This window comes from Pontivivens marinum (genome assembly GCF_900231835.1).
GTDB lineage: Bacteria > Pseudomonadota > Alphaproteobacteria > Rhodobacterales > Rhodobacteraceae > Pontivivens > Pontivivens marinum.
The window spans coordinates 1-93,900 of sequence record NZ_OCTN01000011.1; the positions used below are offsets into that span (position 1 = coordinate 1).

A 93,900-nucleotide genomic window follows, 5' to 3' on the forward strand; every position below is an offset into this window, starting at 1 on the left:
GGATCGCAGCTCGCTCCGAGGGGTCGGATCGAGATTAAAAAATGCGAACCGCAAATGGTGGTAGCCGGTGACGCCGTCGCCTGTCCCAAACACGGGCAGGCGACGCGCACGGCGGGGTAAATGGGTGGTTCCATGTTGACGGGCGTTACGCTCGCCTCTTGCGCAGTCGATGCGCAGGACAGATATCTTGCGGCCTTGAGCGGGGTCGCATTCCTTGAAACAGCCAGCGGATTGCAGATCATCACCGCCTCGGCAGGGGAAAATGCGCTAACACGGTTTGAGTATAATGACGGCCTGCTGGAAATAGAGACATTCCGCCTGTCGGCCCATGCGGGCCTGCACGATCTGGTGACGACCGATACCGGACTTAGCGCACTGGCCCGATGGGATAACGCGGTTACGATTGATGCGAACAGCTTTACCGCCAATGGCGCTGCAAATCTGGTTGCCCTGTCAAATACGGCCAGCGCGGCACGCAGCACGGCGGGCTTGGTCCTTGATACCCTGAAAATCGCTGATGACGACGCCACCCCCCTGGGCGATATCACCGCATTGGCCAGCCTGTCGGACGGGCGCGTGATTGCGGGTTCCGCCTTTGATACCGGCGTGGCGTTGTTGGATGCGGCGGGAACGGTCACGGATGTTGCTTTGGCCGAGGACGGGTTTTGGCATAATGGCGTCTCCGCCATTGAAACGGTCACGATGGATGGCAAGGAGTTCGCGATTGTTGCGGCCTCCGGCTCCTCCTCTCTCAGCGTGTTTGAGGTATTGGAGGATGAGCTGGTCCTGACCGATCATGAGTGGGACAATATGATGACCCGCTTTTCCGGTGTGTCCGAACTGGCAACCGCCCAAATCAACGGCATGACCGTGGTGGCCGCTGGCGGCAGTGATGCGGGCCTCAGCCTGTTCGAGCTGACGCAGGACGGCGATCTGGTACACCTATATGATATCCTTGATACAGATCAGAGCACGCTGGCCGACATTTCCGGCCTGGATCTGATCGCGCAGGATGACAGGCTGCTGCTGGTCGCATCCTCGGAAAAGGAAAGCGGCTTCACCGTTTTCGAGCTGGAATTTGAATTCGAGGAACCCGCCCCGCTTTTCCTCGATCCGCAGGTCCAGATAATCCATTTCGAGCAAACGCCCCGCCTGTCCGGCCATCAGCCAAGCCCCGCGCCACAGGAGCCAGAAGCCACAGAAAGCTGGATCGACCTGCATCTGATCGAGGATCTGCTAATTTTCTAATCCCCTATCTGCTCAACCATAGCGATGCCAAACCGGACAGCAGGATCACCCCCAACCCGATCAGGGCGAGCGGATCAGGCCAGATGCCAAACACCATAACCCCCGCCAGCGTCGCCGCGATCAGTTGCGTATAGACCAAAGGAACAATCGCCGTTGCAGGCGTGGTGCGACTGACCGTGACCAGCAGGTAATTACCGGCGGCCGAGGCAAGCGCGCTTAGCCCGATCAGGCCAACCAGCCGTGGGTCCACCTCAACCGGCAGCGCCACCACCCCCATTGGCATCAGCACCACTGCACCGACGATCAATTGCGAGATCAGCAGAAACCGCGGGCGGAACTCCCCCGCCAGCCACCGTGTTGCCACCAGATATCCGCCATAGAAACATCCCGCCAACAGGGCCATCGCCATGCCCGGCCCCGCGCCAAATCCCGGGCGGACCACCAACATCACACCGGCAAACCCCAGTGCCAACAGAATGCTGCGCACCTTGCTGACCTGCTCCCCCAGCAACAGAACGGACAGGATATAGGCCACGACCGGCCCGATGAAAAAGGCGCCGAACACATTGGCAATCGGCTCCGTCCGCAGGGCCGTCAGGATGCAGCTAATCCCTGCCGCAATCAGACCCGCCCGCAGCAAAACCCGCCAATCGAGCAAGGATCGCAGCTCAGCCCACCGCAAACCGCTAAACGGCAGCAGGACCGCCGCGGCAATGGCAAAGCGTGACCAGGCGATGAAGCTGGGCGCAACACCGCCCTGCGTCATCACCTTACCCGCCGTATCGCCGGTGACGATCAGGCACATCGCAGTGAAAACCAATAGGCTGATGCGGATCATGTTATATCCCGATTATAGCGCGTGCCCTTGCTATCCGCTGCAACAGTCCCTGCCTATCCTTTATGTCACCAAGACCTTGACCTTCACCACCCCGATGCGACTGATACTTCCATCACAAAGTGAGAACACCCGACAGCATGGAAACAGCCCCTCTCCTGCCAGCCCGCTATAGTTTAGTATTGTTGCTAATTGCCCTGCTGCCAGTCGGAGCCGGTGCAATCATGCTGGACCCTGATCGTGCGATGCTATTGGGGCTGACCGGCTTTGCTATCATGATCCTACCGCTTGCCATGCTGGCCCTGTGGCCAGAGGTCCGCAGTGGCCTATTCCCACACGGATCGCTGGCAAAGATATGCGGGCTGGTGTTCGGGCTTGCAGCTCTGCTCGCCTTTACCCGTGCGCCCCATACGGGGTTTTCACTTCTGGCACTTCAGTTCTGGATCGGCGCGTTGATCGCAGGGCGGGCAGTGCAACTGGTCATTCGAGCGCACGGCGTGCAGTTGGGCGATGCCGCATTGCTGGCAATCCTGATGGCGGGCCCTCTCTACGTCTTACTGCTTCCGCTGATGGACATTATATATAGTGAGAGCAGATCGATTGATTGGAGCCGCGACATGCCCGGCTTTAACCACGTGCGCAAAATGGGCCACCTGCTGACGGCCTCTGCTGCGGTTGGGCTGATTACCATCTGCATTCCAAACCCAAATCGCAGCCCCAAGGGCGATATTGCGCTAACGGTGCTTGGCACCTTGGCGATTGCGTTCATGATATGGAGCGGTGCCCGAGGCGCGTGGCTGGCATTACTGGCTGGAGGCGGGCTTACCCTGTTCATCGCACAGCTAGCCTTACAGCCACGACGTTCCTTTAGGTTGGTAATAGCCCTGATCGCGGCAATCATTCTAGCAATGCTCCTGCCCTCACCCGGCCCGAACCTAGGCTTTCTGGACGAGCTGCGCAGTTCAGCCTCGCATCTGGATGACCCGAACGCCTTTTCGACAGGCCGTTTGCAAATTTGGACCAATACAATAGGACTGATAAAGGATGCCCCATTAACGGGATACGGTTGGGGCCAGTTCATTCTGATTCAGAACCAATATCCATTGCCACAAGTGCACAATTTTCCACTGGAGCTATTACTAGGATTAGGGATCCCCATGGGCACCATCGTCATCGTAATAGTTCTTACGCTGTGGGTTAGGGCGAACCGATGCGCGGCGCGGGGTGGCCCAACAACGCTCACCTCGCTATGTTTGCTCAACACGATGGCGCTCTACTCTCTTGTCTCAGGTACATATTACTACGGCGTGCCTGTCGTGTTGACTGGGCTGGCTTGGGGTATTTGCCTCAGCCCGTCATCACCAGCTGGAATTCAACGATCCTCTGACAACACAGAGAGGTAGCGCGCATAATTGCCCTGCCCCATGCGCGTGGCCAAGACCGCCAACGCATCGGCACTGATCCAACCGGCGCGATAGGCGATTTCCTCGGGGCAGGCGATTTTCACACCCTGCCGACGTTCCAGCGTACCAACGAATTCCGCAGCCTCCAGCAAGCTATCGGGCGTACCGGTGTCCAGCCACGCATAACCACGCCCCATACGTTCAACGCTCAACGCATCTTCGGCCAGATACGCACGGTTCAGATCGGTGATTTCCAACTCATCCCGTGCAGAAGGCTTCAACGTCGAAACCTTCTGCGCTGCATTCCCGTCATAGAAATACAGCCCCGTCACCGCAAAGGGCGACCGCGGCTGCGCGGGCTTTTCCTCGATCGAGGTCACGCGATTCTGATCGTCGAAATCCACAACGCCGTAACGGTGCGCGTCCGCGACACGGTAGGCAAAGACGGTCGCGCCGCCCTCCTGCTCAACCCGCATACGTGCGGCGGACAGCAGTTCGGGCAAGCCGTGACCAAAGAACAAGTTGTCGCCCAGCACCAGACAGGACGGCTGCCCATCCACAAATGCAGCCCCAATCGTATAGGCCTGCGCCAACCCGCCCGGCTCGGGCTGCTCGGCATAGCTCAGCGCCACCCCCCATTGCGACCCGTCGCCCAACAGGCGTTCAAATGCGGCGCGGTCCTGGGGTGTTGTGATGATCAAGACTTCACGGATACCGGCCAGCATCAACACGCTCAGCGGGTAATAGATCATCGGTTTGTCATAGACCGGCATCAACTGCTTGCTAACGGCCTGCGTGATTGGCCACAGGCGCGAACCCGTGCCACCGGCGAGGATAATACCCTTCATGTGCGACTCTCCATCAAACGGCCAACAACAATGGCGAGGCCATCGCGCCAATTGGGCAAGGTAATGCCATGCACGTCCGCCAAGGCCGCACAATCCAGTTGTGAATTCGCAGGCCGCGCAGCGGGTGTAGGATAATCCGCCGCCGGAATACCAATAACCTGCGGCGCTGTCTGTCCATGCAGCGCGGCCAACCGAAAGGTTTCGCGTGCGAAACCGGCCCAGCTTACCGCTCCTGTTCCCGCCATATGAAACGTTCCGCGCAGCGTAGGGTCAGCCGAGCTCAGCAGATTGCGCGCAACGCCGATCACCCCCTGCGCGATATCATGGGCCGACGTTGGATTGCCGATCTGGTCCTGCACAACACGCAGCACATCCCGATCTGCCCCCAACCGCAACATGGTTTTCACAAAGTTCGCGCCAAAGGGCGAATAGACCCATGCCGTGCGCAGGATCGCATGGTTTGCACAGGCGCGCGCGATGGCACTCTCACCGGCAAGCTTGGACGCGCCATAAACGCCTAGTGGTCCCGTCCGGTCTCCCTCACGCCACGGCATTGTACCAGACCCGTCAAATACGTAATCCGTGGACAGATGAACGACCGGAATGCCCAACACCTGTGCCGCCTGGGCCACGGCAGCGGCGCCCCCCTCATTCACCGCGAATGCGTTCGCCGCATCATCCTGCGCAGCATCCACCGCCGTATAGGCCGCGGCATTAACCACCGCATCGACACCTGCCGCGCGCAGCGCTGGCAGCACAGTATCCGGCTGCGCCAAATCGAATACGGGACGAGCCAGCGGCACCACCTCCATGCCCTCACGCATACCAAGTTCAACCAATGCGCGGGCCACTTGTCCCGTCTGCCCAGTCACTGCCAGTCTCATCTGGCCACGCGTCATGTGGACAATCCACGCCGCGCGCGGGCTTCCTCACGCAGGGGCTCCCACCAGTCCTGATTGTCCAGATACCAGCGCACCGTGGCCGCCAGCCCACTGTCGAAATCATAACGGGCACGCCAGCCCAGTTCGCGCTCCAGCTTCGTGGCATCAATGGCGTAGCGCACATCATGGCCGGGACGATCCGTCACAAACTCAATCAACCGGTCATGTGGGCCACCATCAGGGCGCAGCGCATCCATCTGCGCACAGATCGCGGTGACCACATCAATGTTGCGCCGCTCGTTCCGGCCTCCGACGGTATAGGTCTCACCCGCTGTTCCGCTTGCAGCGATCAGGTCCAGCGCCGCGGCGTGATCGTCCACATGCAGCCAATCGCGCACATTTTCGCCCTGCCCGTAAACCGGCAGCGGGCGCCCATCCAGCGCGTTGAGGATCGTCAGCGGGATCAGCTTTTCCGGAAAATGATACGGCCCGTAATTATTCGAGCAATTGGAGATCAAGACCTCCAAACTATATGTCCGCCCCCATGCACGCACCAAATGGTCCGATGCCGCCTTGGACGCTGAATAGGGCGAGGACGGATCATAGGGCGTCGCCTCATCAAACAGGCTGTCATCATCGGGCAGCTCGCCGAACACCTCATCCGTGGAAACATGCAGCAGGCGCACATCCCCACCTGCATCACGCAGGGAGCGCACGGCCTCCAACACACGAAAGGTGCCCTCGATATTGGTCGAGATGAAATCCGCCGGCCCGTCAATAGAACGGTCCACATGGCTTTCCGCCGCCAGATGCATCACACGCTCGGGCCGAAATTCCGTAAAGACCTGCGACAACGCCGCCGGATCGCGAATATCCCCCTGCACAAATTGATGCGCGGGATTGTCCGAAACCTCACGCAGATTGGTCAAGCTGCCCGCATAGGTCAGCGCATCATAGCTGAGCACCTGATGCCCCTGCCCGATCAGATGCCGCACCACAGCCGAGCCGATAAACCCGGCAGCCCCCGTGACCAGAATACGGCTCATGCGAAGACCCCGCGCACTGTCTCGATTTCAGGTTGATTGCGGTCCTTGGCAGACAGGGTGTCAGGGTTCGCAATCTCGGGCCAAGTAACGCCCGCACCATCCGCATGCCCGAAATCCCACGCAAGCCCCGCATCATGATCCGGCGCATAAAACGCCGTCACTTTATATGAGATAACGGTGTTCGGCTCCCGCGTGCAAAACCCGTGGGCAAAGCCCGCCGGTATCCAGAACTGGCGACCGTTTTGTGCGGACAACTCCTCCGCATGCCATTTGCCAAAACTGGGCCCGGGGCGCAGATCCACCGCAACATCCCACAAACTACCTGCGATACAGCTAACCAATTTACCCTGCGCATGGGGCGGCGTTTGGAAATGCAGCCCCCGCATCGTGCCTGCTTGCTGCGAGAGTGATCGGTTTTCCTGTACGAAGGTCACATCAGCAACCTGCTCACGGAATTTATCCGTGCGGAAAACCTCCGAAAACCAACCCCGATCATCACCATGACGAACAGGATCGAGTGTAAACAAACCGGACAGCGACAGAGGAGAGATCATGAGCGGACCTTTGATAAACAATTAGGTCCTAGCTACAGGATAGCGGCCTAGATGCAAAACCATCTATCGATCCCGATTAGACGGGATCACAGGATTAAAACCAATGTGCCAACAGTTTTAGTTGAGACCCTACAAAGCTGCTCTTACAGGCAGAAACATCGACTTGACGTTAAGAGACCAACCGTCTCACGTATACTCTCATTCGCGTGATATGCGGTAATTGTATCCGTATTGGAAACGCTCAGACGCCGCGAATTGCTCTACTCCAACCGCTAAACGTCCCCATCTGTCTATCATCGAAACGCGGAACAGTCCGGCAGTTTCAAGACACAGATTTTAAGGGACCTAGACCATGACCAATGTTGCAAAAACACTTCTCGCTACTGTCGCTCTGACTGCCGCTCTGGCATCGCCCGTTCTGGCGAACACCTCGCAGTTGGCTGCCTCCATCGGCATCCCTGCCGACGTTGCCCAGACCCTGACCCAGGGCGAGATCGCTACAATCGGTGCAATCATCAATGACGATGAGAACCACATCAACTCCTACGCTGACTTCGCACGCTAAGGCGCACACGAATACCGGCGTGTGTTGACCACACGTTTCAATGGCTTCGTGTACCGCAAGGAACACGGAGCCATTGAGCATTTGAAATATCCGTCCGAAAGAAGCGCTATGACCCATACATTCACATTGCTTACCCTCACCACTGCGCTGCTTGTAATGGTCACCACGTTCGCAAGCGCACAAACGCATACTCCCGAGAGTTGCCTGCCCGCCGCCACAACCGACTGGATTGATACCTTGATCACCAGCCAAACTGTTGGCGGACCAACTGATCTGGTTTACCGCCCATAATCAGCCGCGATCCGCGCCATAGGGTGAGATACAGTATTTCGGCGATCCGAATTCGGGTCGTCACCGCAACAGATCGGCGGGTCTTTGATCGCATGTTTTCTTAATGCTGCACCTGCGTTGCTTTGAAAGATACCAAATTTAGTATATTTTTTTTACACAACTCAGGATAATCCAAGGATACCACCCCACTATCGACACTTGTATAGATCGATGAATCTACCCCATTTGCTTTATCTCTTTTGTGAGAGGCACTGCTGATGTAAGTTTGTACAGGAAACCACGATAGAGAGGGTCATCCATGACCGTTGCCACTAGCACCGATTACACCGCGATTCTCGCTGGAACGGATGAGCGATGGAATGCGATGGTGGGCAACGGCGCTCCGACCTTCGTGACATACAGCTTCGCCACGGCTGGTTTTGCGGCTCTGTTTCCCGATAGTGCAGCATCCGGCATCACCGAATTCGGCGCCTTCTCTACCGATCAACAGGCCAATTTCCGGCTGGCCCTCGCGGAATATGAGGCAGTGGCAGGCATTCGTTTTATCGAGGTTGATGACCCGGCGGATGCATCAATCACGATCATGAACACCACCTCGACACAGGCAGGGTTGTTGGGTGTCTCCAACCTGCCCCGCATCGCGGACCAGACAACGCAGGACTTCGGCGATATGTCCAGCAATGGCGTTCTGGCGATGACCGTCGGCATTTCAGGAGATGAGGATTACAGCCCCGGCACCCAGAATTTCCAAACCATACTGCACGAACTGGGACACGCCGTCGGGTTAGAGCATCCAAATGACAATGCCATCGATCCCGAGTTCAATACCTCCACCACCGTGATGAGCTATAATTCCGGCGGGGCCATCGTATCGACCCTACAGGCGCTCGATGTACTGGCCGTGCAGGAAATCTATGGTCCGGCCGCCAATGCCGATGACCTGACCGCCAACTGGGACGATTTCAGCGATACCTTCACCCTGACCGGCACCACGGGCGATGACGTTCTAATCGCCACGGATACCAACAGCACTCTGATCGGCGACGATGGCGATGACCAGCTATATGGCCGCGACGGCAATGATAACTTCACCCCCGGTGCGGGCGATGCGACAGTTGATGGCGGTACGGGCGACGATACGCTGTCCCTGTCCGGCGCGCTGGACGATTACGACATCACCATTTCCTCGAACCGCCGCTCGGTCATTCTGACCAGCACAGGCGGCACCACGGTGGAGGGTGTGGTGACAGCAGCCCAAATCGACACGTTCGATTTCAATGGCGCGCTGATGACCCATGATGATCTTCTGACGCTCTCACTACCCAATCTGGGGGTTATTGGCGGCTTGGGATTCTCCTCAATGACCGCCGGCATTCCGATCGATATCAGCGTCACCATCAGAAACACCAGTAATGTCACCGCCGACGCGACCGATGTTGCGGTCTATCTGTCCACGGATGAGTTTTTCGACGTTGGCGATTACGAGATTGGGCGCAGCCCACTGGCCAGCCTGACCGGCGCCACAAACGCCGATGTCGCGGTGCGTCTGGATGCGCGGACCGATATTCCACAGGGCAGCTACTACGTTTATTACGTAGTTGATCCCGATAATATCATCGTTGAAAGCTATGAGTTCGGCGAAAGCGCCTATGCCGGCAATGCAGCGCGACTGACCGATCCGATCACATATACCAATAACAGCGTCACCGCCCCCACCGTGCCCTATGACGTGACCGCCCGTCAGGAAGTCGCGGCAGATGTGGACGACCTGTTCATCGATGCAATCTATACCGGCGAATTGACCGAGGAAGGCGCGACCGCGTTTTCCTTCGCGAATTCCAGCAATGCACAGGGGCTCAAGGCAACCTTCACAGGCACCGCCCTTGATGGATCCTCAGGTATTGTCACCGGCCTGACCTTCAGCGTTGCGGGCCTGTTGAACGGCCAGCCCGCAGATATTCCTGTGCTCAGCTTTGGCGGCCTGTACATCCCGCGCAGTGACCTGATCCCCGCGCTGGCCGCTGCGGCAATCGGCAGCCCGGCCTCCTTGCAATTGCTGCTCGATGATCATGCGATCAACTATACCGGCTCAATCGGCGATGACCGCTTTTACGGCGCTGCACAGGCCGACGAGCTGCGCGGTAATGCAGGCAATGACACGCTTGAGGGACAGGGCGGCAATGACACCCTGACCGGCGGTGATGGCAATGACAGCCTGGATGGCGGCACCGGCGCCGATATCCTGACCGGCGGCTTGGGGGACGATACTTACGTGATCGACGATGTTGGCGATATCATCGTTGAGGGCACGGATGAAGGAACGGATACAGTCGCCACCACGCTGTCCAGCACGACACTTGCTGATAATTTGGAAAATCTGATTTTTGTCGGAACGGGTAATGCAAACCTAGCAGGCAATTTCGCTGCGAACCAAATCGAGGGCGGTGCGGGTGATGATACCCTGAATGGAAACGCGGGTGCTGACAATCTGACAGGGATGGGTGGCGATGACCTGTATATAGTCGATAACTCAGGTGATGTCGTGACCGAAATTGCGGCTGATGGCATCGACACCGTGTCCACACAGATCAATTACGAACTCACCGCACATGTTGAAAATCTGATCTTGACCGGATCAGCCACTGCTGGTTTCGGCAATGCCGAGGGTAATGAAATTATCGGCAACGCGCTGGATAACGACATTCGCGGCGTGGCCGGCGATGACACCCTCTCCGGCGCGGAGGGTACGGATACCCTGCTCGGTGGTGATGGCAACGATGTTGTGTCCGGTGGCAATGGCAACGATCTGGTCGTAGGCCATGGCGGGAATGATACGCTGGACGGCGATGCCGGCGCGGATAGCATCTATGGCTATAACGACGATGATCTGGCACGCGGCGGGCTGGGCAATGACCTGATCCTGGGCGGCGCGGGCAACGATACGCTACAGGGTGACGACAATAACGACACCCTGAACGGTCAGGACGGCGACGACTTGATCGAAGGCGGCACCGGCGCGGACACCATGTATGGTGGCGACGGTGAGGACACGATGCTGGGCGGTGCCGATAACGATCTAATGTACGGCCATCGCGGCGATGACAGCATGGATGGTGGTGACGGCAACGATACCATTTACGGTTTTGACGAGAACGACCTGCTGTTGGGCAGCAATGGAGACGACGAGATTGCCGGCGGTAACGGCAACGATGAAATCTTTGGCGGCGCGGATAACGACCTGCTCTCGGGCAACCGTGGCGATGATACGATCGATGGCGGTGACGGTAACGACACCATCTACGGTTATGATCAGGCAGACGTGATGCGCGGCGGGCTGGGCAACGACGAAATCTACGGCGGGTCCAGCGGCGATACCCTGCAGGGTGATGGCGGTAATGACCTGTTGAACGGTCAGGACGGAAACGACTTGATCGAGGGTGGCGACGGCGTTGACACATTGCACGGTGGGGACGGAAACGACACCATGCATGGCGGCGCAGATAATGACTTGATGTATGGTAACCTTGGCAACGATACACTGAACGGAGATGCTGGCAATGACACGATCTACGGCTTTAATGACGACGATCTGATCAGCGGCGGCCTAGGCAATGACATGCTGCTGGGCGGCAATGGCAACGACTATATCACTGGCGATGACGGCGATGACGATATTTCCGGTGGCACGGGTGCCGATACCCTCTTCGGAAATAATGGTGACGATACGATCGATGGCGATGACGGCAACGATACCATCTACGGCTTTGGCGATAATGATGTGATCAGTGGCGGGTTGGGCAACGACTTGCTGCTGGGCGGAACCGGCAATGACACACTAGATGGCGGCGATGGTGATGACGAACAGAACGGGCAGGACGGTGATGATCTGATCCGCGGTGGAACAGGCGCGGACACCCTTTCCGGCGGCAGCGGCGATGACACTATAGTTGGCGGCGATGACAATGATGAACTGTTCGGGAATAGCGGCAACGACACGCTGGATGGCGGCGATGGCGATGACATCGTATATGGCCATAATGACGATGATGCTATTACCGGTGGCCTGGGTAATGATCAGCTGTTCGGCGGCAATGGTAACGATGACGTATCCGGCGGTGACGGCGACGATACCATCGATGGCGGCACAGGAAATGACATACTGTCCGGCGGTGCTGGGGCCGATACGTTCATCTTTGTCGCGGGGAATGGACAGGACACGGTCACCGATTTCGAGGCCGGCGTAGACTTGTTCGACCTGACGGAGCTCGGCTTTACCACCAACACCGAATTTTTGGATGCGATCACCCAGAACGGCACTGATGTTCATATCGATTTTGGCAGTGATGAGCTGATCATTCAGAGCGCGACCGAGGCGGATATTGAGACGCAATCTTTCTGGGCGATCTAACCTCTTATTCAAAATGTCGGCGTGGGTTATACCGACGCCGACATTCCTAACGACCGTATATTCGGCTCCGGTTTCGCACGCGAAACCATTGCAGGCCCAAATTCAACTCTGCCCTATTTCGGGCTATCGGATTCCAAAATCACCTCTAACGCCCCGGCCAGCATTTGCGCCTGATGCGGCGTTAACTCATGTCCCGCAAACTCGAGCCGACTAATGCCCCCCGTGCGGTGCAGCGCCACGGTGGCACCATTGGGCAATCGATGTTCGAATAACGGTTTCGCATACGAAACCTTGCCCGTGTTTCTGGAGGGTTTCGCATGCGAAACCTTGGCATTCAGCGCCGCGTCCAGCACCGCATTTTGCCCGGCCGCATCCTCAAAACTGCCCTCGCTCAAGACTTGAGCCAAGCGTGCGCCCTGCCCCGCGCGGATCGCCTCGGCCAAGCGCAAGCCCAGCCGTTCGTTCACCGATTGCGGATATGTCAGCGCATTGCCCAGTTCCTGCACCACCAAAACGAAGCTACGGATTTTGGAGCGCCGCGCCTTGGACCCCGCCGCGTAGAGGGCATTTACCGCCTCCTCGACACTCTCGAACACCTCGGCCTGTGCGGCCATTAGGGCGACGCGGGCGCGCTCGAAATGGCTGACATCCTCGCGTATCTCGTTTTCCTCGACCATGGCGACATAGGCCCCCCGCAGGTCGTCCGGCTGGCGGATAAACGCCTTGATCGTGGTAAAGCGTGTATCCTCGGGATGTTGTGCAGCCAACTCCACAACCGCCTGCATTCGTCGGTAGCCAGAGATCAAACCGAAGTGGTAGGGCGGCTGTGCGTCGCTCTGCATCACTTCCACCGGCATCCGCTGGCCATGCTCCAGGATTGAGGCACGCAGGGCCTGCATGCCATCATCCGTGGCGCTGATGCGGTCACGGGTCAGATGGGCGATATTGATGCTGCTCAGCGGGATGGCGTGCAGCAGCCGTCCGGCTTCATCCGCCATGGCCAGCGCACGCGCACCGCCGCCGGCGCTTTCGCCTGCGACACGCGCAATGGGGGGGGCTGCGGCATCGGGCATACCCATGGATTTCGCCTCAGGGGCAGGGCGGTTGGCGGCCAGCTCGGTCGGGTCCAGTCTCTTGCGTCGTGCCATTTTAGCTCGCCTCCGTTTCGGTTTGTGCGCGCTCGTCACGCCTCCACGCACCGATCAGCATTTTTTTGAACATCGCATAGGTTTGGTCAAAGGTTTCGCGCCCGCGCACATAGGTATCGCGGTTAAAGTCGCGGTAATCGGCCTCGTAAATACCGTTCACCTGCTCACCCGCCTGACCGATCAGGGCGGTGAAATCCTGTCGGTAGGGGGTCATCATGCCGCCCATCCAGCCCTGTATCAGCGTAGCCATCTCCGCCTGCTGGGCAGCGTCATAGCGGGTCAGGATCGCGGCGACGGCATCCCATTCAAACTTCAATTCCGGTTGGCCAAGGGCGCGCGCCGCCGCATTTTCTCCCCGCTCGATGGAGGAGAAGGTGGCATGCAGCATGTCGAAAAACCGGCCCGTGCTGTCAAATTCCAGAAAGCTGGCGCCCAACGGCACCATCAGGATATCGGCAGCGGCCAAACCGTTGATCGTCAGATATCCCAGCGCAGGCGGCGTATCGAGGATGACGATATCGTATTCATCCAGCACGCCATCCGCCTCCAGCCGGTTGTTCAGCGCCTCCCACAACTTCCATCCACGCGCGGTGGTGCGCCAGACGGGGATTTGAAATTCGGCCCAGTACAGGTTCAGCTGCGCGCCGATCAGGTCGATATTGGGCCAGTGGGTTTTGGAAATGATGTCCTGCGAGGTGATCTTCAGCGCTTCGGCCAACATCTCGTCAAAGGGCAGGGGGCTGTCGCCACGGGCCATGCGGGAGCGGTTTTCGGCCTGTAGGCTTTGCGCGTAATCGCGGGCGATCAGGGGGAAAACGGTTTGCCATTCATCCTCGATCGTAGCGCCGAAGATAGACGACATTGACCCCTGACTATCTAGATCAATCACCAGCACGCGGTAGCCGTCCAATGCTGCGCTCATGGCGAGGTGGGTTGCGGTAGCCGTCTTGGCGACGCCGCCCTTGAAATTGGCCACAGCGACGATTTTTGCGGGTAGATCCTTAGGCCGATAGGGTTGGTATTCTTTGTTACGCGATCCCTCGGTGGCGAAGTGTTCGCGTAGGGTTAGGACCTCCTGCAAGGTGAACCATTTGGCGCCGGCCTCTGTTTCGGAAACGCCTTGGGGCAGATCAGGGTTCGCACGCAAAACCCGCCGGAAATGGGCGGGCGCGATAGGGATCAGATAACGGGTGATTTCCCAGGTGGAGAATCGGCGTAACTCCTTTTTGCCATCGGGGGAATGGCCACGCCTGGCCAGATCATCACGGCCCTGGGCAACGCGAGCGGCCACCTCTGCGAAGTCGGTAACGCCGACCCCGTCTGTCAGGGCATCAGCAGCTTGATCCGGATCTATGTTGAAATAGGGGGGCAGGGGGTGATCTGACATCGGGCAAAGCCTGTCTGCTGGCCCTGCTGCGCGGAGATGTTTCGTGCAGTCAGGGATGGGTGCGAGGGCTTTCTAAGCATGAAACCCCATACATGTATCGACATTCCATAAAGATACCACAAAACGTATTACATACAACAATTTAGGTGATGTAATTTGGATTGGTAAGCTTTTTCAAAGCCTTATCTGATGAGTTCAGAGTGTCTGTTGGGAGCTCCTTGTGCAAGAACCTAGTTATATATGTGTTATTTATTGTGTTACGGATGCAAAAATCATTTGCAAGTATCTGTAATAAAATACCTTTCTTCTGCTACGCGATTCCAGAACCACGATTGAACGACTCTGGAACCACGTTTGGGCGATTCCAACCCCACGAAAGGTGAGGGGTGCTGGGCTCTGTGGAAAATCTCAGCAAGGTGATATGAAACCACGATAGGCGGAGGCGACTTAAGTTGACCCCGTGTTCCCGCGCAGACGGGTCAGGCCGAGCAGCCTGAAAGTGAGGTAGACGATGGCAGCAATTGATCCGGCGATCTCCGCCGTGCAGAGCAGCGGGCAGGACTTTTTTCTGTGCGATATTTTGGGCGCGATCCCCAAAGACGATATGGCGAGCATGGAGCACCCGGTTTTCTCGCTCAGCACCCGTCCCGACCGGCGGGTGCTGAGTTACACGCATAATGATGTGCAGATCGAGATTACGCCCAGCGTCAAAGGGCTGGCCACGATCCATGACAAGGACATCCTGATCTATTGCATCAGTCAGCTCATCGGGGCGCTGAACGCTGAACGTCCGGTGTCGCGCAAGCTGACATTGCGGGCGCATGATCTGTTGGTCGCCACACGGCGTGAAACTTCGGGCGATGGGTATCGCCGGTTGGTTGCTGCATTGGAGCGTTTGGCAGGTACGCGGATTACCACCAACCTCGTGACGGGAACCGGGGATAAGGCGCGCAGCGTGACCGAGGGGTTCGGTCTGATCGAAAGCTGGCGCATCGTGCGGGCGAATAAATCGGGGCGGATGATTTCCGTCTCCATCACGTTGAGCGAGTGGTTGTTTCGGGGTGTGACCTCGCGATCTGTTCTGACATTGAGCCGTGATTATTTTGCCCTGCGCAAACCGCTGGAGCGGCGGGTCTATGAGATCGCCCGCAAACATTGCGGCCGACAGGAGGAGTGGCGCATCGGGCTGGAGGTGCTGGCGCGTAAATCCGGCTCTGCCTCGGCGCTACGGGTGTTTCGCAAGATGATCCGCGATCTGGTCGCCTCGAACCACTTGCCTGATTACACGCTGAGCTTTGACAACGATGTGCTGACCGTGCACCCGCGTGCAGCGATCCAAGTTGTGACCCGGGATGCTGCCCCGGTTTCGCACGCGAAACCGGGGCAGGGTGGGTTGTTCTTGGCCCCATCCACCTTGGACGCCGCGCGTGCGATTATGCCGGGCGCGGATGTGCATGCATTGGCAGGAGACTGGCGCAGGTATTGGGCTACGAATGGGCAGGTGCGCGTTAGTGACCCGGACGCTGCATTCCTTGGCTTTGTTCGGGCCCGCGCAGGACATATTGAGGGGCGCCCCAAGCGCCGATAAGTTTATGTTAACTGAACGTGGCTAATGCGCCGATTTGCGAATCACGCAGGCTTTTCCCGAAATATCGCCGCATGGATTCGATGTTTTGCCTGAAAATGAGCCATCGACGGCACGGTGCCCAGAAATTACACGCCGCGATGTTTTCAGGATGACTGAACGCTACGTCGTGATCATGGCCAGCAAAAAAACAGCAATTTTGAATGCTTCCTATAGGTGACTATGCGTCATGTAAGCGGACCATAACTGTAGTAATACAGAGGAGCTTGTGCGGGTGGCATAGCATATGTCCTGTCTAGGGATGATGAGCCAAGCCGTTGAGGGTTTGAGCTAATTTGCCAAATCCTTACAAGGAGTGGCGGGTGCGATCATGGCAAAACACCCATTTCCCCAGACCACATGAGAGGGCTGGTTAGAGGGCGTGGATCGATATGTTGCGCTGCAAAAAACAGAGTTCTTGACCGAAAAACTGACCGCGAAAACGACGTCTGCGGGTAAAGCCTGAATGTGGAAAAATACACGTACTGACTGTGAATATTGGAAAAATCAGGCTTTACGTTGAGTTTTGAAATTTAATTAATTACTATTGTCTGCATCAGACGATACTTTTGTGCGGGCGCGAAGTGATGCTATCCGAACTAGATGCTTTTCGGGCTATTGCGTCGCTAGGTAGAAAGTTGAGAGTGCAGTGAAAGATCTCGAGATAATGGAATCCCACGAGGCGCGCAGATTGCACGCCACCCCATTAAAACCAGTTTCATACTATAATGATTATGGCCTCAAACGTATGATTGACCTGTTGGGTTCGGCAGTGCTTTTGATTATACTATCTCCTGTCTTTCTGTTCTTTTGGCTGGCAATTCGCCGAGATGGTGGGCCAGGCTTGTATTCACAGCAACGTGTTGGCCGCCACGGAAAAATATTCACCTGCTGGAAGCTGCGCTCGATGTGCGTAAATGCTGAGCAGCGCTTGGCCGAGCATATCGCCAGCGATCCTGTGGCCGCGACTGAGTGGGCTGTTTCGCAAAAGCTCAAAAATGATCCGCGCATCACCTCTATCGGCCGGGTCATCCGTAAATATTCCATCGATGAGCTACCCCAGATCTGGAATGTTCTGCGTGGTGATATGAGCTTTGTTGGGCCCCGTCCTTTTATGCCCTGCCAGCAGGAGCTGTATTCCGGCGACACTGACGGGTATTATGCAACGCGTCCGGGCATCACTGGCTTGTGGCAGGTTTCATGCCGTAACGATGCCAGCTTCGCAACGCGTGTTGTTTACGATTCACGCTATGCGGCAGATCTCAGTCTGATGAACGACATTCGCATCTGTTTGGCCACAGTGCGCGTGGTTCTGCGCGGAACGGGCCACTAACGCCGGCCAAGCAATGTTTAAATTAGATCGTCCGGTATCAGGAAAGCTATCCTGCTGCCGGACGTTTTCGTTTGGGGTGATCCGAATGTGATGGCGGCCTTGGCGCGCGGCTCAAATCGCCCGTTCAGCTATGGCGCACAGTTTGCTAGCAAAGAGATGCGCCTGTTTCAGGCAGGCGCCACCCCGGCATGATATCAGCGGGCGAGGCAAACAGGGGCGTTGGATCTATGTCGCAGGGAACCGTACGAACAGGGCCTGAAAACGTTGTTCTGGTCAGCGATTTTGCGAATATTAACGGCGGGCAGGCCAAGGTCGCGATCGACACCGCCGTTCTGTTGGCTGATGCGGGCATCAACGTCCATTTCTTTGCCGCGGTGGGCATGCCGGATGCCGCATTGTCCCATCCACGGATCGCGGTCGAGGTTTTGGGGCAGCACGACATTCTGGCCGAGCCAAACCGGATAAAGGCCACCTATACCGGTATCTGGAACCGGGCGGCAGCGGCGGCATTGCGCGCGTGTCTGTTAAGGTTTGATCCATCAAATACGGTTATGCATTGCCACGGCTATGCCAAGGCCCTGTCCCCCGCGATCGGGCCCTTGATGACGGATGGGCCGTTGCCCTGTGTGTACACAATGCATGAATATTTTCTGGCCTGCCCGAATGGCGGCTTTTATGATTACCAGAAGGGCGCGATTTGCCATCGCCGTGCGCTTGGCGTTGGCTGTCTGACCACGCATTGTGATGTGCGCCACCCCGCGCATAAGATCTGGCGCGTTTTGCGGCAGGGCGCGACCATCGGGCCGGGGCGTATTCCGCGGCGGCTTAAGGACGTGATCTATATCTCGCAAACGCAGCGCCGGATCATGGCACCCTATCTGGCGGACAGCACGCGCCTGCATTATGTGCCCAATCCGGTTGCGCCGCCCGACCTGCCGCCAGTGGATTTTACCGGCAACGATCTGTTCCTGTTTATCGGGCGGCTGAATCCCGAAAAGGGCGGTCTGGTTTTTGCCCGTGCCGCACGGGCCGCCGGGGTGAAGGCGGTTTTCGTCGGTGACGGTCCCGAGGCGCAGGCCATTCGTGCCGCCAATCCCGATGCGCATATCACAGGATGGCAAACACCCGCGCAGGTGCAGGACTGGATCGGCCGCGCCCATGCGCTGGTTTTTCCCAGCCTGTGGTCCGAGACATTCGGTCTGGTTGCATATGAGGCGATCGGCCGTGGGGTTCCGGTGATTTGTGGCGATTGGAATGCCGCGCAGGAGGGGGTAGAGGATGGGGTGACTGGTATCGTGTACCATCACCCGACTGTTGATGCGTTGGCCCGGGCGATATCGGGCACAGGCAGATTATCCCCGTTCGATATATCCGATCATATCGAGAAGTATTCCAGGACGCGATATTTCAATAACTTGATGAAAGTTTACGAAGCGTCCATTAAAGGTCACTTATGATTTTTGCGGTTATAAGCTTTGCCCTATACGCAATACTTCTGGCAGGTATTGGGTTTCTGGGCGTTCAGCGTGCTCGACCTGCATTGATATCGACCGCACTTATACTTGCCGTTCTGACGATCTTCAGGCAGTTCATATATTATTTAGGGCTGGATCAGCCCTATCCGCAGGGGTTTTTCAATTATACCGAATGGAACCTGATCCTGCGGGCCAATCTGGTTTGTATCGCGTGGATCGTGATTTTGTTTTCCAGTTATCTCGCCTTTACCCCCGCGGCGCATCTGTTCACATCCCTGCTGCCCTCCGGCCCGAATTTGAGCGTTGAAAAGCCGCGCGGTGTCCGGGTGATGGTGCTGGCTCCGGCATGTTTTGCGATTTTGGGCACGCTCTACCTTGTGCTGCAATCGGGCGGCGTTGCGCAGTTTCTGTATGATTCAAAGGTGGCCAAGGGTCTGCGCGGTTTGTTCGTCTTTCAGGAGGCGACGACGCTGGCCTCTATACTGGCGCTATACGGATTTATCATATGTCTGAATAAGGAAAAGACAGGTATACGCAGGATAAGCCGTGGTTCCGCAGGATATATATTCATCATAATCGCGTCGATGGCCGTGAATTATATTTGGGGAAACCGCTACAATATCGCGCTGATGGTGGTTTCATCGGGGATCGTCTGGCATTACTGGGTCGCGCGGCTGAATATTGTGAAGGTGGTGGTCTATGCCCTGCTTGCCATGGCCGCGCTGGAGGCACTGCGCAATTTGCGCGGGGAGCTGGTTTCATCCGCGACGGGGCGGACATTCTCGACCTATTCCAACCCGTGGCTCAGCCTGTCCACGGCCCTGCATTTTGTCGAGTTCGACGCGCTGATGCTGGCGTTGCGCGATACCGGTCATCTATTCGATTTCAGGCACGGGCAGGATTTTATCAATGGTCTGCTCAGCTGGATTCCGCGCAGCATCTATCCTGAAAAGGAGACCTTCAATATCGGCCCGTGGTTCCGCCGTGTGTACCAGCCGCAGATCATCAATGGCTGGCCGGTGACCACGATGGGCGCGTGGTATGTGAATTTTGGATATTGGGGCATCTTTCTGGGGGCCGCGCTTTCGGGATGTGTGCTGCGGGTGTTCGATATGGCGTTCAAGGGGCTGAGAGAGGATCCGTGGAAGGCGGTGATCGGGATCAGTCTGGCGATTTTCATGTTCGAGGGCGGGGTGAATACCGGATTTCCGCAAAAGGTCTTCTTGCTGATCCTGCCGCTTTCATGGGCGTCATTCTGGATCCGCCTCATGAACCGGCCCGCGCCGCCGCGATCGGGGGGGAAGTGATGGGCCGCTCGCTGATCCTGGTAACAGGTGCGCCGCGCACCGCGACAACGCCGGTTGGCAATATGCTGGCCAGTGCCAGAAAAACAGTATCGCTTTATGAACCGCTGGGCCCCACGGGGATGAGGCGGTTTCAAACATGGTTTCCCATGGCCGGCGATCCGGGCGCGCAGCAGCTTGGCACGCTGGTCGAGGATTTGCGCGACTTGCGGATGCGTGGGCTGAAATCGCAGCAGCGCGGCGGGGTCTTTTCTGTCAAACGTGCATTTCTGGGCAGCCGCACGCTGCATTCCTATCGGGTGGCGCGGTTGCGGATCGGGGCGGAGCACCTGATCTGGAAGGATCCGCATGCGATCTTTCTGGCGGCGGATATTGCAAAACAGGGTGTGCCGGTGGTTCTGACCATTCGGCAGGCCCGGGCGCATGCTGCCAGCTATCTCCGGCTTGGCTGGGTTTCTAGAGCGGGTGAGCTTTACCCGCGCTGGCGCGATCGTTTTGGTCGCTGTGATATCATTGAACGGTTCCTGCCCGATGCGGGGGAGGCTGTGACTTCTGCCGCGTTATTGTGGCGCATGTGCTATCTGCCCTTTTTGCAGCAGGGGGTGCTGGATCATGTGCATCTGGTCACGCCCGATGCATTGATGCAGGACGAGCGCGCCTGTTATGCGGAGCTGTTCGGCAAGCTGGGTCTGGAGCAAAGCGCCAGAACCCGCGCAATGTTGCAGGCCCCCAGAAGCGATGCGGGCAACCGGCCCTCACGCGGGACAACCCATGATTGGGGGCGCTCGGTCGCGGCGGTGAATACCTATTGGCGCGAGATCCTGACGGCGGATGATCTGGCCAGAATTCACACGATCACCGGCGATATCGAGGGGCCGATCCTGACATCTATGCCCGGTACAGAACCGCACTGAAATAGGCGGTGCGAAACAGGGTGGTAGCCACCATCGCCATCCCCGCCCCGTTCAGCCCGAAATAGTGGATGCCGATCACGGTAAAGGGGATGGTCGTCAGCAGGGAGGCGGTTTGAACCACCCTGAAAATCCGGAAATTCCGCTGTGCGATCAGCGCGGCCTGTATCACCGCTGAAATCAGGCGCAGGGCAATCGCGGCCGAAATCCACATCAGCAATCCATATGCCTGTACATATTCGGGACCGAAGGCGATGTTCAGAAATGGTTTCCCGATTAGATAGGCCAGTCCCATGCCCACCGCCGAAACCAGCGCCGCCGCATATAGGGCCGTGCGGATCCGCGCGAAGAAATCCCGCCGGTTGCCCTCGATCCACAGCTTGCTGAGATGCGATCCGATTGCCTGCTCGATGGTGACGAACAGCCCCACGCTGGCGCGCTGTATGAGCGAGATCGTGGTGTAATAGGACAGGGCAACCGTACCGATCAGGGAATATACAATGAATCTGGGTATATTGGTTTGTAGCGATGCGAAAAAGTGGCCGATGCCCAAGTGAAATGTGTTCTGTGTTAGCGAACATATTCGCCTTATGCTCGGGTCAATTCTGATATACTCGCCGCTTTTACGAACGGCGGGAAAGTCGTGCATTATTTGCACCAGAACCAATATGATCGTTTGCACCCAGAACGCCGTTTGCGCATCCCGCGTGATGTATAGAACGAGGCCAAAGCATAGCAGCAGGACAGGGCCGCGGATCAGCAAGGAGCGTGCCACGAGGCCGATCCGTCCGGCACGTTGCAGCACGCCGTAGCAAAGCTCGGAATGCATCTCGACAGCTTTCATCACGCAAATGGGCACGGCCAGCGCTATAAAATCCGCGTTCAGAAATGAAATTATGATAAGGCTGATAAAAACAAGCAGAATAGATGATATCGACTGTACCGACAGGAATGTACTATATCTGAATTCTCTGTTGATATCCGTGGATAAATTGGGTCGCAAACCCATCAGGAACAGCATATATAGTGGCTGAACCACTGCCATAATATACCCGAATTCCGCAACAGTATGTATATTTGTAAGGTTCGTAAGAAGTGAAAGAACGCCAAGCTGACTGATAAGGTAAACCACATTGGCGGCGCCAAGGCCGCCGATCTGGCGCATAATTTTCACGACCTATCGCTTTCGCTATTATTTGAATAGATGGCAATCGGAGGCATTTTAAATTTGTCCTTATTCGAAATGAATTCCGAATTCTGCGGAGAGCTGTTCGTTCACATTCCTGAATTCGGCGCGCAATTCGGCCAGAACGGCGGTATCCGTGGCGGATTGTGTCAGGGTCTTGTTACTGGTGTTTAGCGTACGATACAGGCTGCGCAGGCGATTATAGGCCGCGCCCTGTGGCAGCAGGTGGCGTACCGCGACATTCAGTTTCTGCAGTTTGCGGCTGGCGGGCATGTAGGTCTCGTTCTCGTGCGGGAAATCATAGCTTTCATAGAAATCCGGCGACAGGCCGACCCACTGCGCGACATCCTTGATAAAGGTGCCCTGATCCTGCCGGACCTCGTCGAAATTGCGCACCATCATGCGGTTCGGGCCGAGATGCTGCCTCCATTCGCGCAGGTGGTGGATATAGGCGGCATTTTCCAGCGCGTTCTGCGCCAGCTCGTTCCCATTGAAATCACAGGTTTTCGCGCGAGCCGCATCCACAAATGTGGCGAAATCCATATGGTCCGGGATCCAGTTCCAGTTATTGTGGAAGTAATTGTACAGCGAATAGATCTGCTGTGACGGTTCGCGCAGGATGAACAGGCATTTGGCATCATTGGCCAGCGCGGGAATAACCGATTTTGCTGTCGCGCTGTACATATAGCCGGGGGTGGATTCGACGATAACCTTTGCGCTGCTGCGGGCGGTTGCGGCGAACTGGTCGCGCCAGCTTTCATATCCTTGACGGATATGTGCTTGGGGGCGGTGCATATGTGTGCCCGGATCGACGAGGAAATAAGTTTCCTTTTCCCGCGATCCGGTGGCGTCAGGATGGGCGGCGATCCATTGATGCACGGAACTGGTGCCTGCCTTTGGCGCCCCTGCGATGAAGAGGTTCGGGATCCATTCCAGTTGTGCGGGGGTGGGTGGCTCATGCATTGACGAGCTCATCCAATATGCCGGTCAGCCGTTCCTGCCAGACCTCGATCGTGAAATCGCGCTGATATGATTCCAGCGCATTGCCGCGCATCGTCTGCAAGGTGCTTTTGCGCAGCGAGAGCAGCATTTCGAACAGGTCATCCTCCGTCAGGTCGAAGCTGTAGCCCGAGATCCCCTCTTCGATCAGCTCGTCCATCGCGCTGCGCCGTGAACAGATAACAGGGGTGCCGTTTCGCAGGGCTTCAGGGATGACCAGCGGCAGCCCCTCCCAGCGGGAGGGCACGACCAGCGCATCCGCATGGGCATACCACGAATCCATGCTGCCCTTTTCCGCCCATCCAGACAGGGTAACCCCCCTGGGCAGATCGATATCGCCACCATCGTTGCGGACCTTTGCCCCCACAACATGCAGCGCCAGATCCGTGCGGTGTTCGGTTGTGCGGCGAAAGGCGCCAAGCAGGATATCCAGCCCCTTTTGCCGGTCAAAGCGCCCGACGAAAAGCAGGTTCAGTCTATCGGGATCAATGCTGGGCCTGTTTGTGGATCGGGCCAGTTCCTGTGTGGGTGCCACCGCATTTTCCAGGGTTTTGTGAACACCCCGATAGCCAAGAGTTCTGGCCAGCCGTTCATCCGCCCGCCCGATATTCAGCACAAGATCGGCCAGCGCGCACAGGTGCCCCTCGATCAGACGGACACAGCGCGCCTGAACCCCCGTCTTGTTTTCATAACGCGATATCGCCCAGCTATGCGCGATATAGACCCCCTTGCCCCGCCATCCGGCCAGACGCAGAAAGACCAGCGCCGCCAGCGAGAATGTGGAGTGGAAAAAGACGATATCCGGTTCGGTTTCGCGCAACATGCGGCGCGATTGTACCAGCATGTTCCAGATGGATTTCAGCCCGCGTTTTTCGGATGCAAAGGTGGAGTGGTGCATCGTGTCGGGCAGGTCCTGTGCGTGCCCCTCCGGAAACAGAAAGACATTGTGCACACGGTCAGGGGTATGACTGTCGAAATTCTGTAAATAGGTGGAAACACCGCCGATCGCTGTTTCGCAGACGTGCAGTATTTTCATTGAATTCTTGTTTACCCCGTTTGCGCGCGCGGACGCCTGTAAACGCGAAGCCCCGGCAATGCGCAGCGGGGCCATACTTGATAAAAAAAATCGCCGCGTTGTCGGCTGTCTGGTGCCATCCGCGGAGGTCGGTCGGGTTGCCGATCGAAAACCGGGCCAGCGTGCCCTGTACCCGCCGCTAGGTTCCGGCGAACCCGTATCCGATCCGTATCTGTTATGGCTACCCGAGCTGCGGCCGGCTTTCCAGACGCCTAGCACGGGTTTTCGCTATTTTTGCAGCGGTTTACGTGGATTGCCGCCCCGTGGTGGCGGTGCTGCGGATCCGGTCGGCGGCTGGATGCTGTTCGCGCGCGGTTATCCGCCCGGAAATCCCGGTATGGATTGTGTTTATGCACTGCTATGTCCCCCTTGCGCGATTAATGCCCGAATGCGGGCGCAGCAAAAGCGCGGCATGTCCGGTTCCGGCATCACCCTGTGCGTGATGCATCGTGCAGGTAAAGATTCCGGTAATTTGCGGCGCCTACCGATACCGGCGCGGGGGATGCCGGTATCGGTAAGGGTTGTGCGGCTATGTGCGGGCGTAGACATCCTCATAACGGATGATGTCGTCCTCTCCCAGATAGGGGCCGGACTGTACTTCGATCAGGTGCAGGTCGACCTTGCCGGGGTTTTCCAGACGGTGAACAGCACCCAGCGGGATGTAGACGGATTGGTTTTCGCCCATCAGTTTACGCTCCTCACCGACGGTGACCATGGCGGCGCCCTCAACCACGGTCCAATGCTCGGAGCGGTGCACGTGGCTTTGCAAGCTGAGCGCGGCGCCGGGGTGCACCATGATCCGTTTCACCTGAAAACGCGGGCCGAGGCTGAGCGTTTCGTACCAACCCCACGGGCGGTGGCAGCGTGGGAAGGTGGTCGCCTGCGGGGCGCCCTTTTCCTTGAGCGCGTTGACCGCCAGTTTCACATCCTGTGCGCTGTCCATATTCGCAACCAGCACCGCATCGCGCATGGCCACGACTGCGATATTGTCGAGGTTCAGGCCGACGAGCTCCTGTGAGGAATCCTCTGCCCTTAGCAGCGTGTTTTTGCAGTCAACAGCTGTGGCTGGCCCGCTGAGGGCGTTACCATTTTCGTCGACGTCCATTTCCGCGGCAACTGCCTTCCATGAGCCGAGATCGGACCAGCGCTCCTCAAACGGAACAACGGTGAGGTTGTTGGCTTTTTCCATCACGGCATAGTCGATGGAGATATCAGGCGCGCCGGCCCATGCCTGCGGGTCCAACCGTAGAAAGCCGAGATCGGGTTTTGCCTTGCTGATGGCGGCCTGCACGGGGGGCAGCAAATCAGGCGCGTGGGTCGCGAACGCATCCAGGATTGTGCGCGCGGAAAACAGGAACAGGCCGGCATTCCATAGGTAATGGCCCGCATTCAGCATTGTAGTTGCGGTTGCGGGGTCCGGCTTTTCGACAAATCGAACCAGCGGTTGCGCGCCTGTGGCTGCGCCCTGCTCCAACTCCAGCCAGCCATAGCCGGTTTCGGGGGTCGTTGGGCGAATGCCAAAGGTGACTATTTGGCCGTTCTGGGCTGCGTGCGCGCCTAGCGACACCGCCGCGCGAAACTCATCTGCATCAGGAATGACGTGATCCGAGGGGGCCACCAACATCAGTGCATCCGGATCGGTCGCGCTCAGATGCAATGCAGCGGCCAGTATAGCGGGGGCGGTGTTGCGGCCCTCAGGCTCAATCAGAACAGCCTCAGGCTCGAACCCTGCTGCCATCATTTGCTCTGTCACGATGAAGCGGAAATCAGACCCCGTGACCACAACTGGCGCGCCATATCCTGACCCTGAAAGCCGTGCCAGGCTTTGCTGAAACAGGCTGGTTTCACCGATCAGAGGGGCGAATTGTTTTGGATAGCTCTTGCGTGACAATGGCCATAGCCGCGTGCCGGAACCACCAGCGAGGATTAGAGGATGGATGGTGGCAGTTGAAGCGGTCATGGTGGCAGTCCTTGGAAGGCTGGGGAAGCGTAGGGGTTTCTATACACCTACTATGACAGCAAGATGTGTTGTTCTGGAATATTTATCACGCTTTGCACTGGAAGTTTCACGGAGTTAAGGACGATATATCGTTGATTTCCATCATCTTCTATAAGCGTAATTGAGTGCGAACTGAATGATTTCAGAAAATACATACTTTCGAGTGCCGTTGATTTTTTGCCGGTATATTGCGTTGATATTGATGTCGATCAGCGCTGTTGCGCATGATAGTTGATTATCCGATTTAACGTGGAAGAGGCAGGCTGATGGCAAATATTCTCGTTACAGGGGGCGCTGGCTACATTGGTAGTCACGCATGTAAGGCGCTGGCGAAGGCAGGTCATGTGCCGATTGCGTATGATAACCTTGTGACAGGTTGGGAGGAGGCCGTTCGTTTCGGTCCGTTTGAGCGGGGCGATCTGCATAGTGGCGACAGGCTAGACGAGGTCTTCGCTAAATGGCAGCCCGAGGCCGTGATGCATTTCGCCGCGCTGAGCAATGTTGGCGAGGCGAGCCGTGAACCGGGTTTGTATTGGCGCAACAATGTTGGTGGCTCGATGGGGCTGTTGGATGCGATGGCCAAGGCGGGATGTCGACGGATCGTGTTTTCCTCAACCTGTGCGACATATGGTGATCGGGACGGCGTGGTATTGGATGAGCAAGCGGGCTTTGCGCCGCTCAACGCCTATGGCGCATCAAAGGCTGCGGTTGAAGCGATGTTGGCCGATTATGGCCGCGCCTATGACATTGCGCATGTGTCCTTTCGCTATTTCAACGTAGCGGGTGCAGATGTGGACGGCGAGATTGGTGAGGCTCATGATCCCGAGACCCACCTGATCCCGCTAGCATTGCAGGCGGCAACCGGTCGGCGCGGGGCGTTGACCCTGTTCGGCACCGATTATCCGACCCCCGATGGCACCTGTATTCGCGATTATGTGCATGTTGAGGATCTGGTTGCTGCGCATATCCTCGGCCTCGACCATCTGGCGCGGGGCGGGGTTGAAACGGCGTTCAACCTTGGCACCGGCCGTGGATTTTCTGTGCGTGAGGTGGTCAGTGCCGTCGCGCGCGTCACCGGCTTGCAGGTTCCCATGATCGAGGGTGCCCGACGTGAGGGGGACGCGGTTGCATTGGTCTCCGGCTCCACCCTTGCGGGGGAAGTGTTGGGCTGGCAGGCAGAGCGTTCAACGCTGGATGCGATGATCGGCTCTGCCTTTGCATGGCATCAAAAGGGTACAGTTTATAAGGCGTAGCGGTTTTACGCGCTACGCTCGGGGTTTATTCTTGGGCGTAGCCGCCGCCATAGGTGTAGTAGCCCTGATAGTAATACTTCCGGTTCCGCGCGTTTTGCTGGTTGAGCACGCCGAAGATGGGAGCACCCTCGTTCTTGGTCTCGTTCAACAGGTTCATGGTTTGACGCACATCCTGCTGACGTGTTTCAGCCCATTTGATGACCAGCGCTATAGCATCGGCGTGATGCGCCAGATAGCGTCCGTCCACCACCGGCAGCATGGGCGGTGTATCCAGAATGATTACCTCGTAATGATCGCGGACCGCCTTCATCAACTCTGTAAACGCCTTGGAGGTTAGCAACTGATCGGTTGGCCGGTTGGAGCGGCCCATTGATGGGATGATTTCCAGATCGGTCAGCGGATCCAGGGCCATGATGTCGGCCAAGGCGACAGGTTCGTCCGCCGGTGCAATCAGATAGTCCAGCAATCCGGTTTTACCTGTTAGGCTCAGTGTTTTGGAGATGGACGGCTTGCGCAGATCACAATCGATCAGCAACGTGCGTTTACCCGAAATCGCATAGGTCCGTGCAAGGCTGAGCGAGGTGGTCGTCTTACCCTCGGCCGGAACGGTGGAGGCAACCATGACTACGGTCACATCGTCCGTACCGCCGCCATTGCGCAGCAAGGTTTGGTCGATGGAGGCGCGCAAACGGCGCAATGCTTCAGCGTAGAAAGATAGCGGCGCCTTAACCACCTGATCCACAGGCGTTTCGCCCGTTTCCTCGATCCGTGGCACAGTGGCAGAAACCGGCAGGTTCAGCACATCTGCGGCCTGCGTATCCGACACGAAGCCGCCCACGTAGAATTCACGCAAGAAGCCCAGACCAACACCCAGACCCAACGATGCCATCAGCGCGAGCGCCAGTGTCAGCTTCTTATCCGGAAAGGAAGGATTGGAGGGCGCAAAGGCAGGCGACACAACGCGGGCATCCGCGATTTGCAGATCGGCCTGTGTTTCAAAGTCGCGCAGACGGCTGAGCAGAGTTTGATACTGGTTCCGCGCCAAGGTTCCACGCTGCTGGATCGAGAAGATTTGTGTCAGCAATTCGGGTGGCAAGTCAGCGCCAAGCACGGAGGAGCGCAGTTCGGATTGGAAATTCGAGGCTTCGGATTCCATATCGGCTAGTTCGGCGCGCAGATCGCTCAACGCGACGCCGGCCTCATCTGCTAGCCGTGCCTCCAATGCATCCAGTTCGGCGCGCAGGTTGATTGCCTCATCCGAGGCGGCATTGGCAATTTCTGCGGTCAGTGCGTCGCGCTGGCTTTGCAGTGCCATCAACGTGTCATCCTGTAGCGAGGCTGCAATTTCCGCCCAGTTACCCAGTTGGATATTGCGGCTGACTTCGTTCGCGATAACGCGGCTCTGCGTTGAGGTGTCGCGGATTTCCTCCAATGCCTCACGCAGGGCAGTCAGATCGCTGCGGCCGGTTTCCTGCTCGATGCGGGAGAAGTTCAGGTCGATGAAGTCGTCAAAGGCGCGTTCGGAGGCGACCAGCTCGGAATCGGCCTGTGTGATACGGGCCTGAATGATATCGCGGGCCGCCAGCGCACTGCCGATTTTCGCCTGAATTTGCTGATCGATATAGGTTTGGGCTGTAATATTTGCCAGATCAGCCGCGGTTTGCGGGCTTTCTGATGTGACCCGCAGTTCAACCAGATAGGTCAGGCCACGGCGGCTGACGCTGATAGCATCGCTGAACTTGTTCACCACGCCCTTGAGCAGAACCTCGGGGGAGACATCTGTTGTTTCCTCGAATCCGAGGATCGCCTCGACCCGGTCCCGCAGGCTGAGCTGTACGCCGAATTCCGGCGAGGAGACCAGATCGGCATTTTGCACCACGGCCAAGGCAATCGCCTCGGACCGCATGATCTCAACCTCGGAGGAAACGCGCGCATTATCCGAGGAGGCCGATGTCTGTCGCTCGGCCGTGTCTAGTAGATTCGCGGAAGACGGATCAATCAAGATCAGCGTCGAGGCTGTATAGAGTGGTGTTAGCGAGAACAGCCACAATGTTGTCAGGCCGAGTATCAGCACAACTGTGTAAAGAATGACGTGCAGCTGTCGGCGTAGCACGCCCAGCAATCCGCGGATGTCGATGTCGTTTTGTTCCATGTGGATTGCCGAAACCTTTAAATAACTTCAATTCGGTGTGCTATTCGGAAAGTCGAGTAGCAAAACAGCCAAGCGTAAACTAGCCCTAAACGGTTTGTATGACACAAGGAAGTTCAATGCGGTGCAGCCGTATGGCCGTCAATGGACCGCCGGAATAGGCGCCGGTATCCGCATTAATACGCCAGCCTAACAATTCGGGCTCCTGGCAGGGCGTGTGCCCATGCACGATCACCCGATCAAGCGGGGCGTCATGGTGCAGAAAGGGGTCTCGTATCCACAACAGCGCGCGTTCCTCCTGCATGTCCAGCGCGCGGGTCGGATCGACGCCTGCGTGACATAGGAAATGGGTCTGTGTGGTAAAGGCTAGCGGCAGGTTGGTTATAAAATCAAGGTGCTCGTCAGGGATCATGGCCTGCACCATTTGCGCGGCATGCCGCGGGGCTGCCTGCATCTGATCTGTATATAATCCGTAGGAGGCCAGTGTTTCGCGCCCGCCCACATCCAGCCACGGTGCCTGTAGATCAGGCGCATTCAGGAAATCTTCGAACATAACCTCGTGATTACCCTTGAGGTTATGGCGCATGATGCCATCAGGTGGCGGGGCGATAAGCCGGTCCAACACGCCCGCGCTGTCAGGCCCGCGATTGACGTAATCACCCAGCGTGACAATGCGAGCGCTATCCTCGCCCCGCGCGTGGGCATCGGCGAGAATTGCGTCTTCTAACCGGCAAAACTGGTCGAGATTGCCGTGAATATCACCCACCGCATAAAGAGGCCCCTCAGGAAGGGGCATCACGGGGGCATATATGCGTGCCTGTTTGGGGCGCCGTCCGAATAAGCGCGCGAGCGTGCTCATGATCTGCGCCGACGTTTTCGTCGTCGCGAATGTGTTTGCGCGGCTGGTATAGCGGGATCGCCTGCCGCTGCTGATTTCTCGGCTGCTTTGTGCGCGACCGGGGAGCTGGCCTTATGACCGCCAAGGGCCAGCGCGACCAAGGCCAAAAACAGCCAGACATTTGCCTGCATCTCGAGGCTGAAATCGACCAAGGAGTGAGTGGCACCTGTCGCGATCACCCCGGCGCCGATAGCCGGTAGAACGATGTCGCTATCACGCCGCAGCGCTGCAATTAAGCACGCGAAGAAGGCTGCTCCCACTAGTAGCAATGGAATTGAGCCGAATAATATACCGGTTTCCGACCAGTGGGCCAGATAAGTAGAGTGCGCGCGTGCCCAACTAAATTCCGGTGAGACTGGGGGGGCACGGAATGCGCGATAAACAACTTCGAAGCTATCGGCACCCCAGCCGACGACAGGGCGCTGTGCAATCATATCCAAAACCTGACGATAGACGGCCAGCCGGACATTTGCATCCTGTTCAACACCGCCGAGGCGATCAACCAGAGTGCCGCCATAGAGCCACGCTGACAAGCTTCCAACTATTATTAGGATCACTGGGACTAGCAAAAGTGTTCCCCGGCCCAACCCCAAGCGCCGAGCCAAAATCAGGGTTGTGGTAAGGCCAGTACCGATAAGACCAGCAAACACGCCCATCCGTGAATTCGTTTGGAGTATTGTTGCCAGCAAAACCAGACCGATCAGGATCATCAGGTAGATATGCATTGTGCTCGCATCGGTCAAACGCGTGGTGACGCTGCTGCTGTGCATGCTATTGCGACGTGTCGCGCGGTCAGCGGCCAGCCCCAGACATGTAATCATGCCCATCGCAAGGAAAGTCGCGAATGAATTGCGGTTTACGAACGGTCCGGTTGCTGATCCCAGATAGGCCCATTTTTCGAAGAGCAGGATCGTATCGTCAAACTGGATCAGTGCCAGCAATCCGTAGAGCGCCCAGCCGACCACGATAAAGACGAGCATCTGTGCGATGTATTTCGCGCGATCCCGATTACCTGCGATTTGTAGAACCAACATGAACACCATGCCGTAGCCAGCGACGCGCAGGGCGGCCACAGTGGTGGCGCCAGGGGTCAGGCTGAGCGTATTCGTCGTGATCACCAGCCCCGAGGGCAGCGCGGTTTCGAACCCGCCCAGCATCAGGCCCAGCGGCAATATTTGGACGATCAACCATCCCAGATAGAGCCCGCCCAATATAATCGCGGGCTTCATCCAAGGTGTCGATATGCGAATGCGTTCACCGCGTAGCGCAAAGGAGCCGAAATAGATCGCGCCGCCCAGCCCTGCGATCAGCGCGCCAAAGGCCCAGAACACGGGGCGGTTTGAGCCCAATGGCAGCGGAGAGAGTGCCAGTGCGATCAGAATCGCCACCATCAGAAACGTTTGTGGACTGTTTTTAGTGCGAGGACGTGATCCGAGCGTAGATGTCGCCATTGTATTCATCCCTGTAGGCCCTGCCCGATATTTCTGACATTTCTAAGGAACCTTCTCTGCTCCGCGGGCGTCAGGGTTTCAATGAGTCCTACGATCCGGTTGCGAAACTGCTCGTCTGACAGGTAGCGCTGCGCCAGGCGGCCGACGCCGCGGCGGCTTTGCGCCAGAACCAATAGATCTGCGTCCTGTCCTAGGGCCTGTTGTGTCTCTGTTTGTAAAACTTCGATCCGCTCATCCAGTCGCGCCCTGCGCAATGCGATCCACAGTTCGTATGGTGCTGTTTGGCGTGAATATTCAAGCGCGGTGAAGGCATCCGGGATATTTCCACGTTCGATTTCCAGAACCGCCTTAACCCACCATATAAAGCTGTCGCTTGGGGCGTGGGCAAGCGCATGGTCTGCCTGTGTTTCGCAATGTGTAAGAATCGCCTGCCGCTGCGCTTCATCCGCCTGCAAAATACCGACATCGCTGATCGTATCGATGCACAGGTCGAGTGCGCGTTTGTGCGAATCGGTTGAGAGCCCGACTCGCGGCCTGCCTGATTCCATCGCCTGCATGCGCGTGGACTGTGAATGACCCGCACCCAGTACCGCGCCAAGTTCACTCGTCAAAACCGGAATTGCAGCTACAACGAGCAAAACGCCCGCTATAGCTGGATAAATAGATTTCATCGCTGCACGTACCCCCGGAGCATAGCTACCCTATCTGAAAAACGAGGGGAAGTTACGTTATTATCAATCCATTAGTTTCAGAGTGACGTCAGAAATCGTATTTTTTTGAGTCACTGCACGTAAGGTTCGAGATATCGGTTGAATTTTTGGTGCAGTGCGACGTAAACCCATGTATAACATCACATATCAAAGCCATTTCTTTTGTTTGGAGGCTATCATGACCCTCACTTTCCGCGCTGCACTTGCAGCTATCGCGCTCGTGCTTGCGCCTTTGTCAGCCTCCGCTCAGGATGATGGACGTGCATTTGACGAGCAAATCGCTGATCAGATTAGTGCAGCATGTGGCTCGGACGCCGGGGCATGTGCCGCGATCCTCGCGCAAGTTCCTGCAAACAGCCCGCTGCATGAGCAGGCTATGACTGCTGCTGTTTCCAGCGGGATGTCCGATGCAGAAGTTGCGCAGGTCGCTTCGGCAACCAAGCTGTCCCCAGCACAGGCCCAGCGTGTTCAAACTGTTGCCACTGTACAGGGTCGCACATCCGTCGCTGTAACCACAGCTATTGCACAATCCGTTACCACACCGACATCGTCGACCACGACCACAGCTGGTGGTGGTGCAGGTACCACGACCGGCAACACCGGTTCGACTGCTGGTGATGATGACGACGATGATGAAGATGAAGGCAGCGCTGCATAAGCGACAGCTTACATCGATACGATATTTAAAGGGGGTTTTTGCCCCCTTTTTTCGTGCGCAATATATAGAATTAGATGTGGGTCCTCGAAAAGCAGCGTTTCAGCCGTGGCGTTCGCGGTACCAGTCCACAAAATTAGCTACGCCCGTGCGCAGATCTGTCTGGGGCAGCGGTGCGTCGGTTAGTGCCTGATACAAATCGGTGCTAGCCCAAGTTGCAGGCACATCACCCTTTTGCATCGGCATTAATTTGCGCCCGGCCTTTTGGCCCATCGCAGCCTCAATCGCCTCAACGAAATCACCCAGTCGACTGGGCGCGCCATTGCCTATATTGACCACACGCCATGGTGCGGCTGGGCTGAGGCTGTCGGCGGGATCGGAGGTGAAGCCATCACGTTCATCGGCCTGTGGCGGCTGCACGTCGATCAGCGCGGTGATTCCCGCGACCAGATCTCCGACATAGGTGAAGTCGCGTGCCATATCTCCGCCATTATACAGCTCGATCGGTTGACCGGCCTGCATTGCATTGACGAATTTATACAGTGCCATATCCGGCCGACCCCATGGGCCATATACGGTAAAGAATCGGAACAGCGTCGTGGGAATGCGCCACAGATGCGCATAGGAATGGGACATCGCCTCATTCGCCTTTTTCGTGGCGGCATATAAGGTTAGCGGGTGGTCGGCTGCGTGGATCTCGGCGAAAGGCATTTCGGTATTCGCACCATAGGCAGAGGAGGTCGAGGCCATCATCAGATGCGCGGGTTCATGCATCCGCGCGATTTCCAGCACGTTGAAACCACCGACCAGATTTGCTTCCACATAGGCGCGGGGGGCCTCAAGGCTGTAGCGCACGCCCGCCTGCGCGGCGAGGTGCACAATCAGATCAGGGCGCGCGGCGTTGGCTGCCGCCTCCAGCGCGGGCATATCCTCCAGCATCGCCTCATGCGCCGTGAAGTTGGGGTGCTGCCCCAGTAAGGCATGGCGATCGCGTTTCAGGCTGACATCATAATAATCCGTCATGCCGTCATAGCCATGGACCACCCACCCCGCGTCGAGCAGGTGCTGCGCGAGGTGGAAGCCGATAAAGCCGGCGGTCCCTGTGATCAACGCATGACGGCGATCCTTCATGTTTGACGTGCCGCCCGCGCAAGTGCGATGGAAAGGTCGCGACCCAATGGCTCTAACGTGCAATCACCCGGAACATTGTTGTCAGGGCACCACTGGGCCAGAGCCTGAAGCGTTAAGTTGTCGATTTCACCAGTTGGCGGGCCCTGATAAACCCCCTCGTCGCGGAGAACATGCTGTAGGGCGAGTGCATATTGTTCTGGATTGCGCTGTGCCAACTGGAACCATGCGCCCGTCACTCCGTTGAGCGCCAGTTCGTTTAGCAATGCCAGACCCTGATCGGGATCTGCATCAACGCCGCGCCCCACGAGAAGAGACAGGCCAACCTGCATACCTGAGAAATCGTCCCCCGCAGAATAGCCCTGTGTGAAATAGGTGTAAGCGCGTTCCACATCCCGCTCTACATCTGTTCCACGCAGATAGACGAGACCCAGCGCCCTATATGCGAGCGGGTCGTTCCCGACGGCCAATTCCTCATAGAGCGAAATCGCGCGCTGCGGATCATAGGATGGGTTGGTCGGCGTAAGAGCGGCAGCTGCAAGGTCGAGTTGCGCTGCGGTACTACCCTGTGCGATCAGGCGGCTCCGCGTTTGTGCGGCCTCGTCCGGGCGGTCTTGGCTGTCGAGAATATTGGCGAGCCTGCGGCCCGCAGCTAAATCACCAGCCTCAAGCGCCTCTGTGAGTACAGCAATCGCGGCATCGGGGCTGTATGTCGCACTCTCTTCAGTCGTATAGAGGCGCAACAGAATGCGCTGCGCCTGTTCATTCCCGTTCACACGCAGAATATCCAGATACGGGATCGCCTGCTGCGGATCGACCTCGATCCCGTTGAGACCATTTAAGTATCCAAAAGCCAGATTGCTGGTTGCGCGGTCATCGCCCGTGAGAGACAGGCGTTCAAGCTGCCGTACGGCATAAGCTCGCCTGGCGGGGTTGGCACTATCGATTAATATCTTCCGAGCCTTAGGGAAGGTCAGGCTGGACTCGAGAGTGATATCGGGCGTGGCGCAGGCGCTCAGCGCAGCTAACACCAAAAATGTCTTTGCAATATTAAGGATTTTCATGTTGATTCCTTGCATTTATAATTTTCGAATAGGGATCATCCTACTGAAGTGTAGGTAAATCCTGAATTTTGCAGCTCATCTGGTCGATATATATTTCGGAGATCAGCAATTTTAGTACCACGCATGACGTGGCGCAGGCGTGTGAGGTCTAGCGCGCGAAATTCGTTCCATTCGGTTAGTAGGACAACGGCGTCGGCGCCCTCTGCGGCGGCATATGCATCATCGTGCCAACTGACCCCTGGCAGCATGTGCTCCCCCTCGCTTCGGCCCTGAGGATCGGTGACGCGGACCTCAGCCCCAGCGCCGACAAGGGCGGGAACGATGGTCAGGGAAGGTGCCTCACGCATGTCATCGGTATCAGGTTTGAAGGTCACACCCAATATGGCCACCCGTTTTCCGGACGGTGTACCCAGCATATTGAATATCTTGTCGACCATACGCCGCTTTACCGCTTCGTTTACCTCAATCACGGTTTCTACGATGCGTTGTGGCACAGCATGTTCCTGACCGATACGGGCCAGTGCACGGGTATCTTTCGGAAAGCATGATCCGCCATAACCGGGGCCTGCATGTAGAAATTTCGGGCCAATGCGGCCATCCATCCCCATGCCCTTTGAAACCTGCTTAACGTCCGCGCCCACACGTTCACACAGGGCGGCGATTTCGTTGATGAAGCTGATCTTGGTCGCCAAGAACGCGTTGGCGGCATATTTGATCATCTCGGCTGAGGCCAAGTCGGTAAACATGATAGGCGCATCGCGCAGGCTGAGTGGCCGGTAGATGGTTTGCATGACATCGCGGGCGCGGGCGCTCTCAATCCCTACAACGACGCGGTCGGGGCGCATAAAGTCCTCGATCGCAGCCCCTTCACGCAAGAATTCAGGATTAGAGGCGACGTCGAAATCAGCATCCGGCGCGGTTTCGCGCAGTAGGGCGGCGACGGCTGCATTCGTCCCAACGGGCACCGTCGATTTTGTCACAACGACTGTATAACCTGTCAGCGCGGCGGCGATTTCACGTGTCGCAGCCATCACAAAGGTTAGGTCGGCATGGCCGTCACCCCGCCGGGTTGGTGTCCCCACTGCGATAAAGACTGCATCGGCTGCTGCAACGGCTGCCGCGAGATCTGAAGTGAAGTCCAGGCGACCGGCCGCCACATTGCGCGCCATCAGGTCCTCAAGACCGGGTTCATATATCGGCACATCGCCAGCCTTTAGGCGATCAATCTTGGTCGTATCACGATCCACACAGGTCACATCATGGCCGAAATCAGAGAAGCATATTCCCGAGACCAAACCCACGTAACCCGTTCCGATCATTGCGATGCGCATGTTACGTTTTCCCTGTGCCGTAAGTCGATTTGAGTATCGCCACTCAGTCAGCGGAAGCCAAGAGTTAGTCTGCTATGCCAACCTGCGGCGTGTGTGGATATGCTATCGAAACGGCTTATTAACCTTTGGGGGGTATTGTCTACCTGCTGGCTTAACGATTGTGTGAGTCAATGGATATCCATCATGAGTTTAAGGGGCCCTCACGCCATCAAAATTCTTATGGAGAATCATGTTGAAGCCCCTGCAGTAGGAAATGCTTCAATATGCCAAACTTCTCAATGCAGCCTTACCCCTCAGCCGTCGCGATCACAGGGCGCGCATCTTGGACGCCGGCTGCGCTCGAATCCGATGTTGCCCTATGGCTAGACGCACGCAGTGTTACCTCCTCCCCCGGTGCACCTGTTTCTGTTTGGCCTGATCGTTCGGGGCACGGGCGGGATGTGTCCAGTCCACAGGGGGCGGTCGCACCCGTCGTTGGGTCCAAACTGCTTCAAGGCCACGATGCACTGCTCTTTGATGGCACTGAAATGACGGTGCCAAATCTGGGCAATGACTTGCCGCTTTCTGCATTTTGGGTGGCATTTCCGCAGCCGCAAACCTCAAGCGTACCTTATCCGAGCTACTTCTATGTTGACGGGTCAGGATTGCGATCGGATGCGCGCAAACCAATGATGAACGGATTGCGCGATCAGCCCGGCCGCTGCACGTTATGGGTTGGTACTGTCGGGCATACTGTGAGCTTTGACCCCGATAGCCCGCATTTGGGCATGGTCAGAAGCGATCTGACGCATGGATATGCTGCTGGAGTAAATGGTGAGGCTCCCAATACCAAAACCCAATCTCCCGGGCTTGATCCATCCAGCGGAATGGGTGGGATCGGATCATCTTCAGGCACATGCGCGTGGGGCGAGTTTCTGGTGTTATCAGTGCGTACGGATGCGCAAACCACACAACGCATCGAGGGCTATCTGGCACACCGCTGGAATTTGCAATCGTTACTTCCGGTGGACCATCCGCATCGCGGCAAAGCCCCATAGTCGATTGTTTTCAATTCAAATATACAGGAAAAAATAATGCATAATCCATTTACTTCAAGAAGTTCGACTATTTCTGGCCCGGGGACCGATTATCTGCCCGTGACGCCAAGCGATACTAATGACCTGTCTGACATTGCGGTGTCCCTTTATGTTGAGAACGGTGGCGATGTAACATTCCACTCTATACGCGGAACGCAAAGGACTGTTGCGGTTGGTGATAATAGCTGGCTGCTATGCGGTGTCTCTCGTGTTTTTGAAACAGGTACGACGGCAACTGGCCTGCATGCCGTAGTGATTGGCTGAACCTGAGCGCCAGTACCATTGAAAACCAGCGCTCCCGGAACGCTCGGGTGCGCTGAATTTTCCACAGTGCCATTCGATCCGGCGTGTAACTGAACATTCCGATTAGTAGATTTATGTTTGAGAGTGCGATTCACGACTTCCGTATCGAAATTTTTGCATTATTAAGATGTAATCGGCTTCCCAGAAGGAGAATTCACTTGAAACGAGCCCTTATTACCGGCGTAACTGGGCAGGATGGTGCCTATCTGAGTGAATTGCTGCTTTCGAAAGGTTACGAGGTCCACGGCCTCAAGCGGCGCGCGTCCTCCTTTAATTCTGCGCGCATCGACCATCTATATCAGGATCCGCATGAAAGTGATGTTCGGTTCCACCTGCATTACGGTGACATGACCGACAGCACCAACCTGATTCGGCTGGTGCAAGAAGTGAAGCCTGATGAGATCTATAACCTCGCGGCTCAGTCACATGTTGCGGTCAGCTTTGAGACGCCAGAGTACACGGCGAATGCAGACGGTATCGGGACATTGCGTATTCTTGAGGCGATCCGGATTCTGGGTATGGAGAAAACCTGCCGGTTTTATCAAGCGTCTACTTCGGAGCTGTACGGTCTGGTTCAAGAAGTCCCGCAGCGTGAGACAACTCCGTTTTACCCACGCTCACCCTATGCTGCCGCCAAGATGTATGCTTACTGGATTACAGTGAATTACCGCGAAGCATATGGCATGCACGCGTCAAATGGCATTCTGTTCAACCATGAAAGCCCGCTGCGCGGCGAAACTTTCGTTACGCGCAAAATTACACGGGCGGCGGCTGCGATCTCCTTGGGGCTGCAGGACCGGCTGTATCTGGGCAATATGGACGCCAAGCGTGATTGGGGACATGCCCGCGATTATGTCGAAGGTATGTGGCGTATTGTGCAGGCCGATGAGGCCGATGATTTCGTATTGGCAACCGGCGTAACACAAACTGTTCGTTCATTCGTAGAGGCGGCCTTTGCTGCCGTGGATATTACGATCCATTGGAAAGGGCAGGGCGTTGATGAAAAAGGCTATGATGCGAATGGCCGTCTGCTGATTGAGGTGGATCCACGCTATTTCCGCCCAACCGAGGTGGAGTTGCTGATCGGCGACCCAAGCAAAGCACGTGAAAAGCTGGGTTGGTCACACACAACGTCGCTGGCCGAAATGGTTACAGAGATGGTGCAAAGCGATTTGAAGGTTGTTCAGCAGGAGCGTGCGCGTAAAGATCGCCACGGGTAACCGTATGATTTGACGTGCTTATAACATGACTATGAGAAAGCAAGGCAGTAAGCTCATGGAATACGATCTGAACGCCAAGCGCATCTGGGTGGCCGGCCATCGTGGTATGGTCGGATCGGCATTGGTGCGCCGGTTGGAGCAGGAACCTTGCGAGGTCATCACGGCGGGCCGCGAAACGGTCGATCTGACAGATCAGGTGGCCGTGACAGATTGGATGCAAAAAGAGCGACCAGACGCGATTGTTCTGGCCGCGGCCAAGGTTGGCGGTATTCATGCAAATAACTCGCAACCTGCGGAGTTTTTGCGCGACAATTTGGTCCTGCAAACCAACGTTATTCACGCGGCCTATCAGATCGGCGTGGAGAAGCTGCTCTTTCTGGGTTCCTCATGCATCTACCCCAAATTCGCGCCCCAGCCAATTCGTGAGGATGCTCTGCTGACCGGAGCATTGGAGCCTACAAATGAATGGTATGCGATTGCCAAGATTGCGGGCATCAAGATGTGTCAGGCGTACCGTCGGCAATATGGTTGCGACTACATCTCCGCACAGCCCACCAACCTGTACGGGCCAGGCGATAATTATGATCTGAGCACCTCGCATGTTTTACCCGCGCTGTTGCGTAAGTTTCATGAGGCAAAGCAGGCAGGCGCGCCCTCTGTGACATTGTGGGGATCAGGCACGCCGCTGCGTGAATTCCTGCATGTGGACGATCTGGCGGATGGGTTGGTGCATCTGCTCAAGACATATTCTGACGAGGTTCCGGTCAATGTGGGATCCGGGGTTGAAGTCACAATCCGCGCGTTGGCAGAAACTATTGCGGATGTTGTTGGATACGAGGCCGAGCTGGTCTTCGATTCAACAAAACCTGACGGGACGCCGCGCAAGCTGATGGACTCGGGATTGCTGCATTCGCTAGGCTGGAACCGTGCGCGGGGTCTGCATGATGGGATTTCGCAAACCTACGCATATTGGCAAAAAGATCAGGCATGAGCGTTAAGCCCGACACTTTCGACGTCTTAGGTATCCCGATTGCAGTCACCTCGCTGCCTGATGCGCAGGCGCGGATTGAGGGGTGGGCTGCCGATCAAACGGGGCGCTACGTTGGTGTGCGCGAGGCGGCAAGCAGTATGGCGATGAGTGACGATCCGGATCTGTTGGCCATCGCACAGGGCGCGGCGATGAATGTCCCAGATGGCATGCCGTTGGTTTGGATTGGCAAATTAAGAGGCCTTCCTGTTCAACGTACCTGCGGGCCCGACCTGATTGATCATATGATGGCGACATCTGCGCAAAGCAGGCTAAAACATTATCTGTATGGCGGCAAAGAGGGTGTGGCGGATACGTTACGAGCCGTTTTTGAGAGCCGATATCCCGGCGTGCAGATTGTAGGGACAGAATGCCCGCCATTCCGCGCCCTGACACAGCAAGAAGATGCCGCAGTTGTTGAGCGGATCAGCGCGAGCGGTGCAGATGTGGTTTGGGTTGGCATCTCCTCGCCCAAGCAGGATGTATGGATGCGCGATCATGTGGATGCTCTGCCACAGACATTGATTGGCGTGGGCGCTGCGTTTGACTTCCATTCAGGTGCCGTTCAACGGGCGCCGGTCTGGATGCAAAAATCCGGTCTAGAATGGTTGCACCGTTTGTCGAGCGAGCCGCGGCGACTGTGGCGGCGCTATCTGATACTGGTCCCCCGCTTTGCCTGGCGGGTATTGCGCGCGGAAGTTCAGCGATAATTAGCCCCGCAAGGCCTGTTTCTTAGCCTCATCATAGATTTTTTCGAGCTGACCAAGATTGGCTGCGGGTGAAAAATCATGCTGGAACTGATCGCGTGCGGCCCTACCCAGTTGTGTGAGTGTATCGGGATCTGCAAAGGTTGCGCGCACTGTATCCGTTAAATCCTGCACATTTCCGGGTTCGAACAGCGCACCCGTGCGCCCGGGCGTAACAATTTCAGCCATTGAACCGAGGCGTGAGGCGATTACTGGTAAGCCGGCGCCGAATGCCTCTGCGATCGTCATGGGGAACCCCTCATACCATAGCGAAGGCATCATAAGGGCGCGGGCCTTGAGCATATGCGCGCGGACTTCTGCGGGCGTTACGGACCCGGCAAAATGCACGTTGCTGGGTGACGAGGCGCGAAGGGCATCAGCTTCAGGGCCATCGCCCAAGATTGTTAGAGGAATGTCAGGTAGGGCGCGCCATGCATCCACCAGCACCTGTACGCCTTTCTCAGCGGATAACCGGCCCACGAAAAGCGCCCCTGCGCGGCCCTGTCCCTCGGGCTGTTCGGGGGCATGGATGAAGTTCGGCTTCACGACGATCCGCTCAGCAGGCAACCCGCCCTCAATGAACTTGTCCCGTGCGAAATCTGTCAACGCGATGAAGCGATGCACATGCTTGTCAAAAGTTTCACGCTGCCGCGCCTGATGCTGCATATTCACCACGGCGAGCGAACCGGGCAGGGAGCCACGATAGCAGCGGTGGCGTATTCCGTTGAGGATACTGCCCGTCAGGCAATCCTCGCACACGCGCCCTTCACGTAAAAATTGCGCCCCGGCACACAGCAAGCGGTAGTTGTGCAGAGTTTGCACCACACCCACGCCGGCCTGTGCGGCGGCGGTATGCACGGCCGGTGTGAGGCGTGGGAAAAAGTTGTGGATATGCACAACCTCCGCACCTGTGCGCGCCAGTAAGTCACGCATCCATGCCTCTCGCTGCGGGTCGTATGCCGTGCGTAAAAAGGTGCGCACCTTGGCGCTGAGCCCGTGAATATCTGTATTGCTCACCACCTCAACATCCACGTCGTGTCCCGCAGCGCGCAGCAGGGTTTCCTCTGCTGCGACGACTGCATCCTCCCCACCACGCTGCTGGTAAGCGTTATGCAGGATGAGGATTTTCATTGGGCATAGGCCTGTGTCGAGGCATCCGAGTTCACCATAGGCTGCACCGCAGTTTGTGGTTGTGCGACGCTTTCGCACCGCAACACGAATGCAAGGGCAAGCCAGTAGAGTAGATATGTTGCAACATTGTCTGTCATGAACATGAATACAGTATAGAGCGCAGTGAGGGCGACAAGCCGTCCACCTTGCAGGGATCGCCACAAGGCATAGACAACCAGCAGCACGCCAACGGCCCCATAGTCCACAGAAATACGTAGAAAATCGTTATGCAGCAGTGGAAAGTTGGTTTCAGCAAGCTCAGGTAATGTCGCTAGAGTGAATGTACTCTTTCCCGGGCCATGCCCCATGAGAAATGTAATAATGCTGGATTGTTGTGATATAGTATCCGAGAAATATAGCGTTGCGAAATACCTTCCAGATGATATTTCGTTTGGCGGCACGAATACATCGAGATATTTTTGCAATATAATCGATACCATTTCGTATGCGACCACACTATTAAGGCAAAAGACCAAAGCACCGCCCAGCAGTAACCCGGTACACAATCGATAAATTCCACTTTTAGCGATTAAATTCCGCCCACCCATATGGAATGCCATGTCGAAAAGTATAACCACAATTACAGCGCCAATAGCGATGCGTTTGAACAGCAACAACGAAATTAGCAATGTTACAGCGAATAATGCATAGCGTCGCTGTGTATAAAACAGAATGCCAACCAATGGTGCTACCAGCCCAAACGAAGATTCCGATACAATACTACCAGAACGAAACACTGCAGATGTGTCCAGAGCAGCTAAAGACGACAGGCCAGGTAATGCGACGATACCAGTAGAAATCACAAGTAATATTGCCGTAATCTTGTGTGTTTTGAAGTGGATAGTGAACATTAGGAGTGACGCTGAAATAAAGATGAACTCTTTGATCGCGATGAATCCGTTTCCAAGCCTCAATACGTTTGCCATAAAAAATACGATAAGAACACCAATAAACACGCGGTTCACCCGTAAATTGGATATCAATATTACCTCTGATAGCACAAGCAGGGGTATTATGTATAATATGTATCTTATTGGAGAATTTTGCCCAATATTTAGGTATATAGGCATAAAGGATGCGTAAAAAATTACCGACAGCAATATGGCGGGTGTATATTCGATATTTTTTTGAAATATCGGCATATTAATATCCGAATTTCGATATGAAGCTGCTTGCACTGTTTTCAATGAGGGTAATTTGGTCCGAAGACAAAACCGTGCGCCACTCATCCGTGCGCCCGCTGCGATAAGTGGGGCTGACTGGTGAAACGGCTTCTGTCGCGATTTGTGCCGCAGCCGCGCGATCAGGCTCAAGTCCGGCATGGGCGAGAATACGCGCAACCTCATTTGTGCGTCGGTCCGCATCGGGATGGGTCAAATCCTCAAACCGCACAACCAATGTGTCAGGCTCGTCAGCCCAAGCGATGAAAGCCAACATCAATTCAACGAAAGTATGCCCCTGCCAGAATTCAGGCGCTTCGATACAAAAGTCGATCCGCTCCTCAAGCGTTTTATCTGCAATATGGGCATGCATCGGGTGTTTGGTATCCTTAAGCAGGTAATGTGCGTCAGACAAAACCATTGCCCTAGGATCGCGTACCATCAAGAATTTCTTCGCACCTGTCTGCTGTAACAATTGAGCAATTTCAGGCTCATAATGGGCATGGCTGACCAAAAGCTGCCCTGAACGCAAGCGCGAGATATGCCGTCCCCATCCGCCTAATGAAGCGATATTGCGCGGGTTAAGCGTACGCGTCACGGGCCGGTAAATTTGTGCACTCAAGCACAGCGCACGCTCCAGAAGATGTGTGCCACTCTTGGGCGGAGAGATCAGAAATAACGGCTGCACTTGCGCCGATTTTTCTAAATTCAAACGTAGTGACAGTTTGCGTGGCGAGAAACCAAATCGATCAAGGTCCCATATCAGGCGGTTCAACTTTGATGTCACTGGGCTGTCCTCTTTGCATCAAGCGCCAACACGGCATCATATAGATTCGTGGCTTTCTCAATCAACGCGCTGTGATCAGTTCTGATTTTCGTGGATAGGTCAAACTTCGCCTGAAATTTCTCAGCAGATGGTGCGGCAATACGTCGAGGATCCAATTCCGTAGTTCCAAAGGCGCGCCTGTCACGACGCTTTATCTCCTCCACAACTTTTTCATGATCTTCGTCTGCGAGTAACTGAAAATCGGTGCCATACACCTCGTTCACGCGCGCGATCATCGTATTTGAATCGCTTACAACCAGATCAAATGGCGCGATCACACTATTTTGGTGCACGCGTAGCACTTCAGCATAAAGCCGAATATAGCTGCGCAATAGCACCGCCGCCCGCAAATTCGGGTTGCGCAACATTGCTGAAATAACCGCATCTAGTGGATCGCGGACCAATATCACGCATGGTATGCGATGCTTCTCCGCAAACCGAATTTGATAAGATTCGTGCAAGTGATGCGCAATACGGACCGGTTTACCCTGTGCGATAGCGAAAAAGGCCGTTGCATAGGTGTTCGCCGAGCGTGGGAAGCCGTCAATAACGATATCTGTATCTTTGAACGCCATCAAATCGCGACGTTTACCTTTGATACGGGATGCGACGCCCTCCATCACGCGGTAGGGTACATCATATCCTGCAATGATTGAACGTAGCTCGGCATATAGGTTTTTGACGATCATTCCTGCTTACTTCCCCTCATGGCTGCTGGAGCCAAACGTGATGAAGCGATATTTTAGCAAACGGTGTAGGGTCAGGGCCGTCACAACGGCTCTTCTCCAACCTGCGAATTTCTGTTTCCACCGCTCGTCCAAGCGCACCTCGCGCTTGCTCACGCTAAAGCGCATTGGATTTCCCGAAACGGAATGGCTGGAAACTGTCCCGTCTGCAGTGTCCTGTGTTGCAGGATCAATATAGGTGATGAGATCATCCAGCATGCGGGTAGGGTCCGTGGCCAGATCTTCGTACCGTATGCGATGCAATCCCGCCTTGCCCGCGATGCGTTCAAGCGCGCCATTGATGTAATTCCATGTAACCGCGGCGCGCAGCAGGCTGTTAGTACCCATCATTTCGGTCTTCCAATGTACCTCCCTACGGACCTTGGGTGTTTGGAAGGAATAGGCGACCGCCCGGCTGTCACGCACGAGGTGCACAAGACGGACCTGCCCAGGGAATGCTTCGGCCATGAGGTCAATATGCGCGGGGTCCTTACTGCTATCGATGATGATATTACAGCCTGAACTTTCCGCTATCGCTTGGATGGTCCCACGCAAAATCTCGATATATGCAGCGCGGTTTTGCGTATAGGTGGTGCTTGGTATCTTCAGATCCCGGTGGATAAAGTGCATCCGGTGCCGTTCAACGCTTAGACGCAGGGCTTCCACCTCAGTAAAATCTGTATCTGCACCCGAGCGGACGCGCCCACCAACATCGCCCCAGAATGGACAAGTATTTACCGGCGTACCGCAGGCGCACAATTCGCCACGTATGAATCCGCGTTGCCACAGATATTTCAGCTCTCCTACAGAGGCTGCTTTTAAGCGGTCCAAAAGCAGCATTTCCAACAGCGTACTGCCCGATCGACCATATCCGCCAATTAGGATGATTTGAATGTTATCGCTCATCGGATTTTGTTCATTCTTGAGTGTCGGATGATAGATGCGCTGTATATTACCATGGTTATCAAAATTATGCTTACGTTAACAGTTGGCACAATCATCGCACCTAGGTGTTCCGTAAAGTTGAAGCTAAGAAATATAGAGGTGCATGCACCAATAAAACCACCCAGTGCTAATGATTTTGGCACCTCTAAAGATTGTAGCTCTAAAATTACAGGGAGTCGTAGAACCATAGCAACGTTTCTTAAGCAGTATATAAGAAATATTGGAAGTGCAATTCCAGCGTCTATAGCGAAAGCGAAGCTCACAAAAACATCCCAAACGGAAAAAATGGAAGATAAAACTACCAATAAGACAATAAGGGCGCAAAATGTACTGGCGACTAAAAATCTTCTCATTGCATGACGTCCTTGTTTTGCCAGTATTCGTGCAGATAGGGCGGGCGCAATTTGCTGCAATGCATTAAAAGGTAGATTGAGTATATTCGCAAGCGATTGCACCGCCCGCACCAGACCTAGGGCGCTCTCTCCTAACAATGCTGTAGCGATGAATAGCGGAGCGTTGCCTTGGATTGCATCAAGTGCGACAGATGCGCTCATCCAGCGGATAAATGCCCGATGACGTGGCCAAACAGCTCGGGATAATCGTTTCGACCAGCGCATGGGCCCATAGAACAGGAATCCGAACGCGATACCTGCGAAACTGCCCACCATCATAGCTCCAAGCGCGGTGGTGACGGTGAAGCTGTCACGGAAGATGGTCGCTAGCGCAGCAAGGCATGAAATCTGCACACCAAATCGCACGACATCCACCAAAAGCGCGCGCAGCGGTGCGGCATAAACAAAGTGGTAACGGCGAATAAAATCAGCCCCGTTGGCCAATATATTCACGCCAATCAAGCCTAGCGTCAGCCCGGGAAGCCAAGGCGCACCTATGGCGAATGAGAGTGGTACAATAATTACACCCAAGAGAACGCTGGATATAGCGCAAAACGATACTGCATTCAGCAATAGAAAGGCGCGATATCCGCGAATTGACCCGTCATGTAACTTCGGCCCGATCGTTGACATCGGGACAAGTATTAACCCGTTCAAAAAATTGCGGGCGATCATTACTAGCAAAAAACAAACACTGAACTGCCCGAAATCCTCGAGCCCCAACGTCCGGGCAAGAATGACAGTCGTTGCGAAATTGGCCGCGCTGGTCAGCACTTGACTGCCCATAGCACACAGCGCCTGCGGCGTATTATGGCTACCTTGCAGTTTCCGAAGAAGAGATTGCATACGCGACATCTGGCTTGGAACCTCTCTCGTCAGACAAGAAAGGTCTACGACTCAACCCGCGCACAATTCAAGAGTGATGTCGAAAGGCTCGGAAATGTCACCAACATAGCGAACTCGTAATTGCTCCAGTTCAGCGCCTTGCTGCCGATCCAAATAGGTGGCCATAAAGTTGCTGCGCAGATCTCGGGGGGTACGATCACCCGATTCCATTAAGCTAATTCCTGTTCCGCCGCCTGAGTAACTAAACTCAACCTCAACATTCCCTTGAAAGAGGATGGAGGCGGTTGCGTTAACAATGTCGAACGGCATTACATTGAAATCTGTTATTTCAATCCAATCATTATTTGAAATAGATATAGGGTGAGCACCAGCCGTGTCTGCCCGATCTACGCACCGTAGAGCAGCTGAGCCGATTAGCTGCCGAAACGCGTTGAGATCATTAATACGGCCGGTTGATGGAAACTCCCAGATCAATAGTTCGGGCGCTATATTTAAAAACAACTGGGAGCGTAGGTATGATAGCATAGGCTCAGTCGCTCCCCCACCAACAACTGCTCTATTCAAAACATCTCTCTGCATTGCGTATGTAAAAGCATCTCGTGATCGGTAATTATCAATTCCACCGTGATTACTAAAGCTAGTACCAACAAGAACTACATCCGAATCGACGTCTGCCGCATTCCCGAATAGAGCAGCAGCCATATCAACCGAAGCACCCGTGATAGGCTTAACTGATTGGGCAGCGGCTGGCTCTCTCTCCAGCTCTACACCACAAACTTCCTGAATAGCTGCTCCGTAGCTACCGATTTGATCGCGCTGCGACCAGTCATCATAAACGAACGCTGTTCCTAGCTCGGGCCCCAGCACGGCTGGGCGTTGCTCTTCAAGCACTTCTCTTAAGGCAAGGGCAGATACCTGAGCACCTGATGGTGTCCAGTGATGATCTTGTTTGAAATAGAATACCTCGCGATCATCAAGGTGTCGTTCTAGATGATCAAGAATATCGGGGGCATATGCACCCGTATTTCGCAGCTGATCGATGCGCAGATGATAGGCTGCGCTGGCGTTATCCTGAGAAAAATCAGGTGCTACACGACCAATTACATCTGATCCTGCGGTGAGAGCTCGAGAGGGAGGAACTATCACCGCCAGCGTGACGTCACGGCGTGTGAACTCGTCAACTAACTGGGTCATCAGATTATGTACATTCTCTGATATTGGTGGCGCATATTCCAGATCAGCATTGCGAAAGGCCCAGCCACTAACCGTGTCACCGAAGAAAGGCGCACGACTTCGAAATCGGTCAGGATACTGATCCGCATCCCGCAATTCGGGGCAATCAACAGCATGTTGCGCGGCGCTTGCAGTGCTCAGGCCAAATAGAGCGATCCCTGCGAGAAGGCTTGATCGGAATATAGGATAGATCATGGGGTATCTCCGGTGGTCTGTCTCAGGGTGGTGTAGCGTTCTGGGATGTCCCAAATCACGACTTCCGGCGGGGTGTCTCGATAGATTTCGGATTCGAGATACGCTTGAATGGGGGCAAAGGGGCCTGCGCCCTCCTCTGCGAGGTTAAGGATGTCCATCTCAAGCGCGTCTTTGAGGAAACCTTCGAAATGCCAACGGGAATCCGCACTATAGCTGGTGCCGATCAGAACGCCGGGAATGCTGATATCCCCAAACAGATCAGCACCCAAGCCGCTATCGCGTTGGATTGTATCATATGTGTTAAGCGCTTCAGCCCCCGGCCCGGGAAAGGGCGCGGTCGGCACAAAAGCCAGAAGGTCACCCTCATGCAGGACCGGCGTACTTTTGCTGGTTGCGAATGCCGTTACCTGTACATCCGGACGTGCAATCGCCCCCGCCACGGCGCGCGCCCCCTCGGGGGTCCAATGTGTGTCCGTGCGCAGATAGGCTTGGGGAACGGCGGAGAGTACGGGCCGCAAGTCAATAACCTGCACTTCCCGCTCCGCCAGCCCAGCCAGCAAGGTGTCGTATCGCGCCTCGACCCGTGGTGGTCGTGGTGCCATGACTTGTTCGCGCATTATGCGCGCCTTGTCTGGCAGAAGTAATGGAATGACGGTTACGCCGTCCGCGGTAAAGCGGGACACCACCATGGCGATCGTGTCGAGACTGTCGGAAAGGCGCTCCTCGAAACCGGGCAACGCCTCATATTCTTCATCCGTGAACAGCCAGTCATTGTCGCCAGCGACCGCGCCGCTTCCTGCCTCGTGAAACAGGTTCCAGCGAACGCCCCCCCAGAACCCGATCGACACCTCGCGCAGAATAAGCGCGTCATCGAAACGTGCCTCAAGAGCGGCCTGCGTCGGGCCATCCTCAAAGGGGCCTACCCCGTCGAAATCACTGCGCAGTAGGGTTATCGTGCCGATCAACGCGACAGCGACAAACATAATTGGACCAGGGAGGTTACACCACATGCTCACCTCAAAACTGGAAATAAAGAAACGGGGAATAGGATTGCGAGGCCATTCGCGTCAGCGCACCAAGCATTAACACGCTCATAACCAGTGCCATCAGCTGGGGTGAAAGGGGCCGACGCAGCGCATTCGGTAAGAACGGCACCATGCAAATCGCGATACCCACGCCCAACATTGCCAATTCGGATGGGCGGATGGCCCACGCAATATCAGGACGGATAGAAAACCCCTGCGCGCCAAACATGCCCTGATACATGTCAAATGCGACAGCAACATCCGGCGCACGAAACAGGACCCAACCCAGGATAACAAATATCATTGTGAGCGGCCATGCGATGGCACGCGGCCAAACGCTACCTGCATGTTTCGCGCCCATTGCGCGCTCAACAGCCATAATTCCGCCGTGCCAGATGCCCCACAAAATAAACGTCCAATTGGCACCGTGCCAGAACCCACCCAGCACCATTGTCAAAATCAGATTGATGTAAGTCCGCCGCGGCCCATGCCGGTTGCCGCCTAGGGGAATATACAAATAATCCCGCAGCCAAGTGCTTAGCGATATGTGCCAACGCTGCCAAAACTCGGTGATGGATCTGGAAATATAGGGGGCATTAAAATTCTCGATAAAGCGAAAGCCAATCATCAAACCAAGGCCAATCGCCATTGCAGAATAACCTGCAAAATCAAAGAAAAGCTGGATTGTATACGCCAATGCGCCCAGCCAGCTTTCAGGCATGCTAGGATTCGGGAGGGAGAACATACGATCAGCAAGCGGCGCAACACTGTCAGCGACGAGCACTTTCATCGCGAGCCCTAGGATAAACCGATACATACCCTGCGTGAACAGCTCCAGAGAGTGCGTTCGGTGCATGAACTGTTCGGCCAAATCCTTGTAGCGCAGCACAGGTCCCGCAATCAGTTGTGGAAACAGCGCGCCAAAGGCCAGAAAATCCACCAATCTCGGGGCAGGTGGGGCGTCCCGGCGATAGATATCAATAATATAGCTGATGGACTGGAACGTGTGGAACGAAATCCCGATGGGCAGAATAATGTCCAGCGTGGAATAGGGTTCCGTATTGGCGAATGTCAAAATCCCATTCACGTTGTCCTGTATGAACATCGCATATTTGAACCAGCCTAAGATCGTAAGGTCAAAGATAACCCCGAACCGCAGCGCCCATAATCGAACGCGTTCATCTTGGGAGCAAACGGTAATTTGCGCCGTATAATAGCTGATCAAAGACATACAGAAAATCAGCAAAAGGTATTCGAACCGCCACCATCCATAAAAGGCATAACTCGCCATCAGGATGATAAAGGATTTATACCTCCACCCGCACGAATAGTATATCAATATGAAAGCAGGTAGGAATGCGAATACGAATATATTCGTAGAGAATATCATTTAGGATCGTACTCTGCATATCCAGAGCTTAATATTTGAACGTTACCATTAGCCTGCGCGATAAAGCTAACATCTTCGCCACGGCGCAGTGATATTTCTCGGGCTGGGGCAAGTATCTGGGAATCAGTAAAAACAGCCAAGGGAACGCGCAGCGGGTTAACTTCACGATATCCGGCTGCGCCCGCAGCAACTGGTGGAATGATTTCTACAGAGCCATCACCCATTTGAAGGGAGACCGGATCCGAGCCTAGGTTATACAAAGATACCAGAACCTTGGACGGATCCCTAACAGGTTCGGCAATAACAACTGCACCGTCAGGTCCGGGAATAACAGTGTAGTGAAGGCCCGCATCTACATTCGAGAGGTTCGACGCTGAGAGCACCATATAATCCGCAGATTCGCTTTCTATCTCATTAAATGAGTGGCCGAATATTTCGAGCTCCCCGCTAATATTAATAATTCGTATGAATACAGCATCTGCTGGGGGGGGCGCCCCATACAGAGCGTTTGTTTCTTCTTCCTGTGCGAAAGATCCAGAGGAAACGAACAAAAAAACATTGTGATAAGCTTCAGGCCACGTAGAAAATGGGGCATTTACCGTCCTAACCACAAGTATCTTAATTTTTACCTATCATAAGAATTTTGTCTTTTAAATAGGTAAAAAAGGCACGATTTAGGCTTAAATTAACGTAATCATAATTATCATTGAATTAATCTCATTCCCCCTAATGCCGTGCAAATGCGTTCTGCTGACACTCTGAAATCATCGGGCTCGTCGCGGCGATATATTTTCAGCCGCGACGAGCCCGTAGCGTTTATTTCGCCGATAGCGTCACGTCGAAGGAGACGTGCAGGAAGGTGCCCTCGACCTTGCCCGACAGTTCCATCCCCTCAGGAAATTCGCTGGCCGGTTTTTCCACATAGGTCATAACCAGATCGCTGCGGACTCCGAAAACGGTGTCCTGATCCAGATAGGGATCATCGTCAGGGAAAATCTCGGTCACGAGGGGGCGGAATCCTTCGGCCTCGACGATGTAATGCAGATGCGAGGGCCGCCACGGGTGACGCCCACAGGCACGCAGAATGTCCCCGACGGGCCCGTCCGAGGGCACGGTATACTCCACCGGCTTGACCGTGGTGAAGGCATAGCGCCCATCCGCGCCCAGTGTTTGCAGCCCGTGGAAGGAATAGGTGTCCTGCTCCTGATCCTGACTGGCATACAGGCCGTTTGGCGCGGTCTGCCAGATATCGATGGTCGCCCCTGAAATCGGATTGCCGTCCGTGTCGCGCACGACCCCCTCAGCCAGCAGGACCGGCCCGCCATAGTGCCGCTTCATATCGCCCCCAACGGCCAAGGGCGGCGCGCCGGATACGTGGAACGGTCCCAGCACGGATGAGGACGTGGATTCAGGGCTGGAATGCAGCATATCCACCAACGAGGACAGGCCCAGCACATCCGAGGCCAGCACGAATTCATGCCTGTCCTCGGTCTCGATCGCGGCGCAACCTTCGAGAAAGGCAATGCCGGTTCGCCATTCCTCATGCGTTAGCTGCGTTTCCCGCGCGAAATCGTGCAGGTGGCGCACCAGCGAGGACATGACCTCGCGCATGCGCGGATTGGTTTCGTTCGACATGTATCCCAGAAACACGTCGGTGATGTTGTCTTTGGTGACGTTACGCATCTGCGATTTCCTTAAATCAGGGCAAGGCTCAATATTGGAAACTGGATGAGGATCATCAGAACGACCAGCATCACAAAGGCGAAGGGAAGCGCGCCCATGAACACATCCATCAGGCTGATCCGGTCATCGTTGATCGTCGATTTGATGACGAAACACGATATGCCCAAGGGGGGCGTTAACAGCCCGATCTCCGCGCCGACGACGGTGATAATGCCGAACCAGACCAATGACATATCCATGGATTCAACCATTGGCAGGAACAGCGGTACCACGATCAGAATGATCGACGCGGTGTCCAGCAATGTGCCCAGAAACAGCATCAACAGCACGTAAAGCAGCATAATCATCCAGAACGAGCCACTGCTGCCGGTAAGCAGATCCTGCAACTGGTTCGGCAAACCGGCCAGGCCCAGCATGCGGCTGTAGATCGAGGCGGCGGTAATCAGGAATAGAATGGCCGCCGTGATATGGCCGGTTTCCAGCAGCGCCTCCCAAAAGGATTTCAGCGACATCGACCGCCGCGTTACCGCGATGATCAGCGCGACCAGCGCCCCTGCGGCACCTGCCTCCACTGCGGTCAGCCAGCCTGTATAAATGCCGCCCAGAACAATCGTGATCAGGCCAACTGTGGGCAGCGTTTTGGATGCAATCTCACGCGGGGTCATCCATTCGGTATCTGCGACAACACGCCCACCAACGAAATCGGGGGTAAAGCGCCCCATCAGCCAGATCGACCCGACATAGGCGATGGCCAGCATGATGCCCGGAATAATGCCGGCCAGAAACATGTCGCCCACCGATTGTTCGGACACAAAGGAATAGATGATCAGCATCGCGGAGGGCGGGATAATCATGCCCAGAACCGATGATCCGGCCACTACACCCACAGCAAAGCGCGGGTTGTAATCCTGTGCGATCATTTGTGGCACCGATACCTTGGTAAAGACGGAGGCCGATGCGATGGACGACCCTGTGACGGCGGCAAAAACAGCGTTCGCCCCGACAGTGGCCATGCCGATACCGCCTTTGACCTTGCGAAAGCGCATGGTCATGACCTCGTAAATGTCCCTGCCCAATCCGGCTTTGGACACGATCAGCCCCATAAAGGTGAAGAGCGGTATCGTGGCGAAGCTGTATTCCATCGCGGAATCGCCCACCGCGACCTTCAGCAGGTTCAGCGCTAGCGTGAAATTATCGCGCATCAGCCAGATCGAGACAAAGGACACAGTGCCCAGGGCAACGGGGATATAAACGCCCGCATAGATCAGAAAAACAATTGCAACGACCGAGATTAGGCCGATCTCAATGGGGCTCATGTGTCGGTCCCGTCATGTTCGGGGGCGCGCACCAGTTGCGGACGGTCCTGCGCCGAGATGACTTTTAAAACGAAAATCAGGCAGGACAGGGCCGTCGCCAATGCGATGATCAGCTTGACCGGCCACCATGGCAGCGTGAACAGGCCCGGAACGCCGAAATAGTCCTGCGTGTCCCACATATGCAGGAATTCGGGAAAGGTGATGTAGGCGATCAGGCCCATGAAAATGGCCGAAACGGCATTGATAATCCGCCGCATGGTCGCCGCGATATTTGGCCGACTGTCCCCGATAACGGACAGGAAACCGTCGGATCGGGTTAACCGGTCCACGCGCACCACGTCGGGCAGCTGTAAAAACACGATCATCACGACGGAAAACTGAACGATTTCATACGTTCCCTTGAGGGGGGCATTGAACAGCCCCCGCGCTATGACGTCGAAATTCAGAACTGCCACCAGGGCCAACACCACCAGAGTTCCGATGGCATTGGCCCCGATCGCAAGAATACTTGCGACCCGGGACAGGACGTTGAAAGCAGATTTTAGCATCGATAGCCCTCCCCGGGTCGCGGTCAGCTTATTCAGCTGCCCAGTCACGAACACCGACGAAGCCTGCTGCCTCCAGCTTACCCAGATAGGCGGACAGCATCTCTGCGCCCGGCTCACCCGCATCGTTCAGGGTGGTGACCCATTCCTGTGCAATGTTGGGCATCGCAGCGGCCCATGCCGCGCGATCCTCCTGCGGGACCTCTACAATTGTGCCGCCTGCGGCGACATATGCCTCGGCCGAGGCTGCGGCGCGATCCATTGCAATGCCGGCCAGATGATCGCGGTAATCAATCGCCACCGCCTGCAATACCTCTTTCACCTCATCCGGCAGCGAGGCCCAGTAATCCGCGTTTACGGTCACCGTCTTGGAATTCACCGCGCCGAAATCCACGCGCAGCATATAGGGCCCCACCTCGGAGATGTTGAACGTCGCGGCGGCCTCCGGCCACAACATGCCGCAATCGGCCAGACCGGTTTGCATCATGTTGTAGAAATCGGTCAGACCACCACGCACGCCGGCGGCCCCGTCGATCCCCTCCAGATAGCGCAGGTTCAGACCGGCGCCTGCAACCTTGGCGCCCTCCAGATCGGCAATGCTGCTCACTTCGTTCGCGCAGAATACCTGATAGGTATCCAGCACAACGCCGGTCGCCAGATAGACCTGATTTTGTGCGCCGAACTCGTTTTGCATCGCGGGGAATTCGCGGGCGATCTCATCCACGGCCTGCGCGACAACACGGGCATCCGAGGAAACGAACGGTGTCACAGCCGCGATCCCCTGCGAGGGCAACTTGGACGAATGGAAGATGGTGGTGACGATCCCGATATCGCCCAGGCCCAGTTCAACCCCCTCCAGCACACCACGGGGCCGCACGATGGAGCCGCCATAGTTTTCCTGCCAGTTCATGACGTAATTGCCGGTTTCAGCCAGACGGCGATCCACCTCGGGGATGAAGAAATCGGAGAATTCCTGTACCCACAGCGAACGCTCGGGGTAGCCATCGATCACGACGGCGGAAACGGTTTCCTGTGCCATAACGGGTAACGCTGTCATCGTGGCGAGAGCCGCCGAGGCCAGCAGGTTTTTGGTCACTGTCTTCATGTCTTTTTCCTCCCAGAAAAAATGAAGCCTTTGGCTTCGTTATCGTCCATGTCCGTCAGGTCGTTTTCGCCCAATTCACCGTCAGGTCAGTGCCTGCCGCCTCGAACAATTTGGCGATTGCGCAGTATTTTGCGGTCTCGCGGCCCACCTCATCCAGCTCTTCTTGGCTGGCAGATGTGGTGCAGTTGACCGTCAGCGTGATGGCGGGAAAGGGTAGGTTAACCTCCTCCTCCATCAAAACGCCACGGCGGTCGAATTTCGTATCAGCGTCGATGGTCACCTGACCCAGATCAACGCCCAGACGGGCCGCATTTTTATGGCCGATCACATTGGTACAGGCGATCAGCGCGGCCATCACGCTTTCGGTCGGGGTGGGGCCCAGATTGGTGCCGCCCCGTTCCGTCGGTTCATCAATGATGACGTTCAGGTCGCGGATCGGAATTTCCGTGCGGCCATGTGTCGGGCATTGCGCGGTTGTCCGATATGTCACGACGGTCTTCATTTTGACGGCCATGCTGGTCCTCCTCAGGCGAAGCTGCAAACTTTATCGAAGGCAAAGCGCGGCAGCTTTTGAAACAGGGCCGTTTCATCCGCATAGCCGATATTGCACAGGAAGTTCGATTTCAGGCTGGTGCCGGCAAAGAATTCCTCGTCCACGATGGCGTTCGAAAAACCGGACATTGCCCCCACATCCAACCCCAGCGCGCGCGCCGCGATCATGAAATAGGCGCCCTGCAAGGTGCCGTTGCGATAGGCAGTATCTGCGGTATAGGCCTCGTTGCCGTCGAACAGATGGCGGCGATCCTCATGCGGGAACAGGAAGGGCAGCTCGTGCCAGAAATCCATGTCATGCGCGATAATCGCCGTGACCGGCGCGCCCATCATTTTGCCGACATTTTGCGGCTTGAGCGATTTTGCCAGCCGCGCCTTACCCTCAGGCGTTTTGACGAAGACAAACCGCGCGGGCAGCGTGTTCATAGAGGTCGCGCCGTTGATGGTAATCTCGTAGATTTCCTCAAGCACGCCATCGGGAATGGGTTTGTCGGTCCATGCGTAATGGGACCGTGCCTCGCGCAGGATCAGGTCGATTGCATCACCGGACAGCCGGTCGATCCGTTTGCGCAGATCGCGGTGATCCTGCTGCGCCGTGGCGCGCAGGGCGTCCAGTTCGGCACCGGTCGGGGCGCTCATTGCGCACCTCCGGCCGCCAGATCCTTTTCATCGACGATCGGGCTGGAACAGATGCCGATCTGCTCGATCTCGATGTCCACAACCTCACCCGGAACCAACCAGCGCGGGTTGGGCTTTTTCGCGTGACCAACACCGGGGGGCGTGCCCATGGCGATCATGTCGCCCGGCTCCAGTGTGGTATATTCCGAGATGATGGCGATGGCATGGGCGACCGACCAGATCATATTGCCGGTATTCGAGGATTGCAGGATTTCGTCCCCGACGCGGCTCTCGATCTTCAGGCCGCTTGCGCCGGCGGGCAGGTCCTCGGGCGTGACAACATAGGGACCGATAGCGCCGGTCTGGTCGAAATTCTTACCGGGGGTCCACTGATGCGTTTTGCGCTGATAATCGCGAACAGAACCGTCATTGAACACGGTATAGCCGAACACATGATCCAGCGCGTCATCCTGCGAAATGTGGCGACCGCCCTTGCCGATGATCAGCATCAGCTCCGCCTCATAATCCAGCTTTTCCGAGCATGTCGGGCGAACTAGAGGCGCACCAGCAGCCATGATCGAGTTTTTGCCGCGCATGAACAGGGCGGGATAATCGGGGATGTCATAGCCGCCCTCCTTGATGTGATCGGTGTAGTTCAGGCCGAGGCAGATGATCGACCCGGGTGCCTTTACCGGCAGGGCGGGCGTGATATCCGCGACAGGGATCGTGGGTGCGCCCGCAACCTTGCCTGCGACCGATTCCGCCAGTGCGGGGTCGGCGACCAGTGCCATCAGGTCGGTGCCAACCGCTGCATCTAATGCTGTTAAATCAACGGCATCGCTGCCCATTACCGCATATACCGCAGTTTCGCCCGACGCCTTGCCAACCAGATATTTCATCTTCGCCATCCTTGTAAGTTGACTAATTTTTGCCTACAATTAGGCTCGATGTCAAATAATATCGATATTTTATGACGCGGGAGAAATCGCAATGCAATGGGCAGATTATAAACAGCAGGCCAAGTCACGCGGTGCGTTGGCGCTGGAGCTTTACGTCGCGCAAAGTACCCCCGCGATGGCACCCGAGGATGTGAAGGCCGCCCTGCCCGACCACCTCGCCTATCAGGCACAGTTGGAGGCACAGGGCGCGCTTGCCTTTGCCGGCCCCATGTCGGATGAAACCGGCGATCTGATGCAGGGTATGGGGTTGATCATCTATCGCGCCGATAGTCTGGATGCGGCCCGCGCACTGGCCGCGGCGGACCCGATGCACAGCAGTGGTGCGCGCACATTCACCATGCGGCGCTGGATGATTAACGAAGGATCGGTCACTATTTCGGTCGGGTTATCAACCAATAGCGTCGATCTAAGCTAATTCACCGAGGGGACTGTCGGGATGAGCGTCATGAAGCCGAGCGAAGGCAAGGAAACCTCCGCGACCCATAGCGCATATCTATCCCTGCGCCAGATGATCCTGACCGGTGAGCTGCCGCCGGGGCAAAAGCTCAAGATCGAGCAATTGCGCAGTACGCTGGATACCGGCGCCTCGCCCGTGCGTGAGGCGTTGAGCCTGCTAACCTCGGACCTGTTGGTCGAACGGCTGGACCAGCGCGGGTTTCGGGCCGCGCCGGCCAGCCTTGTCAATTTCAACGAAATCCTGTCCCTGCGCTGCGTGATGGAGGATATGGCCCTGCGCCAATCCATCGCCCGCACCACAGCGGACTGGGAGGAACGTCTGGTCCTGACCCATCACCGCATGAAGCGCGCGGTGGAGGAAGGGTCCATTCCTAAATTCGAGGACGCACATAAATCGTTCCACATGGCGCTGCTCGACAACGCCAACTCACCGATTCTGCTGCGCTATTGCAGCCAGCTATATGATCTGAACATCCGGTATCGCTATCTGGCGGCGGGTCAGACGAATTACCGCAAACGCGATATCGCGGCGGAGCACGAGGAAATCCTCGACGCGACCCTGCGTGGTGACGCGGATGAGGCATCAGCCACGTTGATCCGGCATTACCGGTCCACCGGCGAATATCTGACGGACCCGCTGAGCAAACTTTAGCGATTTAACCAAATCAATTGCAATAATATCGATTTTATGTGAGCCTTTGCGAAAGTGCTGGAGGCTGTCATGCAACGCAATCGATTCCTGTCCGACATTCTATCCACCCTATTTGATCGCAGCAGCAATCTGCCCAAAACGCAGGATGCCCGTGACATCTACGCGCTGTGCCGTGCGCTACTATCCGAGGAGGGAGAGGTATCAGGCCAAAAGCTGGCCGCCACCGTGCTGGCCCGCTATCGCGGCTTGTCTGACGCGCATAAACTGGCCTTTTTCCAGTTTCTGAATGATGAGCTGGACATAGATGCCGCCGCATTGGCCCCGCTGACCACGGAATATGCCGCAAAACCCTCGGTCGCGGGGTTTAAGCGGCTGTCCCACGCGGCGGAACCAAAACGGCAGGAGCTGCTGCGCCGCCTGAACCAACCCGTTGGCGCGACGGAGGAGCTGGTCTCGATGCGCGTCGATCTGCTGGAACTGGTGCGTGACAATCCCGAACTGGCCCGCACCGATCTGGATTTCGTCCATCTGCTGCGCAGTTGGTTCAATCGCGGGTTCTTGGTGCTCAAGCAAATCAACTGGGACACGCCCGCCCGCCTGCTGGACAAGATCGTCGCCTATGAGGCTGTGCACGAGATTGACGACTGGGACGACCTGCGCCGCCGACTATACCCGCCGGACCGCCGGTGTTTTGCCTTTTTCCACCCCGCAATGCCCGATGAGCCGCTGATTTTTGTCGAGGTCGCCCTGACCGAGGCGATCGCCAGCTCCGTTGATGATCTGCTATCGGATGCCCGCGAACCCCTGACCGCGCAGCAGGCGAAAACGGCGGTTTTCTACTCGATCTCGAACTGTCAGCGCGGGTTAAAGGGCATCAGCTTTGGCAATCTGTTGATCAAGCAGGTGGTGGCAGAGCTATCACTGGAATACCCCAACCTGACCCATTTCGTGACGCTGTCGCCCATTCCGGGCCTCAACAAATGGCTGGCCACGCAGACGAATGATGAGGCAATCGGCCCCGCCGCGCAGACCATGCTGGAGGGCACAGCAACGGCCGAGCAAACCCGCGCCATGGCCGCGCGCTATCTGATCACCGCGAAACGTCCCGATGGCAAACCTGTTGATCCGGTCGCACGGTTCCACCTAGGCAACGGGGCGGAGGTTCACGCCGTGCATGCCAATGCAGACAGCTCGCCTAATGGCCGCGCGCAATCGGGCGGTGCGATGGTGAACTACCTTTACGATCTGTCCAAGACGGAACACCATCACGAGAATTTCGCGCTGAGATCGGTCGTCGCCGCGTCGCGGTCCACCCTCGCCCTATCGACGGCCCCTTTCACGACCAAAAGCAAGGAAATGACCCCTTGAGCAATACTCTCTACGACACGCTGATCGCACCCCATGCGCAATCCGACGCGCCCTTTCTGATGCTGGATGACGGCTCCACCCTGACCTATGCGGGCTTTGTCGCGCGGGTGGCGCAATTGGCGCATGTGCTGCACGATCATGGCGTAGAGGCCGGTGACAGGGTCGTCGTACAGGCGCCCAAGCTGGCCGATGCGATCGCGCTATACGGTGCAACGATCCAGACCGGCGCAATCTATCTGCCGCTGAACACTGCCTATACGCAAAGCGAGGTCAGCTATTTCGTCGGCGACGCGGCCCCGTCCCTGGTGATTTGTGATGCCGGCACGCTGGACGAGATGACCAGGACCTGTGGCGACACGCCGGTTCTGACATTGGCCAGTGATGGCAGTGGCAGCCTAAGCACAGCCGCCGATGCCGCGCCGACAACATTCACCACCGTGGATCGCGGGCCGGATGATCTGGCCGCGCTGCTCTATACTTCGGGCACGACAGGTCGATCCAAGGGGGCGATGCTGTCCCATAAAAACCTGCTATCCAACGCGCAATCTCTGACCGATCTGTGGCAAATCACGGATCAGGACCGATTGATCCACGCGCTGCCGATTTTCCACACGCACGGGCTGTTCGTGGCGATGAATACCAGCCTGCTGGCGGGGGCGCAGGTCCGCTTCATGGCTGCGTTCAACGTGGATACGATCATTGCGGAACTGCCCGCCTCAACCATGCTGATGGGGGTTCCGACCTTCTATACGCGACTGCTGGGTGACGAACGGCTGACCCGCGATGTGGTGGCCAATATGCGGCTGTTCGTATCCGGCTCCGCGCCGCTGCTGGCCGAAACCCATACCGCGTTTCAGGACCGTACTGATCATCGCATTCTGGAACGCTACGGGATGACGGAAACCAATATGATCACCTCGAACCCGTTCGATGGTGAGCGTGTGGCCGGCACTGTCGGCTATCCCCTGCCCGGAACCGAGGTTGAGATCACCGAGAATGGCACCCCCGTCGCCGCGGGTGAGATTGGCATGATCGAGGTGCGCGGCGATAACGTGTTTCAGGGGTACTGGAACATGCCCGAGAAAACCGCCGAGGAACTGCGCGAAAGCGGGTTTTTCATCACTGGCGATTTGGGCGTGAAGTCATCTGACGGGCGCATCAGCATCGTTGGCCGCCAAAAGGATCTGATTATTTCGGGCGGATACAACATCTACCCCAAGGAAATCGAGGACGTCATCAATGACGTGGACGGCGTGGTGGAAAGCGCGGTCTTTGGCGTGCCCCACCCCGATTTCGGCGAAAGCGTGCTGGCCGCCATCGTCCTGCAAAACACCGCGCTGACCGGTGCCGAAATCGCTGCGCAGGTGGAACCGGATCTGGCCCGTTTCAAACATCCCCGCCGCTATATCGTGGTGGATGCCCTGCCCCGCAACACGATGGGCAAGGTGCAGAAAAACGTCCTGCGCGACGAATATAGCGCCTGATCTGCAAACCGCGTACCCGCGTTACCACGGGCACGCGGGGTTTTAGCGCTGCGATCCCTGCCAGTCGGGATGCATCCACGGTTCGGCATTGGAGCGGGGCAGCGGCGTGCGGCCCAGAATATGATCCGACGCCTTCTCCCCCACCATGATGCTGGGCCCGTTCAGGTTACCATTGGGAATACGCGGGAAAATCGAGCTGTCAGCAACCCGCAGCCCCTCAACCCCGATCACGCGGCATTCGGGATCGACAACGGCCATGGGATCATCCACCGCCCCCATCTTGGCCGTGCCGCAGGGGTGATAGGCACTTTCGACATGTTCCGCGATAAAGGCGTTCAGCTCCTCATCCGTCTGCACATCCGCGCCGGGCTGAATTTCATGACCGGCATAGGGCGCGAAGGCCTCTTGCCCGAAAATCTCACGTGTTAGGCGGATACAGGTGCGGAAATCGGCCCAGTCCTTTTCCTGCGACATATAGTTGAACAGGATGGAGGGCGCGGCCGCCGGATCAGCCGATGCCAATTGCACCCGCCCGCGCGACGGGCTGCGCATGGGGCCGGTATGGGCCTGAAAACCATGCCCCTCCGCCGCAACCTGACCGTCATAGCGCACGGCGATGGGCAGGAAGTGATATTGGATATCGGGGTAATCCACGCCGGCGGCGGAACGGATGAACGCCGCGCTTTCAAACTGGTTCGACGCCCCCGGTCCTGTGCGGGTGAACAGCCAGCGCGCGCCGACATAGGCCTTGCCCAACAGGTTCCAGTATTTGAACAGGCTGACCGGCTGCGTCGCGGCCATTTGCAGGTATAGCTCCAGATGGTCCTGTAGGTTCTGGCCCACACCGGCGCGATCCGCGACCACCTCGATGCCATGTTCGGCTAGATGCGCGGCGGGACCGATGCCCGACAGCATCAGGATCTTGGGCGAGTTGATGGACGACGCGGCCAGGATCACCTCACGCGCGGCGCGGATCACCTCGACCTTGCCGCCGCGTTCGATTTCGACGCCGACGGCGCGTCCCTCCTCGATCACCACACGGCGGGCAAAGGCGCGGATCATTTCGCAGTTCGGGCGTTTCAATGCAGGCTTCAGGTAAGCATTCGCGGCGGACCAGCGCTGACCCTTATAGGTCGTCTGCTCCATCGGGCCGAAGCCTTCCTGCTGCTCGCCATTATAATCATCGGTGGTTTGATAACCGGCCTGTTTGCCCGCCTCGACAAAAGCAGTGACCAGCGGGTTTTCGCGGGTGCCGCGTGTGACGTGCAGCGGGCCATCAGCGCCGCGCCAATCAGGATCGCCGCCATGGCCGCGTGGCTCCCAATTTTCCATGCGTTTGAAATAGGGCAGCACATCGGCATAGGACCAACCGGTCGCGCCGCTTTCCTGCCAATGGTCGAAATCCTTGGCGTGGCCGCGCACATAAACCATACCATTGATCGAGGATGATCCCCCGATCACTTTCCCTCTAGGGGTGGCCAAGCGACGCCCGCCCAGATGCGGTTCTGGTTCGGACTGATAGCCCCAATCGTAGCGCTTCATGCCCATCGGATAGGACAGCGCACCGGGCATCTGGATCAGCGGGCCGGCATCGGTGCCGCCAAACTCAATCACCAGCACCTGATGCTGACCATCCGCCGACAAACGATCCGCCATGGCGCATCCGGCAGAACCGGCACCAACAATGATAAAATCGGGGTTCATGGTGTTCCTCCGAACAGAACGGCATGCATGATCCGACCGGGCATTAACGTGAACGCCCCCGTCAGCATCAGGGCAAGCCCGTAGAGCAGGATCATCACCCGCTTATGTCGTGCAATATCATCGCGTCGTGCGGACCGGACGGCGATCCACAGCGTTCCCAGCACCAGCACCGACAGCGCGTGGATGGGGGAAAACGGCCCGATAATTTGCAACTCGTAAATCGCGAAGCTGCTGATCGCGACCAGTGCCATCAGCGCCACCCAGATATAACCGGTGCTCCGATGCAACGGCGTGCCCTTGGGCAGGGCAAGTTGCACCGCGCCAAGGGTCATCGCCGCCATCGCAGCAAAGGCATGCAGCGGAACCGGCTGGGTCGCAGTCAGTAGCGGCGCGGGGTTCATCAGAACGCGGCCTCAACCGGGCCCATGCCCACATAGACCGTCTGCACCTCGGTGAAGTGGTCCATGGCCATGCGCGCATTTTCACGCCCGATGCCCGATTGCTTGGACCCGCCAAAGGGCATGCCCAGCGGGGTCAGGTTGTACTGGTTGATCCAGCAGGTGCCCGCCTGCAATTGCGCCACAACACGGTGGGCGCGGGTCAGATCCTGCGTGAACAGGCCTGCGGACAGGCCGAATTCGGTGTCATTCGCCCGTGTGATCACATCATCCTCACCGGTGAAGGACAGCACGGACATAACCGGCCCGAACACTTCCTGCCGTGCGACGGTCATGTCATCGGTCACATCGGCCAACACGGCAGGCGTGATCCAATAGCCCGGACCGTCCAGCTGTTGCCCACCTGTGATCACACGTGCCCCCTCGGCCCGTGCGGTTTCCAGATGGCGCAGGGTAATGTCCAACTGGGCCTGCGTGGTCATGGGGCCGAAATTCGTCGCCTCATCTAGCGGATCACCGATAATGGCGGTTTCAACGCGCTTCTTAAGTTTTTCCAGAAACTCCTGCTGCACATCAGCATGCACAAAAACCCGCGTTCCGTTCGAGCAAACCTGCCCCGAAGAGTAGAAATTCGCGTTGATCGCACCGGAAACCGCATCATCCAGATTGGCATCGGCAAACACGATAAAGGGCGATTTGCCGCCCAGCTCCATCGTCACCTGCTTCATCTGCGCGGCGGCGCTGGCGTAAACCTTGCGCCCTGTGGGGACCGATCCGGTCAGCGACACCTTGGCCACGCGGGCATCACCGGTCAGCGCCGCACCGACGGCACCACGCCCCTGAACGACGTTGAACAGACCGGCGGGCAGGCCAGCCTCGATCATGATTTCAGCAACCTTCAGCGCGCAAAGCGGCGTGGTTTCCGAGGGCTTGAACACCATCGCATTGCCGGTGGCCAACGCGGGCGCGGCCTTCCAACACGCGATTTGGGTGGGATAGTTCCACGCGCCGATACCCACACAAACCCCCAACGGGCGGCGGATCGTATAGGCCCAGTCACCGCCAAACTGCATCGCCTGCCCCGGTACATCAGCGGCCAGACCGCCGAAATACTCCAAAGCCTCCGCGCCGGATGTGGCATCCGCCATCAGCGTTTCCTGCAATGGCTTGCCCGTGTCATAGGTTTCCAGCACCGACAATTCGTGATTGCGCTGCATAATCAGATGGGCAGCACGGCGCAGGATGCGGCCCCGCGATGTACCGTCCAGTGCGGCCCATTCGGCCTGCGCCCGCGCGGCGGAGGTCAACGCCTGCTCCACAATAGCGGGTGTTGCCTCATGCACGCGGGCGATAATTTCACCGGTGGCGGGGTAAATCACCTCGATGATATCACCTGCTGTATCCTCAACATATTGACCGTCGATGAAGTGGCTGGCGGTGGGTTGGGTGGTCATGTTCATTCTCCACGCGGGAAACGGGCCCGCTCTTCAACAGTGTTGAGGTCCATGTGATTGCGCATAAAACGCTCGGACGCTTTTTGTAGGGGCTGATAATCCCACGGATAATAACCGCCCTGCCGCAGGGCCTCGTAGACGACCCAGCGGCGGGCTTGGGATTTGCGGACATCGGCGTCGAACCGCTGCAAATCCCAGCGTGCATCCGCATCGGCACGGAATTTGACCAGCATTTCTGCGGCGGCCGGATCATCGGCGCGGTTGGTCAGTTCGTGCGGATCATTGCGCAGGTCGAACAGTTGTTCCGGGTCCAGATCGCAGCGGGTATATTTCCAGCCATCCTGAACCAGCGCGACCATGGGGGCGTAGGATGCCTCCGCCGCGTATTCGATGGCCACGGGGGTTTCGCGCGCGAAACCTTGGGCCAGGGGCACCACGCTTTCGCCTTGGGTCCACGGCGCGACCTCCTCCATCGACAGGCCGGCCAGATCGCACAGCGTCGGGCAGACATCGATATTGGACACGGCCGTTGTGACCAAGGCAGGCGTCAGGTTCGGCGCGCTGATCATCATGGGCACGCGGGATGACCCCTCGAAAAAGCTCATCTTGAACCACAGGCCCCGTTCGCCCAGCATGTCGCCATGGTCGGACACGAACAGGATCACAGCCTCCTGCCGTGTTGCCTCCAGCGCGTCCATTACCTCACCAATTTTATCGTCCAGATACGAGATATTGGCGAAATAGGCGCGGCGTGAGCGGCGGATATCCTCGTCCGTGATGTTGAAATCACGCCAGTTGTTCGCGTCGAAAATGCGCTGGGAATGCGGGTCGTGATCCGCGTAATCCATCGCGGGAACCGGCGGGTCCAGATGCTCGCAATCCTCGTAGAGATCCCAATATTTCTGCCGAGCCACATAGGGATCGTGGGGGTGGGTAAAGCTGACGGTCATGCACCACGGGCGCTCATCCAGACCGCGGGCATATTCGCGAACCTTGCGCACGGCGTGATAGGCAACTTCGTCATCATATTCCATCTGGTTGCTGGTTTCAGCCACCCCTGCCCCCGTGACGGAGCCCATATTGTGATACCACCAGTCAATCCGCTCCCCCGGTTTGCGGTAATCGGGGGTCCAGCCGAAATCGGCGGGATAGATATCGGTGGTGGTGCGCTCCTCGAACCCGTGCATCTGGTCGGGACCGACGAAATGCATCTTGCCGTTCAGGCAGGTTTGATAGCCCGCCCGGCGCAGATGGTGCGCATAGGTGGGCAGGTCGGACGGGAACTCCGCCGCATTATCATAGACGCCCGTGACCGACGGCAATTGCCCCGACATAAAGCCGCCCCGCCCCGGCGCACAGAGCGGTGATGCGGTATAGCAGTTGGCATAGCGTACCGATCGCGCCGCCAACCGTTTCAGGTTGGGCGCGTGCAGCCAGTCCGCAGGGCCGTCAGGGAACAGCGTGCCGTTCAGCTGATCGACCATGAAAATCAGGATATTTGGCTTTGCCATAATACGCGCTCCTACATGCAGACGAATGGGGGCCTATAGCCGGAATGAGGCACTGCTCAGCGCCATGTCGATAACCTGTTCAATGGCGGCAATCGCCTCCAACCGCCCGCCCTGCGCGCCCTGCAAGGCCTGCCGGATATAGAACCCGTCGATCAACGAGGCGATGGTTTCGGCCAGCGTATAGGGGTCGCCCGAAACCAGCGGGCGTAGGTCGTGCATCAGGTTGGTGCGCAGGCGCCGTTGATAGACGTTGAGCAGCCGGTTCGCCTCGGTCGAGGTTTGCGCGGAAACATAGAATGCCAGCCATGCCGCGATGACATCATGCTGGAAACTTTGCGCTGAAAAACTGGCCGTGACGATGGCGCTGACCCGCGCGCGGGGGGTGCGGACCACGGCCAGTTCCGCGCGCAATTCCTGTCCCAACACCGTCAGGATATGGCGCATGGCGGCGGTTAGAATACGTTCCTTGGAGCCGAAATAATGATGTGCCAGCGCGCTGGAAACCCCTGCGCGGCCCGCGATTTGGGTGACGGTAACGTCCAATGAACCCTGTCGTCCGATCTCCGCTATGGCGGCCTGTACCAATGCGGCGCGGCGCACAGGTTGCATTCCAATCTTGGGCATCAGGGGGACTCCTTGGGTCTGGATACATCTTTAGGGATGGTTTTTTTCAACTGATGCGTCAATCAAAACCCGCCAAAACACCCCCGAAACTACCACTTGCAATTTTTTTATCCCCGTGTGTCAGATGGTTAAAGGCCTTTGGAAAAAGGGTTGCAAACCCTTCTCTATTGTCCTCTCATTCAGGCACAGACCAAAAACGACGTCGGGAATAGACCCCCGAGACGACAAACAGGGATACTTGTATGAAAAAGATCATTCTGGCCGCCGCGTTCGGTGCCGCCATGCCGACTGTCGCCCTTGCCGATTGTGGCGAGGTCTCGATCACCGAGATGAACTGGGCGTCCTCCGCCGTTGTTACCCAGGTTTCCAAATTCCTGATGGAACAGGGCTATGGCTGCGACGTCACCACTGTGCCTTCGGCAACCGTAACCTCGCTGGCATCGGTTGCTGAAACCGGCAAGCCTGACATCATCACCGAGCTGTGGATCAACGGCACCCCTGCCTACCAGACGCTGTCCGAGGAAGGCCGCATCGTCACGCTGGGCGACGTTCTGTCCGATGGCGGCGTTGAGGGCTGGTGGGTTCCGACCTATCTGGTTGACGAGCACCCCGAGCTGGCCACGCTTGAGGGCGTTCTGGCCAATGCCGACATTCTGGGCAATCGCTTCCACCAGTGTCCCGATGGTTGGGGCTGTAAGAACGTAAACGCCGCACTGGCCGAGGTTACCGACCTTGAAGGCGCTGGCTTCGAAGTGTTCTCGCACGGTTCGGGCGAAACGATGGCAGCATCCATCGCCGCGGCCTATGAGGACGAAGCCCCATGGATCGGTTATTACTGGGCGCCAACCAGCGTTCTGGGCAAGTACGACATGACCTCGGTCGATCTGGGCCCGTACGACGAAGAAATCCACCTGTGTAACGCGGATCCGGATTGTGGCCCTGCTGCACTCAGCTCCTTCCCCGTTGGTCCGGTGAAAACCATCGTCACCACCACGTTCCAGGAAGAAAACCCTGAGATCGCTGAGCTGATGGCACAGGTTTCGTTCACCAACGCCCAGATGGGCAGCGTGCTGGCATGGCAGGAGGAGAACAACGCCTCCGCTGAAGAAGCCGCAGTTTACTTCATCACGACACATTCCGATTCGTGGGCTGGTTGGCTGAATGATGATGCGCGCGCCAATCTGGCGGCGTTCATCCAATAAATATCCAGGGCCTCTGCATCGCAGGGGCCTTTTTTGAAAAATCGTAAAGGGGCCCGGTACCGACGGGGCCTTTTGCATACCCAGTACGCAGCGGACAGAACGGACGGAACATGGCCTTCTACGACGGATTGATAGAGACACTCGGTCTCACAGACTGGTGCGGAGAAGCAGATGCCGGTGGCGGTGGCCCCCTGACCATGGCCGAATTACTGGCCCGCGCGAATGGTGGCGGTGCTGATGGCGAAGATCCCGCAACCCCGCTAATGGACACCCCGTTTCCGTCGCTGGACACGTTGCATCAGTCCTGCGAGGCGATCCCGCGCACACGCGACGTGACCGAAATGGTCGAGCAAGGGTTTCTGGGCATCAAGGACGGCCTGCGTCTGGTGCTCGATCCGTTGACAGAGCCACTGGGCTGGCTGCTGGATGCCTCGCTCAGCGGGTTCGAGGCAACGCCGTGGTTCATCATGATCCCGCTGCTGATGGCGCTGACATGGTTTGCAGCACGTTCGGTCAGCGTATTGGCGCTGGTGACGTTCTCGTTCCTGTTTATGGCCATGATCAATCACTACGACGAGGCGATCCAGACGCTGTCGATCATCTTCGTCTGTACGATCTTCTGTGTCGTTCTGGGCGTGCCGATAGGTATCGCCATGTCGAAAAGTAATACGCTGCAACGCATCAGCATTCCGATTCTGGACATGCTGCAAACGCTGCCGACCTTTGTTTACCTGATCCCGCTGATCTTTCTGTTCTCGGTCACGGAGAGCAAGCTCTATGGCATTGCGATCATCCTCTACGCGATTGTGCCGGTGATCCGCCTGACCGATCTGGGCATTCGTCTGGTCGATAAGGACGTGATCGAGGCGGCAGACGCATTCGGCATGTCCAATTGGCAAAAGCTGACCGGCGTGCAAATCCCGCTGGCGCTGCCCAACATTATGGCCGGTATCAACCAGACCATTATGATGAGCCTCGCCATGGTTGTGATCGCCTCGCTGGTTTCTGCACCGGGTCTGGGCCGATTGGTTCTGCGTGGCATTAACAATCTGGAACTGGGCGTTGGTCTGGTTGCCGGTTTCTGCATCGTGCTGCTGGCAGTTCTGCTGGACCGCGCCACCAAGGCGGCGCTAGGCCGTATCAATTCGAGCGAGCAGTAAAACCATGACAGATCAAAACAACATCAAGGTCTCGATCCGGAACCTGTTCAAGATTTTCGGAACCGATCCAGCCGCTGCGCTGACACATGTTCGGGCCGGATTGGGCAAGCCTGAATTGCTGGAACAGCACGGCCACGTGCTGGGCCTGCAAAACATCAATGTCGATATGCAGGCCGGTGAGATTACGGTCATCATGGGTCTGTCCGGTTCGGGTAAATCCACGCTGATCCGCCACCTGAACCGCCTGATCGAACCCACCGCAGGCGAGATTATCGTCAATGGTGAGGACGTTCTGGCCTATGACGCGACCAAGCTGGATGCTTTGCGCCAGAACACCATGTCGATGGTGTTCCAGAAATTCGCGCTGTTCCCGCACCGCACCGTTCTGGAAAACGCCGGCATGGCGCGCCGTGTGCGCGGCGAAAGCGGCAAGGCGGCGGATAAAGAGGGCCAGAAATGGCTCGAACGGGTCGGCTTGGCTGGCTACGAAGAGCATTACCCCAACCAGCTATCGGGCGGTATGCAGCAACGTGTGGGCATTGCCCGCGCGCTGGCCTCGGACAGTGAGATCATGCTGATGGACGAGGCGTTTTCCGCGCTCGATCCGCTGATCCGCACCGATATGCAAGACCTGCTGTTGGAATTGCAGCGCGAATTGCACAAGACCATCGTGTTCATCACCCATGACCTGGACGAGGCGCTGAAGCTGGCCGATCACCTTGTTATCCTCAAGGATGGCGCGATCGTACAGCAGGGTGAGCCGCAGGAAATCCTGCTACAGCCAAATGACCCCTACATCATGGACTTTATCGCCGATATTAACCGCGCCCGCGTTCTGCGCGTGCGTTCGGTGATGGAAGTCACGACCGATCCGGGAACCAATATCGCCGGTGATGTCGATGCCAATTCGAACCTGGAGCGGGTTATCGCCATGTCCGAGGGCGACACAAACCTGAACTACCGCGTGATGGAGAACGGCCAGCAAGTCGGCCTGCTGCATATGCGCGATCTGGTACGCGCACTGGTTCCGGTTGAGGCATCCGACCCCGCCCGTCGCATGGCCAGCTAGATATACCTTGCCAGTGGTTCATGCGTGTGTACGGCTGTTACACCACACGCATGAACGACAAAACAAACGGGACCAGGACAACGAATGATAGCCCCACGCCAGATTGCGACCCTTTGGATCGGCGGGCAGCTTAGTTGGCTGGAACAGCTTTGCCTGCGCTCCTTTGTAACTCGCGGGCACGGCATCACCCTATACGCCTATCAGGACGTTCAGGGTGTTCCCGAGGGGGTCGAGCTGCGCGACGGTCGCGAGATCATCGATACAGACGATTTCATCAAATACGAAAAGAAGGACAGCTTTGCGCTGTTCGCAGATTATTTTCGGATCGTGTTAACCGATCGCCGCCCAAACGTCCTTTGGGTGGATACAGATGTGTATTGCGTGGCCCCGCCTGATTATCCCGCAGGGCATGTTTTCGGCCTAGAAAGCCCCTCGCGGATCAATAATGCCGTGCTAGGTCTGGCCCCCGGATCAGATCTGCAACGTTCGCTGCTGAAGTTCATGTCAGATCGCGAACCGATCCCTGATTTTCTACCACGCCGCCTGCGCGAGGAATACCGCGAGGCCCGCACACAGGGAACACCTGTACACGTGTCCAAGATGCCTTGGGGCGTGTGGGGCCCAATGGCGATCACGCATTTTGCCAAGCAGCATGGTGTCACGGATCAGGCCCATCCGCAGGATGCATTCTACCCCGTACATTTCCGCGACAAGAGCGACTTCCTAAAGCCCCCCGAAACAGTGTGGCGCAAACTGACAAAGCGTACCACCGCACTGCACCTGTGGGCCTCGAACAAACGCGCACTTGGCGGACAGCATAACGGGCTGGCTCCGGTACATTCCTTCCTTGACATGCTGTGCCGTGCCGAGGGCATCGACCCAGCAGCGTCCCCCATCGTTGAACGGGGGCGCCTGCGATATGATGCGAACCAAGTACAGGGCACCGCAATCACGGCAGCCTCAGCATCCATAAATCAGGCCGAAGATTTCAGCACCGTAATCGCCGCGCTGGATTTGGATGATGTCACACAAATGGCAGATGTGGGGGGCACTGCGCCGAGCTTATGCTTAGCACTATTCCATAGGTTCGACTGCGATTTGAACTGCTTTGATATGGTGGCTGGCGGGACATTCCCCGACCGAATCTCACCATCTGCAAAGGCATGGTATGATAGCTTGCGCGCGGCAGGTGTTCCGGCCGCTCGATTGCGCATTGTGCAAGATTTGGCCGATGTAACACCTCAAGATGTTATCGCCACATTGAACGGGTTCGGGGTACACCACAAAATTGCGGCACTAGACCCCATGCTCAACAAAGCACTACTGGTCGGCAGCCGCCTGATCCTCGACATCCGCAAAGGCTCAGGCGCGTTCCCCTTCCTGCGGGCGCGTGGCAACGCCAATACCGTGTCCGAGGGGCAAGTTGACGGGCGCCAGCAGTTCCGCGTCGTCCTGTCCGCCGAACCGTCCAGCACAGTGGCGCGAACCGTTCCAAAACAGGATACCTCCAACAAGAATAGCTGGGCCAGCATTGCCACTGATCTGGCCGGGCCTAAGGGGTGGTTTCGTGAGGGTGAAAACCATTCCTTCTTGCATGTACCCCGAGGTGACACGCTGGTCGTGACCTTTGATAACCTCGATATCGCCATGGAAAAGCGGGACGACCGCAGGCCCTGGGGATGGTCTTTCATCGAACAGCAAGGCTGGTCTGCGCTTGGCGTTATGGCCGGTGGGTGGACATGGTTCCGCGATCCATTCGTCAGTGATACCTTTTCTGAATTGCGCGAGAGCGGTTTTTTCAGGGCGTTTTCGAGAGTTGTCTTTTACGGCGCCTCAATGGGCGGGTACGGGGCAGCCGCATTCTCCGCCGCCTGCCCCGGCGCGCATGTCGTCGCGATCAGCCCCCAATCCACATTAGATAAAACCATTGTACCCTGGGAGGCCCGCTACAAGGTCGCTTGGGGTCAGGATTTCAGCGGCCCATATGGCGACGCGGCTTTTTCCAGTCAGTCGGCGGCTTCGGTCAATTTGCTCTACGATCCCTATGTAAAGGCTGATGCGGCCCATGCGGCACGGTTTGAGGGGCAGAACGTTACCCGATGGCGTTGTCCCCTCTTGGGCCACCGCCTCGGCTCCTCGCTCAATCAAATGGGGGTGCTAAAGGATGTGGTCTATCAAGCCGTAGAGGGCAACCTCACGCCTGCCACCTTCCGCGAATTGTTGCGGGCCCGACGTGAGTTTCCACGCTATCAGCGTGAGCTGGCCAATCTGGCACTGGAACGAAACCACGAGGCCTTGGCTCTACGCGTAGCCGACCATGTGCTATCGACGCGCGACGACCGGTTTTTCCGGCAACTGCGCGCACGGTTAAATTAGCTAAGGATATAGAGTGACATCCACGATCAGCCCGACTCCATGTTCGGGCCTAATGGGTCACCTTTTTTGTACTCTCAAGTTCCAAAATTGGCTTTGAATTGCCGCGAATGCCCTTGTGAACGCATTCATTAGCCTCAGCGTAGCAATCTTCAAATCGCGAACGCACCTTCTCCATACGATTTTCGAAACCTCGACCCAATCAGCTTTTGCCTGCAACGCCCCTAGATCGTAAGCGTCCGGTCTGACTGCCCTACGGTGTGGTTTTCCATGGCAGCAGATCATCGACACGATTGATCTTGTAGTCTGGAATGCGGGCGAGCGTATCTGCGAGCCATGCTTGTGGGTCAACGCCGTTCAGCTTGGCGGTTTCGATCAGGGTGTAGGCGATAGCGGCAGCTTTGCCGCCGGTTTGTGATCCAACGAACAGATAATTTTTGCGCCCGATGGCGACTGAGCGCATGGCCCGTTCTGCGGTGTTGTTGTCCAGTTCCAGAATGCCGTGATCGAGGTAGGGACGCAGCCGTGCCATGCGCGTCAGGGCATAGCGGATTGTACCAGCCAGCGGCGATTTGCCCGAGATACTAGGCAGTTGGGTGTGCAGCCAGAGTTCAAGATCGTCGAAGATCTGTTTTGCCTTCGTCTGCCGGAGTTCAACACGGAGCTTTGGTGGCGATCCACGGGCTTCTTTCTCGACCGCATACAGTTGCGCGATGCGCCCGATGGCCTCGTCAGCGATGGCGGAACCTTGAGCGCGATGGATATCGACGAACTTGCGCCTGACGTGGGCCATGCAGGCGACCTCGCGGATGTCACCGGAACGATAGAGATCTTCGAACCTGGCATAGCCGTCCGCGTGCATCCAGCCCCGATATTTTGCGAGATGATGCTTGGGGTGCTGCCCTTTGCGATCCGGCTAGAACTGATACCAGCTGGCGGGTGGGACGTCGCTGCCCCAAGGACGTTCATCACGGCCATAAGCCCACAATCGCGCCGTCGCGGTTTTGCCGGCTCTGAATCGTCCCGGGTTTGTCGGAGACTATCAACTTAAGTAAGGATGATGGTTATGACGAAAAGCAAAATGGCAAATCGCTACTCGCCTGAGGTCCGCGCGCGTGCGGTCCGAATGGTGTTTGAGCATCAAGGCTAATACGAAACGCAGGCGGGCGCGATCGCGGCCATTGCACCCCGTTGCCCCGCAGTGGTTTGCCTGCAAACCATGAGAGGGGAAGATCGGTTGTATTCTCCAGACCTTGAGCGGATGGGTCAAACAGGCCGAGAAGGACAGCGGCATGCGGGATGGCGTGACCACTGATGAACGGGACCGGATCAAGACGCTGGAACGGGAAAACCGTGAGCTACGCCAAGCGAATGAAATTCTCCGCAAGGCGTCAGCATATTTTGCGCAGGCGGAACGCGACCGCCCACTGAAGCGATGATCGCCTTCATTCACTGCCCGGCAGGGCATTGCGCAGCAATGTCCCGAGAGGGGAAGATCAGCGCAGCGTTTACGGTGTCGGGTCGATCTGCAGTGTGCTGCCGATCGCGCCGTCAGCATTCTATCACCGCCTCGCGTGTCGTGCGGATCCATCCAGAGCTTCGACGCGGCATCAGCGCGACACGGAGCTGCGTCCAGAAATCAAACGGGTCTGGGCTGGGAATTACCAGGTCTACGGGGTCCGTAAGGCATGGCATCAGCTGAAGCGGGAGGGCTTTGATCTGGCGCGTTGCACGGTTGAGCGGCTGATGAAACAGATCGGCATCCGTGGGTCTGTGCGGGGCAAGGTAGTCAAAACAACGATCCCTGACACGTCAGCACCCTGTCCGCGCGACAAGGTGAACCGCACATTCCGGGCCCCTGAACCGAACCTGCTGTGGGTCAGCGACTTTACCTACGTGTCGACATGGCAGGGCTTTGTTTGTGTGGCTTTCGTCATCGACACATTCGCCGACCGTATCGTGGGCTGGCGGGTCTCACGGTCTGCCAAAACTGACTTCGTTCTCGATGCTTTGGAGCAGGCCCTGCATGATCGCCGACCTGTTCAGGAAAGCGGATTGATCCACCATTCCGACCGCGGCGGGCAATATTTGTCCATTCGCTATACTGAACGTTTGGCCGAAGCAGGCATTGAACCATCGGGCGGCAGTGTCGGAAATTCCTACGACAACGCCCTCGCTGAAACTATAAACGGTCTCTACAAAACCGAGCTGGTTCATCGTCAGGGCCCGTGGCGCAACATGCAGGATCTGGAAATGGCCACTCTCGGCTGGGTCGACTGGTTCAACAATCGCCGCCTGCTTGGGCCCATTGGGAATATCCCGCCAGCCGAGGCAGAAGAGAACTTCTATGCACAGCGCGACGTGTTCGATATGGTCGCGTGAAATGAAGCTACAGGTCTCCGATGAAACTGGGGCGATTCACAGTCAGGTCAATCCCATTAAAAAGGGGGGATTACCTTCCCAACATGCTTTTGAGGTTTCAATGCTATTTCCAGACCCTATCATTGATGATCTTGGGCCTGCTGAACTTGTATTCGGACCAAAGCCCAAACGCATGCAGCGGTACTTCGATATCTATGATCAGCAGGGGCGGGCTGCGCGGTTTTGCCGGGATCGTTCCGGATCTGTGACAACGCTGCCAATGGCGCCGCATATAGACGGTTTAAGACCGGAAATGCGGGGCGAGGGCGGCGCTGTGCTTGAGGAGCCCGCACTTTATGCTGGTTTGGCCCATGACCAGTTTGGCTTTGCTATTCTGCAATCACTGGGGAGGCTTTGGGCTTGCGATAAGCTGCCGAAAGAAACCCGCTTGCTGTATGTTAGCAAGTTTCGACCTCGCAAGGTGTTGCCCGCATTGCGGACGTTGTTGGGCTGGCTTGGTATCGAAAACATGCCGGTCGTTGTGCAGGGTAACATGCATTTGGCCCAAGCGTATACCTGCCCCAGCCTGTTTGGTGAAAGCTATGAGGGCCACGCCGCACCTGCATTTCGGGAATGGTTGGCCGCCCGCCTGCCGCCAGCCCCAGACGTGGTGGTAGGTCGTAAGCTATACATCACGCGCACCAACCTTGGCCCGCACTATGGACGTATGGCCTGCGAGCAGCAGCTGGAGGAGTTCCTGCGCCGAGACGGGTTTGAGATATTTGCACCCGAAGCGCATAGCCTAGCGCAGCAGGCAGAAACCTATCGCCAAGCCGAGGTTTTGGTTTTTTCAGAGGGATCGGCGCAGCATTTTTACGGCTTGGTCAAACGGGCGGGGCAGCGCGTTGTCGTGATCCAGCGGCGGCCAGAGGTTCCTATGCTGATCAAGAATCAGATCACAGCCATCAACGATGAGCCGGTGACCTATATCAATGCGATCACTAAGCTGCACTGGCGCTTGGAGCGGGCAGATAACCGCGGCATTTGCGAATTGGATTTTGATCAATTGCGCACGCAACTGATCGCGGCCGATGTGTTGAATGCGCAGGCCGAATGGCAATCGCCCACGGCAAGCGCGGTTACAGCCTCCATCCATGACGGGTTGTCTGCTGGAGAGCGGATGTATGGCAGCGCGGCTGAGGCGGCTGCGGAACGCAAATTGCGCCAGCCACCCTAGGGCCGTGTTGTTAGAGCCCGCTTCGAAATGGACCTGTCGCGTTTTGATGCCGCTCCTTTGATAGCATTTACTGCACCAAAGGAGACTTATTATGGGACTGAAACGGACATACGAATTCCGCCAGGATGCGGTACGTATTGCGCTGACCAGCGGGCTTACACGCAAACAGGTGGCTGATGATCTTGGCGTTGGCATGTCGACGCTGAACAAATGGATCACAACGCATCGAGACACCGATGTGGTGTCAAAAGAGGATATGAGCCTCGCTCAAGAAAATGACCGGCTTCGACGTGAGAACCGCATTCTGAAGGAGGAAAGGGAAATCTTAAAAAAGGCCACGGTGTTCTTTGCGAGCCAAAAGCCGTGAGGTTTAAGTTCATTGAAGAACACCGAAATCAATTTCCAACAGAACGCCTGTGTAAGGTTATGGACGTGAGTGCGCGTGGTTTACGTGCATTCCGCAGCCGCCCTGCCAGTCGCAGACAGCGATCTGATCTGGTGACATTGGCCCACATCAAGGAACAGTCGCGTCTCGGTTTGGGGAGCTATGGCAGACCAAGAATGACCGAAGAGTTGAAGGAGATTGGTCTAAATGTCGGGCACCGGCGTGTGGGAAGATTGATGCGGCAGAACGGTATATCCGTTGTCAGGACCCGCAAACACAAGGCCACGACGGACAGTAATCACAAATTCAACATCTCCCCGAACCTGCTGGATCGTAACTTCTCAGCAGATCAGCCAAACCAGAAATGGGCTGGTGATATCACGTATATCTGGACGCGTGAGGGCTGGCTTTATCTGGCTGTGATCTTGGATTTACATTCTCGGCGAGTGATCGGCTGGGCAGTCAGTAATCGGATGAAGCGTGATCTTGCGATCCGGGTGCTAACGATGGCCATAGCCTTCAGGACACCACCCAAGGGCTGCATCCATCATACTGATCGTGGCAGCCAGTATTGTTCGCACGACTATCAGAAAATCCTGCGCCAACATGGGTTCAAGGTCTCAATGAGCGGCAAGGGCAATTGTTACGACTGTGAGTATGGTATTGCGGCTTGATGGCCTGACCCATGTTACGATTGACCTCGTGTCATTGCGTTGACGTGTCGACCGTCAAGTCGCCCCGGCAACGGGCGAGATGTGACCTCATAGGAGCGTGACGGTCAGCGTACCTTCACAGTCCTGTCCGCTCGGATCGGTGCCTGGGCATGTCTCGAGCAATGAGGGCCCCATGAAGACCACACATCCAATCATAATTGGCATCGACACACACAAGGACAGCCACGTCGCTGTTGCGATCGATACGAAAGGCATCCGTTTGGCGGCGTTGTCCATTCCGACCAATCCGAAAGGGTATTCGGAACTGGAGCGCTGGTCACGATCTCTAGGGACGGTTCTTGCATTTGGGATCGAAGGGACGGGATCATACGGCGCAGGCCTTTCGCGGTCTTTGTTGGCTCAAGGTCACACTGTCGTCGAGGTCACACGGCCAAATCGGCACCTGCGATACACGCAAGGCAAGACGGATAGCCTGGATGCGGAGGGGGCCGCACGATCCGTCCTGTCAGGTCTAGCAACAGCGGTCCCAAAATTACAGACAGGATCGTCAGAGATGATCCGGCATTTGAAGATCGCACGCGATACAGCTGTCAAATCACGCTCGCAGGCGATGGTCACCCTGAAGACGCTGATCATAAATGCGCCAGCCGATCTGCGTGACGTATTGGATCAGATCCGAGGAAAAGTCGCACTGATCCGGCATATTGCGGCCTTCAGGCCCGGTGACATCGACAATACATTAGCGTCCGCAAAAGCGGCCATGCGGGCATTAGCACGCCGTTGGCTATGGCTGCATGAAGAGATCACCGCACACGATAAGGAACTGGAACGGCTTGTCACCGAGCGCGCACCAGAGCTGATGGTGTCTCATGGCATTGCGACACTGACGATCGCGGAGATGCTGATCCTCGTTGGCGACGACCCAACACGCATCCGTTCAGAGGCGGCCTTCGCCAAGCTCTGCGGAGTTTGCCCGATTCCTGCATCCAGTGGCAAAACACATCGCTTCCGGCTGAACCGAGGCGGCAATCGACAGGCCAACGCCGCCTTATATCGCGTCGCCATTGTCAGAATGCGAAGCCACGAACTGACCCTCGCCTACGTCAGAAAACGCACACAAGATGGAAAGAGTAAAAGCGAGATTATTCGTTGCTTAAAGCGCTACATCGTTCGCGAAATCTACAGCCAGCTTTGCGTCCCCAAATCAGCTCAAATCGCCGCTTGACGAATATAGGAGCTTCAACGCCGCTGTTGAAACGTTCTTCAAAACCATCAAGGCAGAGCTGATATGGCGAGACAGCTGGAACACCCGCAGACAGGCTGAGATGGCGGTCTTTGAATACATCAACGGGTTCTATAATCCACGACGACGCCACTCAGCATTGGGCTGGAAAAGCCCTGTCGCCTTCGAACGCAAGGTGGCCTAAGCGAGCACTTGGGGCGGCACTAAAACGCGACAGGTCCAGTACTGCGAGGTATAACAGACTTTCGAGGCAGGCTCTTAGGGGGGACTCGTGCTGTTCACGTCAGCCTTTAGGGCGTCTACCAGTTCGCTCATGTCAGGATCCAATTTGATCGACGCTGCCTTGCGCTGATGCCAATCGACTGCGCGGGCGTGCAGATTTGCCAGAGCAGGATCCGTCTTTAGCTCTGCGGCTAGGGCGTGCGATCGCTGGGAATACTGTGAAATCGACGTGTCTACCTCGTCGTTGAGGTTGAACCGATCCCAATATTCCTGCCCCAGAACGTGGTGCGAATGGTTCGCGCGGCCGCGTGCCCGTTTGATCAGGAAGCTGTCCATTGATCGCAAGGCGTAGTGGTTCACTTGGGCATGTGTGAAAAGCGGCGGGTTCTCGGTGCGATCGCCGTTCACAATGTAATCTGCGCCCCCAGCCAAAACCCGCTTGGTGGTTGGCACGTGCTCGTCCAAGGATACGGGGGCGTGCAGGCCCATCCTCTGGAACTTGTACTGATTGGTGTACATGGATTTAACAAATTTGCCTGTGTCTGGACGCTCGATTTGATCCCAAGGCAGCTCCCCGCGGTCGAATTGAGCGGTGACGGGCGTATCCTTAAATGTTTCCGTCCCATTCGGCCCAAAGACACGCCACGGTACAGAAATAACGTCTGCATCAGCGCCAGAGCCATCGACCAGTGCCTGAACAGACCCGTCCCCCATGTGGATGTTTAGGTATTCGTCCACATCACAAACGAACACCCACTTGGCGCCCATTACTATGTCATAGCGGCGCGAGGCCTGCCGCAGTGCTGATCTATGAATGCCACCACCGCGAATAATTGTTGGGTGGTGTACTACAAGACCCATCTCTTGCAGTCTCAGCAGAATGCCTACGGTCGTATCCGTGCAATCGTTCGTGCAAACCAGAATGTTATCAAAGCCAAGAGTTTTATAGTGAGCGACCCAATCGATAATGTATGGACCTTCGTTTTTCATAGTGGAAACGACGGTGTATATATTTTCGCTCATATCTGGCTCGCTAAGTGTCTGGGGGACAGCCTCTTGGATTAGTTGCGGCTTTCGTTGTCAGCTTATGCCATTCTAAATTTGGAGTCGGTGAGGCTTTTTAGTCTAGGTCGGTGCGGAGCTGTCACGCTTTCGTGCCGCCCCAAGTACTCGTTTAGGCCACCTTGCGTTCGAAAGCGACAGGGATTTTCCAATTGAATCGCCCCGAGTTTGTCGGAAACCCTCAACTTAAGTAAAATGGGGGGATTACCCATAGGAGCAGACTAACCCAAAATTGCTGACCTTTCAGAGGAGCAGGTCAGCAACAAGCGCGCCGAAGAATATGAAACCAGACCCGCAGACTCTCCTTATTAATGAGGGAGCCTCGGAGGTTAGGTCAATTGTTGGCATCTATAAAAAATCTTGATAGAAAAAATTAACTTTTCATCAGCACAGATAGAAGTGGTTCCGGAAATCTGAACAGCCGGGATAAGTGGATTTTCCGCGCAACAGCAGCATGATGCTGCGAGCGAGGAGAAGACCATGGCAAGACGACCACGCCGGAATCACAGCCCGGTATTCAAGGCGAAAGTGGCGGTGGCCGCAATCGCGCCCGCCTGCGTTTCGTATGAACCTTGATGCTCAAACACCATTCGGACCGCACGTGCGCGGACCTCAGGCGAGTAGCGATTTGCCATTTTGCTTTTCATCATAACCATCATCCTTACTTAAGTTGATGGTCTCCGACAAACCCAGGACGATTCACTTTGGGGTGCAGCTGGTGCTTCGCTGCGATCTCTTGCACGGTCTTGTCGCCGCGCAGCGCTTCCAACGCCACCTTGGCCTTAAACTGATCTGTAAAGTTCCGGCGCTTCGCCATGTTCGTATCCCTTCAAAGGTTTGGGATACACCTTAGCCAACTGTCCGATTTTCTGGGACCACTTCAATGGGGAGCAGATCACCCTCGGTATGCGATTAGCATTTTGAAGGTAACTTTTTATCAAGAATTCAAAGATCGCAAATTGCAAATTTTCTGAAAATCTAATGCCGTAAAATCAGGCTGATCACCGTGTTTGGTCAGCACATCCATGACGTGATCCATTGCGATCTGGGCCGCAGATGGACTTTCTAGGCCAATCAAAAACTCGAATTTCTGCAGTAACATACCGACATCCGGCTGGTAGGTATCGCCCAAGAAAACCCGTGCGAATATGTCATCACTTGCCTCAGCCACGAAACGACGCAAAATGTAGTGTTTCTCCCACTCCATCGCCCGTTTTTTGCACCGCCGCTGAAACCGTGTCTGCCCACTGAGTGAGCTAGTATTCCCGCCATGAAATCGAAACTTGATCAACTGCTCTGACAGGATCACGGGATCAGCATATTGGAAAAGACGCGTCCACAGATCCATATCGGGAAGGTGCCGGAAGGAATTATTGTACCCGCCGACCCGCTCCCAAACTACACGCGGGATAAGCGCCGAAGGGGTGCACAACCTATTCCCTCGCATCATTAGTTGGTTTAGCCACCGATATCGGTCCCAATCGACGTCTAAAAAGGTGCCGCTGCGATACACGGGCAAATCCTTGGGCACTGGGCCACCATCAGGGCCGACATATTCGGCTAATGTATAGGCGATTTTATCCTGCGCTTTCGACCCTCCAATCACCTTGAGCTGGCGAGACAGCTTTTCGGGATGCCAAATATCGTCGGAGTTGCAAATTGCTATAAACGGTGCACCTCCCATGCGCGCCCCACGATTGAACGTTTCCCCTGCCCCGATATTTTCAGAGTTCATGGCAACGGTCACGCGCGGATCATTAAGGCCAGCCAACAAATCCCTACTACCGTCGATAGACCCATCATCAACCACCCATAGATGCAGTGGAACCGTGTTCGCTAAAACACTGTCGATTGCTTCCTGCACATAGGGTGCGTGATTATAGCTGGCGATAACAACATCAACGACAGGGTGTGTCACAACCGACCACTTTGGGTTTTTTGAATGCAAAAATTAGAAAATCCATCAATGACACCGCGATTGACGCTAGTGATAAAACCAAGTTCGCACAAAAAATCGACGGCAGGCCGGACTTCAGGTGAGAATTCTTCGTCGAGGTAATCATCAATAATCACCCAGCCACCTGGCTTACAAAAATTGGAGTAAATCAGGATATCACGCACGGCATCGTCATATTGATGCGACCCATCAATATGCACGACATCAAAAACCGGCCCTTGCTTTAAGATCGCGCGCGGAATGTCTTGAGAAGGACTTTTATGCAGCTTCACACGATCCCTCATCCCCTGCGAGGCAATAACGTGCAGTGCCTCGGTATCCTGATGCCGGAACTGGAAAATATCGAGGCCCGTTGCTTGCGCTTGCTCACCAGCGGTTTGAAGCGAGTAACTCAGCGTCGCTCCCTTCCAAACACCGACTTCCAGAAGACGCGGCGCTTTCGTATCAGCGGTAGCTAGAAACCCAGCAACAGCAGAGGCGTCATGATGGAAACCGGCATTCGTCCGACGCATACGTTTTCGTGGGGGCAATGCCTCCAGAAGCTCTGCGCATTTAGCCATATGATCGGCATATCCCTCACGCAGAAGCTCAAAATCCGTCTGACTTGGTAAAGTAAGCTTGGGGTTTGTCATGGCGCGTCCCTGTATAGCGTGATCGGACTGTCTTTATATCTGATTTGGATCATGGCAAGTGAGGAATATACATTATTCGGATCACACCACAGGGCAAAACAGCGGCGTATCCGGCAGATATTCACGGCTAAGCGCGGCATTATCCTGTGCAACGATCTGCGCTACTGCGTGGTGCAATTCACCTGATAATCGCGGGCCACGACCCTTTTTGAACTTGGCCGATTGGCTGGTTAGCTGCGCGTATTTGCGCAGCCGTTTATGTGTTGGCAGCGCTCGTAATGCCTCGATTGTATCGTGATCAGGTGTCGAGTTTGCGCCCTGACCGGATGGCACAGCCTGTTTTGAGTCCAATACGACGTTCAGATATGCCGCGAAATCTGTCTCCGTGCGCGCGCCGTACAGGGCGCCGGAATCGTAAAGCCGTACGTGGACAGAATCTCGACCGAAGGCTTTTGAGATTTTCTTTAGCTGTGTAGAGTAGTAGATAGATTCATTTTTGATCTGTTCAGCAACATAATCATCAAGACTGCGGCTCTCACCCGCATACAGTAAGTCTGTGAACCAGATAGCAGGCAAATAGGCCGTTTGCGGGCGTAGATAAATCACAGCAACAGGATGCAGGCCATAGCTGCGAATATACACGGCCACCTTCGTCAGAGCATCCTGCGAACTATACCAGAGCATTTCACTGCTCAGCAAAACATGCGGGCAGGCTGCGCCGAGCAAACCATCCAGAACAGCACGATACCCCCGACGAAACCGCCGCGGCCGCGGATAATCAGCAAGCAAAGGCGCATTACCCAACATAATCCCGCGTTGCATTCGTACAGCATCAGCCTCGCGAAAGGGAAATGCCAGCCCCTGCCCGATCAAATATTCAGAATTGGCTTTGAAATGTGTCTGTAGCGCGCTCGACCCCGTCTTGGGCATACCCATATGACAAACTGCAACGCCACGGGCTGTTTCCGGGCAAGTGAAACCACTCAATGATTCGAAGTTCATCAAGCCCCTCCCTCACCCAGCAGGGTGTTGGCAATGCTGTTATCGGGATCAATCTGCATCCGTTCACCTCGAAATTGGGCGGGTATCCCAGCATGGATCGTCCACGGCTCCAGATCCTCGCGGATCAGCGACAGTGCCCCCACAGAAACGCCGATACCAATCGTAACACCTGGCAGAACAACTGTACTACTGCCTAGCAACACGTGATCCTTCAGATGTACTGGCGCACGAGTCACCCGCGTATATTCGGCGGGAACAGTGGGGTTCGTAAAACACCCGCCCTGATAAGTGTCGCTGGCTGTATATATAGACACACGCTGCGATAAATTGACGAAATTACCGATTATCAGGCCAGCGCCGGCCGATAGATAGCAATAGGCGCCTATGTGAACATAACTCCCGATGCGAACCCCTGCTGCACTGGCAACAATCGTGGTCGCAAAATCGATGCGAACATGCGCACCTAGCGAAATATGCTCCAACCCGACAATGTTGCACCCACGCGCAATGCGAACGTGATCCCCGACCTGTGCGAAGCCCATTTCACGTAGCTCATCGGTTTCAAAATATCCTGCGTTGAACGGGTTCTTATTACTCATTAACTACGCTCGGAGTTTTCGCCAAAATCTGGCTCAACAACTCGGCCACATATCGCTGATCGTCACGTGACAAATGCCGCCCCATAGGTAAAGAGAGCATATCGCGCGACATTACCTCAGCCATGCGGGGTGGCGTTTCGGACCAACGGGACGCCACAGTAGGACTGTAATAGACGCGGCTCTCCACACCATTGTCGGCCAATGTCGCACGGATGGCGCTGGCATCACGCCCAAGCATACGACATGCGAATAGTTGCCAAGGTGGTGCCCCATGCCCCTGAGGCACCGCCACACCGTCAAGGTCCTGCAGCAAGGTTAGCCAGTAATCCGCCTGCGCTCTACGAAACTCAATCACGTCAGGTAACCGAACCAGCGCGGCGCGGCCGACGGCAGCCGAAAACTCACTCATCTTGCCGTTCAGGCCCCAGCGATCCCCCGCAAGGCCGCCCTGTAAGGCGAAGTTGATTGCGTTTTTGACTTCGGAAATCAATTCCGGTGACGCCAAGACGGCACCACCTTCGCCCGCAGCGAATGGTTTCGTTGCATGTAGCGAAACCACTTCAGCAACCCCGCGATGCCCTACAAGCTGCCCATCTGGTTCCGCCCCGCCAAAGGCAGCAGCAGCATCCACGATCAGCGGTATATTATGTTCGGCGCAAATATCCTCAATCACATCAAGGTTACGACAATAGCCAAACGAGCGCACATGAACCACGGCCTCGATATCACCCGCGCCTAATCGTGCACGCAATGCAGTCGGATCCATTTCCCAGCTTTGCGGATTTGCCTCAATCCCAACGGGCATGGCGCCGGCCTGAAACACCGCGCTGGCTGTCGCAGGAAAGGTAAAAGAAGGGACTGCCACCGTCCCTCGTATGCCAAGCGCCATCAGAACAGCACTCAATCCTGACGTTGCGGACGAGGTCATGCAAACCTGTCGCGCGCCCCCCAATACCTCTGACATTTCATCAGCCAGTGCGCGTACATTTGGCCCAAAATTGGCAAAAACTCCGGAATCGTAATTTGCCTTGAGATAACCAAGCCAATCTTCTTGCGGTGGTAATTCGGGTGTAAGCAATCGGATCAAAGCGGGGGGAAACCTTACATAAGTTAGAGGCCCAGTATGCCTCTCAGTATTTCAAATGATACCCTGAATTACCAAGCACCCTCTCAGGTTTTTTTGATATTAGGTACCCGATCCTCAAATCCGTTAGGCACGCTATCAGGTCCATCCATGAAAACCTGCTTTCCAAACAGCACGTGCAACCGCGATAGTTTGTTGAGCCGCGAGCCGGTGATTTCGGCGTGCAGCGCCTCGTAATCCGGCCTCAGGCGCAGCTCGGCTATGCGCGTGCGATGGGCCTCTACGCTGGCGTTATGCTGCGCCGCGATTTCGGGGTAGGATATCAGCTTGTCAAACTCCGCTTGAATCATCGGAATTCGATCTAACATCCGCCGATCTTCCTCGGCGTTGTTGTTCATACGAAACCAGTAGTTCAGCCCCTGATCCCGATCGACATGGTTCACACGGCCCCTGTCACGCTTCACCAGATAACTTTCGGCTGATCGCAGCGAGTAATGGTTAAGCGTCACTAGATCATAGCCATAACTCTCCGTGGTGGAGCGCCAACCCGTGCGTAACATCGATTTCGGCATCTGCTGGCCAGACCCATTCACCCAGTTGATCACATCGATATACTCAGGCTTTAGTCCCTTTGGACGATGCACGCCGAATTTTTTGTAATGGCCCAAGCGGCGAAACAGCGTCTTGATGCCCCATGCCTGATGCGGTTTGCGAATGAATTCTGGGGCACAGCGTGTGAATTGCTCGGTGATAAAGCGGTCCTCGTAGCCATCAACGCCAGCATTGCCAAACAACCGCCATGTTAGAGAGATCAGGGTCGCATCGGGCACCGCCCCGAATAGCGCGTCTAAGGTGCCATCCCCCACATGGATATGCATAAACTCATCCACATCCATGCAGATCATCCAATCAGCCCGCGCCGCCATATCCGTCGTTTCAGCATCTTGCAGGGCTGCATGTTGTGGCTTCAGATCCGTATTACGGAAAGGGTTTTCGCGATGCTCAACCAGCCCCCGCGCCTGCAATAGCTCGAACATCGTGTCCGTGCCATCAGTGCAGTCATTCGTGTAGATCAGAAAATCTGTAACACCTATGGCCCGATGATAGGCGAGCCACTCCAGAATAAACGGGCCTTCATTCTTCATCGTAGTCACGATCATCACCCGCCGTGTGGTGGGATCAACGGCGGGAACCGGATCCGGCTCCACCAGATCCGGCAATGTCGGTGGCTGACCGAAATGGTCATCCATAAATTGCGCTAGATCACTATCCGGCACCAAGCTGGATTTAGGCGCCAACGCCGCGGCCGACTCGTTGGGGTACATCACGGCCATGCAACGCTGAAACCCGACAGTAGCACTGATCGGATCGGGATCAGCGGTTCCAATGCGAAATGGCCGGAATGCCGTGTCGCGCAACGAGCCATCCGGCGCCACAGACCAAACAGACGAAGCCCCGCCACCGTCAAAACTCTTACACCCATGGTCAGCGTGACTTGCGGGTTCCTCAGGCCTGCGCCGTTGCCACGGGTAGATCGGCGTGCCCCTGAACCGCAGATAGGTCTCCGAATGCTCAGCATGCTCAAATATGCTAGGTGAACCGACCGCAGGAGGAGTCATCAGGTCCGCGATTTCACATGATAGTAGACTGCGAACCCCCGCCAATACGCTCTGCCGCAGGACTTCAAACAAGCCGATCTCATCCAAAGGCGCATGATAAAGGTCTTCTTCATATTCACGCATCGCTTTACCGGGTCCATCCGGCGCATAGAACTGGGAATAGCGCGGTGGCGACGACAACGCACCGATAGCCGCGTTGATCTGCACCAGTAGCGCATTTGACAGACCGGTATCCTGCAATGCTGCGCCGATTGCGCCCATGTCACGTGACATATCTGGATGATTGCGTAGAATCAGGCATGCGGCCTGCGCCCCCTGCGTGCGGTGGTGATAGCGCGCCCAGTCCGCAATCTGCCCAGGAGTCGCAATATCCACAAACGCCATCAGGGTGCGCTGCCCCTTTAACGCGGTGACGGGCACGCGCGGTGTCAATGTCAGGTCAGCCTCACCCCAGATCAGTCGAACCGCGGCCTCACCGGCAGGCAGATCAAGAGTGAACCCACCAGGCAATCGCCCCAAGGCCAGCGCCGCCACCTGTGCGCCACCCCGCTCGATCCGCAATTTGGCAAGGAAGTTATCCGCAGACAGATAGCGCGGTGCAAATAGGCGTACCCGATCCCCCAGATCAATCAGCCCCAGGCTGGCCAAACGTCGTTGGTCAGGCACCGTAGGCGGGTACAAATCCGCCCAACCTGCGGGGGCCGCATGAATATCAGGCGTATGAAGGGTAATGGAACAAGACGACATATAGCGCTTTTATCAGGGTATACCGTTTGCGGCAGGGGCATTCTGCATGAAAATGACTAAATAGCGTATCAGACGCTCCACACGCGGGACCATAGGGCGCGCGCCGGATATCCTCCCGAAACCGCGCTTTACATCGGCTGTTTTCCGCCGAAATGTTGCATTGCACATGCACGCATCGCCTTGGCTTTCTAGGCAGGAACACCGCGTGGTGCCAATCCGCTTGCAGTGCGGTGAACAGCCGATAGATAGAATGCGAATAGTATGAGAGGATCCCAGCATGCGTTTTCACCTTATGTCGACCTGCCTTGCAGGTTCTGTGTTGATGGCACAGGCCGCAATTGGCCAAACTGTTACTGTACAGTCGGGCGACTCGCTCTACTCAATTGCGCAAACACATTTGGGTAATGGAACAGCATGGTCCGAACTGTGTGCCGCAAACAGCGAACTGCTCAACGGGGATTGCAACCGCCTGAGTGTGGGCATGGTCCTGAGCCTGCCCGGCCAGCCCGAAATCGAGGCAGAGCCCGCCCCCGTAGTAGAAGTTGAGCCAGCACCCGTGGTCGAGACGGAACCGGCACCCGAGGAAACCGTCGAGCCTGCCGTTGAACCTGCACCTGCTGAAACAACATTGCAGGACGTCACCTATGATTTCAGCACAGTTGATGCAGAGATCTTCACTGCGCCTGACGGCTTCACGGTTGAGCATCAGCTGTCCGACGGCTCTGCCCAGCTATCCGGCAATGTTGAGGGCGCAGCCTCCTTCGGCCTGACAGAGGGTATCTCCCTGAAGCTACCAACCGAAATCGAGTTGGCTGCAAGCGACAATATAATTGTCGTCGAAGTTCTGGCCCGCCTCAACGCACCAGGCCAGATCGACTTAGCATATTCGACAAACGACGTTGGAAATAGTGGCTGGCGGCGATTTGATCTGGGCACCAGCTACGAGCGTCTGGAATTGCGCTACAGGGTTTCAGAAATCGTGAACGGTAAGGATGACTATCTCGGCTTCCTGCCCGACCCGCTGAATACGGGTCAGGTGCTGGATATCTCGTTCATCGGCATTTCAGTCCTAGACTAATATAGGCGGCCCTGATCTGGGTTACCCTCGGATCAGCACCTCCAACTCAGCAACGCGCGCGGCCAGCAAATCAGCATCGCCGCGCGTTTCCACATTCAGCCGCAACAATGGTTCGGTGTTGGACCGGCGCAGGTTAAAGCGCCATTGCGGAAATTCGAGGCTGATCCCGTCTGTATCGTCCCGCCGTTCCTCGGCTCCCGCAAAAACCGCCATCACCCGCGCAGTGGCGGCATCGGCATTATCCACCTCGAAATTGATCTCGCCCGAGGATGGGAACGCCGCGCGCCGTGCCGCAACCAGATCGGACAGGCTGCGCCCCGTGGCCGACATATGCGCAATTACCAACAGCGCAGGTATCATGCCGCTGTCGCAATACATGAAGTCGCGGAAATAATGGTGGGCCGACATCTCACCACCATAAACCGCATCATGTTCGCGCATCACCGCCTTGACGAAAGCATGCCCCGTCTGCGCTTGCACCGGCTGCCCGCCCGATGCCGTAACCAGATCGATAGTGTTCCACGTCACCCGCGGATCATGCACGATTTTTGAGCCGGGGTTCCGCTCCAGAAAGGCCGCGCCCAGCAGGCCAACCATGTATTCACCCGGCACAAAGCGGCCATCGCCGTCAAAGAAGAAGCAGCGGTCGAAATCACCATCCCATGCCAGCCCCAGATCGCAGCCATTGGCCAAAACCGCCTCGCTGGTCACAGGTTGGTTTTTCTCCAGCAATGGATTGGGGATACCGTTGGGAAAGGTATGATCCGGCTCGTGGTGCATCCGCACCCATTCAATCGGCGCGCCGGCCGTGGTCAGCGCCGCAATAATCGCGTCCAGCGTCGGACCCGCCGCGCCATTACCCGCATTGACCAACACCTTCAGCGGGGACAGCGCCTTTGGCTGAACAAAGCTCAACACACGCTCCACATATGCGGCACGCGGATCGGCGGTGCGCAGCGTGCCTGGTGTTTGCGCATCGGAATGCGTGGTTTCAGATGCCTCACGCACCGCACCCAATTCCGCAGGGGTTAACGGGCGCGCGCCCGCTTGCACCAGCTTGATCCCGTTATAATCGATAGGGTTGTGCGAGGCCGTCACGCACAGCCCGCCATCCGCCTCCAAATGATCGGTGGCGAAATAAACCTCCTCGGTGCCGCACAGCCCGATATCCAGCACCTCCACACCGCCCGCGATCAGCCCTTCGGCCAAGGCTTGCGCCAGATCAGCCGAGCTTTCACGCGCATCGCGCCCGATCACCACGGATTTCGGCATACGGGCCGCTGCAAAACCACGCCCGATGGCACGGGCAATATCCGCATCCAATGTGTCGCCTAGGCGACCACGCACATCATAGGCCTTGAAACAGGTCAGCGGGTAAGGAAGGGTCATTCGAGCGGCTCCGGACAAATGGCTTAGGATATTTTGCCCCGTTAGACCTTAAAAGAGAGCACGGATCGAGTGATTGTTAGCATCATATCCAAGAATTATTCAGGCAAGTAATCTGCCCTACGGTTATCGCGTGGGCGATTTTTTCTATCTGGCGTCACAACCCAGAAAGCCGTCCCTTAGAACTACTGCGCATAGCAGCTTGTACCGCAACACTATTGCGTTTTGTGGCAATTAGCTGCAAATAGCCGCGAGTTTTACCGTATAATCACATTGCGAGGCCACGATGCAGCCGCAACCACACGCTCCGATTCCAGAGCTCTATGTTTCCAACGAAAGCGCCGCAAAATTGCGTGTCGAGGCCGGGGAGCTCCTCTCCTGGGATCTGACACCACGCCAAGTCTGCGATCTGGAATTGCTGATGAATGGCGGGTTCAACCCGCTCAAGGGCTTCCTGACCGAGGAAGACTATGACGGCGTTGTTGAAAACATGCGCCTTGCAGATGGCTCGCTGTGGCCAATGCCGATCACTCTCGACATTTCCGAAGCCTTCGCGGGCAAAGTCGAGGAAGGCCAGGACATCGCATTGCGCGACGCCGAGGGCGTTATCCTCGCGATCCTGTCCGTCACCGACAAGTGGACTCCGAACAAATCCCTTGAGGCCGAGAAGGTCTTTGGCGCGGATGACACGGCCCACCCTGCTGTAAACTACCTGCACAACCATGCTGGCCCCGTCTATCTGGGTGGCCCGATCACGGGTATCCAGCAGCCGGTCCATTACGATTACCGCGCACGCCGCGATACGCCGAACGAGCTGCGGGCCTATTTCCGCAAAATGGGCTGGCGCCGTATCGTTGCGTTCCAAACCCGCAACCCCCTGCACCGAGCCCATCAGGAACTGACGTTTCGCGCGGCAAAGGAAGCACAGGCCAACCTGCTGATCCACCCGATCGTTGGTTTGACCAAGCCAGGCGATATCGACCACTTCACCCGCGTGCGCTGCTACGAGGCTGTTCTGGACAAGTATCCACAGGCCACAACCTCACTCAGCTTGCTGAACCTTGCCATGCGTATGGCCGGCCCGCGTGAGGCTGTCTGGCACGGCCTGATCCGTAAAAACCACGGCTGCACCCACTTCATCGTTGGTCGCGACCATGCCGGACCAGGCAAAAACTCCGCCGGTGAGGACTTCTACGGCCCTTATGACGCACAAACCCTGTTCACTGAGCATCAGGAAGAAATCGGCATCGAAATGGTCGATTTCAAACATATGGTCTGGGTTGAGGATCGCGCCGAATATATGCCAGTGAACGAGGTCCCCGAGGGCGCATCGGTCCTGAACATCTCCGGCACCGAACTGCGCCGCCGCCTTCAGGAAGGACTGGAGATCCCCGAATGGTTCTCCTTCCCCGAGGTAGTTGAGGAACTGCGCCGCACGAAACCTGCTCGTTCCAAGCAAGGCTTCACCGTATTCCTGACCGGCCTGTCCGGTTCGGGCAAATCCACCATCGCAAATGCGTTGCTGGTCAAGCTGATGGAAATGGGCGGCCGCCCTGTGACATTGCTGGACGGCGATCTGGTCCGCAAAAACCTGTCGAGCGAGCTGGGCTTCTCCAAGGAGCACCGCGATCTCAACATCCGTCGCATCGGCTATGTCGCATCCGAGATCACCAAAAACGGTGGCATCGCGATCTGCGCGCCAATCGCACCCTACACCACAACCCGCCGCGCCGTGCGTGAAGACATCGAAAGCTTCGGCGCTTTCGTTGAGGTTCACGTGGCAACCTCGCTTGAGGAATGCGAGCGCCGCGATCGCAAGGGCCTGTACAAGCTGGCTCGCGAAGGCAAGATCAAGGAATTCACAGGCATCTCCGACCCTTACGAGGCGCCGGAAAATGCTGAACTGGTCGTGGATACCGAGGGGCTGGACGTGGATTACTGCGCGCACCAGATCCTGCTCAAGCTGGAGGCGATGGGCCTGATCGCCGCTTAATCGCGGTCCGATCCCCACTGCACAAATTGAAAAGGCCCCGCATCGCTGCGGGGCCTTTTTCTATCGTGATGTCCCGATCCTGGTTCAGCTCCCTCGCCGCAATGGAGAGGATCGAGAGACCCAACGCACGGGACGTTGCGCCGGGTCTCTCTACAAACCTACTACCGACCGCCTTAGCGTGCGAAGTCGGCGTAGGAGTTGATGTGGTTCTCGTCGTCGTTGATGATCGCGCCGATTGTGGCGATCTCGCCCTGGGTCAGCGTCTGGGCAACGTCGGCAGGGATGCCGATGGAAGCAGCCAGCTGCGAGTTGTTCGCCAGAACAGGCGATGCCAGAGCAGCAGTCAGAGCAACGGTAGCGAGAAGTGTTTTTGCAACATTGGTCATGGTCTTAATCCTTAAATCTTGGGGTCCGGAGGCAAGCGGTCATCCGCGCCTCGACAGGGAAACCGGCTCTTAGCGTGCGAAGTCGGCGTAGGAGTTGATGTGGTTCTCGTCGTCGTTGATGATCGCGCCGATTGTGGCGATCTCGCCCTGGGTCAGCGTCTGGGCAACGTCGGCAGGGATGCCGATGGAGGCAGCCAACTGCGAGTTCGCCAGAACAGGCGATGCCAGAGCAGCAGTCAGAGCGACAGTAGCGAGAAGTGTTTTTGCAACATTGGTCATGGTCTTGGTCCCTTAAAATCTGTGTCTTGAAACTGCCGGACTGTTCCGCGTTTCGATGATAGACAGATGGGGACGTCCAGCGATTGGAGTAGAGCCGATTGAGGCGTCTGAGCGTTTCCAATGTGGATACAATTACCGCATATCACGCGAATGAGAGTGGGCTTGAGGGATAGTGAGATTCCCTCAAATACAGCTAACCCACCGTTAACCTACACATTTTCCTAAATATGGGCCGGAACCACCGGATCCTATCGCCAACTCGATTGTTTACTCAATGTGGGTG

General features: G+C 56.5%; 80 protein-coding genes, 5 pseudogenes and 1 other annotated feature. Of the genes and pseudogenes, 32 read left to right on the top strand and 53 right to left on the bottom strand.

From position 1 onward, the window contains the following. Positions 1-120 precede the first annotated feature (120 nt). Positions 121-1,248, top strand: coding sequence for a hypothetical protein (locus CR254_RS16345; protein ID WP_097931910.1), 1,128 nt, complete (start codon positions 121-123; stop codon positions 1,246-1,248). A gap of 4 nt (positions 1,249-1,252) precedes the next feature. On the opposite strand, the gene CR254_RS16350 is transcribed toward CR254_RS16345, so the two are convergent. Then, positions 1,253-2,086 (bottom strand): DMT family transporter, encoded by an 834-nt coding sequence (locus tag CR254_RS16350; RefSeq protein WP_097931912.1) that lies wholly within the window; start codon positions 2,084-2,086, stop codon positions 1,253-1,255. A gap of 221 nt (positions 2,087-2,307) precedes the next feature. On the opposite strand from CR254_RS16350, the gene CR254_RS16355 reads away from it, so the two are divergent. Beyond that, a complete protein-coding gene (locus tag CR254_RS16355; RefSeq protein ID WP_180956045.1) occupies positions 2,308-3,486 on the top strand; it encodes an O-antigen ligase family protein in 1,179 nt (392 codons plus the stop codon). Here CR254_RS16355 and rfbA read toward each other — a convergent pair. From rfbA to rfbC, 4 genes are read right to left on the bottom strand one after another with little or no spacing between them, the layout of a single operon-like run. Then, a complete protein-coding gene (gene rfbA / locus CR254_RS16360; RefSeq protein ID WP_097931916.1) occupies positions 3,456-4,334 on the bottom strand; it encodes a glucose-1-phosphate thymidylyltransferase RfbA in 879 nt (292 codons plus the stop codon). The two genes, CR254_RS16355 and rfbA, sit on opposite strands and share 31 nt — an antisense overlap. Beyond that, a complete protein-coding gene (gene rfbD / locus CR254_RS16365) occupies positions 4,331-5,233 on the bottom strand; it encodes a dTDP-4-dehydrorhamnose reductase (RefSeq protein WP_245851709.1) in 903 nt (300 codons plus the stop codon). The genes rfbA and rfbD overlap by 4 nt, the downstream gene beginning before the upstream one ends. Then, entirely contained in the window at positions 5,230-6,261 is a 1,032-nt protein-coding gene (gene rfbB, locus CR254_RS16370; protein ID WP_097931918.1) for a dTDP-glucose 4,6-dehydratase, read from the bottom strand. Before rfbB ends, rfbD begins: the two co-directional genes overlap by 4 nt. Further along, positions 6,258-6,815 carry a dTDP-4-dehydrorhamnose 3,5-epimerase gene (rfbC, locus tag CR254_RS16375; RefSeq protein ID WP_097931920.1) on the bottom strand — a complete coding sequence of 186 codons (558 nt, stop codon included), beginning with the start codon at positions 6,813-6,815 and terminating at the stop codon, positions 6,258-6,260. Before rfbC ends, rfbB begins: the two co-directional genes overlap by 4 nt. Before the next feature lie 352 nt (positions 6,816-7,167). Between rfbC and CR254_RS16380 the strand changes: the two genes are divergently transcribed. The 3 genes from CR254_RS16380 (at position 7,168) to CR254_RS16390 (ending at position 12,079) form a co-directional block, all read left to right on the top strand. Beyond that, positions 7,168-7,380: a hypothetical protein gene (locus CR254_RS16380; RefSeq protein WP_097931922.1), complete on the top strand. Its 213-nt coding sequence runs from the start codon at positions 7,168-7,170 to the stop codon at positions 7,378-7,380. 108 nt (positions 7,381-7,488) lie between these two features. Continuing rightward, a complete protein-coding gene (locus CR254_RS16385) occupies positions 7,489-7,671 on the top strand; it encodes a hypothetical protein (RefSeq protein WP_097931924.1) in 183 nt (60 codons plus the stop codon). A gap of 298 nt (positions 7,672-7,969) precedes the next feature. Continuing rightward, entirely contained in the window at positions 7,970-12,079 is a 4,110-nt protein-coding gene (locus tag CR254_RS16390; RefSeq protein WP_097931925.1) for a CARDB domain-containing protein, read from the top strand. A 113-nt stretch (positions 12,080-12,192) separates the two neighbouring features. Here the strand turns inward: CR254_RS16390 and CR254_RS16395 are convergent, their stop codons facing one another. Beyond that, entirely contained in the window at positions 12,193-13,227 is a 1,035-nt protein-coding gene (locus tag CR254_RS16395) for a ParB N-terminal domain-containing protein (RefSeq protein WP_097931927.1), read from the bottom strand. A 1-nt stretch (position 13,228) separates the two neighbouring features. Next, entirely contained in the window at positions 13,229-14,614 is a 1,386-nt protein-coding gene (locus tag CR254_RS16400) for an AAA family ATPase (protein WP_097931929.1), read from the bottom strand. Positions 14,615-15,125: 511 nt separating this feature from the next. Here CR254_RS16400 and CR254_RS16405 point away from each other — a divergent pair. The 5 genes from CR254_RS16405 (at position 15,126) to CR254_RS16425 (ending at position 21,264) form a co-directional block, all read left to right on the top strand. Further along, the gene (locus tag CR254_RS16405) at positions 15,126-16,202 is read left to right on the top strand and encodes a replication initiator protein A (RefSeq protein WP_097931931.1); all 1,077 of its coding nucleotides are present in this window, start codon (positions 15,126-15,128) and stop codon (positions 16,200-16,202) included. Positions 16,203-16,887: 685 nt separating this feature from the next. Next, positions 16,888-17,571 (top strand): sugar transferase, encoded by a 684-nt coding sequence (locus CR254_RS16410; protein WP_145996763.1) that lies wholly within the window; start codon positions 16,888-16,890, stop codon positions 17,569-17,571. Positions 17,572-17,798: 227 nt separating this feature from the next. Further along, complete coding sequence (locus tag CR254_RS16415; RefSeq protein WP_180956046.1) at positions 17,799-19,028, top strand: glycosyltransferase family 4 protein; 1,230 nt, start codon at positions 17,799-17,801, stop codon at positions 19,026-19,028. Then, positions 19,025-20,353 (top strand): oligosaccharide repeat unit polymerase, encoded by a 1,329-nt coding sequence (locus tag CR254_RS16420; RefSeq protein ID WP_097931936.1) that lies wholly within the window; start codon positions 19,025-19,027, stop codon positions 20,351-20,353. The genes CR254_RS16415 and CR254_RS16420 overlap by 4 nt, the downstream gene beginning before the upstream one ends. Beyond that, positions 20,353-21,264, top strand: a complete 912-nt coding sequence (locus tag CR254_RS16425; protein WP_097931938.1) for a hypothetical protein — start codon at positions 20,353-20,355, stop codon at positions 21,262-21,264. The genes CR254_RS16420 and CR254_RS16425 overlap by 1 nt, the downstream gene beginning before the upstream one ends. Here the strand turns inward: CR254_RS16425 and CR254_RS16430 are convergent. The 4 genes from CR254_RS16430 to CR254_RS16445 form a co-directional block, all read right to left on the bottom strand. Further along, positions 21,239-22,090 carry a lipopolysaccharide biosynthesis protein gene (locus CR254_RS16430; protein WP_145996764.1) on the bottom strand — a complete coding sequence of 284 codons (852 nt, stop codon included), beginning with the start codon at positions 22,088-22,090 and terminating at the stop codon, positions 21,239-21,241. The two genes, CR254_RS16425 and CR254_RS16430, sit on opposite strands and share 26 nt — an antisense overlap. A gap of 405 nt (positions 22,091-22,495) precedes the next feature. Next, on the bottom strand, positions 22,496-23,410 hold the full coding sequence (locus CR254_RS16435) for a sulfotransferase family protein (RefSeq protein ID WP_180956047.1): 915 nt from the start codon (positions 23,408-23,410) through the stop codon (positions 22,496-22,498). After that, positions 23,403-24,482, bottom strand: coding sequence for a glycosyltransferase family 4 protein (locus CR254_RS16440; protein ID WP_180956048.1), 1,080 nt, complete (start codon positions 24,480-24,482; stop codon positions 23,403-23,405). Before CR254_RS16440 ends, CR254_RS16435 begins: the two co-directional genes overlap by 8 nt. A 568-nt stretch (positions 24,483-25,050) precedes the next feature. After that, on the bottom strand, positions 25,051-26,481 hold the full coding sequence (locus tag CR254_RS16445) for a mannose-1-phosphate guanylyltransferase/mannose-6-phosphate isomerase (protein WP_097931946.1): 1,431 nt from the start codon (positions 26,479-26,481) through the stop codon (positions 25,051-25,053). 305 nt (positions 26,482-26,786) lie between these two features. Between CR254_RS16445 and galE the strand changes: the two genes are divergently transcribed. Beyond that, complete coding sequence (galE, locus tag CR254_RS16450; protein WP_097931948.1) at positions 26,787-27,773, top strand: UDP-glucose 4-epimerase GalE; 987 nt, start codon at positions 26,787-26,789, stop codon at positions 27,771-27,773. Positions 27,774-27,798: 25 nt separating this feature from the next. Here the strand turns inward: galE and CR254_RS16455 are convergent, their stop codons facing one another. The 4 genes from CR254_RS16455 to CR254_RS16470 all read right to left on the bottom strand — a co-directional run bounded on the left by CR254_RS16455 (position 27,799) and on the right by CR254_RS16470 (position 32,882). Continuing rightward, positions 27,799-29,925 carry a GumC family protein gene (locus CR254_RS16455; RefSeq protein ID WP_097931950.1) on the bottom strand — a complete coding sequence of 709 codons (2,127 nt, stop codon included), beginning with the start codon at positions 29,923-29,925 and terminating at the stop codon, positions 27,799-27,801. Positions 29,926-30,010: 85 nt separating this feature from the next. Further along, on the bottom strand, positions 30,011-30,781 hold the full coding sequence (locus tag CR254_RS16460) for a metallophosphoesterase (RefSeq protein ID WP_097931952.1): 771 nt from the start codon (positions 30,779-30,781) through the stop codon (positions 30,011-30,013). After that, entirely contained in the window at positions 30,778-32,211 is a 1,434-nt protein-coding gene (locus CR254_RS16465) for an O-antigen ligase family protein (RefSeq protein ID WP_180956049.1), read from the bottom strand. The genes CR254_RS16460 and CR254_RS16465 overlap by 4 nt, the downstream gene beginning before the upstream one ends. A gap of 65 nt (positions 32,212-32,276) precedes the next feature. Then, the gene (locus CR254_RS16470) at positions 32,277-32,882 is read right to left on the bottom strand and encodes a hypothetical protein (protein WP_145996765.1); all 606 of its coding nucleotides are present in this window, start codon (positions 32,880-32,882) and stop codon (positions 32,277-32,279) included. A gap of 277 nt (positions 32,883-33,159) precedes the next feature. Here CR254_RS16470 and CR254_RS16475 point away from each other — a divergent pair, with 277 nt between their 5' ends. Next, on the top strand, positions 33,160-33,639 hold the full coding sequence (locus CR254_RS16475; protein WP_097931958.1) for a hypothetical protein: 480 nt from the start codon (positions 33,160-33,162) through the stop codon (positions 33,637-33,639). A 99-nt stretch (positions 33,640-33,738) separates the two neighbouring features. Here CR254_RS16475 and CR254_RS16480 read toward each other — a convergent pair whose 3' ends face one another. Genes CR254_RS16480 through CR254_RS16490 form a run of 3 tightly spaced genes read right to left on the bottom strand, consistent with a single transcriptional unit; the run spans position 33,739 to position 37,159 of the window. After that, on the bottom strand, positions 33,739-34,767 hold the full coding sequence (locus CR254_RS16480; protein ID WP_097931960.1) for an NAD-dependent epimerase/dehydratase family protein: 1,029 nt from the start codon (positions 34,765-34,767) through the stop codon (positions 33,739-33,741). Further along, positions 34,764-35,843 (bottom strand): tetratricopeptide repeat protein, encoded by a 1,080-nt coding sequence (locus CR254_RS16485; protein WP_097931962.1) that lies wholly within the window; start codon positions 35,841-35,843, stop codon positions 34,764-34,766. The genes CR254_RS16480 and CR254_RS16485 overlap by 4 nt, the downstream gene beginning before the upstream one ends. Positions 35,844-35,863: 20 nt before the next feature. After that, positions 35,864-37,159: a UDP-glucose dehydrogenase family protein gene (locus tag CR254_RS16490; RefSeq protein WP_097931964.1), complete on the bottom strand. Its 1,296-nt coding sequence runs from the start codon at positions 37,157-37,159 to the stop codon at positions 35,864-35,866. 263 nt (positions 37,160-37,422) lie between these two features. Here CR254_RS16490 and CR254_RS16495 point away from each other — a divergent pair, with 263 nt between their 5' ends. The 5 genes from CR254_RS16495 (at position 37,423) to CR254_RS16515 (ending at position 41,495) form a co-directional block, all read left to right on the top strand. Then, positions 37,423-38,196, top strand: coding sequence for a hypothetical protein (locus CR254_RS16495; protein WP_145996766.1), 774 nt, complete (start codon positions 37,423-37,425; stop codon positions 38,194-38,196). 36 nt (positions 38,197-38,232) lie between these two features. Further along, positions 38,233-38,499: a spike base protein, RCAP_Rcc01079 family gene (locus CR254_RS16500; protein ID WP_097931968.1), complete on the top strand. Its 267-nt coding sequence runs from the start codon at positions 38,233-38,235 to the stop codon at positions 38,497-38,499. A gap of 197 nt (positions 38,500-38,696) precedes the next feature. Further along, positions 38,697-39,758, top strand: coding sequence for a GDP-mannose 4,6-dehydratase (gene gmd, locus CR254_RS16505; protein ID WP_219618036.1), 1,062 nt, complete (start codon positions 38,697-38,699; stop codon positions 39,756-39,758). 55 nt (positions 39,759-39,813) lie between these two features. Beyond that, positions 39,814-40,749 (top strand): GDP-L-fucose synthase, encoded by a 936-nt coding sequence (fcl, locus tag CR254_RS16510; RefSeq protein WP_097931971.1) that lies wholly within the window; start codon positions 39,814-39,816, stop codon positions 40,747-40,749. Continuing rightward, a complete protein-coding gene (locus tag CR254_RS16515; RefSeq protein WP_097931973.1) occupies positions 40,746-41,495 on the top strand; it encodes a WecB/TagA/CpsF family glycosyltransferase in 750 nt (249 codons plus the stop codon). Before fcl ends, CR254_RS16515 begins: the two co-directional genes overlap by 4 nt. On the opposite strand, the gene CR254_RS16520 is transcribed toward CR254_RS16515, so the two are convergent. From CR254_RS16520 to CR254_RS16600, 17 genes are all read right to left on the bottom strand, one after another. After that, complete coding sequence (locus tag CR254_RS16520) at positions 41,496-42,662, bottom strand: glycosyltransferase family 4 protein (protein ID WP_097931975.1); 1,167 nt, start codon at positions 42,660-42,662, stop codon at positions 41,496-41,498. It lies immediately after the preceding gene. After that, entirely contained in the window at positions 42,659-43,657 is a 999-nt protein-coding gene (locus CR254_RS16525) for a hypothetical protein (protein ID WP_145996767.1), read from the bottom strand. Before CR254_RS16525 ends, CR254_RS16520 begins: the two co-directional genes overlap by 4 nt. Positions 43,658-43,844: 187 nt before the next feature. Further along, entirely contained in the window at positions 43,845-44,648 is an 804-nt protein-coding gene (locus CR254_RS16530) for a sulfotransferase domain-containing protein (protein WP_097931979.1), read from the bottom strand. Beyond that, positions 44,645-45,376 carry a hypothetical protein gene (locus tag CR254_RS16535; RefSeq protein ID WP_097931981.1) on the bottom strand — a complete coding sequence of 244 codons (732 nt, stop codon included), beginning with the start codon at positions 45,374-45,376 and terminating at the stop codon, positions 44,645-44,647. The genes CR254_RS16530 and CR254_RS16535 overlap by 4 nt, the downstream gene beginning before the upstream one ends. 6 nt (positions 45,377-45,382) lie before the next feature. Continuing rightward, entirely contained in the window at positions 45,383-46,318 is a 936-nt protein-coding gene (locus CR254_RS16540) for a sulfotransferase (protein ID WP_097931982.1), read from the bottom strand. Then, entirely contained in the window at positions 46,315-47,595 is a 1,281-nt protein-coding gene (locus tag CR254_RS16545; protein WP_145996768.1) for a lipopolysaccharide biosynthesis protein, read from the bottom strand. Before CR254_RS16545 ends, CR254_RS16540 begins: the two co-directional genes overlap by 4 nt. 51 nt (positions 47,596-47,646) lie before the next feature. After that, a complete protein-coding gene (locus tag CR254_RS16550) occupies positions 47,647-49,023 on the bottom strand; it encodes an alginate O-acetyltransferase AlgX-related protein (RefSeq protein WP_097931986.1) in 1,377 nt (458 codons plus the stop codon). Then, entirely contained in the window at positions 49,020-50,006 is a 987-nt protein-coding gene (locus CR254_RS16555; RefSeq protein WP_180956050.1) for an alginate O-acetyltransferase AlgX-related protein, read from the bottom strand. Before CR254_RS16555 ends, CR254_RS16550 begins: the two co-directional genes overlap by 4 nt. Before the next feature lie 34 nt (positions 50,007-50,040). Then, positions 50,041-51,279 carry an MBOAT family O-acyltransferase gene (locus CR254_RS16560; protein WP_245851710.1) on the bottom strand — a complete coding sequence of 413 codons (1,239 nt, stop codon included), beginning with the start codon at positions 51,277-51,279 and terminating at the stop codon, positions 50,041-50,043. 155 nt (positions 51,280-51,434) lie between these two features. Next, on the bottom strand, positions 51,435-52,049 hold the full coding sequence (locus tag CR254_RS16565; RefSeq protein WP_180956051.1) for an alginate O-acetyltransferase AlgF: 615 nt from the start codon (positions 52,047-52,049) through the stop codon (positions 51,435-51,437). Between the two features lie 205 nt (positions 52,050-52,254). Further along, positions 52,255-53,121 carry a dioxygenase family protein gene (locus CR254_RS16570; protein WP_097931994.1) on the bottom strand — a complete coding sequence of 289 codons (867 nt, stop codon included), beginning with the start codon at positions 53,119-53,121 and terminating at the stop codon, positions 52,255-52,257. A gap of 11 nt (positions 53,122-53,132) precedes the next feature. Further along, complete coding sequence (locus CR254_RS16575; RefSeq protein ID WP_097931996.1) at positions 53,133-54,437, bottom strand: TRAP transporter large permease; 1,305 nt, start codon at positions 54,435-54,437, stop codon at positions 53,133-53,135. Then, positions 54,434-54,985 (bottom strand): TRAP transporter small permease subunit, encoded by a 552-nt coding sequence (locus CR254_RS16580; RefSeq protein ID WP_097931998.1) that lies wholly within the window; start codon positions 54,983-54,985, stop codon positions 54,434-54,436. Before CR254_RS16580 ends, CR254_RS16575 begins: the two co-directional genes overlap by 4 nt. A gap of 28 nt (positions 54,986-55,013) precedes the next feature. Beyond that, complete coding sequence (locus CR254_RS16585; protein WP_097931999.1) at positions 55,014-56,087, bottom strand: C4-dicarboxylate TRAP transporter substrate-binding protein; 1,074 nt, start codon at positions 56,085-56,087, stop codon at positions 55,014-55,016. A gap of 55 nt (positions 56,088-56,142) precedes the next feature. Then, the gene (locus CR254_RS16590) at positions 56,143-56,601 is read right to left on the bottom strand and encodes an OsmC family protein (protein ID WP_097932001.1); all 459 of its coding nucleotides are present in this window, start codon (positions 56,599-56,601) and stop codon (positions 56,143-56,145) included. 11 nt (positions 56,602-56,612) lie between these two features. After that, entirely contained in the window at positions 56,613-57,278 is a 666-nt protein-coding gene (locus CR254_RS16595; RefSeq protein ID WP_097932003.1) for a malonic semialdehyde reductase, read from the bottom strand. Next, positions 57,275-58,156: a fumarylacetoacetate hydrolase family protein gene (locus CR254_RS16600; protein ID WP_097932005.1), complete on the bottom strand. Its 882-nt coding sequence runs from the start codon at positions 58,154-58,156 to the stop codon at positions 57,275-57,277. The genes CR254_RS16595 and CR254_RS16600 overlap by 4 nt, the downstream gene beginning before the upstream one ends. A 91-nt stretch (positions 58,157-58,247) precedes the next feature. Between CR254_RS16600 and CR254_RS16605 the strand changes: the two genes are divergently transcribed. From CR254_RS16605 to CR254_RS16620, 4 genes are all read left to right on the top strand, one after another. Then, entirely contained in the window at positions 58,248-58,631 is a 384-nt protein-coding gene (locus CR254_RS16605) for a YciI family protein (protein WP_097932007.1), read from the top strand. A gap of 30 nt (positions 58,632-58,661) precedes the next feature. Then, positions 58,662-59,324 carry a GntR family transcriptional regulator gene (locus CR254_RS16610; RefSeq protein WP_245851712.1) on the top strand — a complete coding sequence of 221 codons (663 nt, stop codon included), beginning with the start codon at positions 58,662-58,664 and terminating at the stop codon, positions 59,322-59,324. 69 nt (positions 59,325-59,393) lie between these two features. After that, positions 59,394-60,692 (top strand): malonyl-CoA decarboxylase, encoded by a 1,299-nt coding sequence (locus CR254_RS16615; protein WP_097932011.1) that lies wholly within the window; start codon positions 59,394-59,396, stop codon positions 60,690-60,692. Beyond that, a complete protein-coding gene (locus CR254_RS16620) occupies positions 60,689-62,176 on the top strand; it encodes a malonate--CoA ligase (RefSeq protein ID WP_097932013.1) in 1,488 nt (495 codons plus the stop codon). The genes CR254_RS16615 and CR254_RS16620 overlap by 4 nt, the downstream gene beginning before the upstream one ends. 42 nt (positions 62,177-62,218) lie before the next feature. Here the strand turns inward: CR254_RS16620 and betA are convergent, their stop codons facing one another. The 5 genes from betA to betI are packed head-to-tail and all read right to left on the bottom strand — an operon-like array spanning position 62,219 to position 67,867. Then, positions 62,219-63,880, bottom strand: a complete 1,662-nt coding sequence (gene betA / locus CR254_RS16625; RefSeq protein WP_097932015.1) for a choline dehydrogenase — start codon at positions 63,878-63,880, stop codon at positions 62,219-62,221. Next, positions 63,877-64,281, bottom strand: a complete 405-nt coding sequence (locus CR254_RS16630; RefSeq protein ID WP_097932017.1) for a DUF2306 domain-containing protein — start codon at positions 64,279-64,281, stop codon at positions 63,877-63,879. The genes betA and CR254_RS16630 overlap by 4 nt, the downstream gene beginning before the upstream one ends. After that, complete coding sequence (gene betB, locus CR254_RS16635; protein WP_425440296.1) at positions 64,281-65,738, bottom strand: betaine-aldehyde dehydrogenase; 1,458 nt, start codon at positions 65,736-65,738, stop codon at positions 64,281-64,283. Before betB ends, CR254_RS16630 begins: the two co-directional genes overlap by 1 nt. After that, a complete protein-coding gene (gene betC / locus CR254_RS16640; protein WP_097932021.1) occupies positions 65,735-67,243 on the bottom strand; it encodes a choline-sulfatase in 1,509 nt (502 codons plus the stop codon). Before betC ends, betB begins: the two co-directional genes overlap by 4 nt. Before the next feature lie 33 nt (positions 67,244-67,276). Next, positions 67,277-67,867 (bottom strand): choline-binding transcriptional repressor BetI, encoded by a 591-nt coding sequence (gene betI / locus CR254_RS16645; protein ID WP_219618037.1) that lies wholly within the window; start codon positions 67,865-67,867, stop codon positions 67,277-67,279. A 242-nt stretch (positions 67,868-68,109) separates the two neighbouring features. Here betI and CR254_RS16650 point away from each other — a divergent pair, with 242 nt between their 5' ends. From CR254_RS16650 to CR254_RS18100, 4 genes are all read left to right on the top strand, one after another. Beyond that, positions 68,110-69,069, top strand: a complete 960-nt coding sequence (locus CR254_RS16650) for an ABC transporter substrate-binding protein (RefSeq protein ID WP_097932023.1) — start codon at positions 68,110-68,112, stop codon at positions 69,067-69,069. A 110-nt stretch (positions 69,070-69,179) separates the two neighbouring features. Next, complete coding sequence (locus CR254_RS16655) at positions 69,180-70,229, top strand: ABC transporter permease (protein WP_097932024.1); 1,050 nt, start codon at positions 69,180-69,182, stop codon at positions 70,227-70,229. A gap of 4 nt (positions 70,230-70,233) precedes the next feature. Next, positions 70,234-71,298 carry a quaternary amine ABC transporter ATP-binding protein gene (locus tag CR254_RS16660; RefSeq protein ID WP_097932026.1) on the top strand — a complete coding sequence of 355 codons (1,065 nt, stop codon included), beginning with the start codon at positions 70,234-70,236 and terminating at the stop codon, positions 71,296-71,298. Between the two features lie 84 nt (positions 71,299-71,382). Next, positions 71,383-73,674, top strand: coding sequence for a hypothetical protein (locus CR254_RS18100; protein ID WP_180956052.1), 2,292 nt, complete (start codon positions 71,383-71,385; stop codon positions 73,672-73,674). A 250-nt stretch (positions 73,675-73,924) separates the two neighbouring features. Here the strand turns inward: CR254_RS18100 and tnpC are convergent. After that, positions 73,925-74,680: pseudogene (gene tnpC, locus CR254_RS16670) on the bottom strand (IS66 family transposase); the annotation flags it as partial. 57 nt (positions 74,681-74,737) lie between these two features. On the opposite strand from tnpC, the pseudogene CR254_RS16675 reads away from it, so the two are divergent. From CR254_RS16675 to CR254_RS16695, 5 genes and pseudogenes are all read left to right on the top strand, one after another. Continuing rightward, positions 74,738-76,053: pseudogene (locus tag CR254_RS16675) on the top strand (IS3 family transposase). Next, positions 75,065-75,222 (top strand) — a sequence feature (AL1L pseudoknot). (Overlaps the previous pseudogene by 158 nt.) A 292-nt stretch (positions 76,054-76,345) precedes the next feature. Then, a complete protein-coding gene (locus tag CR254_RS16680) occupies positions 76,346-77,269 on the top strand; it encodes a glycosyltransferase 61 family protein (protein WP_180956053.1) in 924 nt (307 codons plus the stop codon). A 91-nt stretch (positions 77,270-77,360) separates the two neighbouring features. Beyond that, a pseudogene (locus CR254_RS16685) lies at positions 77,361-78,304 on the top strand (IS3 family transposase); the annotation flags it as partial. A 196-nt stretch (positions 78,305-78,500) separates the two neighbouring features. Continuing rightward, positions 78,501-79,553: an IS110 family RNA-guided transposase gene (locus CR254_RS16690; RefSeq protein WP_097932030.1), complete on the top strand. Its 1,053-nt coding sequence runs from the start codon at positions 78,501-78,503 to the stop codon at positions 79,551-79,553. A gap of 16 nt (positions 79,554-79,569) precedes the next feature. Continuing rightward, positions 79,570-79,755 (top strand): annotated as a pseudogene (locus CR254_RS16695) (IS3 family transposase); the annotation flags it as partial. 74 nt (positions 79,756-79,829) lie between these two features. Here the strand turns inward: CR254_RS16695 and CR254_RS16700 are convergent. From CR254_RS16700 to CR254_RS16735, 9 genes and pseudogenes are all read right to left on the bottom strand, one after another. Continuing rightward, entirely contained in the window at positions 79,830-80,561 is a 732-nt protein-coding gene (locus CR254_RS16700) for a glycosyltransferase family 2 protein (RefSeq protein WP_508619141.1), read from the bottom strand. Between the two features lie 797 nt (positions 80,562-81,358). Next, complete coding sequence (locus CR254_RS18105) at positions 81,359-81,505, bottom strand: hypothetical protein (RefSeq protein ID WP_180956057.1); 147 nt, start codon at positions 81,503-81,505, stop codon at positions 81,359-81,361. Between the two features lie 56 nt (positions 81,506-81,561). Further along, a pseudogene (locus CR254_RS16705) lies at positions 81,562-81,672 on the bottom strand (transposase); the annotation flags it as partial. Between the two features lie 120 nt (positions 81,673-81,792). Continuing rightward, complete coding sequence (locus tag CR254_RS16710; RefSeq protein ID WP_180956054.1) at positions 81,793-82,773, bottom strand: glycosyltransferase; 981 nt, start codon at positions 82,771-82,773, stop codon at positions 81,793-81,795. Then, on the bottom strand, positions 82,770-83,444 hold the full coding sequence (locus CR254_RS16715; protein ID WP_097932040.1) for a class I SAM-dependent methyltransferase: 675 nt from the start codon (positions 83,442-83,444) through the stop codon (positions 82,770-82,772). Before CR254_RS16715 ends, CR254_RS16710 begins: the two co-directional genes overlap by 4 nt. Positions 83,445-83,525: 81 nt before the next feature. Beyond that, on the bottom strand, positions 83,526-84,128 hold the full coding sequence (locus CR254_RS16720; RefSeq protein WP_145996770.1) for a hypothetical protein: 603 nt from the start codon (positions 84,126-84,128) through the stop codon (positions 83,526-83,528). Between the two features lie 317 nt (positions 84,129-84,445). Next, positions 84,446-85,045 (bottom strand): acyltransferase, encoded by a 600-nt coding sequence (locus CR254_RS16725; RefSeq protein WP_180956055.1) that lies wholly within the window; start codon positions 85,043-85,045, stop codon positions 84,446-84,448. Further along, a complete protein-coding gene (locus CR254_RS16730; RefSeq protein ID WP_097932043.1) occupies positions 85,038-86,132 on the bottom strand; it encodes an aminotransferase class I/II-fold pyridoxal phosphate-dependent enzyme in 1,095 nt (364 codons plus the stop codon). Before CR254_RS16730 ends, CR254_RS16725 begins: the two co-directional genes overlap by 8 nt. An 83-nt stretch (positions 86,133-86,215) precedes the next feature. Continuing rightward, positions 86,216-88,495: a glycosyltransferase family 92 protein gene (locus tag CR254_RS16735; protein ID WP_097932045.1), complete on the bottom strand. Its 2,280-nt coding sequence runs from the start codon at positions 88,493-88,495 to the stop codon at positions 86,216-86,218. Between the two features lie 277 nt (positions 88,496-88,772). On the opposite strand from CR254_RS16735, the gene CR254_RS16740 reads away from it, so the two are divergent. Beyond that, the gene (locus CR254_RS16740) at positions 88,773-89,573 is read left to right on the top strand and encodes a LysM peptidoglycan-binding domain-containing protein (RefSeq protein ID WP_097932047.1); all 801 of its coding nucleotides are present in this window, start codon (positions 88,773-88,775) and stop codon (positions 89,571-89,573) included. A 21-nt stretch (positions 89,574-89,594) separates the two neighbouring features. Here the strand turns inward: CR254_RS16740 and CR254_RS16745 are convergent, their stop codons facing one another. Continuing rightward, complete coding sequence (locus CR254_RS16745; protein WP_097932049.1) at positions 89,595-90,962, bottom strand: phosphohexomutase domain-containing protein; 1,368 nt, start codon at positions 90,960-90,962, stop codon at positions 89,595-89,597. Positions 90,963-91,245: 283 nt separating this feature from the next. Between CR254_RS16745 and CR254_RS16750 the strand changes: the two genes are divergently transcribed. Further along, on the top strand, positions 91,246-92,952 hold the full coding sequence (locus tag CR254_RS16750) for a bifunctional sulfate adenylyltransferase/adenylylsulfate kinase (RefSeq protein ID WP_097932051.1): 1,707 nt from the start codon (positions 91,246-91,248) through the stop codon (positions 92,950-92,952). Between the two features lie 173 nt (positions 92,953-93,125). Here CR254_RS16750 and CR254_RS16755 read toward each other — a convergent pair whose 3' ends face one another. After that, on the bottom strand, positions 93,126-93,338 hold the full coding sequence (locus CR254_RS16755; RefSeq protein WP_097928406.1) for a hypothetical protein: 213 nt from the start codon (positions 93,336-93,338) through the stop codon (positions 93,126-93,128). Between the two features lie 69 nt (positions 93,339-93,407). After that, positions 93,408-93,617 (bottom strand): hypothetical protein, encoded by a 210-nt coding sequence (locus CR254_RS16760; protein WP_097932053.1) that lies wholly within the window; start codon positions 93,615-93,617, stop codon positions 93,408-93,410. Positions 93,618-93,900 lie beyond the last annotated feature (283 nt).

Bases quoted from the DNA above. Each gene is read 5' to 3' on its own strand.
- CR254_RS16345 (WP_097931910.1), top strand. From the start codon at position 121: ATGGGTGGTTCCATGTTGACGGGCGTTACGCTCGCCTCTTGCGCAGTC.
- CR254_RS16350 (WP_097931912.1), bottom strand. From the start codon at position 2,086: ATGATCCGCATCAGCCTATTGGTTTTCACTGCGATGTGCCTGATCGTC.
- CR254_RS16355 (WP_180956045.1), top strand. From the start codon at position 2,308: ATGCTGGACCCTGATCGTGCGATGCTATTGGGGCTGACCGGCTTTGCT.
- rfbA (WP_097931916.1), bottom strand. From the start codon at position 4,334: ATGAAGGGTATTATCCTCGCCGGTGGCACGGGTTCGCGCCTGTGGCCA.
- rfbD (WP_245851709.1), bottom strand. From the start codon at position 5,233: ATGACGCGTGGCCAGATGAGACTGGCAGTGACTGGGCAGACGGGACAA.
- rfbB (WP_097931918.1), bottom strand. From the start codon at position 6,261: ATGAGCCGTATTCTGGTCACGGGGGCTGCCGGGTTTATCGGCTCGGCT.
- rfbC (WP_097931920.1), bottom strand. From the start codon at position 6,815: ATGATCTCTCCTCTGTCGCTGTCCGGTTTGTTTACACTCGATCCTGTT.
- CR254_RS16380 (WP_097931922.1), top strand. From the start codon at position 7,168: ATGACCAATGTTGCAAAAACACTTCTCGCTACTGTCGCTCTGACTGCC.
- CR254_RS16385 (WP_097931924.1), top strand. From the start codon at position 7,489: ATGACCCATACATTCACATTGCTTACCCTCACCACTGCGCTGCTTGTA.
- CR254_RS16390 (WP_097931925.1), top strand. From the start codon at position 7,970: ATGACCGTTGCCACTAGCACCGATTACACCGCGATTCTCGCTGGAACG.
- CR254_RS16395 (WP_097931927.1), bottom strand. From the start codon at position 13,227: ATGGCACGACGCAAGAGACTGGACCCGACCGAGCTGGCCGCCAACCGC.
- CR254_RS16400 (WP_097931929.1), bottom strand. From the start codon at position 14,614: ATGTCAGATCACCCCCTGCCCCCCTATTTCAACATAGATCCGGATCAA.
- CR254_RS16405 (WP_097931931.1), top strand. From the start codon at position 15,126: ATGGCAGCAATTGATCCGGCGATCTCCGCCGTGCAGAGCAGCGGGCAG.
- CR254_RS16415 (WP_180956046.1), top strand. From the start codon at position 17,799: ATGTCGCAGGGAACCGTACGAACAGGGCCTGAAAACGTTGTTCTGGTC.
- CR254_RS16420 (WP_097931936.1), top strand. From the start codon at position 19,025: ATGATTTTTGCGGTTATAAGCTTTGCCCTATACGCAATACTTCTGGCA.
- CR254_RS16425 (WP_097931938.1), top strand. From the start codon at position 20,353: ATGGGCCGCTCGCTGATCCTGGTAACAGGTGCGCCGCGCACCGCGACA.
- CR254_RS16430 (WP_145996764.1), bottom strand. From the start codon at position 22,090: ATGCATTCCGAGCTTTGCTACGGCGTGCTGCAACGTGCCGGACGGATC.
- CR254_RS16435 (WP_180956047.1), bottom strand. From the start codon at position 23,410: ATGCATGAGCCACCCACCCCCGCACAACTGGAATGGATCCCGAACCTC.
- CR254_RS16440 (WP_180956048.1), bottom strand. From the start codon at position 24,482: ATGAAAATACTGCACGTCTGCGAAACAGCGATCGGCGGTGTTTCCACC.
- CR254_RS16445 (WP_097931946.1), bottom strand. From the start codon at position 26,481: ATGACCGCTTCAACTGCCACCATCCATCCTCTAATCCTCGCTGGTGGT.
- galE (WP_097931948.1), top strand. From the start codon at position 26,787: ATGGCAAATATTCTCGTTACAGGGGGCGCTGGCTACATTGGTAGTCAC.
- CR254_RS16455 (WP_097931950.1), bottom strand. From the start codon at position 29,925: ATGGAACAAAACGACATCGACATCCGCGGATTGCTGGGCGTGCTACGC.
- CR254_RS16460 (WP_097931952.1), bottom strand. From the start codon at position 30,781: ATGAGCACGCTCGCGCGCTTATTCGGACGGCGCCCCAAACAGGCACGC.
- CR254_RS16465 (WP_180956049.1), bottom strand. From the start codon at position 32,211: ATGGTGGCGATTCTGATCGCACTGGCACTCTCTCCGCTGCCATTGGGC.
- CR254_RS16475 (WP_097931958.1), top strand. From the start codon at position 33,160: ATGACCCTCACTTTCCGCGCTGCACTTGCAGCTATCGCGCTCGTGCTT.
- CR254_RS16480 (WP_097931960.1), bottom strand. From the start codon at position 34,767: ATGAAGGATCGCCGTCATGCGTTGATCACAGGGACCGCCGGCTTTATC.
- CR254_RS16485 (WP_097931962.1), bottom strand. From the start codon at position 35,843: ATGCAAGGAATCAACATGAAAATCCTTAATATTGCAAAGACATTTTTG.
- CR254_RS16490 (WP_097931964.1), bottom strand. From the start codon at position 37,159: ATGCGCATCGCAATGATCGGAACGGGTTACGTGGGTTTGGTCTCGGGA.
- CR254_RS16495 (WP_145996766.1), top strand. From the start codon at position 37,423: ATGCCAAACTTCTCAATGCAGCCTTACCCCTCAGCCGTCGCGATCACA.
- CR254_RS16500 (WP_097931968.1), top strand. From the start codon at position 38,233: ATGCATAATCCATTTACTTCAAGAAGTTCGACTATTTCTGGCCCGGGG.
- fcl (WP_097931971.1), top strand. From the start codon at position 39,814: ATGGAATACGATCTGAACGCCAAGCGCATCTGGGTGGCCGGCCATCGT.
- CR254_RS16515 (WP_097931973.1), top strand. From the start codon at position 40,746: ATGAGCGTTAAGCCCGACACTTTCGACGTCTTAGGTATCCCGATTGCA.
- CR254_RS16520 (WP_097931975.1), bottom strand. From the start codon at position 42,662: ATGAAAATCCTCATCCTGCATAACGCTTACCAGCAGCGTGGTGGGGAG.
- CR254_RS16535 (WP_097931981.1), bottom strand. From the start codon at position 45,376: ATGATCGTCAAAAACCTATATGCCGAGCTACGTTCAATCATTGCAGGA.
- CR254_RS16540 (WP_097931982.1), bottom strand. From the start codon at position 46,318: ATGAGCGATAACATTCAAATCATCCTAATTGGCGGATATGGTCGATCG.
- CR254_RS16545 (WP_145996768.1), bottom strand. From the start codon at position 47,595: ATGCAATCTCTTCTTCGGAAACTGCAAGGTAGCCATAATACGCCGCAG.
- CR254_RS16550 (WP_097931986.1), bottom strand. From the start codon at position 49,023: ATGATCTATCCTATATTCCGATCAAGCCTTCTCGCAGGGATCGCTCTA.
- CR254_RS16555 (WP_180956050.1), bottom strand. From the start codon at position 50,006: ATGTTTGTCGCTGTCGCGTTGATCGGCACGATAACCCTACTGCGCAGT.
- CR254_RS16560 (WP_245851710.1), bottom strand. From the start codon at position 51,279: ATGTCTTTGATCAGCTATTATACGGCGCAAATTACCGTTTGCTCCCAA.
- CR254_RS16570 (WP_097931994.1), bottom strand. From the start codon at position 53,121: ATGCGTAACGTCACCAAAGACAACATCACCGACGTGTTTCTGGGATAC.
- CR254_RS16575 (WP_097931996.1), bottom strand. From the start codon at position 54,437: ATGAGCCCCATTGAGATCGGCCTAATCTCGGTCGTTGCAATTGTTTTT.
- CR254_RS16580 (WP_097931998.1), bottom strand. From the start codon at position 54,985: ATGCTAAAATCTGCTTTCAACGTCCTGTCCCGGGTCGCAAGTATTCTT.
- CR254_RS16585 (WP_097931999.1), bottom strand. From the start codon at position 56,087: ATGAAGACAGTGACCAAAAACCTGCTGGCCTCGGCGGCTCTCGCCACG.
- CR254_RS16590 (WP_097932001.1), bottom strand. From the start codon at position 56,601: ATGGCCGTCAAAATGAAGACCGTCGTGACATATCGGACAACCGCGCAA.
- CR254_RS16595 (WP_097932003.1), bottom strand. From the start codon at position 57,278: ATGAGCGCCCCGACCGGTGCCGAACTGGACGCCCTGCGCGCCACGGCG.
- CR254_RS16600 (WP_097932005.1), bottom strand. From the start codon at position 58,156: ATGAAATATCTGGTTGGCAAGGCGTCGGGCGAAACTGCGGTATATGCG.
- CR254_RS16605 (WP_097932007.1), top strand. From the start codon at position 58,248: ATGCAATGGGCAGATTATAAACAGCAGGCCAAGTCACGCGGTGCGTTG.
- CR254_RS16610 (WP_245851712.1), top strand. From the start codon at position 58,662: ATGAAGCCGAGCGAAGGCAAGGAAACCTCCGCGACCCATAGCGCATAT.
- CR254_RS16615 (WP_097932011.1), top strand. From the start codon at position 59,394: ATGCAACGCAATCGATTCCTGTCCGACATTCTATCCACCCTATTTGAT.
- betA (WP_097932015.1), bottom strand. From the start codon at position 63,880: ATGAACCCCGATTTTATCATTGTTGGTGCCGGTTCTGCCGGATGCGCC.
- CR254_RS16630 (WP_097932017.1), bottom strand. From the start codon at position 64,281: ATGAACCCCGCGCCGCTACTGACTGCGACCCAGCCGGTTCCGCTGCAT.
- betB (WP_425440296.1), bottom strand. From the start codon at position 65,738: ATGAACATGACCACCCAACCCACCGCCAGCCACTTCATCGACGGTCAA.
- betC (WP_097932021.1), bottom strand. From the start codon at position 67,243: ATGGCAAAGCCAAATATCCTGATTTTCATGGTCGATCAGCTGAACGGC.
- betI (WP_219618037.1), bottom strand. From the start codon at position 67,867: ATGCCCAAGATTGGAATGCAACCTGTGCGCCGCGCCGCATTGGTACAG.
- CR254_RS16650 (WP_097932023.1), top strand. From the start codon at position 68,110: ATGAAAAAGATCATTCTGGCCGCCGCGTTCGGTGCCGCCATGCCGACT.
- CR254_RS16655 (WP_097932024.1), top strand. From the start codon at position 69,180: ATGGCCTTCTACGACGGATTGATAGAGACACTCGGTCTCACAGACTGG.
- CR254_RS16660 (WP_097932026.1), top strand. From the start codon at position 70,234: ATGACAGATCAAAACAACATCAAGGTCTCGATCCGGAACCTGTTCAAG.
- CR254_RS18100 (WP_180956052.1), top strand. From the start codon at position 71,383: ATGATAGCCCCACGCCAGATTGCGACCCTTTGGATCGGCGGGCAGCTT.
- CR254_RS16680 (WP_180956053.1), top strand. From the start codon at position 76,346: ATGCGGGGCGAGGGCGGCGCTGTGCTTGAGGAGCCCGCACTTTATGCT.
- CR254_RS16690 (WP_097932030.1), top strand. From the start codon at position 78,501: ATGAAGACCACACATCCAATCATAATTGGCATCGACACACACAAGGAC.
- CR254_RS16700 (WP_508619141.1), bottom strand. From the start codon at position 80,561: ATGGGCGCCAAGTGGGTGTTCGTTTGTGATGTGGACGAATACCTAAAC.
- CR254_RS18105 (WP_180956057.1), bottom strand. From the start codon at position 81,505: ATGATGAAAAGCAAAATGGCAAATCGCTACTCGCCTGAGGTCCGCGCA.
- CR254_RS16715 (WP_097932040.1), bottom strand. From the start codon at position 83,444: ATGACAAACCCCAAGCTTACTTTACCAAGTCAGACGGATTTTGAGCTT.
- CR254_RS16720 (WP_145996770.1), bottom strand. From the start codon at position 84,128: ATGCTCTGGTATAGTTCGCAGGATGCTCTGACGAAGGTGGCCGTGTAT.
- CR254_RS16725 (WP_180956055.1), bottom strand. From the start codon at position 85,045: ATGAGTAATAAGAACCCGTTCAACGCAGGATATTTTGAAACCGATGAG.
- CR254_RS16735 (WP_097932045.1), bottom strand. From the start codon at position 88,495: ATGTCGTCTTGTTCCATTACCCTTCATACGCCTGATATTCATGCGGCC.
- CR254_RS16740 (WP_097932047.1), top strand. From the start codon at position 88,773: ATGCGTTTTCACCTTATGTCGACCTGCCTTGCAGGTTCTGTGTTGATG.
- CR254_RS16745 (WP_097932049.1), bottom strand. From the start codon at position 90,962: ATGACCCTTCCTTACCCGCTGACCTGTTTCAAGGCCTATGATGTGCGT.
- CR254_RS16750 (WP_097932051.1), top strand. From the start codon at position 91,246: ATGCAGCCGCAACCACACGCTCCGATTCCAGAGCTCTATGTTTCCAAC.
- CR254_RS16755 (WP_097928406.1), bottom strand. From the start codon at position 93,338: ATGACCAATGTTGCAAAAACACTTCTCGCTACCGTTGCTCTGACTGCT.
- CR254_RS16760 (WP_097932053.1), bottom strand. From the start codon at position 93,617: ATGACCAATGTTGCAAAAACACTTCTCGCTACTGTCGCTCTGACTGCT.